Below are 111,921 nucleotides of genomic sequence, written 5' to 3'. Positions count from 1 at the left end.
GCGTGCCCGGCCCGACCAGTTCACTCACACGTTCCACGCCGAAGCAGTACTAGTGAAGCCAACCAATCGTGCCGAATAATCAACGTTCCACCCATGAGCAACCAGCATCAGACGTTCGCTGATGAACTGGCCTCTGACCTCGTCCCGAAGGACTCGGTAAGAAGTGCTCCTTAGAAAGGAGGTGATCCAGCCGCACCTTCCGGTACGGCTACCTTGTTACGACTTCGTCCCAATCGCCAGTCCCACCTTCGACAGCTCCCTCCCACAAGGGGTTGGGCCACCGGCTTCGGGTGTTACCGACTTTCGTGACGTGACGGGCGGTGTGTACAAGGCCCGGGAACGTATTCACCGCAGCAATGCTGATCTGCGATTACTAGCAACTCCAACTTCATGGGGTCGAGTTGCAGACCCCAATCCGAACTGAGACCGACTTTTTGAGATTCGCTCCACCTTGCGGTATCGCAGCTCATTGTATCGGCCATTGTAGCACGTGTGCAGCCCAAGACATAAGGGGCATGATGACTTGACGTCGTCCCCACCTTCCTCCGAGTTGACCCCGGCGGTCTCCTGTGAGTCCCCATCACCCCGAAGGGCATGCTGGCAACACAGAACAAGGGTTGCGCTCGTTGCGGGACTTAACCCAACATCTCACGACACGAGCTGACGACAGCCATGCACCACCTGTACACCGACCACAAGGGGGCGCCCATCTCTGGACGTTTCCGGTGTATGTCAAGCCTTGGTAAGGTTCTTCGCGTTGCGTCGAATTAAGCCACATGCTCCGCTGCTTGTGCGGGCCCCCGTCAATTCCTTTGAGTTTTAGCCTTGCGGCCGTACTCCCCAGGCGGGGCACTTAATGCGTTAGCTGCGGCGCGGACAACGTGGAATGTTGCCCACACCTAGTGCCCACCGTTTACGGCGTGGACTACCAGGGTATCTAATCCTGTTCGCTCCCCACGCTTTCGCTCCTCAGCGTCAGTAATGGCCCAGAGATCCGCCTTCGCCACCGGTGTTCCTCCTGATATCTGCGCATTTCACCGCTACACCAGGAATTCCGATCTCCCCTACCACACTCTAGCTAGCCCGTATCGACTGCAGACTCGGGGTTAAGCCCCGAGCTTTCACAATCGACGTGACAAGCCGCCTACGAGCTCTTTACGCCCAATAATTCCGGACAACGCTTGCGCCCTACGTATTACCGCGGCTGCTGGCACGTAGTTAGCCGGCGCTTCTTCTGCAGGTACCGTCACTTTCGCTTCTTCCCTGCTGAAAGAGGTTTACAACCCGAAGGCCGTCATCCCTCACGCGGCGTCGCTGCATCAGGCTTTCGCCCATTGTGCAATATTCCCCACTGCTGCCTCCCGTAGGAGTCTGGGCCGTGTCTCAGTCCCAGTGTGGCCGGTCGCCCTCTCAGGCCGGCTACCCGTCGTCGCCTTGGTGAGCCATTACCTCACCAACAAGCTGATAGGCCGCGGGCTCATCCTTCACCGCCGGAGCTTTTAACCCCCATCCAGGAGGACAGGAGTGTTATCCGGTATTAGACCTCGTTTCCAAGGCTTGTCCCAGAGTGAAGGGCAGATTGCCCACGTGTTACTCACCCGTTCGCCACTAATCCACCCCGAAGGGCTTCATCGTTCGACTTGCATGTGTTAAGCACGCCGCCAGCGTTCGTCCTGAGCCAGGATCAAACTCTCCGTGAATGTTTCCCCGTGATCGGGGCGACACACACGAGAGCGGAACAGTCGGAGGAATAATCCGACCGTTCACAGCGTCCTCGCTGTGTTTTTTTACAAAGGAACCTCATCCCCAGCAGACGCTGGAGACGGGGTATCAACATATCTGGCGTTGATTTTTGGCACGCTGTTGAGTTCTCAAGGAACGGACGCTTCCTTTGTACTCACCCTCTCGGGCTTTCCTCCGGGCGCTTCCCTTCGGTCTTGCTATTGTTTCTTGCTGTTTCGCGTTTCCGACTCTATCAGACCGTTTCACCGGCCGATTTGCCTCGGTCCCGCTTCGCTTTCCGGCCTTTCGGCTTTCCGGCGAGTCCGACTCTATCAGATCCTTTCGGGCCTGATTCCCAGTCAGTGGGGCTTGTCCTCGCGGCTGTTGGGCCGTTCCGACGAGTGAGACTTTAGCGGATTCCCGGCCCCCGAGCTAATCGGGGTCGCGTCCTTTCGAACGTGGATTCCTCATTTCGCAAAGGCACACGTAAATGCAGACGACGACCGAGCAGAAGTCAGTCGTCGTGCGTTTAAGAGGTCTTGCGGAATGGTTGTCCGGGGACCGACCGGAGTCGGCGCTCACGGCGGACAACTCGGAGAACACTACGGATGGGCCCAGGGCGTGTCAACTTCACGCCCCGGGCCCGTACGCAGGTCAGTTGTTGTTGCCGGAGGCCAGTTCGCGGCTGCGGTCGCGGGCGGCTTCGAGGGCGGCGATGAGGGCGGCTCGTACGCCGTGGCTCTCGAGTTCGCGGATCGCGTTGATGGTCGTGCCGGCGGGGGAGGTGACGTTCTCGCGGAGCTTGACCGGGTGCTCGCCGCTGTCGCGGAGCATCGTGGCGGCGCCGATGGCGGACTGGACGATGAGGTCGTGGGCCTTGTCGCGCGGGAGGCCGAGGAGGATGCCCGCGTCGGTCATGGCCTCCACCAAGTAGAAGAAGTAGGCGGGGCCCGAGCCGGAGAGGGCCGTGCAGGCGTCCTGCTGGGACTCGGGGACGCGGAGGGTCTTGCCGACGGAGCCGAAGAGTTCCTCGGCGTGCGTCAGGTGGGCGCCCGTCGCGTGGGTACCGGCGGAGATGACGGACATCGCCTCGTCGACCAGGGCCGGGGTGTTCGTCATGACGCGGACCACCGGGGTGCCCTCCGGGAGGCGCTCCTCGAAGTAGGTGGTCGGGATGCCCGCCGCGCCGCTGATCACGAGGCGGTCGGACGGGACGTGCTGGGCCAGTTCGTCGAGGAGCGTGCCCATGTCCTGCGGCTTGACCGTGAGGATCAGGGTGTCGGCCTGCTTGGCCGCTTCCTGGTTGGTGACCGGGGTGACGCCGTAGCGCGAGCGGAGTTCCTCGGCGCGCTCGGGGCGGCGGGCCGTGACCATGAGGTCGCCCGGTGCCCAGCCGCCGCGGATCATTCCGCTGAGCAGGGCTTCACCGATCTTGCCCGTGCCGAGTACGGCGACCTTGTGGCGGGGGTGCTGGCTCATGAGCGGGGCCTTCCGTGTGCGTCGTCCGTCCGCAGGCATCCTCGCATCGGCCGTGCCCGGCGCTACATGGGTGTCCGGTGGGCGGAACGGGCGGCAGGGCTCAGGCCGTACGGCGGCGCAGGGTCGCCGCGCCGAGGCCCAGGACCAGGACCGCGCAGCCGGCGACGATCACGACGTCGCGGATGTAGGTGGCCGTGAGGTCGGTGTGCTTGAGGACCTCGTTCATGCCGTCGACCGCGTACGACATGGGGAGCACGTCGGAGATTCCCTCCAGGACCGGCTGCATCTGGTCGCGGGCCGTGAACAGGCCGCAGAGCAGGAGCTGCGGGAAGATCACCGCCGGCATGAACTGGACCGCCTGGAACTCCGATGCCGCGAACGCCGAGACGAAGAGGCCGAGGGCCGTGCCGAGCAGGGCGTCGAGGAGGGCGACCAGGAGGAGCAGCCAGGCCGAGCCGGTGACGTTCAGGTCGAGGACCCAGAGGGCGAGGCCCGTGGCGAGGAACGACTGGATGATCGCGACGGTGCCGAAGGCCAGCGCATAGCCGCCGATCAGGTCCGCCTTGCCGAGCGGCATGGACAGGAGGCGTTCCAGGGTGCCGCTGGTGCGTTCGCGGAGGGTGGCGATGGAGGTCACCAGGAACATCGTGATCAGCGGGAAGATGCCGAGGAGCGAGGCGCCGATGGAGTTGAAGGTGGCCTGGCTGCCGTCGAAGACGTAGCGGAGAAGGAAGAGCATCACGCACGGGACGAGCAGCATCAGGGCGATCGAGCGCGGGTCGTGGCGGAGCTGGCGCAGGACGCGGAGCGCGGTGGCGGTGGTGCGGTAGGTGTTCATGGCGGGTTCCCCGGGGCTTCGGTCGGTGGGTGCGTCAGTGGGCGGGGGTGTTCGCGTTCGCCTCGTCCACGAGGTGGAGGAACGCCTCTTCGACGGTTGGCGTGGCGGTGCGCTCGCGCAGGGCGTCGGGGCTGTCGTCGGCGAGGAGTTCGCCCTCGCGCATGAGGAGGAGGCGGTGGCAGCGCTCGGCCTCGTCCATGACGTGCGAGGAGACGAGGATCGTGGCGCCGCGGGCGGCGAGTTCGTGGAAGAGGTTCCACAGGTCGCGGCGGAGGACCGGGTCGAGGCCGACGGTCGGCTCGTCGAGGACCAGAAGGTCCGGTGTGCCGAGCAGGGCGACGGCAAGGGAGACGCGGCTGAGCTGGCCGCCGGAGAGGTTCCCGGCGAGGGAGTCGGCGTGGGAGGCGAGGTCCACGTCGGTGAGGACGCGGTCGACCTCGGTGCGGCGGTGGGCGGCGGCGGACCTGCCGGGGAGCAGGACGGACGCGAAGTAGGCGAGGTTCTGGCGGATCGTGAGGTCGAGGTATACGGACGGGGCCTGGGTCACGTAGCCGACGCGGGAGCGCAGGTCGGGGTGGCCGGCGGGGTGGTCGAGGACCGTGAGGGCGCCGGTGACCTTGGCCTGCGTGCCGACGACGGCGCGCATGAGGGTCGACTTGCCGCAGCCGCTGGGGCCGAGCAGGCCGGTGATCTGGCCGCGCGGGACGGTGAAGTCGAGGCCGCGCAGGACGGTGCGGGGGCCTCGGGCGACCGTGAGTCCGGCGGCTTCCACGGCGGGTGTCAGCGGTTTATTCATCACACGATGAATAATCCTCCGGGCGGGTGTGGGCGTCAAGGCGTACGGGGGGTTGTCGTGGGTTGTCGCGCGGCGCCGGGAGGCGCGGGATGCCGGGGGGCGCGGGATGCCGGGGGCGGCGCCGTCGTCATGGGTGCGCGGCACCGGGGTGCCGCCTTGCCCACCCTGCCGCCCAAGGCGGCAGATTGCCCAAGGCGGCGGCGGTCGACCGCGGCGGGTTGCCCAAGGCGGGCGGGCCGGGGCGGGCGGGCCGGGAGAGGCAGCCGGGGCGGATGAGCCGGGCGGGTGGGCCGGGGCGGATCAGCCCGCGCGGGTCGGCCCGGGAGGGGTCGGCCAGGGCGGAGTCAGCCGGAAGGAGTCAGCCGGAAGGAGTCAGCCCGCGCGGAGACAGCCCGGGAGGGGTCAACCCGGGAAGAGGCAACCGGGAAGGGGCAGCCCGCGCGGAGCCGGCCCGGGAGAAGTCAGCCGGGAAAGGGCAGCCGGGAAGAGGCAGCCGGGAAGAGGCAGCCCGCGCGGAGTCGGCCCGGGAAGGGGCAGCCCGCGCGGAGACAGCCCGGGAAGGGCAGCCCGCGCGGAGACAGCCCGGGAAGGGGCAGCCCGGGAGGGGTCAGTTCTTGGGTTTCTTTTTGGATGGGTTGCGGGTGCGGCGGGCTGTGCGGCGTTCGTACTGCTCGCGGGCCGTCTCGTACTCCTGGCGGCGGAGCTTCTCGCCGGGGGCCTCGACCAGGCAGCGCAGGGCGTAGGCGATCAGGACGCCCACGAAGCCGATCGCCATGAAGCCGCGCAGCGACGCCTGCTTCTCGGGGTCGTGGCGCTCGGTGAAGCCGGTGCGGGTGCGGGCGAAGGCGAGCGCGCTGCAGATCGCGAACATCACGATGAGCAGCAGGTTCACGAGGGATCCGACGTCGGCGATCGCCAGGCCCTCGTAGGCGAAACGGAGGACGAAGCAGCCGGCGACGGCCAGGACGAGCGCGCCCACGCCGGCCGCGGCGCGGCGCAGCCCGTAGTTGCCGCTGTGGTCGACCCAGGTCGTGCCGAAGAAGCGGATCTCCTCGGGCTGGGGCCCCGGGGCCGGGGAGGTGCTGGGGGTGCCGGTGTCGTCGCTCACGCCCTCGATTATCACCGGACGGGCCCGCGGCCCCCGCAGGCCGGTCCGCTCACGCCGCTCAGGCGCAGCGCGGCGCCACGTAGCCGTCACTGCCCGTCTTCACATAGGTGTCGGAGACGTACTCGCCGACGCCGATGTTGTCCCAGATCTTCGACGTGCCGTACGGGCCCGTGACCGCCTGGCCCGGCTTCTGGCAGAAGATCGGCACCCTCGCGCCCAGCGGCAGCTCACGCACCACGCGGTACTGGGTGCCGGGGCCGCTGCGAACGTTCACGTTGTAGCCCGGGGCCACCGGGTAGTACATCGCCGCTGCCGCCGCTTCCACGGACTGAGCGGGCTGTTCCTCTACGGCCATCTGGCTGCGCCTCCCCGTCGGACGGGGCCTCGTTCAACGTTCATTGAGGGCCCGTTGAAATTTGTGTGCTGGAATGTCGAACACGCAGGCTAGCAAGGCCCGTTCATCAGCCACGGGGGGCGTGGACATGCCGTCGTACAACAGCATCGGGAGCGGTCCGGAAGCGGAACTTCCGGAGTACGCCGGGCACTACCGGCTCGAGGAGCGGCTCGGCGCGGGCGGCATGGGCGTCGTGCATCTGGCGCGGTCGGCGGCGGGGCTGCCGCTCGCGGTGAAGGTGGTGCACGCCGAGTTCGCGGAGGACCCCGAGTTCAGGGGGCGGTTCCGGCAGGAGGTCGCGGCCGCGCGCCGGGTCAGCGGGGCCTTCACCGCGCCGGTCGTCGACGCCGATCCGGAGGCCGAACTGCCGTGGATGGCCACCCTGTTCATCCCGGGCCCGACCCTCGCCGAGCACGTCAAGCGGAACGGGCCGCTGGCGCCCGCGCAGCTGCGGCACCTGACGGCCGGACTGGCGGAGGCGCTGCGCGACATCCATCGCGCCGGGGTCGTGCACCGCGATCTGAAGCCGAGCAATGTGCTGCTCGCCGAGGACAGCCCCAAGGTGATCGACTTCGGGATCTCCCGGCCCAAGGACAGTGAACTGCGCACGGAGACCGGCAAGTTGATCGGCACGCCGCCGTTCATGGCGCCCGAGCAGTTCCGCCGCCCCCGCGAGGTGGGCCCGGCCGCCGATGTGTTCGCGCTCGGTTCGCTGCTCGTGCACGCCGCGACCGGGCGGGGCCCCTTCGACTCCGACAGCCCGTATCTCGTGGCGTACCAGGTGGTGCACGACGAGCCGGATGTGTCCGGTGTGCCCGAGGACCTGGCGCCGCTCGTCCTCGCCTGCCTTGCGAAGGAGCCGGAGGAGCGGCCCACGCCGGACGAGCTGATGGCGGAGCTGCGGCACATCGCGGCGCGGTACGACACGCAGGCGTTCATCCCGGCGCAGCGGCCGCCGGCCGAGCCGTCCACCACGTTCGACTCCAGTGAAGTGGCGCCCGACTCCAGTGAGGTGGCGCCGAGTTCGCCGGCCCCGCCGAAGCGTTCGCTCCCCCGTCCCCGTCCCCGCACCCTCATCACCCTCGCCGGGGCCCTGGCGCTGAGCGGCGCGCTCGCGGCGGCCCTGATCACCGGGAACGACGACGGCACCGGCACCCGGACCGCGCCGGCCGGCTCCCCCGCCACGTTCCACCCCTGGCAGCAGAGGCTCGGCTCCGGTGCCGCGCCCGCCTGCTCGTACGGGGACGGGAGCCTGTACTGCGCGGTGCCCGGTGCGCTCGCCGTGTCGCTGGATCCGCGGGACGGCTCGGTGCGGTGGAAGCGGAAGGCGTCCGGCGGGGCGGGGAACGCCGGCGGGGAGGCGCCCGTGGTGTCGGGCGGGCTGGTGCACGCGCTCACCCCGGACGGGTCCCGGCTCGTCGCGATGGCGGCCGATACGGGCAGGTCCCGCTGGTCGATGGATGTGTCGCGGTTCCAGGGGCAGGTGCGCCAGGCGGCGGGGCGGGTGCTCCTCGCGGCGCCCGACGGCACACTCAGCGCGGTCGACAGCACGACCGGGAGACAGGAGTGGCACCGTCGGCTCCCCGGTTCGTCGACGTCCGGGACCGCCCTCTCGTACGTCGGCGGAGACCTGGCCTACGCGACGACGTCGGCGCCCGACGGGGCGAACACGCGGGTGAGCGCGGTGGATCCGAGGACGGGCGACATCCGCTGGCAGCGGAGATCTCCGGGCACGGCGACCCCGATCGGAGTGTCCGGCGGGGTTCTGTGGTGCACGGAGCGGGGCGCCTCGGGCGAGACCGTGGCGCTCGTCGGCCATCGCCTCACGGACGGGGCGGTGGCACGTCGCGTACGGCTCTCGCTGCCGCTGCCCGCGGCGACGGCGGCGCTGCACGGGCACACGGCGTATCTGCTCGCGGCGGGCGGCGCGCTGGTGGCGCAGGACCTGGCGACCGGCAAGCAGGTGTGGCGCTCGGAGACCTCCGTGAGCCGGGGCTCCGCGCCCGCCGTCGACGCCGCCTCCGACCGGGTCTACGTGACGGCCCCCGACGGCCGGCTGCTCGCGGTGGACCGGCGCACGGGCCGTCCGGTCGGCCAGAGCAGCGCCCGGCCCGCGGACCGCGCCGACCGGGTGGTGGCCGACATTCCGGCGCCGGTCGTCAGGGGCGACCGGGTGTACGGGAGCGCGCCGGACGGCACCGTTTCCGGCACCGCCACGGCGGACGATCCGTAGATCCCTGGTTCCCTGGTTAGCCGAGCTGCGACACGTCGCGGACCGCGCCCGTGTCGGCGCTGGTGGCCATCGCGGCGTACGCGCGCAGAGCGGCCGAGACCTTGCGCTCGCGGGACTTGGGGGCGTAGACGCCGCCCAGGGCCTCGCGGCGCGCGGCCAGCTCCTCGTCGCTCACGAGGAGTTCGATGCCGCGGTTCGGGATGTCGATGCGCACGCGGTCGCCGTCCTCGACGAGCGCGATGGTGCCACCGGCGGCGGCCTCGGGCGAGGCGTGGCCGATGGACAGGCCCGACGTACCGCCGGAGAAGCGGCCGTCCGTGACGAGCGCGCAGGCCTTGCCGAGGCCGCGGCCCTTCAGGTACGAGGTCGGGTAGAGCATCTCCTGCATGCCGGGGCCGCCCTTGGGACCCTCGTAGCGGATGACGACGACGTCGCCCTCCTTGACCTGCTTGAGCAGGATCTTCTCGACGGCCTCCTCCTGCGACTCGCAGACGACGGCCGGGCCCTCGAAGGTCCAGATGGACTCGTCGACACCGGCGGTCTTCACGACGGCGCCGTTCTCGGCGAGGTTGCCCTTCAGGACAGCCAGGCCGCCGTCCTTCGAGTACGCGTGCGCGACGTCACGGATGCAGCCGCCTGCGGCGTCGGTGTCGAGGGTGTCCCAGCGCTCGGACTGCGAGAAGGCCTCGGCGGAGCGCTTGCAGCCGGGGGCGGCGTGCCACAGCTCGCTCGCCTCCTCGGTCGCGGCGCCGCCGCGGATGTCCCAGTCGTCGAGCCATTCCTTGATGGACGCGGAGTGGACGGTGTGCACGTCCTCGTGGAGCAGACCGCCGCGGTACAGCTCGCCGAGGATCGCGGGGATGCCGCCGGCGCGGTGCACGTCCTCCATGTAGTACGTGCCGCCGGGCGCCACGTTCGGGGCGACCTTGGACAGGCACGGGACGCGGCGCGAGACGGCGTCCATGTCCGCGAGCGTGTAGTCAAGTTCGGCCTCCTGCGCGGCGGCCAGCAGGTGCAGGATCGTGTTGGTGGAGCCGCCCATGGAGATGTCGAGCGCCATCGCGTTGTCGAAGGCGGCGCGGGTGGCGATGTTGCGCGGCAGCACCGATTCGTCGTCGCCGTCGTAGTACCGCTTGGCGATCTCGACGACCGTGGCGCCCGCCTTCTCGTACAGCGCCTTGCGGGCGGTGTGGGTGGCGAGCACCGAGCCGTTGCCCGGCAGGGAGAGGCCGATGGCCTCGGTCAGGCAGTTCATCGAGTTGGCGGTGAACATGCCGGAACACGAGCCGCACGTCGGGCAGGCGTTCTCCTCGATGCGGAGGATGTCCTCGTCCGAGACGCTCTCGTCGACCGCGTCGCTGATCGCGTTGACCAGGTCGAGCTTGCGGACGGTGCCGTCGACCAGCGTGGCCTTGCCGGCCTCCATGGGGCCGCCGGAGACGAAGACCGTCGGGATGTTGAGCCGCAGCGCGGCGTTCAGCATGCCGGGGGTGATCTTGTCGCAGTTGGAGATGCAGATCAGCGCGTCCGCGCAGTGCGCCTCGACCATGTACTCGACCGAATCCGCGATCAGGTCGCGGGAGGGGAGGGAGTACAGCATGCCGCCGTGGCCCATCGCGATGCCGTCGTCGACGGCGATCGTGTTGAACTCGCGGGCGATGCCGCCCGCGGCCGTGATGGCCTCGCTGACGATGCGGCCCACGGGCGACAGGTGCGTGTGACCGGGCACGAACTCGGTGAACGAGTTGGCGACCGCGACGATCGGCTTCCGGCCGATGTCCGCACCGGGTACACCGGAGGCACGCATAAGGGCGCGGGCGCCCGCCATGTTGCGGCCGTGGGTGACTGTGCGGGACCTCAGCTCGGGCATCGTCGCTCGCTCCTTCAGAGGGATAAAAGACTGTCTCCCGAGCCTACGCCGCCGATCCAAGCCCTGGACAGGGTGTCCGAATGCCGGGACGGCCGTCTCAGGTCACGGGCCGGTCAGATGCAGCTGCACCACGGGAGCGATCCGCGCGATGATCCGCTCGGGGTCCGCGGACGCGATGGGCTCCACCCGCATCACGTAACGGACCATGGCGGCGCCCATGAGCTGCGCGGCGGCCAGCGAGACGCGCAGCTCGGCCTCGTCCTTCGGCAGGTCGAGCCGCTCGGCGATGCTCGCGAGCAGCCGGGAGGCGATCAGGCGGCGCAGGACGCCCGCGGCCACGTCGTTGTTCACGGCGGATCGCAGGATCGCGAGCAGCGGGACCCGCGTCTCGGGCGACTCCCAGACGCCGAAGAAGAACCGGGTCATGCGCTCGCCGACCTCGTCCAGGGGCCCGTCGGACAGGGCGGCGGGCGCCTTGAGGGCCGGGGCGAGCGCCACCTCGATCGACGCGGCGAACACCTGCTCCTTGGTGCCGAAGTAGTGGTGCACCAGGGCCGAGTCCACCCCGGCGGCCTTGGCGATGCCGCGCACCGACGCCTTGTCGTAGCCGCGCTCGGCGAACTCCTCGCGGGCGACGTCGAGGATCCGCTCCCGCATGCCGGGTCCCGCGTCCTGCCGCGCGCGCGGGGGGCGGCCCCGGCGGCGCGCCGGCTCGGTCATGAACGCGGCACCCGCGCGGCCGACGCCAGGTGCAGGCGGGCGAAGGCGAGGGCCTCCGCCAGGTCGGCCTCGCGTTCGGCGCTGGACATGGCGCGGCGGGTGTTGACCTCGATGACGACGTGTCCGTCGAACCCGCTCACGGCGAGGCCCTCCAGGAGTTCGGCGCAGGGCTGCGTGCCGCGCCCGGGGACCAGGTGCTCGTCCTTGCCCGAACCGCTGCCGTCGGCGAGATGCACATGCCCGAGCCGGTCTCCCATCCGGTCGATCATCTGCATCGCGTCGGTGCGTGCCGTCGCGGTGTGGCTGAGGTCGACCGTGAAGTGCCGGTAGTCGTCCTTGGTGACGTCCCAGTCGGGGGCGTACGCGAGCATCTCGCGGTCCCGGTAGCGCCACGGGTACATGTTCTCGACGGCGAACCGCACATCGGTCTCGTCCGCCATCCGCCAGACGCCCTGCACGAAGTCGCGCGCGTACTGGCGCTGCCAGCGGAACGGGGGGTGCACGACGACGGTCGACGCCCCCAGCTTCTCCGCGGCGGCCCGCGCGCGCTGCAGCTTCACCCACGGGTCCGTCGACCACACGCGCTGCGTGATCAGCAGACATGGGGCGTGCACGGCGAGGATCGGGATGCGGTGGTAGTCGGAGAGGCGGCGCAGGGCCTCTATGTCCTGGCTGACGGGGTCGGTCCAGACCATGACCTCTACGCCGTCGTAGCCCAGGCGCGCGGCGATCTCGAAGGCCGTCGCCGTCGACTCCGGGTACACGGAGGCCGTGGACAGCGCGACCTTCGCATCCGGGATGCGCACCACTGGTTCTGCCACGGGGACAGGGTACGGCCCCGTCGTTCCGGTGGGGGCGCCCACCCGGGGGTGACGCCTCGGGGCTCCGCCCCGGACCCCGCGCCTCAATCGCCGGCGGGGCTTGAATTACCGGCACCGGGGATCAGGTCGTCGGCATGTGATCCAGGCGGCGGAGGATGACGCCCTCGCGGAGGGCCCAGGGGCAGATTTCCAGGGTTTCCACGCCGAAGAGGTCCATCGCACCCTCCGCCACAAGCGCCCCCGCCAGGAGCTGGCCGGCCCGGCCCTCGGAGACGCCCGGAAGTTCGGCGCGCTCCTCCACGGTCATCGCGGCGAGCTGCGGCACCCAGTCCTCCAGGGACTTCCGCTTCAACTCCCGCTGTACGTAGAGGCCTTCCGCCGACCGGGCCGCCCCGGCGAGACGTGCCAGCTGCTTGAACGTCTTCGACGTGGCCACCACGTGGTCCGGCGCCCCGAACCGGCTGAACTCCCCGACCGTGCGCGCGATCTGCGCCCGCACATGCCGCCGCAGCGCCTTCACGTCGTCCGGATCCGCCGTGTCCCCGGGCAGCCAGCCGGCCGTCAGCCGACCCGCCCCGAGCGGCAGCGACACCGCGGCGTCCGGCTCCTCGTCGATGCCGTACGCGATCTCCAGGGAGCCGCCGCCGATGTCGAGGACCAGCAGCCTGCCCGCGGACCATCCGAACCAGCGCCGCGCCGCGAGGAACGTGAGCCGCGCCTCTTCCTCGCCGCTGAGCACCCGCAGTTCGACGCCCGTGGCGTCCTTGACGCGCGCGAGGACGTCGTCGGCGTTGCTGGCCTCGCGCACCGCCGATGTCGCGAACGGCAGCAGGTCCTCCACGCCCTTGTCCTCCGCGGCCTCCATGGCCTCTCTGACCGTCCTGATCAGCAGGTCCACGCCGTCGGACCCGATCGCCCCGCGGTCGTCGAGGAGTTGGGCGAGCCGCAGTTCGGCCTTGTGCGAGTGCGCGGGCAGCGGGCGGGCGCCGGGGTGTGCGTCCACCACCAGCAGATGGACCGTATTCGAACCCACGTCGAGGACACCGAGTCTCATGTAGGGAACGCTACTGCTCTGAACGGCTTGCCTGTCCAGGAAGGTCCGGTGGAAGGCGCCGACGCCTTTACTCTGGAACGGTGCCAAAGACGAAAAAGGCCAAGGCCGACAAGAGCGACAAGAAGACGAAGTCGGCAAAGCAGGAGCTGAAGCAGAAGGACCAGCAGAAGCAACCGAAGCAGCGGGCCAAGGCGGACGAGAAGCCCATCGACTTCCCGCGCGCGTGGGTCGATTTCCCGGATCCGGCGGACGACGAGCAGATCTTCCGCTGCGATCTGACATGGCTGACCTCTCGTTGGAGCTGCATCTTCGGCAGCGGCTGCCAGGGCATCCAGGCGGGCCGCGCCGACGACGGCTGCTGCACGCTGGGCGCGCACTTCTCGGACGAGGACGACGAGAAGCGGGTGGCCGAGAACGTGGCGCGGCTGACGCCCGACATCTGGCAGCACCACGACATCGGAACCGAGACCGGCTGGGTCTCCGTGGACGAGGACGGGGAGCGCCAGACCCGCCCGTACGAGGGCTCGTGCATCTTCCAGAACCGGCCGGGCTTCAAGGGCGGCGCGGGCTGCTCGCTGCACATCCTGGCGCTCAAGGAGGGCCGCGAGCCCCTGGAGACGAAGCCGGACGTCTGCTGGCAGCTTCCGGTCCGGCGTACGTACGAGTGGATCGAGCGGCCCGACGACACCAAGGTGCTCCAGGTCTCGATCGGCGAGTACGACCGCCGTGGCTGGGGCCCGGGCGGTCACGACCTGCACTGGTGGTGCACGTCGGCGACCTCGGCGCACGGCGCGGGCGACCCGGTCTACGTCAGTTACGGTCCCGAGCTCACGGAGCTGATGGGCAAGGCCGGTTACGACAAGCTGGTCGAGCTGTGCGAGGAGCGCCTCGCGGCCGCGCCCAAGGGCCTCCCGCTCGTCGCCCCGCACCCGGCCGACCCGGCGTAACGCGCACATCCGGAGGTCCGGGACCGGACGTCAGGGGGTCCCCGGCGGCGAGCCCGTCCCGGACCCCCCGGTCCCGGAGGGCGACGCGGGGTCGGACGGGGGCGCCGAGTCGGAGGGCTCGGGGTCGCTCGGGCTCGGCGTCGAGCTCCCGGTCGGATCCGGCGTCGGGTCGGGCGAGGAGTGCGTCGGCGTGGGCGTGGGCCTCGGGTGGGACGGGGACGACGGGACGGAGTGGGACGGCGAAGGCCGCGAGGTGCCGCCGCCTCCGGACCCGGAACCCCCGTACCCCTCAAGGGAGATGACGGCCCCGGACGGGTCGATCCCGACGTGCGCCGTCCAGTGCCCGCGCGGCTCCCGGTACTCGTTCACGTAGACGTGGATGGTGTGCGACTCGCCCGGGCGCAGCGTTCCCCCGGCCTGGCTCAGGTACAGCCAGGAGGCGTCCGTGGACGCGGTCCAGTCGACGGGCGTGCGGCCCGACGCGGTGAGCGTGATCGCCGTCGAGTTCCCGCTGGGCTGTGCCTCCACGGTGATGCGGCCGGGGCCGCGCCCCGCGCGCGTGGGCGGCGAGGTGACCTCCACGGAGACGTCGGGTGAGCGGCTGCCCGCGGTGAAGCTCGGGTCGGGGCTCGTCCGCGCGTTCCCCGCGTTCTCGTACGCGCCGCCTGTCCGCTCGCCGTCGAGGCTGTCGGCCGTGCCGTCCTCGCTGGCCGTCACGGAGCGTCCGTCCGCGGCCTCGCCGGTCAGCGGAGCGCCCCTATAGGCGGCCCACAGGGCGAGCACGGGGGCGGCGACCACGGTGGCGACCACGGTCGTCGTCACGGCGCGCGAGCGCAGCCGGTCGCGGCGGGCCGCCCGGTCCTTGGGGTCCATCGGGTAGCCGCGCCGGTCGAAGCGCGGGGCGCCGGTGTGCCTGCCGTGCATCGCGAAGTGCAGGGCGGGGCGCGGGGCCTCCACGAGGGGCAGCGCGGCGGGCGTCACCGACGTGCCGGGCCAGGCGCGGGGCGCCGCGCGCTCGGCGGTGCGGCGGCAGCGCGGGCAGTCGTCGACGTGCCGGACCAGCTCGCGGCGCAGGGCGGCCGAGAGGAGCACCTGGTTGTCGCCGGTGAGACGGGCGACGCTGGGGCAGGTGCCGGTCTCGACGACGGCGAGCGCGGCGCGGGTCCGCTCGACCTCGCAGGCCGCGGCCGAGAGCAGCTCGCGGGTGGCGGTGGGGTCGGTGCCGAGGACGGCGGCGACCTCGCGCGGCGACAGCTGGTGGCGCACGGCCAGCTCAAGGGCTTCGCGCTGCTCCGGGGTGGTGCCGGCGGCTTCCGGCCAGGCGAGCTGGGCGAGCTGCCGCCTGCGCTCCTCCTGGAGGAGACCGTCCTGGGGCCGGCCGCCTTCCCGCGCGCCCTCCCGCGCGCTCCCCTGCGCGCTCCCCTGTGCGCTCTGACGCCGCCGATTGGCCTCGGCCAGACGGCGCAGGCAGGACCAGCGGGCCAGCGCATAGAGCCACGCCCTGCGCTCGGCGGGAGAGTCGCCTGCGGGGGCGCGGGAGCCGCGCCGCTCGGCGAGAGCGAGGGCGTCACCGAGGGCCTCGGTCGCCTCGTCGTGATCGCAGAGCACCGAGAGGCAGTAGGTGAACAGGCCGTCCAGACAGGGCTCGTAGCGGGCAGGCGGGCGCTGCGGGGCGCTGCGCGGCTCCTGCCGCCTCGCCCCGGCGCGGTGCGCCCGGTGTGCGCCGGTGGTCTGTGTGGGAGTTTCCGGCCTGCTGCTCATCACCGTGCGACCGTAGGCGCCTCACGCAGGGGCTTCCTCCCCCTTGAGCACATTTAATCCTTACGGGTGAAACGATCCCTCAAAAGAGGACAGGAACCCGCCATTCCGTGGCCAGCACGGCTACGCGGGGCGACGTGCGGGGCGATGGCCCGGGCCGCGTCCGCCCGTTGTCAGTCCTGCCCGCTACGGTTCCGTTCATGGCTGCCCGTACGAAATCCGCATCCGGCAAGGCACGTCCGTCCTACCGCTGCACCGAATGCGGCTGGCAGACGGCCAAGTGGCTGGGCCGCTGCCCCGAGTGCCAGGCCTGGGGGACGATCGACGAGTACGGCGCGCCCGCCGTGCGCACCACCGCACCGGGCCGCGTCACCACGTCGGCGCTGCCCATCGGCCAGGTCGACGGCAGGCAGGCGACGGCCCGGACCACCGGCGTGCCCGAGCTGGACCGGGTGCTCGGCGGCGGCCTGGTGCCCGGAGCGGTGGTGCTGGTCGCGGGCGAGCCCGGCGTCGGCAAGTCCACGCTCCTGCTTGACGTGGCGGCCAAGTCGGCCGGCGAGGAGCACAAGACCCTCTACGTGACGGGCGAGGAGTCGGCCTCGCAGGTGCGCCTGCGCGCGGACCGCATCCACGCGATCGACGACCATCTGTACCTGACGGCCGAGACCGATCTGGCCGCCGTCCTCGGCCACTTGGACGAGGTGAAGCCGTCGCTGCTCATCCTGGACTCCGTACAGACGGTCGCGTCCGGGGAGATCGACGGGGCGCCCGGCGGCGTGTCCCAGGTCCGCGAGGTGGCGGGCGCCCTCATCCGCGCCTCCAAGGAGCGCGGCATGTCCACGCTGCTTGTCGGTCACGTCACCAAGGAGGGCACCATCGCGGGCCCGCGCCTCCTGGAGCACCTGGTCGACGTCGTCCTGAGCTTCGAGGGCGACCGGCACGCGCGCCTGCGTCTCGTACGCGGCGTCAAGAACCGCTACGGGACGACGGACGAGGTCGGCTGCTTCGAGCTGCACGACGAGGGCATCACGGGCCTCGCCGACCCGAGCGGCCTGTTCCTGACGCGGCGCGCCGAGCCGGTGCCCGGCACCTGTCTGACCGTCGCCCTGGAGGGCCGCCGCCCGCTGGTCGCCGAGGTCCAGGCGCTCACGGTCGACTCCCAGATCCCCTCGCCGCGCCGCACCACGTCCGGCCTGGAGACCTCCCGCGTCTCGATGATGCTGGCCGTGCTCGAACAGCGCGGGCGGATCAGCGCGTTGGGCAAGCGGGACATCTACTCGGCGACGGTCGGCGGTGTGAAGCTCTCCGAGCCCGCAGCCGACCTGGCCATCGCGCTGGCCCTGGCGAGCGCGGCGAGCGACACCCCGCTCCCCAAGAACCTCGTGGCGATCGGAGAAGTAGGCCTCGCGGGCGAGGTCAGGCGGGTCACGGGCGTGCAGCGCCGGCTCGCGGAGGCGCACCGGCTCGGGTTCACACACGCCCTGGTCCCGGCCGATCCCGGAAAGGTTCCGGCCGGTATGAAGGTCCTGGAAGTCGCCGATATAGGGGATGCTCTGCGGGTGCTGCCGAAGGGCCGTCGCCAAGACGCCCCACGGGAGCCGGAGCAGCGCCGGTAGACTTTGCCCTGGTCTCGCCCGTGCGTACGAACGCGCGGGACGGGGGCCACGAGCCCCAGGGCACCCCAAAGTCTGCGATCCGGAGGAGTGCAGTGGCAGCCAACGACCGGGCGGCAGCTCCCGGCAAGTCCGGCGGAAGCTCCGGTGCGGACAGTCTGATGCGCGCCGCGCTGAGCGCCGTCGCGCCCGGAACCGCTCTGCGCGACGGCCTGGAGCGCATCCTCCGCGGAAACACCGGAGGCCTGATCGTCCTCGGCTCCGACAAGACGGTCGAGTCGATGTGCACGGGCGGCTTCATCCTCGACGTGGAGTTCACGGCCACGCGCCTGCGCGAGCTGTGCAAGCTCGACGGCGGCATCGTCGTCTCCTCGAACCTCGACAAGATCCTGCGGGCCGGCGTCCAGTTGGTGCCGGACCCGACGATCCCGACGGAGGAGACCGGCACCCGGCACCGCACGGCGGACCGCGTCTCCAAGCAGGTCGGCTACACCGTCGTCTCGGTCTCCCAGTCGATGCGCCTGATCGCGCTGTACGTGGACGGGCAGCGCCGCGTCCTGGAGGACTCGGCGGCGATCCTGTCCCGCGCCAACCAGGCCCTCGCGACCCTGGAGCGCTACAAGCTGCGACTCGACGAGGTGGCGGGCACGCTCTCCGCCCTGGAGATCGAGGACCTGGTCACGGTCAGGGACGTCTCGGCGGTCGCGCAGCGCCTGGAGATGGTGCGCCGCATCGCCACGGAGATCGCCGAGTACGTCGTGGAGTTGGGCACCGACGGCCGGCTTCTGGCCTTGCAGCTCGACGAGTTGATCGCGGGCGTCGAGCCGGAGCGCGAGCTGGTCGCGCGGGACTACGTGCCCGAGCCCACCGCCAAGCGCTCCCGCACGGTCGCGGAGGCGCTCGTCGAGCTGGACTCGCTCAGCCACGCGGAGCTGCTCGAACTGCCGATAGTGGCACGGGCTTTGGGCTACACCGGCTCCCCCGAGGCGCTCGACTCGGCGGTGTCGCCGCGCGGGTTCCGGCTCCTGGCCAAGGTGCCGCGCCTTCCCGGCGCCATCATCGACCGCCTCGTGGAGCACTTCGGCGGCCTGCAGAAGCTGCTCGCCGCGAGCGTGGACGACCTTCAGACGGTCGACGGGGTGGGCGAGGCGCGGGCGCGCAGCGTGCGTGAGGGCCTGTCGCGGCTGGCGGAGTCGTCGATCCTCGAACGCTACGTGTAGCCAACTGAAGCCCGCCTTTCGTACGAGAGCCAGCGGGGTCCGGGGCAGAGCCCCGAGACGCCGCGCCGGAGGGCGCCGAACCTAGTCCTTCTTCAGGACGAACGACGTCTGCGCCGCAGGCAGTTGCGCCGCCTTGACCTCGACGAGGTAGGTACCCGGCCCCGCGGCTCCCGCCGAGGGCGTCGCGCACTGCGGCGCGCTCGGGCGCAGGTCCCACGTGTAGTCACGCTGCACCGTGCCGCCCGCGGGCGCCCGCAGGACCATGTTCCCCGCCCCGGCCGGGCAGTCGTCGGAGGACCAGAACGGCTTGTCGCCCTCCGCCTTGGTGATCGTGACCACCGCGGTCTTCGGCCCGAGGTCGACCTTGCAGGACTTGTCCGCCGTGTTCTTGGCGACGAGTTCGAGCTTCGGCTTGTCCCCGGGCGCGTACGAGTTGTGGACGCTGCGCACCTTCAGGGTCACGGCGCCCGCCGTGCAGTCCGGGAGGCTGGAGCCGGCCGGGACCTGATCCCCGGCGGACGTACCGCCGCTGCCTCCGCTGCCTCCGCCGTCACCGGTGTCGCCGCCCGCCGCATCGTCCGAACCGCCGGACCCCGCACCGGAACCGCCGGACCCGGAACCCGAGCCGGAGCCCGAACCCGAACCGCCGGAACCGCCCGACTCGTCGCGTCCGCCGGGGTGTTCGCTGATCGCGGGCCCCGAGCCGGAGGGGCCTGGCGTGATGGACTCCGTCGGACTCTTGCCGCCGGGACCGCCGGCGCCGTTCTTTCCGCCGCCACCGCCCAAGTTGACGATCCATACGATCAGCAGCGCGAGCAGCGCCACCACGGACAGCAGAACAACCCTCCGTCGCCAATAGATGGAGGAGGGAAGCGGCCCGATCGGATTGCGCAGAGATCCCACGGCTCAAACCTTACGAGAGATCGGGCCGTTGTCCGGCGCTACCCGCCGCCTCGCACACCAAGTTTTCCGGATCATCATCACGCGCGGGCCCTCAACGCCGTCCCACAGCTGCCCTACCATCGCCTGAAGTGACGGTAACGGGGTCATGCATACTGTCCGTCACCATGGGAACCATCGACTCCGACCTGTATCGCGGCATCCTCGACTTCGCCCACGACACCCCTTCGTGGTTTCAGCACCTCATGGAGGTGTGGACGGAAGTCGGGCTGCTGCTGTTCGCCGTGCTCTTCGTCGTCGCCTGGTGGCGGGCACGGGGCAACGACCCGAAGGCCTTCGCCGTCGCGGTGCTCGCGCCACTGGCCACCGCCGTGGCGTACGTGATCAGCGAGGTGGTCAAGTCGGGGATCGACGAGGACCGCCCGTGCCGGGCCGTCTCCGGAGCGCTCGCCCCACTGATCGACTGCCCGGCCTACGGCGACTGGTCGTTCCCCAGCAACCACGCCACGATCGCCGCCGCCGCGGCCGTGGGCCTCGCGCTCGCCTGGCCGAGGATCGGCTGGCTGACGGTGCCGATGGCGCTCCTCATGGCGTTCTCCCGCGTCTTCGTCGGCGTGCACTACCCGCATGACGTCGCGGTGGGGCTGCTGCTCGGCACCCTGGTCGCGTTCCTCGTCGTACGCCTGTTGACGCGGCCGGGAGCGCGGGTGACCGAGGCGATGCGGGGGTCCGGGAACGGGGTCGTGCGGTGGTTCGCCGGTCCTGGGCCCGCCGGGGCCGGGTACGGCTCGGCGGGCGACGGCCGTTCGCGGCGCGGCGCGCACCGGCGTTGAGCCTCCACGGGTGACCCAAGGGTGGCAAGTCCGGTGGCGCCCCTCCGGAGCCCGGGCGCTCACGTGGCAGGATCGGACGTGCCATGACTGCGCTCACAAAGAACCCCGAGAACGCCGATCTCCACGCACCGGTCATCGACTGGTTCACCGAGCACGCCCGCGACCTGCCCTGGCGCCGCCGCGACGCGGGCCCGTGGGGCGTGATGGTCAGCGAGTTCATGCTCCAGCAGACCCCCGTCAACCGGGTGCTCCCGGTGTACGAGCAGTGGCTCGCGCGCTGGCCGCGGCCCGCCGACCTCGCCGCGGAGGCGCCCGGTGAGGCCGTCCGCGCCTGGGGACGGCTCGGCTATCCGCGTCGCGCCCTGCGCCTGCACGGCGCGGCCGTCGCCATAACGGAACGGCACGGCGGCGACGTACCCACCGGTCACGCGCAACTCCTCGCGCTGCCCGGCATCGGCGAGTACACGGCGGCCGCCGTCGCCTCGTTCGCGTACGGGCAGCGGCACGCGGTGCTCGACACGAACGTGCGGCGGGTGTTCGCCCGCGCGGTGGCCGGCGTGCAGTACCCGCCGAACGCGACGACCGCCGCCGAGCGGAAGCTGGCCCGGGCGCTGCTGCCCGAGGAGGACGAAACGGCCGCCAAGTGGGCCGCCGCCTCCATGGAGCTGGGCGCCCTGGTGTGCACCGCCAAGAACGAGGAGTGCCACCGCTGCCCGATCGCCGCGATGTGCGCGTGGCGGCTCTCCGGGAAGCCCGCGCACGAGGGCCCGGCGCGGCGCGGCCAGACGTACGCGGGCACGGACCGCCAGGTGCGCGGCAAGCTGCTCGCCGTGCTGCGCGAGGCCGTCGACCCGGTGCCGCAGGCGGCGCTCGACCGGGTGTGGGACGAGCCCGTGCAGCGGGCCAGGGCGCTGGACGGCCTGGTCGACGACGGTCTGGTGGAGCCGCTCGCGGGCGGCCTCTACCGGCTTCCGCTGGGCTGAGCCGGGCGCCGGTTTACGGCGCTCTTATGTTCGTTACACAACCGACGGACAGTCGTGCGTTGGCCGCTGGCCGGAACGGACAACGCCGTGACAACTCCTCCGTAACTTCTTCCTCGTAACCGCACACGATCTGTGCGGACCACGGGGATTGCGGGAAGCGGGAGGCAGTTGATCATGGCGCATGCCGGTGAGGTGCTCGGGTTCGAAGAGTACGTGCGGACGCGGCAGGACGCTCTGCTGCGCAGCGCCCGCCGTCTGGTGCCCGACCCGGTCGACGCCCAGGACCTGCTGCAGACCGCGCTCGTGCGGACGTACGGGCGGTGGGACGGCATAGCGGACAAGCGGCTGGCCGACGCGTACCTGCGCCGCGTCATGATCAACACGCGGACCGAGTGGTGGCGGGCGCGCAAGCTGGAGGAAGTGCCCACCGAGCAGCTGCCGGAGTCCTCGATCGACGACTCGACGGAGCAGCACGCGGACCGCGCCCTGCTGATGGACGTCATGAAGGTGCTCGCTCCGAAGCAGCGCAGCGTCGTGGTGCTGCGACACTGGGAGCAGATGTCCACAGAGGAGACGGCCGCCGCTCTCGGAATGTCGGCCGGAACCGTGAAGAGCACGCTGCACCGGGCCCTTGCCCGGCTCCGTGAGGAGCTGGAGAAGCGGGAGCGCGAGGAACTGGCCGGCCGCGCGCTCGACGTGAAGGAGCGGGAGCGTTGCGCGGCCTAGGCATACGGGCCTCTGGGATTCGTACGTCCCTGACGAGGGGGCGTTCGTTCGTGAAGCGGGGGCGTTCCGTCGTGATGCGGGGCATGAAGGCGGGGAGCGCGGCGATCGCCGGGCTCGCCGCCATCGGGCTGTTCGCCGGGGTTCTCGCGGCCTGCTCGACCGGTGGCACCGGCGCCCGCGACGAGGGCCCGGCCCGCACGGACCCGGTGGGGTCGACTGCGGCCGCGGGCAGCGCGAGCCCCTCGCCCTCCGCGTCGCCGAGCGCCCCCAGCTCCGCCGAAGCGGTGCGGATCGTGAAGCGGGACCCGAAGGTCGGCGCGGACATCAAGCGCGACCTGAAGCCGTGCGTGGCCGACGAGTACCCGGTCGACGTGAGCTACGGAACGCTGACCGGCAGCTCCCGGAGCGACGTCGTGGTGAACGTGATGACCTGCGGGGACGCGGTCGGCATCGGCACATACGTGTATCGCGACGAGGGCGGCACGTACAAGAATGTGTTCAAGGACGAAGAGCCCCCGGTGTACGCGGAGATCGACCGGGGTGATCTGGTGGTCACCAAGCAGGTGTACGAGAAGGGTGACTCGGTCGCGTCACCGTCGGGCGAGGAGATCCTCACGTACCGGTGGAGCGGGCACGGTTTCTCCCAGGAGAGCCGCACGCACAACGATTACAGCAACGCGGTGGACGGGGAGAGCCCGGCACCTTCGGACGACACCGGCTGACCCGCACGGTGAGGGCCCACGTGGTGGAGGAGAGAACTGATGGCCGGCATGGGCGGTGAGCGCAAGGGCGAGCCGACGCACGTCCTGTTCGTCGAGGACGACGACGTCATCCGCGAGGCCACCCAGCTCGCCCTGGAGCGCGACGGTTTCGTGGTGACCGCGATGCCGGACGGGCTGAAGGGCCTGGAGGCGTTCCGGTCGGACCGGCCGGACATCGCGCTGCTCGACGTGATGGTGCCGGGGCTCGACGGGGTCTCCCTGTGCCGCCGCATCCGCGACGAGTCGACGGTTCCGGTGATCATGCTCTCCGCGCGCGCGGACTCCATCGACGTCGTGCTCGGCCTGGAGGCGGGGGCCGACGACTACGTGACGAAGCCGTTCGACGGGGCGGTGCTCGTGGCCCGGATCCGCGCCGTGCTGCGCCGCTTCGGGCACGCGGGCATCGCGGCGGCGGCCCGCTCCGGCGCGGCCGAGGAGAGCCACGCGCCCGACCACGGGGCGCTGCGCTTCGGCGACCTGGAGATCGACACGGACGGCATGGAGGTCCGCAAGGGCGGCGAGACGGTGGCCCTGACGCCCACCGAGATGCGCCTGCTGCTGGAGTTCTCCTCCGCGCCCGGCTCGGTGCTGTCCCGCGACAAGCTTCTGGAGCGCGTGTGGGACTACGGCTGGGGCGGTGACACCCGCGTCGTCGACGTCCATGTGCAGCGGCTGCGCACGAAGATCGGCCAGGACCGGATCGAGACGGTCCGCGGCTTCGGCTACAAGCTCAAGGCCTGACCGGGCTGATGGGACAGCGCATATGAGGAGGGGCAGCACCACGGGGACCGCGTCGGCGAGATCGGCCGTTCCGGCGCCTCGCGCCACGGGCGCCGCGGGCGCCGCGGGCGCCGCGGCGAAGTCGGCCGCCGCCGGGTCGTCGCCCGCCGCGCGGAAATCCGTCCGCTCCTGGATCCCGCACGGCCTGCGGACCGGCGTGCGCTGGAAGATCAGCGTCGCCATCGCCTTCGTGGGCGCGCTCGTCGCCGTGGCGCTAAGCCTCGTCGTGCACAACGCGGCCCGCGTCTCGATGCTGGACAACGCGCGGGACGTGCAGGACGAGCGGATCCAGTTCGTGCAGCGGCAGTACGAGGCGCGCGGCGGCAATCTGCCCGTCGGCTTCCGGGTGGACGACCCTGCGCTCCCGCCCGACCTGCGCGCGAAGGCCCGCGAGGGCCGCCGCGTCACCTACGTGTCGGAGTCGGCCAGTGGCGTGCCCGACATCTGGGCCGCGGTCCCGCTCAGCAACGGCGGGATCCTCTCGGTGCACACCCGGTTCGCCGACCGCAGCGCCACCGTGATGAAGGACCTCGACAAGGCGCTGCTCATCGGCTCGATCTCCGTCGTGCTCGGCGGCAGCGCGCTCGGCGTCCTCATCGGCGGCCAGCTCTCCCGCCGCCTGCGCAAGGCGGCGAGCGCGGCACGCGATGTCGCCGCGGGCCAGAGCGACGTCCGCGTCCGGCGCGCCATCGGCGGTGTCGTACGCGACGAGACGGACGATCTGGCGCAGGCCGTCGACGCGATGGCCGACGCCCTGAAGCAGCGCCTGGAGGCCGAGCGCCGGGTCACCGCCGACATCGCGCACGAGCTGCGCACGCCGGTCACCGGGCTGCTCACGGCAGCCGAGCTGCTGCCTCCCGGGCGGCCCAGCGAGCTCGTCAAGGACCGCGCGCAGGCGATGCGTACGCTCGTCGAGGACGTCCTGGAGGTGGCCCGGCTCGACAGTGCAGCGGAGCGGGCCGAGTTGCAGGACATCATGCTCGGCGAGTTCGTGGAGCGCCGGATCGCGTCCCGCGCGGGCGACGGCGTGACCGTCCGGGTGATACACGAGTCCGAGGTGACGACGGACCCGCGGCGCCTGGAGCGCATCCTTCTCAACCTGCTGGCCAACGCCTCGAAGCACGCCCGCCCGCCCATCGAGGTCAGCGTCGAGGGCCGGGTCCTTCGGGTGCGCGACCACGGCCCCGGCTTCCCTGAGGAGCTCCTGGAGGAGGGGCCGAGCCGCTTCCGCACCGGCGCCGCCGACCGCGCGGGGCACGGCCACGGCCTGGGTCTGACGATCGCGGCCGGGCAGGCCCGGGTGCTCGGCGCCCGCCTCACGTTCCGCAACATCCGCCCCCAGGGAGCGGATCACGATGCCCCCGCCGAGGGCGCCGTGGCAGTGCTGTGGCTGCCGGAACACGCCCCGACGAACACGGGGAGCTTCCCGATCCTGCACCTGCCCGACACCGGCAAGCAGTAGGCCCGCCCCGTCAACTCCCCTGCTGTACGAGGGAGTCGGCGAGGCGAACCGCTTCCGCCTCACCCAAGGGGGCGTGCCCGAGCAGGAAGCGGTACCAGAAGACGCCATACACCTGATCCACCATCAGATCGAGGTCGCAGTCCGCCGCCAGCTCGCCGCGCTCCTGCCCCCGGGCCAGCACTTCGCGCAGCGCCGACCGTCGCGAACCGGTGAACTGCCGCATCAGCTCGGCGAGATGGGGGTCGCGGGCAGATTCCCGCACCAGCGTGCGCAGGGCCGGGCCGACCGGCGTCGTCTGCGCGCCCGCGAACGTGGCGGCGACCACCGCCCGCAGGTCCTCGCGCAGCGAACCGGAGTCGCGGGCCGGCACGGCCTGCTCGGCGCGGCCGGTCAGCGCGTCGAGCAGCACCGCACCCTTCGAGGGCCACCACCGGTACAGCGTCTGCTTGCCGACCCCGGCCTCCCGCGCGATCGCGTCGACGCCGACGGGTGCGCCGTCCGCGTCGGCGAGCAGCCGCAGCGCCGCGTCGAGGACGGCACGGCGCGCCTCCTCGTTGCGCCGGCGGCCCGTGTGGGGCCGCGCCTCCCCTTGCACCTGTTCGCTCATCTCCGGCCACTCCTCCCAGGTTTCCGCCCGAACCATCTTGACGAGACCGGCGGTCTCGGTAAAACTTACTTTATCGAGACCGCTGGTCTCGTCAACCAGCGGGCTCCACTACGACTCCACTGCGACTCCACTGGGGCCCCGCTGCCGGCTCCACAACTGAACCCACGGGACACGAGGACAGGGTCACCATGACTTCTGCAACACCCTCCACCACTCCCACCACCCACGCGGTCGTCATGGGCGGCAGCTCCGGTATTGGCGAGGCCACCGCCGCGCTCTTCGCCCGGGGCGGCGCCGAGGTCACGATCACCGGCCGCGACGAGCAGCGCCTCGCCGACGCGGCCGCCCGCATCGGCGGCAAGACCACCACGTACCGGATGGACGCCGTGGCGCAGGACGACATCGACGCCTTCTTCGCCACCACCGCACCCATCGACCATCTGGTCGTCGCGGTGAGCGGCGCGGCCGGCGCCGGGGCGTTCGCCGACCTCGACCTGGCCGACCTCGCCCATGGCTTCGACGCCAAGTTCTGGCCCCAACTGCGCATCCTCCAGGCGGCGTTGCCGCATCTGACCGGGCACGCCTCGGTCACCCTCATCACCGCGGCCTCGGCCCGCGCCGCCTTCCCCGGCACCTCGGGCCTGGCCGCGATCAACGGCGCGCTGGAAGCGATGATCCCGCCGCTCGCCGTCGAGCTCGCCCCGCGCCGGATCAACGCGGTCTCCCCTGGCGTCATCGACACCCCCTGGTGGGACCGGGTGCCGCCGGAGCAGCGCGCGGAGCTGTTCGCGGGGCTCGCGGCGACGACCCCGGTGGGCCGCGTCGGCGCCCCCGAGGAGGTGGCCGCGGCCATCAACTCCCTTGCCACGAACGGCTTCATCACCGGCGTGGTCCTGGACTGCACCGGCGGGGCAAACCTGCCGACGGGCCGCTGAGCCGGGCGTCCACGGGTTAGCCTCGCGCCCATGACCGTATCCCCCGGTGTCGAGGAGACGGCCCAACAGCCGCCTGCTGTACGAGAGTTGCCGCGTCGCGCGACCTGGTTCGAGCTCTTCGGCGACCTGGTCTTCGTGGCGGCGGTCGGACAGACCACGCACCGTCTGGGCGGTCATCCGGACGCCGCCTCGACGGCCGCGGCCGCGGCGCTGTTCGTCCCGCTGTGGTGGACCTGGGTGCTGTACACGGTCCGCGCCAACCGCGCGGACCACGACCGGACGGTCCAGCGCCTGCTCACCACGGTGGGGCTCGCCGCGGTGGCCGGCATGGCCGTCTACATCGGCGGGGTCGGGCACGGCCGGGGCGCCGACGCCGGTTTCGTCGTCGCCTACCTCGGCGCGCGGGCCGGCGTCGCCGCGCTCTACGTCTGGGACCTGCGCCAGGAGCCGCGTCTGCGGCGCATCGTGGTGGCGTACGTGACGGGCTCCGCGATCACGGCGGCGGTCTGGCTGACGGCGACGTTCACGCTCGACGGGCCTGCCAGGTACGTCACTTGGGGCGTCGCCATGGCCGGCGAGCTGGCCCTGCCGCTGCTCGCCGGGCGGCGCCTGGCCGACGCCCCCGGCGACGCGGAGCATCTGCGTGAACGGTTCGGCCTGTTCACCATCATCGTGCTCGGCGAGAGCGTGCTGGGGTTCACCAACGGGCTGGTCAAGGTGCACACGGCGCCGGCCGCGGCGCTCACCGGCGCCGCGGCGTTCGCGCTCACGGCGGGCCTATGGTGGTCGTACTTCAGCGCGTCCGGCACCCGCCCCGGCGCCCACGAGGAGCTGGCCGCGGGCGGCCGCCACCTGCACATCTACGTCTTCGGGCACCTGCCGGTCCAACTGTCCCTGGCCATCACCGCGGGCGCGGTCGGCGCGGCGGTGACCACGACGTCGCACCGCCTCAACACCCCGCTGGCGGCCTGCGTCCTGGGCGGCACCGCCGTGTTCCTCACGGCGACGGCACTCATCAGGGCCGGCTTCACCGGCGTACGGGAACACGTGGTCCTGATCCGACTGGCCACGGCGGCGGCCATCCTGTGCACGCTCCCCCTCACGACCCGCGTCCCGGTGGCAGCGGCCCTGACCATCCCGGCCCTCCTGCTCACGACATCACTCGCAGCCGAATCCCCCACCCACCGACACCACACGGCAGGCAGCCTCCCGTAGGCGGCCCACACCACGCACGAGGACCGGCCCCCGGCGCCAGCAGGCACCACACAAGACAAACGGCACCCCCACCATCAGGCACCGCACACACCGAACGCCCCCCGCCAGCAGTCACCACGCACGACAACCGATCCCCGGCACCATCACGCACCAACCACGCCGAACGAACCCGGACGCCATCACGCACCGCCACGACGAACGAACCCCGGCGCCACCAGACACCACACACGCCGAAACTCCCCCTCGCCATCAGGCGCCGCACCACGACGAACGAACGCCGACGCCAGCACACACCGCCACGCCGAGCGATCCCCGGCACCGGCAGGCACCACACACAACGAACAGGCCCCGCGCCCTCAGGCACCACATACGCCGAGCGATCCCCGGCACCAGCAGGCACCACACACAACGAACGACCCCCAGGCGCCATCAGCACCGCACACGGCGAACAGCCTCGCGCCACCACGCACCACACCACGCCGAACCGCCACCCGGCCGCCACCACGCACCACACACAACGAACGGCCCCCCGCGCCACCAAGGCGCCGGGGACCGTTCAAGCCGAGGGCAGCGGCTCCGCTCAGACGGACTCTGCGACCGTCCCGCCGCTGCGTGCGGCGTCCTCGACCGGCTTCTTGGGCTCGGGGGCCGCGCCGCGCAGCATGACCTCCTTGACGAAGACCGCCGCGATCAGCGCACCGACGGCCACCACGGCACCCAGCAGGAACGCGGAATGCGTGCCGGACGAGACCGCGAACTGGTAGGCGTCCCGCGCCTGCTCCGGCAGCTTCGCCAGGCTCGCCGCGTCCAGCTGCGCCGACTGCTCGGTGACCTTCCCGCCGAGCGCCCCGGCCCGCTCCGCCATGACGTCCTGCACCCGGTTGTTGAACAGCGCGCCCATGATGGCGACGCCGAACGACGAACCCAGCGTGCGGAACAGGGTGGTGGACGAGGACGCGACGCCTATGTCCTTCATCTCCACGCTGTTCTGCGCGACCAGCATCGTGATCTGCATCAGGCAGCCCATCCCGGCGCCGAGCACGGCCATGTACAGACCGGACGTGAACCGCGAGGTCCCCGTGTCCATCTGCGCGAGCAGGAACAGCCCGGCGACCATCAGGACGCTGCCCGCCACCGGGAACACCTTGTACTTGCCGGTGTTGGTGGTGACCCGCCCCGCGATCAGCGAGACGACCATCATCGCGAGCAGCATCGGAAGCAGCAGCAGACCGGAGTTGGTCGCGGACGCGCCCTGCACGGACTGCTGGTACAGCGGCAGGAACAGCACCGCGCCGAACATCACGAAGCCGGTGATGAAGCCGATCACGGACATCAGCGTGAAGTTGCGGTTGCGGAAGATGTGCAGCGGCACGATCGGCTCGGCGGCCCTGGTCTGCGAGAACACGAACCCGACGAGCGCGGCGACGCCGATCCCGATCAGCTCCATGATCACGGCGGAGTCCCAGGCGTACTCGCTCCCGCCCCACGTGGTCACGAGCACGATCGACGTGATGCCGACGGTGAGCAGCGCGGCGCCCAGATAGTCGATGGATCCCCCGGCCCGCTTCTTCGGCAGATGCAGCACCGCGGTGATCGCCACGAGGGCGACGATGCCGAGCGGGATGTTGATGTAGAAGGCCCAGCGCCAGCCGAGGTGGTCGGTGAGGGTGCCGCCGACGAGCGGCCCGCCGATCATGGCGAGCGCCATCACGCCGGCCATCATGCCCTGGTACTTGCCCCGCTCACGCGGCGGAATCAGATCGCCGATGATCGCCATGACGCCGACCATCAGGCCACCGGCACCGAGCCCCTGGATGGCCCGGAAGCCGATCAACTGCCCCATGTCCTGGGCCATTCCGCTGAGCACGGAGCCGACCAGGAAGATCACGATGGAGGTCAGGAAGGCGCCCTTCCTGCCGTACATGTCGCCGATCTTCCCCCAGAGCGGCGTGGAGGCCGCCGTCGCGAGCGTGTACGCGGTGACGACCCACGACAAGTGCTCGAGCCCGCCCAGCTCGCCGACAATGGTCGGCATCGCGGTGCCCACGATCATGTTGTCGAGCATGGCGAGCAACATGGCGAGCATCAGCGCGAGCAGCACGACCCGCACGCTGCGCGGCTGTTTCACCGGCTCCTGATCCGCTGTCGCGGGCTGCACGGCCGCCTGTGTCATGGTCCCCACTCCCCCTGCGTCACCCGGGACTTACTTGTCGCCCGGCTAGTTACCTACAATGGGAAAAGTAGAGCGCCAACTAGCCGGGCGTCAAGTAAGTTTTTCTCCAAGGGCACGAAGGGCAGCAGCCGATGGTCACGGGCAGCAACAAGCCGCAGCAGCGACGCGGGGACACCCGCCAGCGCATTCAGGACGTGACCTTGGAGCTCATCGCCGAGCAGGGCTACGAGAAGACTTCACTGCGTGAGATCTCCGAGCGCCTCGGTGTGACGAAGGCCGCTCTCTACTACCACTTCAAGACCAAGGAAGACATCGTCGTCAGCCTCTTCACGGACCTGATGAAGCCGATCGACGACGTGATCGCGTGGGCCGCCGAGCAGCCGCCGACACTGGAGGCCAAGCTCGAGATCCTGGGCCACTACTCGAAGGCGCTCTCCGACGCGGCCCCGCTCTTCCGCTTCATGCAGGAGAACCAGGCGACGATGCGCGAGCTGAGCATCGGCGAGAACTTCAAGGAGCGGATGACGTCCCTGTTGGACCATCTGCTCCCCGAGGACGTCACGCTGACCAACCGGGTCCGCTGCTTCAGCGCGCTGTTCTCGATGCACGCCGGGATGTTCGTCCTGAGAGACGTCGAAGGCGACCCCGAGCAGAAGCGCAAGGCCATCCTCGAGGTCGCCTCCGACCTGGTCACGCAGGCCCATCACAGCTGACGGGCCGGTACGGCGGGCGTCGTCAGACGCTCACGCCCTCCTTCTTCAGGAAGGAGACGGGGTTGACCGCCGAGCCGTAGTCCGGCGTCGTACGGATCTCGAAGTGCAGGTGCGGACCGCTGGAGTTGCCGGTGTCGCCGGACAGCGCGATGTGGTCGCCCGTGGTGAGCTTGTCGCCGACCTTCACGTCGATCCGCGACAGGTGCGCGTACTGCGAGTACGTGCCGTCGCTGTGCTTGATGACGATGGCGTTGCCGTACGCGGCGCCGTCACCGGCGCCGTTGCCGCCGGCCTTGACGACGGTGCCGCCGTGCACGGCGGAGACGTCGGTGCCGACCGGCACCGCGAAGTCCTGGCCGGAGTGGTGGCCGCTCGCCCACATCGCGCCACCCTGCGAGTAGCCGGCGGAGAGCTCGTAGTCCTTGACCGGGTCGATCCAGGACTTGGCCTTCTTCTCCTCGGCCTCCTTCTTCTTCGCCTCGGCCTTCTTCTTGGCCTTCGCGGCGTTCTCGGCGGCCTTGGCCTGCGCGGTGGCCTGCGCCTCCACGGACGTCGAGGCGATGCCGGGGAGGGACGTGGCGTCTGCGGAGTCGGCGACCGCGGCCCCGGTCCCGAGCAGCGCCGACACTCCGAATCCGGCGGCCACGACGGCAGCCCGCTTACGGAGCATCGACGTACCGGGGCGGTGGGACTGGGTGCGCTTCGACATATGGGCAGACCTCTCGAACGGGGACATGAGGGGACCCGGCGCACTGCCTCGTGCTGCCGGGCCGACCATCCCTTGGTAACCCCACCCCCCATCACCACCCAAAACGCCTATCTACGACATCGCCTCGTAGGCGCGCCCCGACGACACCCCGGGACGTTCGTCAGTTCGACCGGGACCAAAGCTGCCCGATTTATACACTCATTCTTGGTTTAACCGCACTTCATCGCCGTACGGCCGGACTGCGCACGCTCGCCGGACCACCCTCCACACCGAAACGGACAATTCACCAGAACCCATCGACGGCGTAACAGCACGCCCAAACCACTCCCGCACCACTATTTCCGTTAGTACGTGACGCACGTCCTGTGCGGCATGTCACCGACCGGCAAGATCCAACCCCGCACGGATGTGACCGGGGCTACGCTCCCGAACCATGGATCCCGCTGCCCTCGGCACACGATTGGCCTCGAGCGTGATCGCCCCGGCGCTCAAGAAACTTCTCGTCCAGGAGGGCCCGGGAGCGGGCCTGACGGACAAGCCGGTACGCCTGTCAGGGCCGATCTCCTTCCGGGGCGAGAAGCGCGCCCTGGACGGCGCCGACGCCGAGCGGATCGCCCGCGCCCTCGTCACCGCCGCCGCACGCACCCCGGGCGAAGCGCCGTTCCCCGCCGACGAGGCCGAACCGCTCACCCTCGCCCTGGCCGCCACGCTGTCCGCCCTCGGCGGCCTCACCATGGACGACGTACAGGCGGCCCGCCTCGACCAGCACGCACTGGCCCGCTCGCTGCGCCACGCGGCCCCCGCCTCGCACGGGCTGTCGGCCGACGCCGGGCTCTTCCTCGACGCGGCCGTCGACGAGGCCTGCCGACAGGTGCTGCAGTTCTTCACCCAGCGGTCCACCTTTGTCCCCCGCACCCTGGTCGAGCAGCGCCGGGAGCAGGCCGAACTCCTCGCCAAGACGGACGAGTTGATCGCCCGCACGCCGCCCGCCGACGCGGCCGACACCGCTTTCGAGGAGCGCTACGCCCGGCACATCGCCGACCGCCACCGGCACCTGACCATCTACGGCATCGACCTGCGCGAGGCCCCCGAGCGCTGGCCCCTCGACGTCGCGTATCTGAGCCTGGAGGCGACGGCCGCGCCGCCTGCCGGCGCCTTCAACGCGGAGACCGAGGCGCCCGCCACGCCCGTCCGCATCCGCGCCGAGGACGCGTTCGGCGACGGCACCGGCCAGGGCAGCGAGCGGGTGCTGCTGCGTGGCGACGCGGGTTCTGGCAAGACGACGCTGATCCAGTGGCTGGCGACCCGGGCGGCGGCAGAGGGGGACCGCGTCCCGTTCGTGCTGCCGCTGCGCACGCTGGCGGCCGGTCCGCTGCCCGCCCCCGAGGCGTTCCTGACGGCGGTGTCCTGCCCGCTGAGCGCGCCCGCCGGGTGGGCCGGGCGGGTCCTCGGGGCCGCCCGCGCCCTCGTCCTCGTCGACGGCCTCGACGAGATCCCCACGGCCGACCGCCACCGGGTGCGCGACTGGCTGCTCGCGCTCGTCGACGCCCACCCCGGCAACCGCTGGCTGCTGACCTCGCGCCCCACCGCGGTACGGCCCGAATGGCTCGCCGACAGCGGTTTTCGCGAGGTGCTGCTGCCGCCGATGCGCTCCGCCGACGTCGCCACGTTCGTGCACCGCTGGCACACGGCGGCCGACGCCCTGCCCTACGAGGCCGCGCTCCTGGACTCGCTGCGCACCAAACGCGACCTCGCCCGCCTCGCCACCAACCCCCTGATGTGCGGCCTGATCTGCGCCCTGCACCGCGAACGCCGCGGCTATCTGCCCACCGGCCGCAAGGAGTTGTACGACGCGGCCCTGACGATGCTGCTGGCCCGGCGCGACCGGGAGCGCGGCATGGCCGTGCCCGAACTCGCCGAGGAGGCCCAGATCGACCTCCTCCAGCACCTCGCCTACGCGCTCGTCCTCAGCGGCCGCACCGAGATGAGCCGCGAGCACGCCATCGGCGCACTGGAGCGCCGACTGCCCGCCGTGGCCTCCGCGGCGGCGCACGGAGACGCGGCGACCGTCCTGCGCACCCTGCTCCTACGGAGCGGCCTGCTGCGCGAACCCACCGCCGACACGGTCGACTTCGGCCACCGCACCTTCCAGGACTACCTGGCCGCCCGTTACGCCGTGGAGGAGGGCCACGCCCTCCCCTTCGTGCAGCGCCTCGCCGACGACCCGCAGGGCGAGGACGCGATCCGCATGGCCGTCGCCCACGCCCGCCCCGGCGAACGGGCGCAGTTGTTGCGGGAGTTGCTGTCACCGGCAACGCCGCGCCTCACGCTCCTCGCGCTGGCGTGCCTGGAGCATGCGACGGCGCTGGATCCGGGGGTGAGGGGAGAAGTTGAGCGGGCGGCGGGGGCGCTGACCCCGCCCCGCGACCGCGACGCCGCCCACGAGCTGACCGAGGCGGGGCCTCTCGTGCTGGAGTTGCTGCCGGGGCCCGATGGGCTGACCGACGAGGAGGCGCACGGGGTGGCGATCACCGCCTCACTCCTTGGCAGCGCCGAACCGGCGGGCGCGCTAGGGGTGCTGCGGCGGTTCCGCGCGCATCCGTCGTTGGAGGTGCGGCGTCAGCTGGCGGGTACATGGCGCCGATTCGACACCCGCGAGTACGCGTCGGAGGTCCTCGACCACTTGGGACGTGACGACCTGTACGTCACGTGCGAGACGGACGAGCAACGCCTGGAGCTGCCCGCGATGCGCCCCTGGAAGTGGCTCGATTTCCGCGGTCCGCACGCGCTGACCGACGTGGTCGCCGCGATCCCTGCCCCGGAGGCTGTGTCGGTTGTCAACGTCCAGGACAATCCGCTGGCCGGGGACCTCGGCACCTTGGCCGCGTTCTCCGCCCTGGACAGCCTCATGGTGACTGGCTGCCCGAATGCACATGGACTCGGCGCCCTCGCCGACCTACCGCTGGCCTACCTCCAGTACGGGGCCCATGACTTCACGGGCCTGTCCGCCCTGAACTCGCTTCGCCGCCTGACGCTCGAAGGGGAGCTCGCGGCTGACTCCCTCGCCGACGCTCTGCCGACCGGGGCCGCGCTGGAATTTCTCTACCTGGGCGGCGAAGCCACCCGCACCACCGGTCTGCGCGGGCTCAGCTGCTGGCCCACCCTGACCGCCCTGAGCCTCGGCTCCCTCACTGCCCCACCAACCGCCCAGGACTGGCGCTACGTAGCCGAACTCCCTGCCCTGGCTGGCCTCTTCCTGCACGCGGCCTTCTTCAGCGACCACCGCGACTCGATCGCGGCGCTGCCCGAACTCCCCGGAGTCGAGGCGCTGACCCTCTTCGCCCTGCACGGCGCTGAGGACCTGTCCGCGCTACCGTCTCGCTTCCCCGGCGTACGCGAGGTGGCCCTGCAGACCAGCCCCGGCAAGACCTTCCCGGCCGAGCGCTACGCCCCGCTATTCCCCGATGCCGAGGTCGCCGTGTTTCCACGCGCAAAACGCTAAAAACGGATGGGCCCGAACCGTTCCGTCAGGAACAGCTCGGGCCCACCCGTATCAGGCTCGCCCCGGAGGGGTTACGCCTCCTTGCTCAGGTTCGGGCCGCCACCGGCAGCCGCGTCCTCGATCGGCGGGGCGTCGGGCAGCGCCGACTTCTCCTCGCCGCGGAAGGTGAAGGTCTTGTTCTCGCCCTCGCCCTCCGTGTCCACGACCACGATGTGGCCCGGCCGCAGCTCGCCGAAGAGGATCTTCTCCGACAGGCTGTCCTCGACCTCGCGCTGGATCGTGCGACGCAGCGGACGCGCGCCGAGCACGGGGTCGTAGCCCTTCTTCGAGAGCAGCTCCTTGGCGGACTGCGAGAGCTCGATGCCCATGTCGCGGTCCTTCAGGCGCTCGTCCACCTTCGTGATCATCAGGTCGACGATCTCGAGGATGTCGCTCTGGCTGAGCTGCGGGAAGACGACGACGTCGTCGACACGGTTGAGGAACTCGGGGCGGAAGTGCTGCTTGAGCTCGTCCGACACCTTGTTCTTCATGCGCTCGTAGTTGGACTTCGAGTCGCCCTGGGCCGCGAAGCCGAGGTTGAAGCCCTTCGAGATGTCACGGGTTCCAAGGTTGGTCGTCATGATGATGACCGTGTTCTTGAAGTCCACGACGCGGCCCTGGGAGTCGGTCAGGCGACCGTCCTCCAGGATCTGCAGCAGCGAGTTGAAGATGTCCGGGTGGGCCTTCTCGACCTCGTCGAAAAGAACCACCGAGAACGGCTTGCGCCGCACCTTCTCGGTCAGCTGACCGCCCTCTTCGTAGCCCACGTAACCGGGGGGCGAACCGAAGAGACGCGACACCGTGTGCTTCTCGCTGAACTCCGACATGTCGAGGGAGATCAGCGCCTCCTCGTCACCGAAGAGGAACTCGGCGAGGGCCTTGGAGAGCTCGGTCTTACCGACACCCGACGGGCCCGCGAAGATGAACGAACCACCCGGACGCTTCGGGTCCTTCAGACCGGCCCGCGTACGGCGGATCGCCCGGGAGAGCGCCTTGACGGCGTCCTTCTGGCCGATGACCCGCTTGTGGAGCTCGTCCTCCATGCGCAGCAGACGCGAGGACTCCTCCTCGGTCAGCTTGAAGACCGGAATGCCGGTGGCGGTCGCGAGGACCTCGGCGATCAGCTCGCCGTCGACCTCGGCGACGACGTCCATGTCGCCGGCCTTCCATTCCTTCTCGCGCTTGGCCTTCGCGGCGAGCAGCTGCTTCTCCTTGTCGCGGAGAGAGGCCGCCTTCTCGAAGTCCTGGGAGTCGATGGCCGACTCCTTGTCGCGACGCACGCCCGCGATCTTCTCGTCGAACTCGCGGAGGTCCGGCGGCGCGGTCATCCGGCGGATGCGCATCCGGGAACCGGCCTCGTCGATCAGGTCGATCGCCTTGTCCGGCAGGAAGCGGTCCGAGATGTACCGGTCGGCCAGGGTCGCGGCCTGGACGAGGGCCTCGTCGGTGATGGACACACGGTGGTGCGCCTCGTACCGGTCGCGCAGGCCCTTGAGGATCTCGATCGTGTGCGGCAGCGACGGCTCCGCGACCTGGATCGGCTGGAAGCGGCGCTCGAGGGCCGCGTCCTTCTCCAGGTGCTTGCGGTACTCGTCGAGCGTCGTCGCACCGATGGTCTGGAGCTCACCGCGGGCCAGCATCGGCTTCAGGATCGAAGCGGCGTCGATGGCACCTTCCGCGGCACCCGCACCGACCAGCGTGTGCAGCTCGTCGATGAACAGGATGATGTCGCCGCGGGTGCGGATCTCCTTGAGCACCTTCTTGAGGCGCTCCTCGAAGTCACCGCGGTAGCGGGAGCCGGCGACCAGGGCGCCGAGGTCAAGCGTGTAGAGGTGCTTGTCCTTCAGCGTCTCGGGCACCTCGCCCTTGACGATCGCCTGGGCCAGTCCCTCGACGACCGCCGTCTTGCCGACGCCGGGCTCACCGATCAGGACCGGGTTGTTCTTGGTCCGGCGCGACAGGACCTGCATGACGCGCTCGATCTCCTTCTCGCGCCCGATGACCGGGTCGAGCTTGGACTCACGAGCGGCCTGCGTCAGGTTGCGGCCGAACTGGTCGAGCACCAGGGACGTGGAGGGCGTGCCCTCGGCAGGACCGCCGGCGGTGGCGGTCTCCTTGCCCTGGTAACCGGAGAGCAGCTGGATGACCTGCTGCCGCACCCGGTTGAGGTCTGCGCCCAGCTTGACCAGGACCTGGGCGGCGACGCCCTCGCCCTCGCGGATCAGGCCGAGCAGGATGTGCTCCGTGCCGATGTAGTTGTGGCCCAGCTGAAGGGCCTCGCGGAGCGACAGCTCCAGGACCTTCTTGGCACGGGGGGTGAAGGGGATGTGGCCGGACGGGGCCTGCTGGCCCTGGCCGATGATCTCCTCCACCTGCTGGCGGACCGCCTCGAGCGAAATCCCGAGGCTCTCCAGGGCCTTAGCGGCGACACCCTCGCCCTCGTGGATCAAGCCCAGGAGGATGTGCTCGGTGCCGATGTAATTGTGGTTGAGCATCCGGGCTTCTTCCTGAGCCAGGACGACAACCCGCCGCGCGCGGTCGGTGAACCTCTCGAACATCGTTAATCGCTCCTCAGAGCGGTCAGGCAGTTAGGGGTCGGTCCCCTCCCTGTCCTTCCGCAGCTTAGTCCCGCAAGCGGGGACCGCTCATTCCATCTGCCGACACCCGTTCATGGTCTCCTGCCCCGAACGCCGACAACTGCTCCAACCCGATGGTGCGAGACGATGTTCCCGCAGGCCAGGCAGATACCCCCACCATCAGTACGCCGATGGCGAACGCAGACTGCCCGTTCCGCACGTGTCGCCCCTCCCACTAGGGATGTCTTACCCGTAAGGACTGACACTCCATGCGGCGCACCCCGGTTCCCTCCGCTACGGGCGAACAACTTTGCGCCGCCCAGCGCTCCCGTACGCCCCTTTTCCGGACACACTACGCATGCGGTCGGCGACGGTGCGTAACCCCGGGGCGTCGGTGGGTGTTGCTCCTGGCATGGTCACCACTTCCGGCACGACCGTTCCCGCTCCCCGGCCCCCGCTGACCGACACCGGACGCGATCCGGTGCGGCGGTGGTACGAGGATCAGCTCGGCTGGGCGACCGCGGCGGGGCCCGACGGCGCACTGCTGCACACCGGGCTGCGCTTCGACGTCCTGGAGGTGCCGGCCGACGCCGGCTTCGCGATGCTGCGCAGACTCGATCCCCGGTCACCGGTGGCCGTGTGCGGGGAAACGATGCGGCTGCTCGTCGCGGCGGGCAGCGCGGACGAACTGCCGGGGCTGCTCGACTGGCTGGAATGGGGGGCGCTGCCCCTGGATCTCGTCGCCGTCGGGGCGGGCGGTCTCATCGACGCGCCGACGCCTCCGGGGTGGTCCGGCTCGCAGGAGGCCGCTGTGTGGGTGCGGCCCCCCGAGCCCGGCTGCGAGGTGGAACCGGTGCTACCGGCCCTGACGACCCTGACGGCCGTCTCGACCTGGTCGGTCGTGGGGGGCGGTGGGGGCGCCCCCGATCTCGTACGCCTCGTGGACACGGCGGCGACACACTGCCACCGGGCCCGCCTGCGTCGCGGCGCGGCTGCGCCGGCGACCACGTCAACAAAGCGACCAATGCGGCCGTCCCGTCAGCCGTTGGCCTTCTCGTAGGCCTCGCGGATCGACTGGGGAACCCGGCCGCGGTCGTTGACCTCGTAGCCGTTCTCCTTCGCCCACGCGCGGATCTGCGCGGTGTCCTGGTTGCCGCCGCCGGACGTGGCGCGCGCCTTGCCCCGGCCGCTCGAGCGGCCACCGGTGCGACGACCGCCCTTGAGGTACGGCTCGAGGAGGCCACGGAGCTTGTCCGCGTTGGCGGTGGTGAGGTCGATCTCGTACGACTTCCCGTCGAGCGCGAACGTCACGGTCTCGTCCGCCTCGCCACCGTCGAGGTCATCGACAAGAAGGACCTGAACCTTCTGTGCCACCGGATTTCCTTTCATCGAAATCTGAAGGGCGGCCCCGCGACCACGGCCGCTGATTCGCCGTCCCCTTGTTATATGCAGTACTGCAGTACGTCGGAAAGCAAACCGCTTTTGCCCGAAAAACACAAACCCCTGGCTGAGATCGGGGGAGAGATCTCGGAGTTGAACACTGCCCGACCGACCCAAAAACATGCGCGATTCGGACATAGGGAACCGTTGCGAGCACGCATGCCGGAATAGCGTCCGGCAGCGATCACAGATGCAGAAGCATCCGGCTGTTGCCCAAGGTGTTCGGTTTCACTCGTTCGAGACCGAGGAACTCCGCTACGCCCTCGTCATAGGAACGCAGCAGCTCACTGTAGACATCGGTGTCGACCGTATCGACGGGTGTCTCGCCGATCTCCACGAAGGCGTGCTTGGCGAAGAACTCGACTTCGAAGGTGAGGCAGAAAACCCGCCGAACACCGATCCAGCGCGCGGTCTGAAGAAGCTTCTCGAGCAGCAGATGTCCGACACCGGACCCCTTGACCTGCGGATCGACCGCGAGCGTGCGGACTTCCGCGAGGTCTTCCCACATGACGTGCAGTGCGCCGCAGCCGACCACAGCGGCGTTGTCGTCGCGTTCCGCGACCCAGAACTCCTGGATGTCCTCGTAAAGCGTCACGGTGGCTTTGTCGAGCAGGATCCCCTGTCGGCTGTACGCGTCGAGCAGGCGGCGCACCTCGGGCACATCGGCCGTCCTCGCCCTGCGTACGGTCACTGCTTTACGGGTCGATTCGACGGTTGACCCGACTTCGGGGAGCTCTGCTGGCATGCCCGGACGCTATCGCCCGGCTCCGTCGCCCGCTTCCTCGGGGGCCGAGGGGACTTCGGCCGGCAGTTCGGGCGAGACGATCCGCATGGCGTCCCTGAGTGCTTCGCGCTGTCCCGGCGACATCATCCCGAAGAACGCGACGAGCGCGGCGGCCGGGTTGTCGCTCTGCGCCCAGGCCTCGTTCATCAGCGCGGCGGAGTACGCGGCCCGTGTGGAGACCGCCTCATATCGATAGGCCCGGCCTTCCGCTTCGCGGCGCACCCAGCCCTTCTGATGGAGATTGTCCAATACGGTCATGACGGTCGTGTAGGCGATGGACCGTTCCTGTTGGAGGTCCTCCAGGACTTCCCTCACGGTGACCGGGCGGTTCCACTTCCACACCCGTGTCATCACTGCGTCTTCGAGTTCTCCCAAGGGGCGCGGCACGAGAAGCACAATAGTGGGAGAAGTCGGTAATTCAACGTGGGACGTGGCGATGATCGCCGACCAATGACAAAAGGGGCGCCCGGTGGGCGCCCCTCACTGCGGTTTCCGTACGGCCGCGTCCGCGCTCAGGCGGTCGCGTCCTGCTGCGCGCCGCCGCCCTGCCGGGCGGCTTCGGCGCGCGCGATGGCGGCGTCGACGGCCGCGTCCTCCTTGGCCTTCTTGTCGCCGCCCTGCGACTTCACGATGGTCACGATCAGACCGATGAAGAACGCGGCCATCACGACCGGGGGCACGAGCGCGGAGACGTAGTCCATACCCCCAGAGTAGCTACCCGACGGCCAGCCGTTGCGGCGGGGCCGGGGGTTGGGTGGGGCGGCGTTTCGGGGGGAAGACCTCGGCCGGGGTGGGGACCGGGCGCTGGGGGGTCTCGGGGGCCGGGCGCGCGGGCTTGTCGGCGTCCGCGGCCGACAGGCCGCCGGGCAGGGCGAGCAGGTGGGTGCGGGAGGCCGGGACGCGGGTCCGGTACAGCGCGTCGAACTTGTCGCGTACGCCCTGTTCCGCCAGGTCGCGGCAGCGGGCGAGGAGGGCCGCCGCGCCCGGGTTCCCGGGCAGTGCGCGCAGCGCCGCGAGGTCGTCGGCGCCAGGCCTGTGACCGGCCGCCAGAGCCTCCTTGAGGAGGCTCAGATAGCCGGGGGCGGAGCCGGGCAGCGCGGCCCGGTAGCGGTCGAGGTCGGAGCGGAGGAAGGCCCGCAGGCGGATGCCTTCCCGGGTCGTCTCGTCGACCGACTCCGCGAGCCGGAGACAGGCCCGGACGTCCTCGTCCGAGACGGGGCTGGGATGGAGGGCGAGGGCGAGGGCGCGTCGGAGCACACGCAGCTCTTCCGCACCGAACGCCATGCCGCCGCGATTTCCGTAGGGCGTGGGCATGAAATGACGGTACGGCCTATTACGGACAAATCGGCTTAACCGGCAATTTCCGGGCGTGCCTCAGAGTCGCGAGACGTTCCGCTCGTACACCAGCCGCAGCCCGATCAGCGTCAGCCACGGCTCGTGCTCGTCGATCACCGTGGCCTCGCCGAGGACCATCGGCGCGAGCCCGCCCGTCGCGATGACGGTCACGTCGTCCGGGTCCTCCGCGAGCTCCTTCGCCATCCGGTTCACGACCCCGTCGACCTGGCCCGCGAACCCGTACACGATGCCCGCCTGCATCGCCTCGACCGTGTTCTTGCCGATGACGCTGCGCGGCCTGGCCAGCTCGATCTTGCGCAGCTGGGCGCCGCGCATGCCGAGCGCCTCGACCGAGATCTCGATGCCAGGCGCGATCACGCCGCCCGCGTACTCGCCGCGCGCGGACACCGCGTCGAAGGTCGTGGCCGTGCCGAAGTCCACGACGATCGCGGGGCCGCCGTACATCTCGACGGCCGCGACCGCGTTGATGATGCGGTCGGCGCCGACCTCCTTGGGGTTGTCCATGAGGATCGGGACGCCGGTCTTGATGCCGGGTTCGACCAGGACGGCGGGTACGTCGCCGTAGTAGCGGCGCGTCACCTCGCGCAGCTCGTGCAGGACCGAGGGGACGGTCGAGCAGATGGCGATCCCGTCGATGCCGTCGCCCAGTTCGTCGCCGAGCAGCGGGTGCATGCCCATCAGGCCCTTGAGCAGGACGGCGAGTTCGTCGGCGGTTCTGCGCGCGTCCGTGGAGATGCGCCAGTGCTCGATGATCTCCTCGCCGTCGAACAGGCCGAGAACGGTGTGGGTGTTGCCCACGTCGATGGTGAGCAGCATCAGGCGTCCGCCTCGCGCAGGTCGAGGCCGATGTCGAGGATCGGCGAGGAGTGGGTCAGGGCGCCCACGGCGAGGTAGTCGACGCCCGTCTTCGCGTACGTGGCGGCGTTCTCCAGCGTGAGGCGGCCGGAGGACTCCAGGAGCGCGCGGCCGTCGGTGATCGCCACGGCCTCCTCCGTCTCGCCGGGCGTGAAGTTGTCCAGGAGGATCAGGTCGGCGCCCGCGTCGAGAACCTCGCGCAGCTGGTGCAGCGTGTCGACCTCGACCTCGATCGGCAGACCGGGGAAGCGCTCGCGCACGGCCTGGAAGGCCTGGGCCACGCCACCGGCCGCGACCACGTGGTTGTCCTTGACCAGGGCCGCGTCCGACAGAGACATGCGGTGGTTGACGCCGCCGCCCATGCGGACCGCGTACTTCTCCAGGGAGCGCAGGCCGGGCGTCGTCTTGCGGGTGTCCCTGACCTTCGCCTTCGTACCGTCCAGAACGTCCGCCCACGCGCGCGTGGCCGTCGCGATGCCCGAGAGGCGGCACATGATGTTGAGCGCGGTGCGCTCGGCGGTGAGCAGGTCGCGGGTGCGGGTGGTGACGGAGAGCAGCTTCTGGCCCGCCTCGACCCGCTCGCCGTCCTCCGCGTGCCGCTCGACCTCGAACTCGTCCGCGGCGACGACGGAGATGACCGCTTCGGCGACGCGCAGGCCCGCCACGACGCCCGCCTCACGGGCCGTGAAGTCGGCGGTGGCGACGGCCTCTTCGGGGATCGTGGCGACGGTCGTGACGTCCACGCCGCCGTCCAGGTCCTCGGTGATCGCCATGTGGGCGATGTCCTCGATCTCGACCGGGTGCAGGCCCGCGTCGAGCAGCAGTTGGGCGAGCGACGGGTCGAGGCCGCACTCCATGACGTCGGCGGCGTGCTCGCCGTTCTCGTCGGCGCGCTGCGCACATCCGCAGTTGTCGCCGCAGCCGCCGGTGTCGGCGAGGGGGAGGTCGGGGTTGGCGCTCACGTCGGTCACTGCTCCTGAGGGTTCTCTGCCGTTGCCGGGAAGTCTGCTGTGGGGGTGGTGTACGTGGCCAGGGTCCGGTCCGGATTCAGGCGTACGACGATGTGGCGGCGCCACGTGGCATCGTCGCGGTCCGGGTGGTCCTCGCGCCAGTGGCAGCCGCGGGTCTCCTCGCGGCGGCGCGCGGCGGCGACCAGGACGCGGGACACGCACAGGAGGTTGGTGGCCTCCCAGGTGTCGACGCCGGGTTCGGCCGTCTTCCCGTTCTCCGTCAGGGAGTTGACCGCTTCGGCGTGGATGCGGCCGAGCCGGGCGGCGGCCTCGGCGAGGGAGTCCGCGGAGCGCAGGACGCCCGCGCCCGCCGTCATCACGCGCTGGATGGCGAAGCGCGCCTCCGGGGGGAGCAGCGGGTGCGTCGGGGTCCGCGGGTGCTCGACGGGCGCGGGCACGCGCGCGTGGAGGCTGTTCTCCGCGTGCCGGCGCTCGATGTCCTCCGCGATGCGCTCCGCGTAGACGAGGCCTTCCAGAAGGGAGTTGGAGGCCAGCCGGTTCGCCCCGTGGACGCCCGTGCAGGCGACTTCCCCGCACGCGTACAGGCCCGGCACCGTGGTGCGGCCGAAGAGGTCGGTGCGGACGCCGCCGGAGGCGTAGTGCGCGGCGGGGGCGACCGGGATGGGCTCGGTGACCGGGTCGATGCCGTGGGCGCGGCAGGCCGCGAGGATCGTGGGGAACCGGGTCTCCCACATGTCGGCGCCGAAGTGCCGCGCGTCCAGGTACATGTGCTCGGCGCCGAGCTCCTGCATGCGGCGCGTGATGCCCTTGGCGACGATGTCGCGGGGCGCCAGTTCGGCGAGTTCGTGCTGCCCCACCATGAAGCGCACGCCGTCCGCGTCCACCAGGTGCGCGCCTTCGCCGCGGACGGCTTCGGAGACGAGCGGCTGCTGTCCCTCGGCGTCCGCGCCCAGGAACAGCACGGTCGGGTGAAACTGGACGAACTCCAGGTCGCTGACCTCGGCGCCCGCGCGCAGGGCGAGGGCCACGCCGTCACCCGTGGACACGTGCGGGTTCGTGGTCGCGGAGAAGACCTGGCCCATGCCGCCGGTCGCGAGGACGACGGCGGGCGCGAGGACCGCGCCGACGCCGTCGTGCTGGCCCTCGCCCATGACGTGCAGGGAGACACCGGCCGTGCGGCCTTCGGTGTCCGTCAGCAGGTCGAGGACCAGGGCGTTCTCGACGGTTTCCAGTCCACGCGCGCGTACGGCCTCGACGAGTGCGCGGGAGATCTCCGCCCCGGTCGCGTCGCCGCCCGCGTGCGCGATGCGGCGGCGGTGGTGGCCGCCCTCGCGGGTCAGCTGGAGGTCGCCCTCGGCCGACTCGTCGAAGTGCGCGCCGGTCCCGATCAGCCGGCGGACGGCGTCGGGCCCCTCCGTGACGAGGGTGCGCACGGCCTCCTCGTCGCACACTCCCGCGCCCGCGACCAGGGTGTCGTCCAGATGCTGCTCGGGGGTGTCGCCCTCGCCGAGCGCCGCCGCGACGCCGCCCTGCGCCCAGCGCGTGGAGCCGTCGTCGAGGCGGGCCTTGGTGACGACGACGGTGCGCAGGCCCGCGGCCTCGCAGCGCAGCGCCGCGGTCAGGCCCGCGACTCCGGAGCCGACGACCACGACGTCCGCTTCGACGTTCCAGCCGGGGGTGGGGGCGTGGAGCCTTATGCCGGTGCTGCTCACGAGTGGCCTCCGAAGGTCAGCGGCAGGTTGTCGATGAGGCGGGTGGCGCCCACCCGCGCGGCGACCGCGAGGACGGCCTCTCCCTCGAAGCCGTCGGTCACGTCGGTGAAGTCGCGCGGGTCGACCAGGGCTACGTAGTCGAGCTCGATCGGCGGCGACATGCGCCCCGCCTCGTCGAGGATCATGCGGGCCGCCGCCAGGACGGCCGAGGGGCGGCCCGGGGAGGCCGTGGCGACGGCGTGTGCGTCGGCGGCGGCCCTCGCCTCGCCGATCTTGCCGAGCGCCTTCGCCCGCGCGTGCGGGGTCGGGCTCTCGGCGGCACGCGCGCGCAGCGCCTCCTGGGCCGCATGCCGGTCGCGGCCCGTGAACAGGGCGTCGGAGAGGGCGAGCGCGCTGCGGCGCTCGGCCGGGGACAGGTAGCGGTTGCGGGAGGAGAGCGCGAGCCCGTCGTCCTCGCGGACCGTGGGCACGGCGACGATCTCCACGTCGAAGTTCAGATCGCGCACCATGCGGCGCACCAGGGCGAGTTGCTGCGCGTCCTTCTGGCCGAAGAGGGCCACGTCCGCGCGCGTGAGGTGCAGCAGCTTGGCGACCACGGTGAGCATGCCGTCGAAGTGGCCGGGGCGTGAGGCGCCTTCGAGCCGCTCCCCCATGGGGCCCGCCGTGATGCGGACCTCGGGCTGACCGCCCGGGTAGACCTCGTCGACGGACGGGGCGAACACGGCGTCCGCGCCCGCCTGTTCGGCGATCTTCACGTCGGCTTCCAGGGTGCGCGGATAGCGGTCGAGGTCCTCGCCCGCGCCGAACTGGAGCGGGTTGACGAAGACGGTGACGACCACTTCGCCGTCCGCCCCCGCGCGGGCCCTGGCCGCACGGATCAGGGTCGCGTGGCCCTCGTGCAGTGCGCCCATCGTCATGACGACGACACGCCGGCCGGTACGCGTGCGTGCCCGCATGTCCGCGCCCTTGTGAACGAGCCGCACATGCGACGTCCCCGTGGGGATCGCCTTTATGGAGTCCGTGGGGCTCATCGGGTCTCCTCCGTACCGCTCGCGAGGACGCCCAGCAGGTCCTCGGCGAGCTCCGGCTTCAGCAGGCCGTGCGCGAGCGCGCGGTCGGCGGTCGCACGGGCCATCGCGAGATAGCCGGCGACGGTCCCCGGGGCGTGCTTGCGCAGCTCCGTGATGTGGGCGGCGACGGTGCCCGCGTCGCCGCGCGCCACCGGGCCCGTGAGGGCCGCGTCGCCGGACCTGAGCGCGTTGTCGAGCGCCGCGCCGAGCAGCGGGCCCAGCATCCGGTCGGGAGCGCCCACGCCCGCCTCGCGGAGCAGCTCCATGGACTCCGCGATCAGGGTGACCAGGTGGTTCGCGCCGAGCGCGAGGGCCGCGTGGTAGAGCGCGCGGTTCTCCTCGGCGATCCACTCGGGTTCGCCGCCCATCTCGATGACCAGGGCCTCCGCGGCGAGCCGCAGCTCCTCGGGCGCGGTGACACCGAACGAGCAGCCCGCAAGCCGCTGGACGTCGACGGCGGTGCCGGTGAACGTCATCGCGGGGTGCAGCGCGAGCGGCAGTCCGCCCGCGCGCAGCGCCGGTTCGAGGACCTTGGCGCCGTACCGTCCCGAGGTGTGCACGAGCAGCTGTCCCGGCCGTACGGCGCCGGTCTCGGCGAATCCCTCGACGAGGCCCGGCAGGACGTCGTCAGGGACGGTGAGGAGCACCAGGTCGGCCTGCGCGAGGACCTCGGCGGGCGGCACCAGGGGCACGTCGGGCAGCAGCGTCGCGGCCCGCCGCACGGAGGCGTCGGAGACTCCGGAGACGGCGACGGGGCGGTGCCCGGCCAGTTGCAGGGACGCGGCGAGCGCGGGACCGACACGGCCCGCGCCGACGACGCCCACGGTGAGACGGGCGGGGCGGTCCTTGGGATCCATGGGCTCGGATCGTGGGTTCGGAGAGGGTGTAGTCACGAGGCGATGGCCTTCCGTTCCAGTCCGCTCGGGGTACCGGACGATTTCTCGTCATGTTAACGCTATCTGTGGGCGAGGGGCCCGGCCGTCCACAGGCTGTGGGCAAGCGCACGCCGGTGCGCCATGATCGACAGATGGACGGAACCGCCGAGAACACTGCCACCTCCGAGAAGACGCGGGCCGAACGGCTGATCGCGGCGTTGCGGGGCGCCGAGCGCACCCTGGGCCGCAGGCCGAACGAGGCCACCTTGGGCGAGCGCTGGGAGAGCCTGTCCGCCGCCGCGGCGACGGTGGCCGACCTGTCGGACGACGTCGACGTCTACGGGGGCGGCGTCGTGGCCGACCTGGAGGCGGAGGTCGCCGCGCTGCTCGGCAAGGAGGCGGCCGCGTTCTTCCCCACCGGCACCATGGCGCAGCAGGTCGCGCTGCGCTGCTGGGCGGGCCGGACCGGCAACTCCACGGTGGCCCTGCACCCGCTGGCGCACCCCGAGGTCCACGAGCGGGAGGCGCTGACCACGGTGGCGGGGCTGCGCACCGTGCACCCCACGAAGGCGGCGCGGCAGATCGACGCCGACGACGTGCACGACCTGGACGAGCCGTTCGGGACGCTGATGCTCGAACTGCCGCTCAGGGACGCCGGGTTCGTGCTGCCCACCTGGGAGGCGCTGGAGGAGGTCTGCGAGGCGGCACGCGCGCGTGACGCCGTGATCCACTTCGACGGGGCCCGCCTGTGGGAGACCACGGCGCACTTCGGGCGCCCGCTGGACGAGATCGCGGAACTCGCGGACAGCGTCTACGTCTCGTTCTACAAGTCGCTCGGCGGCCTCAGCGGCGCGGTGCTCGCGGGCCCGCGGTCGTTCGTCGGCGAGGCCAGGACGTGGCGGCACCGCTACGGCGGCCAGGTCTTCCAGCAGTTCCCGCAGGCGATCGCGGCGCTGGTGGGTCTTGAGCGGGAGTTGCCACGGCTTCCCGAGTACGTGGCGCACGCGCGCGTGCTCGCGCAGGCGCTGCGGGAGGGCTTCGCCAAGGCGGGTGTCGCCGGGGCGCGGGTGTTCCCCGAGGTGCCGCACACGCACCAGTTCCGGGTCTGGCTGCCCTACGACGCCGAGGCGCTCACGGAGGCCGCGATCGCGCAGGCGGAGGAGACGCGGACGGCGCTGTTCGGGTCCTGGCGGGCCGAGGGCGCGGTGCCGGGGTTCGCGACGACGGAGGTCACGGTCGCCGCGGCGGGTCTTGAGTGGGACCCGGACGACGTCCGCGCGGCCGTCGCGGACTTCGTGGAGCGGATCGCTTCGTAGGAGCGCACCCCCTCGTAACTCGTAAGAGCGCACCCCCTCGTAAGGGCTCAGCAACCGGCGGGGTGGCCGCGGCGGCCCGAGAAGCGGCGCCCCGACAGCCGGCGGGTCAGCGCCGCCCGGATCCGGCCGCGGGCCGGGCGGCCGGCCACGACCGCCTTGAACCGGCGGTAGTCGCGCAGTTCCCGCAGGGCGGCCACGTCGTGCAGGCCGGGCGCCGGCGGGGCCGCTTCGCCGCGCTGGGCGGCGCGGTAGAGGTCGATGGCGTACTGCTGCGTGACGCTCATGTCGGATACCTCACTCTTCATCTCGATTGTCGCGCTACACCCAGAAAACATCCTGTTTGCTGCGCTTCGGGGCTGATGAGTAAGAGACTGCGCCCGGCGCCGCCGCGTGGTCACGTCGATTGACGGGAGCCGTCAATCGACGACCCGACTGTCAGTGGCGGCGTGCACCATGGGGTCATGAGCGTGAGCATCGACATCGCGGGCCTGACGCCCGAGCGGATCAGCGTGGTGCCCTCGCCCCTGGCCGAGTTGGGTACGGCGCTGCACGCGCTGGCGGAGCCCGCGCACCACCCGGGCCTCCAGGGGTGGGCGACGAGTGTGTCCGCGCGCTTGGACGCGTGCCTCGCGGACCGGTTGTGCGAGGCGGACTTCCTGTGGCGGACGACGTTCTCCGACGTCTTCATGCCGTTCGCCGGGATCCCGGGGCAGCGCATGCTGCCGGGGGCCACGCTCGCCGAGGACCTCGACCTGCTGGACAAGCTGTCCGACGAGCAATTCGTCGATGCCGCACTGGAGTTCACCTGCCAGCTGTCGTACGGGAATCCGGGCCCGGGCCGCCTGTCGGACCCGCGCACGCGTGAGCGCGCCCTCGAGCTGGCGGCGGCGCGCGGGGCGCATCAGGTGCGGTTCACCCAGCGCCTCCTGGACGATCCGCCGGCCATGCGCGCCTGGTTCCGCGAGCTGATGGAGGACTGCGACGAGGCGTTCTTCGCGGACACCTGGCCGCGCTTGCAGCACCAGTTGGCCGCGGACGCCCGGCACAAGAAGGAGTTGTTGCGGCGCAAGGGGATGCGGGAGGCGCTCACGTCCGTGTCCGCGGCCGTCTCGATGGACGAGTCGGGGCGCACCGTATCGGTCGACAAGGTCGTGTCGGGCCGCACGGTGACGGCACAGGGCGGCCTCGTCCTGGTGCCGACGAGCCTCGGCTGGCCGCACCTGATGGTGCTGCACCGGCACGCCTGGCAGCCGGTGATCCACTACCCCGTGGCCGCACCGGGTCTCGCCTCGCCGCCGTCCGTGGAGCAGCTGACCCGGAGGATGTCGGCGCTCGCCCACCCCGTGCGCATGCGCCTGTGCCGGCATCTGGCCCGCGGCCCGTACACGACCGGTGAACTGGCCGACGCGCACGGGATGACGGCGCCGGAGATATCCCGGCACTTGACGGTGCTGAAGAAGGCCGGGCTGATCACGACGCGGCGGCAGGGCCGTTATGTGCAGCACCAGTTGGACCTGAGCGTGGTCTCGCGCCTCGGCGGGGACTTCATCGAGGGAGTGCTGCGCTGACTCGTGCTGCGCCGACCGCCCGGCCGGGGCCTGGTGCCCCGGGACCTCAGGCCCCGGCGCCGCCCGCCCGGACGAGCCCCGTCTCGTAGGCGAGGACGACGACCTGGACGCGGTCGCGCAGGTCGAGCTTGGTCAGGATGCGGCCCACATGGGTCTTCACCGTGGCCTCGGACAGCACCAGGCGCGCGGCGATCTCTCCGTTCGAGTGCCCCTGGGCGACCAGGACCATGACCTCGCGCTCGCGCTCGGTGAGCCGCTCAAGGCGCTTGTGCTGCGGCTGGTCGGGGCTGCTGGGCAGCATCGGGGCGAACCGGTCGAGCAGCCGCCGGGTCGTGGACGGGGCGACCACCGCGTCCCCGCTGTGCACGGCGCGGATCGCGGCGAGCAGCTCGCCCGGCGGCACGTCCTTGAGCATGAAGCCGGAGGCCCCCGCCCGCAGCCCCGAGAACGCGTACTCGTCGAGGTCGAAGGTGGTCAGGATGAGGACCTTGGGCGGGTCGTCGTCGGCGCAGATCCGCCGCGTCGTCTCGACCCCGTCGAGCTTCGGCATGCGGACGTCCATGAGGACCACGTCCACCGAGGCCGAGCGCAGCACCTCCAGCGCCTCGACGCCGTCGCCCGCTTCGGCGACGACCTCCATGTCCGGCTGTGCGGCCAGCACCATCCGGAAGCCGGTGCGCAGCAGCACCTGGTCGTCGACGAGCATGACCTTGATCGGCATCGGGCGGTCCTCACTTGTACGTGTCGTTGGACTTGATCGATGGGCTTGTACGTGTCGGACGGACTTGTACGTGTCAATGGGCGGGCTTGAGAGGCAGCAGCACGCTGATGCGGAAGCCACCGCCGGCCCGCGGTCCCGCGTCCAGCGTGCCGCCGACCATACCGACGCGCTCGCGCATCCCGATGAGGCCGTGGCCACGGCCGTCCGCGCCGCCGTCCTCGTACAGCTCGTGCGGGGCGCCCTTGCCGTCGTCCTCGACGAGCAGGCCGAGGCCGTCGTCGAAGTAGACGAGGCGGACGCTGGCGGACGCGTTGGGACCACCGTGCTTGCGGGTGTTGGTGAGCGCTTCCTGGACGATGCGGTACGCGGTCAGCTCGACGCCGCTGGGCAGCGGGCGCGGGGTGCCCTCCACTCTGAAGTCGACCGGGAGGCCCGCCGTGCGCACCTCGTCGACGAGCTCCTCTATCTGCTCGACGTCGGGCTGCGGAACGTACTCGCCGGCCTCCTCGTGCTCGCCGGTGCGCAGCACGCCGAGCAGCCTGCGCATCTCCGCGAGCGCCTGCCTGCCGGTGCCCGAGATGGTCTCCAGGGCCTTCTTCGCCTGGTCGGGCGCCTGGTCGAGGACGTACGCGGCGCCGTCGGCCTGCACCACCATCACCGACACGTTGTGCGCGACGACGTCGTGCAACTCGCGTGCGATGCGCGCCCGTTCGGCCGCCACCGCGACCTTCGACTGCGCCTCGCGCTCCTTCTCCAGCCGGTCGGCGCGCTCCTCCAGCTGTGCCAGGTACGCGCGTCTGGTGCGCAGCGAGTCGCCGAGCACCCAGGCGAGGGCGAACGGCACCATCTGGAAGACCGTGATGAGGATCAGGCCCGTGGTGCTGATCTGGCCGGCGGTGGGCCAGCGGAGCTGGGAGAGCGGCGCCGCGAACAGCCCGCCGATCAGGCCGAAGCGCGACGCCCAGCGCGGGCCGCTCACCGCGCAGGTGTAGATGATGACCAGCATCGCGAAATCCGAGGGATTGACCCGCGCGTCGAACACCAGCTGGCCGAGGCCCGTGGCCACCGCGAGCACCAGCATCTTGTCCGGCATCAGGCGGCGCAGCGCGACCACCACGGACATCAGGACGGCGCAGACGATCAGCGCCGCCTCGTTCCCGTGCCTCGTACCGCCCGACGCCGCCACGGACACGCCGAGGAGAATCACGGCCCAGAAGCCGTCGACCCACGTCGGGTGTCTGCGGATGAAGTCATAGACGCGCTGCACGTAACCCAGAGTAGGGAAGCGTGCAGCGTGCAGGGGTCAACCGGAGGGCCGATCCGGACCCGGCGCGTGTACTCCTGAAGGTGGAGGCACCCCACGGCGCACGCGCCCGGCGCACATAGCCTTCAGACGTGGAGAACGGACAACAGGCGGCGCCGCGCGGGTGGCGCGCGGCCACCGAAGAGGCGCTGTACGGGCCGGCCGGCTTCTACCGGAGACCCGAGGGGCCTGCCGGGCATTTCCGCACGTCGGTGCATGCGTCGCCGCTGTTCGCCGGGGCCGTCGCCGAGCTGTTGTGCCGGGTGGACGCGGCCCTCGGCGAGCCCGCGGAGTTGGCGTTCGTCGACATGGCGGCGGGTCGCGGAGAGCTGGTTTCGCGCGTCCTGGAGGTGCTGCCGGAAAAAGTGGCGCTACGCGTGCGTGCCTACGCGGTGGAGAAGGCGGAACCTCCCGCCGGACTCGACCACCGGATCGCATGGCGGGCCGAGCCACCGACCGGTGTCACCGGACTCCTCGTCGCGAACGAGTGGCTCGACAACGTGCCGCTGGAGGTCGTCGAGGCGGACGCGGACGGCACGGCACGGCTGGTCCTCGTGGCCGAGGACGGCACGGAGACCCTCGACACTGCGCCCCTCGACGAGGCGTCGGCGAGCTGGCTGCGCCGGTGGTGGCCGCTGCCGCCCGAGCCGGGCGTGCGCGCCGAGGTCGGCCGCCCCCGCGACGCGGCCTGGGCGGCGGCCGTACGCACCCTGGAGCGCGGCCTCGCGGTGGCGGTGGACTACGCGCACACGCGTGCCTCCCGGCCCCCCTTCGGCACGCTCACCGGCTTTCGCGAGGGCCGGGAGACGACCCCCGTGCCCGACGGCTCCTGCGACATCACGGCGCACGTGGCGCTGGACGCGTGCGCGTCCACTCCGAACGCCCGGCTGCTGACACAGCGAGCCGCTCTGGGCGCCCTGAGGGTGAGCGCCGACCGCCCGCCACTGGCCCTCGCCTCGCGGGACCCGGCCGCGTACGTCCGGGCGCTCGCGGGTGCGGGAGAGGCCGCCGAGCTGACCGCGCGGGGCGGGCTCGGCGACTTCGGCTGGCTGGTCGAGCCCGTCGCCATGGACGTGGACGGCCTACTTGTCGATGTCCCCGACCACGAAGAACAGTGACCCGAGGATCGCCACCATGTCGGCGACGAGCGTCCCCGGAAGCAGCTCGGTCAGCGCCTGGATGTTGTTGTACGAGGCGGAGCGCAGCTTCAGCCGGTACGGCGTCTTCTCGCCCTTGGAGACGAGGTAGTAGCCGTTGATGCCGAGCGGGTTCTCCGTCCACGCGTACGTGTGGCCCTCGGGCGCCTTGAGGACCTTCGGGAGGCGCTGGTTGACCGGGCCCTGCGGGAGGTCCGCGATCCGGTCGAGGCAGGCGTCCGCGAGGTCGAGCGCGTTGTGCGCCTGCTCCAGGAGGCATTCGAACCGGGCCAGGCAGTCGCCCTCTTGGCGCGTGACGACCTTCAGGGTGTCCGACAGCTCTGCGTAGGCGAGGTACGGCTCGTCGCGCCTGAGGTCGAAGTCGACTCCGGAGGCGCGGGCGATCGGGCCGCTGACTCCGTAGGCGTGCGCGGCCTCGGCGGACAGCGTGCCCACCCCGCGCGTACGCCCCCGGAAGATCTCGTTGCCGAGGACGAGGTTGTCGTATACGTCCATGCGGGAGCGCACGCTCGCGACGGCCGCACGCGCGCGGGTGGTCCAGCCGAGCGGCAGGTCCTCCTTGAGGCCGCCGACGCGGTTGAACATGTAGTGCATGCGCCCGCCGGAGACCTCCTCCATGACGTTCTGGAGTTCCTCGCGCTCCCGGAAAGCGTGGAAGACGGGTGTGATTCCGCCCAGTTCGAGCGGGTACGAACCCAGGAACATCAGATGGTTGAGCACCCGGTTCAGCTCGGCGAGCAGCGTCCGCAGCCACACGGCGCGCTCCGGTACCTCCATGCCCAGCATTCGCTCGACGGCGAGCACGACGCCCAGCTCGTTCGAGAACGCGGACAGCCAGTCGTGGCGGTTGGCGAGCATCACGATCTGCCGGTAGTCGCGCGCCTCGAAGAGCTTCTCCGCACCGCGGTGCATGTAGCCGATGACCGGCTCCGCGTGCTGGATCCGCTCGCCGTCGAGCACGAGACGCAGGCGCAGCACACCATGGGTGGAAGGGTGCTGCGGACCGATGTTGAGCACCATGTCGGTGCTCTCCGCGGCACCACCGATGCCGACCGTGGCCTGAGTCGTGGGCGTCATGGACACAGTCTCTCGTACGTAGGGTGACCCCATGAAGACAGGGGCGACAGGGCCGGCGGAGCCGACAGGCCCGACGGAGTCGACAGGGCCGGACTGGACCGGGTTGCCCGCCGGACTGCTGAAGGTGCGCCGCCTGCTGCTGCTCGTGTGGCTGGTGCCGCTGACGGTGGTGCTCGCGGTGCTGCTCGGCATGTTCGCGGGCCCCGGGTGGACGGCCTTCGCCGTGCTGCCGCTCGTGGCCCTGGCCTGGGGCTGGGTGATGCTCGGCCGCAACTGGCGCTCGTGGCGGTACGCGGAGCGGGCCGACGACCTGCTGATCAGCCGTGGGGTCCTGTGGCACGAGGAGACGATCGTGCCGTACGGGCGGATGCAGCTCGTCGAGGTGACGTCCGGGCCGCTGGAGCGGAAGTTCGGCCTGGCCAGCCTGCAACTGCACACCGCCGCCGCGGCCACCGACGCGACGATCCCCGGCCTCGCGCCCCTGGAGGCCGAGCGGCTGCGCGACCGTCTCACCGAACTCGGCGAGGCCCGATCGGCGGGCCTGTGACGGCCTCCCGCGTCCCCGACGACGCCCCGGCCCAGGAACCCGCCGAGGACGTACGAGAGCGGCGCCTGCACCCCGTCACGCCGCTGCGCCGCGCGTGGGCGCCCATCGCGATCCTGCTCGGCTGGGCCGTCCACGACATGGACCAGGCGCAGCGCCAGCTCGCCCACCTCACCACCGCCATGCTGCTGATCGGCATCGGAGTGCTGGTCCCTGCGGCCGCCCTGTACGGGTTCCTCACCTGGTGGTTCACGCACTTCGCGGTGACCGACACCGAACTGCGCATCCGTACGGGCCTGTTGTTCCGCCGCACCGCCCACATCCGGCTCGACCGTCTCCAGGCGGTGGACGTCACGCAGCCGCTCCTCGCCCGCTTCGTGGGCGTGGCCAAGCTCAAACTCGACGTGGTGGGAGCCGACAAGAAGGACGAGCTCGCCTTCCTGGGAGAGCGCGAGGCCGGGAACCTGCGTGCCGAACTCCTCGCCCGGGCCGCCGGGTTCGCGCCCGAGTCGGCGCGCGACGTGGGCGAGGCGCCGGCGCGGCCGATCCTGCACACGCCCCCGCGCATGCTCGCGGTGGCGCTGCTCCTGACGGGCGCGCCCTGGGCGATGCTGCTCGCCGCGGTCGCCGTCCCGACGCTCCTGTGGTTCGCCACCCACAACCTGTGGACAGTGTTCGCGGTCACCGTGCCGCTGGTCGGCGGGGCCTTCACCAACAGCGCGGGCCGGTTCATCAAGGAGTACGACTGGACGGTCGGCGAGTCCCAGGACGGGCTGCGCATCGACCACGGGCTGCTCGACCGGGTGCACGAGACGGTGCCGCCGGGACGGGTGCAGACCGTGCGGATCATCGAGCCGCTGCTGTGGAGGCGCCGCGGCTGGGTCCGCGTCGAGCTGCACGTCGCCGGGTCGTCGAACACCGTGCTCGTCCCCGTGGCACCGCGCGAAGACGCCGAGGACGTCGTCGCGCGGATCCTGCCGGGAGTCTCGGTGCCGAAGCCGGCCGACTTCGCGGGGGCGCCGCGACGCGGGCGCTGGTGCGTGCCGGTGTGGTGGCGGAGCTACGGAGTGGCGGTCACGGAAACGGTGTTCGCCGCGCGCACCGGACTGCTGCAGCGCCGCCTCTCGCTCGTCCCGCACGCCAAGGTGCAGAGCGTGCGCTTCACCCAGGGGCCCTGGGAGCGCCACTGGCGCGTCGCCGGCCTGCACCTCGACACGGGCGCCAACAAGACGGTGACGGCCCGCCTGAGGGACGTGGAAGAGGCGTCCCAACTCCTGCGGGCCCAGGCGGACCGGTCCCGCACGGGGCGGCGCGACGCGCGTCCCGACCGGTGGATGGCGGGGACGTGACGCGTGAGGGGCGGGTCGGCCACGCGCCGACCCGCCCCTCACCCACGCGACCTCATGCCTGAAGTGCGGACCTCAGCTCGCCCATGTCGATCTGCTCCGTCTCGTCGTGCGCGGTCAGGTCGATGACCTGCTGGTCGATGACCTGCTGCTCGCGCTCGGCGTCTTCGGAGGCTTCGGGGGCCTCGACCTCGTCGACGTTGTCACCGTTGTCGACGTCTTCGGCCTCCGGCTCGTTCACCTCGGCCGCGACCTCCGCCGCCAGTTCCTCACCCACGACGTCCGCCAGGTCTTCCTCGCTCTGCGGGGAGCTCCCCGCGCCGAAGAAGTCGAACCCGCCCTGGGGAACCTTGCGCGCGGGTGCCGCGGGGACGACCATCGCGGCGGCAGGCACGGTGAAGTGGCCGGCCGCCGCCTCGGACTTCCCCTGGGAATCGGCCTCCTCCGCCGCATGCCCCGCCGGTTCGGGCCGGGCGAGACGCTTGAGCGCGACATTGGCCCGCCGGTACATCTCCGGAGTCGGGCGACCCGGCACGGCCGGAGGCACGGGCGGCAGCGCCTTCGCCGGGGAGGCGGCCTCTATCGCGAGCCGACGCCGGCCTTCGAGCGCGCTGGCCCGCTCCGTCTCCGCGTTCGCATACCGCCGCAGCAGCGCCGCGTGCTCGCCCCGCAGCGCGGCGAGCTCGGCACGCTTCGCCCGCAGCTTGCCCTCCAGGCGGCTGCGCAGCTCCCGCGACTCGTCGAGGTCGCCCTCCAGCTCCGCCACGGCCTCCTCGTGCCGCCACCGCTCGCTCGCGGCGCCGCGCGTCAGCTCGGCGACCCGCTTGCCCGCGAGCCGGTCCCAGCGGCGCATCACCACGGCGCCGACCACCGCGGCGGCGGCGGCCGCGGCAGCGACGCCTCGCAGGACGAGCGGATCCTCGGACAGCCAGGCGGCCCCCGCGCAGACGAGAGGCACACCGGCGATCACCGTCGGAGGCAGGAGGCGGTGCAGGGGCGGAGAATGGCGGTGGCGTCCACGTGGCATGGCCAGAAACTTACCGCGCGTAGGCAAATCGCGAAGCCCCGCCCGGCAATATTCGGACACACCTGTCACAGAAACCACCTAACCCCCGTACGGGCAAGGCCACTTACCGCGGCCAATGCCTCTCACCTCTCGCTCCGTCGACACGCGCCGATCAAGATCATTTAGCGATGAGGCCCTTGGACTCCAGATACTCCTTCGCGACATCGCCTTCCTTCTGCCGCTCGGCATCGACCTTCCGGTTCAGCTCGACGAGATCATCGGTCGTGAGCGTCTTCGTCAGCTTCCCGAGGACATCGGCGATCTTCTTGTCGCCCGCATCCTTGGCGTTCACAACCGGAACAATGTTGTCCGCGTTCTGGAGCTTCTTGTCGTCCTTCAGGAGAACGAGCCCGAAGTTCTCCAACGTCGCGTCGGTCGTGGTCGTCAGGACCAGCTGGTCCGTGCCGTTCTTCACCGCCTGCTTCGACTGCGTGGTGCCGACGCCCTTGGGATCGATTCCCGTGACATCGATCCCGTACGACTTCTTGAGTCCCGGCGCGCAGAACGGCCGAGTCTCGCATTCGTCGCCGGCCGCGATCTTCACCTTCTGGCCCGACTTGCCAAGATCCGAAAGAGTCTTCAACTTGTGCTTCTCGGCAAAGTCCTTGCTCACCGCGAACGCGTTCTGATCGACGGCCTCTCCCGCGTCCAGAACCTTCAGCCCTTGCGGATCGGCGAGCTTGCGCAGCGCGGTCACCGTGGCGTCGACATCGCTCGACGCGACCGGCTTCGCCTTGGCCCCGTTCTCCTTCAGGTTGAGGAATTCGGCGAGCGTCGCCGCGTATTCGGGCACCACGTCGATGGCGCCCTTGGCGAGCTGCGGTTCGTAGATCTCGCGGTTCTCCACCGTCTTGACCGACGCGTCGTACCCGGCGTCGTCCAATATCTGCCGGTACAGCTCACCGAGCACCTTGGCCTCGGTGAAACGCGCGGCTCCGATGACGACCTTGCCCTTCCCTCCGCCGTCCGACCCGCCCTTGTCGTTCTTGCCCTCAAGGCTGTCGCCACCGCACGCGGTGAGCCCCGCGGTCAGCGCACCCACCGTCACGGCCGCCAGGGCCACTCGACGCGTTCTGCTGTTCATCGCTCTCCTCGTCGCACTGCCGAACTGACAACAAACACAAGCCCGCACCCCGGCTCCCGGCCCCGGACCCGTGTCCGGACCCGACCCCTGGGTCACGCCCGCCTCCGCATGGGGTCGAAGGCCCGTCCCGCCGCGACGAACAGGCCCTCCGCGGCCAGCGCGAGCACGGCCACGAGCACCGCCCCCGCGACCACCTGCGACGTGTCCTGGAGGCTGAACCCGGCCGTGATGATCCGCCCGAGCCCGCCCTCCCCGGCCATCGCCGCCAGCGTCGCCGTCGCGATCACCTGCACCGTCGCGGACCGCAGCCCCGTCATCACCAGCGGATACGCCAGCGGCAGCTCGACGCGGGCGAAGACCTGGCGGCCGCTCATGCCCATACCGCGCGCGGCCTCCACCACCGACCGGTCGACCTCACGCATCCCCACGTACGCGTTGGTCAGCAGCGGCGGCACCGCGAACAGCACCAGCGCGATCAGCGTCGGCACATCGCCGTGCCGGCCGAGCGGGGTGAGCGTGAGGAGCACGAGCACGGCCAGCGTCGGTACCGCCCGCCCCACGTTCGAGATGTTGATCGCGAGCGCGCCGCCCTTGCCCTTGTGCCCGAGCCACAGGGCCAGCGGCAGGGCGATCAGGCAGGAGACGGCGAGCGCGACACCGCAGAAGTACAGGTGCTCGCCGAGGCGGTGCCACACCCCCTTCTCCCCTTGCCAGTTGGCACCCGTGGCCAGCCAGTCGTAGGCCCCCGATATCGCGTTCATGCCACCTTCTCCGGCTCGACGCGCGCCACGTCGTCGCGGCCGCGGAGCCCCCGTATTCGGAACCCGCCCCGCGCGGGCGCCCCCACCCTCGTCCACGGCGTCAGCCACCGCTGCACGACGAGCAGCAGCAGGTCCGCCAGGACCGCGAGCAGCACGCACAGCACGGACGCGGTGAGCACCTGCGCCTTGAAGTCGCTCTGGAGGCCACTGACGATCAGCGTGCCGAGCCCGCCGTAGTCCACGATCGAGCCGACCGTCGTCAGCGCCACCGTGGAGACCGTGGCGATCCGCACTCCGGCCAGCATCGCCGGGAGCGCCAGCGGGAGTTCGACCTCCCACAGCAGCCGCAGCGGCCCGTACCCCATCCCGCGCGCGGCCTCTCGCGCCTCCTCCGGGACGGCCTGCAACCCCGCCAGTATGTTCCGCACGAGGATCGTCAGGGAGTACAGGACGAGCCCCGTGACCACCAGTGACACCGAGAGCCCGAACAGGGGCAGCAGCAGCGAGAACATCGCGAGCGACGGAATCGAGTAGAGCACCGTGGTCACGCCGAGCACCGGCCCCGCGAAGGCGCGTGCGCGCCGGGCGAGCAGCGCGAGCGGGAAGGAGATGAGAACGCCGATCACCACCGACACCGCCGTGATGCCGAGGTGTTGGACGGTCGCGTCGATCAACTCCTGGCCGCGGGTGCGCACATACTCCCCGCACACCCAGTCATTGGCCACCATGCAGTTCTGCTCGCTCACGCCGGCCCCCTCCCCCGATTCCCCGAACGTATGTCAGCCGCCCGCGCACGCGCACGCGCCTTTTCCCCACCCGCACACACAACTCTCGACTGCCGACGACCCTAGCCCGCGCCACTGACAATGGCCGAGGCCCGGGCGTCGGACGCAACACGGCCTTCACATGACTGCCTCGCCCGGGCATCCCCAACCGGGCCGCGTCCCGGCAGAATGGGGTCCCATGATCCGGTTCGAGCACGTCAGCAAGCGGTACGCGGACGGCACCACCGCCGTCGACGATCTGTCCTTCGAGGTGAACGAGGGCGAACTGGTCACGCTCGTCGGCCCGTCGGGCTGCGGCAAGACCACGACGATGAAGATGGTGAACCGGCTCATCGAACCCACCGCGGGCCGGATATTCCTCGACGGCGACGACATATCCGGGGTCGACCCCGTCCAACTGCGCCGCCGCATCGGCTATGTGATCCAGCAGGTCGGCCTGTTCCCGCACAAGTCGGTCCTCGACAACACCGCGACCGTGCCGCACCTGCTGGGCGTCAAGCGCGCCAAGGCCCGTGAGCGGGCAGCCGAGTTGCTCGACCTGGTGGGCCTCGACCCGAAGGTGTTCGGCGAGCGCTACCCCGAGCAGCTCTCCGGCGGCCAGCGCCAACGGGTGGGCGTGGCAAGGGCCCTGGCCGCCGACCCGCCCGTGTTGCTGATGGACGAGCCGTTCGGCGCGGTCGACCCCGTGGTGCGCGAGCACCTGCAGAACAAGTTCCTGCGCCTGCAGCAGACGCTCGGAAAGACCGTCCTGTTCGTCACGCACGACATGGAGGAGGCCGTCCGCCTCGGCGACCGTATCGCCGTCTACGGCGACGGTCGCATCGAGCAGTACGACACCCCGTCGGCGGTCCTGGGCACGCCCGCCACCGACTACGTGGCCGACTTCGTGGGCGCCGACCGCGGCCTCAAGCGCCTCTCGGTGACCCCGATCGAGGAGGGCGACCTGGAGCAGCCGCCCGTCGTGCACCTCGACGACCCGCTGCCCAAGGAGCTCGACGCCCGCTGGGCCGTCGTCCTGGACCGCGACAACAACCTGCATGGCTGGATCTCCGCCGAGCACGCGCGCGTGGCCGCGAACAAGGGCGACACCGTGCGCGACCACGCGCGCCGCATGGAGGCCTGGCTGCCCGTGGGCGCCCCGCTCAAGCAGGCGTTCGCGACGATGCTCCAGCACGACGCGGGCTGGATCGCGGTCATCGACGAACACAGCGAGGGCCGCTTCCTCGGTGTCCTCACCCCCGCCCGGCTGCACGAGGCGCTGCGCCGCTCCACGGCCGCGGACGCGCGGGACATCACGCGCGCGGAGGTCGACCTGGAGACGGTGGAACCGCTCCTCCAGTAGACCCTCCTCCAGTAACCGCTCCACCAGTAGCCGGGCCCGCCGTTCACACTCCCGAGGGGTTCACCGTTCACGAGTGAACCCGGGCCGCTCCGCTTCCGTCCTACAGGTCGTACGTCACGGATGCGGCATTCGCACCGTGTTCACATGTCTCGCGGGGCGAGCGGCTGGAGGAGGCGCGCGGATGCGGCGGATCGCGGGCGCCTGCCTCCTGGCCGGGGGCGCGGACATCGCGGCCGGTGTCCTGCCCCGGCTCGCCCGGAGCCGCACGGGCGGCGTCACGGAGGCGCTGCCGGGCACGCTCGGCCCGTACGCCGCGGCCCTCGCGCTCGGCAGCGGCGTCCTGCTCGTCCTGCTCGCGCGCATGCTGCGGCGCCGCAAGCGACGGGCCTGGTGGACGGCGACGGCACTGCTGCCGCTCGGCGCCGCCGCGCAATTCGCGTACCGGGAATCGCTCCTGGGGGTCATCGGCGTCGCCCTGTCCCTGGTGCCGCTGTGGCTCCTGATCCGCGACCGGAAGCAGTTCGACGCGCCACCCGACCCCCGCGGCCGCTGGCGCGCGCTGGCCAACTTCGTGCTCCTGAGCGCCGGTTCGCTGCTGACCGGCCTCGCGGTCGTCAGCGCGCACCCGGAGCGACTCGTCGGCGCCCCGAGTCTCGTGGACCGCCTGGAGCACGTCCTGTGCGGCCTGCTCGGCATGGAAGGTCCGCTCGTCTACGCGGGCGGCATCGCGCACACCGTCGCCCTCTCGCTCGGCGCCCTCGGCCTGGTCACCGCGCTGACCACGCTCTACCTCGCGTTCCGCCCCGAGGGCCCGGCCGTCCGCGGCAAGGGGGTCGTGTTCTCGCCCAGCGGCAAGGCGGCGGTCCGCTACCGCGTCGTTTCCGGCGTGATGCTGGCCAAGGGCGACCCCATGGGCGACGTAGAGGCGTGGCCGGGAGCCATGGAGCGCTTCATGGACGAGGCACGGACCCACGCCTGGACGCCCGCCGTCATGGACTGCTCCGAGACGGGACGCGCGGTCTGGACCCGCGAGACCGGCCTCACCGCGCGGCTCCGCCACGAGAGCGGCGGCACCTTCGCAGGCTGCCGAAGCCGCGAGATCCCGACCGCCGTGAAGGGCCTAGGCTTGAGGCCATGAGCACGTCGCAGGTCCGCCGGGGCCACGTAGCCAACCTCCCCGTTTGGGACCGCTGCGCGGTCATGGGCGTCGTCAACGTGACGCCGGACTCGTTCTCGGACGGCGGCCGCTGGTTCGACACGACCGCCGCGATCAAGCACGGCCTCGACCTGGTCGCCGAGGGCGCCGACCTCGTGGACGTCGGCGGCGAGTCCACCCGCCCGGGCGCCAGCCGCGTCGACGAGGACGAGGAGCTCAGGCGCGTGATCCCCGTCGTACGAGGCCTCGCCTCCGAAGGCGTGACGATCTCGGTCGACACCATGCGGGCCTCCGTCGCCGAGCAGTCCCTCGCCGCGGGCGCCTCCCTGGTCAACGATGTGAGCGGCGGGCTCTCCGACCCGGAGATGGTCCCGGTCGTCGCCGCCGCCGGAGCGCCCTTCGTCGTCATGCACTGGCGCGGCCTCCTGGAGGGCACCAATGTGCCCGGCACCTACGAGGACGTCGTCTCCGAGGTCGTGAGCGAGCTGCACGCGCGCGTGGAGGCCGCCATCGAGGGCGGTATCGCCCCCGACCGGATCGTCGTCGACCCGGGCCTCGGCTTCTCCAAGAACGCCGAGCACGACCTCTCCCTGCTCGCCCACCTCGACCGGCTGCACGCGCTCGGCCACCCGGTCCTCGTCGCGGCCTCCCGCAAGCGGTTCCTCGGCCACGTGCTGGCCGGCGAGCAGGGCGCCCCGCCGCCCGCCCGCGAGCGCGACGCCGCCACCGCCGCCGTCTCCGCGCTCGCCGCACAGGCCGGCGCCTGGGCCGTGCGCGTCCACGAGGTGCGGGCCACCGCCGACGCCGTCCGCGTGGCACGCGCGGTCGAAGGAGCCCAGTGACCGAGGCCGACGTCCAAGCCGTCGACACCGCCAACCGCACCTACTACGAGGCCGTCGAGCGCGGCGCCTTCGAGGAACTCACCGCCCTGTGGCTCGCCCCCGAGGACGTCGACTACGCCGAGGACGCCGACCCGGACGAGGCCGAGGACACCTCCGTCAGCTGCGTGCACCCCGGCTGGCCGGTGCTCACGGGCCGGGGCGAGGTGCTCCGCAGTTACGCGCTGATCATGGCGAACACCGAGTACATCCAGTTCTTCCTGACCGATGTGCACATCAGCGTCGTCGCCGACACCGCCCTGGTGACCTGCACGGAGAACATCCTCAGCGGCGGCCCCGCCCCCAAGGAGGGCGACGAACTGGGCCCGCTCGTCGGCCAGCGCGTCGTCGCCACGAACGTGTTCCGGCGCACCCGCGACGGCTGGAAGATCTGGTCGCACCACGCCTCCCCCGTGCTCGCCGAGTCGGACGAAGAATCCGACGAGATGGGCAGCGAGGACGACGGCGGATCACCCGCCTGAGTGGGTAGGCGCCCCCCGAAGAGCACGAAAGCCGGATGCGAGGTTGCGCTCTCGACCGCCTGGGTATGGGCGGCTACCAGCAGAGAGTGCGCCGTGAGTCGCGTGTGCCGGGTGGGATCAGTCATAGCCCCCGCGGACCGGTGCTGTCAGTGCTCAAAGGTAGATTCGAACGAGGCCGGGACATCGACCGCACATCGATGGCCCCGGCCTTCAACGACGACTGCAGGAGTGATTCGCGTGGATCGTGTCGCGCTGCGCGGCCTCAAGGCCCGTGGGCACCATGGCGTCTTCCCCAAGGAACGCGAGGAAGGCCAGACCTTCATCGTGGACCTGGTGCTCGGCCTGGACACGCGAGCGGCCGCGGCCGACGACGACCTGGCGAAGACCGTGCACTACGGCATCGTGGCGGAGGAGGTCGTGGCCGTCGTCGCGGGCGACCCCGTGGATCTCATCGAGACACTCGCCGAGCGCATCGCCCAGGCATGCCTGAAGCACGAAGGAGTCCAGGAGGTCGAGGTCTGCGTCCACAAGCCGGACGCACCGATCACCGTTCCCTTCGACGACGTGACCGTCACCATCACCCGGAGCCGAGTATGAACAAAACTCCGTTCGACCCGACCGTCCAGCCGGTGCCGACCTCCGTGGTGGAGCAGGTCGACGCCGCCGACACCACGCTCTCCAACCCCAAGCGCGCCGTGATCTCCCTCGGCGCGAACCTGGGGAACCGCCTGGAGACCCTCCAGGGCGCGGTGGACGCCCTGGAGGACACGCCCGGAGTCCGCGTCAAGGCCGTCTCGCCCGTCTACGAGACGGAGCCCTGGGGCGTCGACCCGGACAGCCAGCCCTCGTACTTCAACGCCGTCGTCGTCCTGAAGACGACGCTGCCGCCCTCCTCGCTCCTGGAGCGCGCGCACGCGGTCGAGGAGGCCTTCCACCGGGTCCGGGACGAGCGCTGGGGCGCCCGCACCATCGACGTCGACATCGTCGCGTACGCCGACGTGGTCTCGGACGACCCGTACCTCACGCTCCCCCACCCGCGGGCACACGAGCGGGCCTTCGTGCTCGTCCCCTGGCACGACGTGGAGCCGGAGGCTCAGCTTCCGGGGCACGGCGCGGTCGCCCAGCTGCTCGACGCCGTGACCCGCGAAGGCGTCGCGGCACGTGCCGACCTGGAACTCCGCCTCCCCGAGTAATCGTTAGGGTCTACCGGACACGGTTAACGGCCAGGCAAGCGGGCCATGACGGACAAGGGGCGACCAACCGGGATGAAGCAACTGCGCATCAGGACACTGGTCGGCCTGTTCGTCGTCGCCGGAGTGCTGTGCTGGGCGGGCGCCCGCCTGTGGGACTCGCTCGGCACGCTGCCGAAGGTCCCGCTGGCCGCACCCATCGTGCTCGCCGTGATCGCCGTCGTGCTGCTCGCGACGGCCCTGTCCATCCGCTCCCGGCTGCGCGCGCAGCGGGAGCGCCGCCCCGAGGCCAAGGGCGTCGACCCCATGATGGCGGCGCGCGCCCTGGTCTTCGGCCAGGCCAGCGCCCTGGTCGCGGCGCTCGTCGCCGGCATGTACGGCGGCACCGGCGCCTTCCTCCTGGAGTCCCTGGACGTCCCGGCCCGCCGCGACCAGGCGATCTACGCCGGGCTCTCGGTGCTCGCCGGAGCCGGCGTCGTCGCGGCCGCCATCTTCCTGGAGCGCGTCTGCAAGCTCCCGGAGGACGAGGACCCCGAGCAGGCGGCACCGGCCGCCTAGGGCCCTTCGCCGTAGGGCCCTACGCCCGCCCCGGAATCAATCGCGCATCAGTGCCCGATGATCAGGCTCATCGCCTCGCTGCGGGTCGCGGGGTCCCGGAGCTGGCCGCGCACGGCCGACGTGATCGTCTTCGCGCCGGGCTTGCGCACCCCCCGCATCGACATGCACATGTGCTCGCACTCCACGACGACGATCACGCCGCGCGGCTCCAGGATCTCCATCAGGGAGTCGGCGATCTGCGTCGTCAGCCGCTCCTGGACCTGCGGCCGGCGGGCGAAGACGTCCGCGAGGCGCGCGAGCTTGGAGAGGCCCGTGATCTTGCCGTCGCTCGACGGGATGTAGCCCACGTGGGCAACACCGACGAACGGCACCAGGTGATGCTCACAGCACGAGGTGATCTCGATATCCTTCACCAGGACCATCTCGTCGTGCCCCAGGTCGAACGTCGTCGTCAGGACGTCCTCGGGCTTCTGCCACAGGCCCGCGAATATCTCCTTGTACGCGCGGGCGACCCGCCCCGGCGTCTCCCTCAGCCCCTCTCGGTCCGGGTCCTCGCCGACCGCGATGAGCAGCTCACGCACGGCGTTCTCGGCCCGCTTCTCGTCGAACTCGCCGATCGAGCCCTCGCCGTCCAGCGTCACCGGGTCGGTCATCAGGTGCCTCTTTCTCTACGTCCATGCCCGCGCGGCAGCGCAAAGGCCGCGTCCCCCACACGGTAAAGCGTGGGGGACGCGGCCTGCATTCCGGGTCTGGCCTGCCCGATGAGGGCCGGGTCAGCTCTCGGGGCGCTCTTCCTTCACCGTGTCCACCGGGGTGGTGGTCTCGATGGCGGGCGCCGTTCCGTTCGCACCGTTCGTCAGTGAGAGCTCCTTGGGGGAGAGCACCGGCGGGCGGGTCGAGGGGGTACGGCGGTTGGAGCCGGTCCACGCGGGGCGGGCCGGGCGCTTCACGATCGGAGCGAAGATCTCGGCGATCTGCTCCTTGTTCAGCGTCTCCTTCTCGAGCAGCGCGAGGACCAGGTTGTCGAGAACGTCGCGGTTCTCGACCAGGATCTCCCAGGCCTCGTTGTGCGCGGTCTCGATGAGCTTCTTGACCTCTTCGTCGACGAGCGCGGCGACCTCTTCCGAGTAGTCGCGCTGGTGACCCATCTCGCGGCCCAGGAAGGGCTCCGAGTTGTCGCCGCCGAACTTGATCGCACCGAGCCGCTCGGTCATGCCGTACTGCGTGACCATCGCGCGGGCCGTGCCAGTGGCCTTCTCGATGTCGTTCGCGGCGCCGGTCGTCGGGTCGTGGAAGACGAGCTCCTCGGCCGCGCGCCCGCCCAGCATGTAGGCGAGCTGGTCGAGCATCTCGTTGCGCGTGGTCGAGTACTTGTCCTCGTCCGGGAGCACCATCGTGTACCCGAGCGCACGGCCGCGGGACAGGATCGTGATCTTGTGGACCGGGTCGGAGTTCGGCGAGGCCGCCGCGACCAGGGCGTGACCGCCCTCGTGGTACGCGGTGATCTTCTTTTCCTTGTCCGACATGATCCGGGTCCGCTTCTGCGGGCCCGCGACCACACGGTCGATCGCCTCGTCGAGCATCTGGTTGTCGACCAGCTTCCGGTCCGAGCGGGCCGTCAGCAGAGCGGCCTCGTTCAGCACGTTGGCGAGATCGGCACCGGTGAAGCCCGGCGTACGGCGGGCGACGGCCGACAGGTCGACGTCCGGAGCGACCGGCTTGCCCTTCTGGTGAACCTTGAGGATCTCCAGACGGCCCTGCATGTCCGGACGGTCGACCGCGATCTGGCGGTCGAAACGGCCGGGACGCAGCAGCGCCGGGTCGAGGATGTCGGGCCGGTTCGTGGCGGCGATCAGGATGACGCCGCCCTTCACGTCGAAGCCGTCCATCTCGACGAGCAGCTGGTTGAGCGTCTGCTCGCGCTCGTCGTGCCCACCGCCGAGTCCGGCACCACGGTGCCGGCCGACCGCGTCGATCTCGTCGACGAAGACGATCGCCGGAGCGTTCGCCTTGGCCTGCTCGAAGAGGTCACGGACACGGGAGGCACCGACACCGACGAACATCTCGACGAAGTCGGAACCGGAGATCGAGTAGAACGGGACGCCGGCCTCACCCGCGACAGCGCGCGCGAGCAGCGTCTTGCCCGTTCCGGGCGGGCCGTACAGGAGTACGCCCTTGGGAATCTTGGCGCCGACAGCCTGGAACTTGGCCGGTTCCTGGAGGAACTCCTTGATCTCGTGGAGCTCCTCGACGGCCTCGTCGCTGCCGGCGACGTCGGAGAACGTCGTCTTGGGGGTGTCCTTGGTGATGAGCTTGGCCTTGGACTTCCCGAACTGCATGACTCGGGAGCCGCCGCCCTGCATCTGGTTCATCAGGAACAGGAACACGACGACGATGAGAACGAAGGGCAGCAGCGAAAGCAGGATGCCCACGAAGGGGTTCTGCTTCGACGGCGAGACGGTGTACCCGTCCGGAATCTGCTTGTCCTCGAACTTGGCCTGGAGAGTCTTGGCCACGTCGACGCCCTGGTCGCCGATGTAGCTCGCCTGGATCTTGTTCGAGCCGTCGACCTTTTGGCCGTCCTTCAGCTCGACCTTGATCGTGCTCTCATCGCCGGTGGTCAGCTTGGCCGAGTCCACCTTGTTGTCGTTGATGGCCTGAATTACCTGGCCGGTGTCCACCGTCTTGTAGCCGCCGGACGAACCGACGACCTGCATCAACACGACCACGGCAAGGACGGCCAGCACGATCCACATGACCGGCCCACGGAAGTATCGCTTCACGTCCATCCATACGGAGCGGTGCCGCCCCGTCCCTCCTGCCATAGTGAGTTTGATAAGGCTGTTTGGTGCTGTTGTAGCTGTTTGAAGAACTGTTCTTCGGACGGTACCCCAGCATTGTCACCCGAAGCCGCAGGGGACGGCCGGGAATCTGCCCTTCGCATGCTCCAACGGCGGGAGACCCGCGAGGGTTCCCGTCCCCGCGATCAGGCCTGACGACTCCTCAGCCGCCGTAGACGTGCGGCGCGAGGGTGCCGACGAACGGCAGGTTCCGGTACTTCTCCGCGTAGTCCAGGCCGTAACCGACCACGAACTCGTTCGGGATGTCGAAGCCGACCCACTTCACGTCGATGTCGACCTTGGCAGCCTCCGGCTTGCGCAGCAACGTGCACACCTCGAGGGAGGCGGGCTCGCGCGAGCCGAGGTTGGTGAGCAGCCAGGACAGCGTCAGACCGGAGTCGATGATGTCCTCGACGATCAGGACGTGCTTGTCCTTGATGTCGGTGTCGAGGTCCTTGAGGATCCGCACGACGCCGGAGGACTGGGTGCCCGAGCCGTACGAGGACACCGCCATCCAGTCCATGGTGAGCGGGGTGGACAGGGCGCGAGCCAGGTCCGCCATGACCATCACGGCGCCCTTGAGCACCCCGACGATCAGCAGGTCCTTGCCCGCGTACTCCGCGTCGACCTTCGCGGCCAGCTCGGCCAGCTTCGCGTCGATCTCTTCCTTGGTGATGAGCACCGACTGAAGGTCGGTGCCCATGTCTTTCGCGTCCACCCGCATCACTTTCGGTCGTCCCACCGGCCGCCGCGACGTGAGAGTCGAGTCAGCCTTGCCGGATCACCAGTCTGCCACCCTGCCGCTGAGCGAGAACTTTGCCCGGCAGATTGATCTCTCCCTGGCCACGCCACCCCGTGATCAGGCGGTCGACCTCCTCGATGTGCCGGGCGAACAGCGCACCGGCCGGGGCGCCCGCCTCGATGGCCGCCTTGCGCAGGATTCTGCGGCGCACCGCGGGCGGCAGGGCGTACAGCTTGGCGCATTCGAGGAGCCCGGCCGCGTCCCGTACGGACTCGGCGGCGTCGCGGGCCCAGGTGTCGAGCGCGTCGGCGTCGTCGCGCGACAGCTGGGCCGTCCGGGCGAGAGCCTCGACGACGCCCTTGCCGAGCGCCTTCTCCAGTGCGGGCAGGCCCTCGTGCCGGAGCCTGGACCGGGTGTACGCCGGGTCGGTGTTGTGCGGGTCGTCCCAGACGGGCAGGTGCTGGACGAGGCAGGCCTTGCGGGCGGTCTGCCGGTCGAGCGTGAGGAAGGGGCGTCGGTAGCGGCCGCCGGCCCCCGACATCGCGGCCATCCCGGACAGGGAGCGGATGCCGGAGCCGCGGGCGAGACCGAGCAGGACCGTCTCGGCCTGGTCGTCGCGCGTGTGGCCGAGCAGGACGGCGGCGGCGCCGTGGCGCTCGGCGGCGGCGTCGAGGGCGGCGTAGCGGGCGTCGCGGGCGGCGGCCTCGGGGCCTCCGTCACGGCCGACGTCGACGGCGACGGACTCGACGGGCTTCAGGCCGAGGGCGGTCAGGCGCAGGGCGACGTCCTCTGCGCGGGCGGCGGAGCCGGGCTGCAGTCCGTGGTCGACGGTGACGCCGCCGGCTCGGATGCCGAGCTTGGGGGCCTCGAAGGCGAGGGCGGAGGCGAGGGCCATGGAGTCGGCCCCGCCGGAGCAGGCGACGAGCACCACGGGCTCGGAGTCCGCCCGTGAATCGGTGAGGATGTCGTGGAGGACGCGGCGGACCGCCAGGCGTATCGCCGCGACCGCAGGATGGGGACCCATGTCCGGTTCCCTTCATTCCGTTGTCTGGGGGGAGTGGGCGCTGCTGGACAACTCGAACCGGACCAGCGCCGGCTGACCCGGCTCATTCGCTCAACGGTGACCGGGTGAGTTCGGTCACGCAGAGTGTGTCGATGGTGACAGAGCCGAGCGGTTCCCCGAGCATTGCACGCCAGCCCACGGCCTACGGTCCCTCGGATGGGTGATCCTGAGCAATTACGGGCGTGCCTTACGGGGCTTCGTGAGCGCCGTCCGACTTGTTGTGCACCCGCGCGACCCAGTCCGCCGGTTTGGCGATCTCCGCCTTCGTCGGCAGCGTGTTGGGAGACGTCCACACACGGTTGAAGCCGTCCATGCCGACCTCGTCGACGACGGCCCGTACGAACTTCTCGCCGTCGCGGTACTGGCGCAGCTTGGCGTCGAGGCCGAGCAGCTTGCGCAGGGCCAGGTCGAGCCGCGAGGCGCCCTTCTGCCTGCGCTGTTGGAACTTCTCGCGGATCTCCTCGACGGACGGCACGACGGCCGGGCCCACGCCGTCCATCACGTAGTCCGCGTGCCCCTCGAGGAGCGACATGACGGCGGTGAGGCGGGCGAGGATCTCGCGCTGCGCCGGGGACTGCACCAGCTCGACGAGCGAGCGGCCGCCGTCGGCCCCGTCCTCGACATCGCCCTCCGGGCGCCCGCCGGCGAGGGACTGGGCCGCTTCCCGTACGCGCTCCAGGAACGTCGTCGGGTCGACCTCTGTCTCCTCCAGGAATGACTGGATCTCGCCCTCCAGGTGGTCGCGCAGCCAGGGCACGGCCGTGAACTGGGTGCGGTGCGTCTCCTCGTGGAGGCAGACCCAGAGCCTGAAGTCGTGTGGTTCCACGTCGAGTTCGCGCTCCACGTGCACGATGTTCGGCGCGACCAGGAGGAGCCTGCCGCCGCCGTTCGGCGCGGCGGGCAGGTCACGCGTGGCGGGGGCGAAGGTCTCGTACTGGCCGAGGACGCGGGAGGACAGGAACGAGAGCAGCATGCCGAGTTCGACGCCCGTGACCTTGCCGCCGACCGCGCCGAGCATCGCGGGGCCCGGCCCCGAGCCGCGCCGCTCGTTCATCTTGTCGAGCAGTGGCCGCAGCACCTCGCGAAAGCCCGCGACGTTGGCCTTCACCCAGCCCGGCCGGTCCACCACGAGCACCGGAGTGTCGTGGTCGGAATCGGTGGCCATGCGCGTGTACGCGCGTACGTGCTCCTCGGAGGCCTTGGCGTGCCGACGCAGCTCTGCGACGACGGCCCGTGCCTCGTCCCGACTGACCTCGGGGCCTGGTCGCACGAGGCGCGTCGCGGTCGCCACCGCGAGGTTCCAGTCGACCATCCCCGAAGATGCGGCACCACCGATGCTCGTCATGCGTCAACGGTACGTGACCCCTCGCGTACCGGAAGAGGGATCGGCCCCGGAGTGCCGCCCCACTTCCGCCCCTGGAAACCCTTAAGGGTTCACCTGCAGCCGCAGTTGGCGACCGAGGAGGCGAGGCGGTCGAGGCCCGACTGCGCGGCCTTGGGGTCCAGGGCGCCCTCCGTCATGAACGCGAAGACGAGGAGGCGTCCGTCGGCGTCGACGACCGTCCCGGCGAGCGTGTTGACCCCGGTGAGGGTGCCGGTCTTGGCGCGGACCAGGCCCGTTCCCGAGGCGTCGGCCGCGTCCTCGTAGCGGCTCGCGAGGGTTCCGGTGAAGCCGGCGACCGGCAGGCCCGTGAGGACGGAGCGCAGCTCGGGGCGGGACGGGTCGGCGGCCTTGGCGAGCAGTCCTGTGAGCAGGTCGGCGGAGACCTTGTCGGCGCGGTCGAGGCCGCTGCCGTCGGCGAAGTGGGTGTCCTTGAGCGGCAGCCTGAGCTTTCCGAGCTGCTTCTCTACGGCCTTGCCCGCGCCGTCGAAGTCGTGGCTCCCGCCCGCGGCGATCGCGGTCTGCCGGGCGAGCGCCTCGGCGATGTCGTTGTCGCTGTGCGTCAGCATCCGCTCGACCAGCGCGGAGAGCGGCGGCGACGACACCTTCGCGAGCTTCTGGGCCCGGCTGGACGCCTTGCCGGATGCCGGGTCGCCCTTGATCTTGATGCCGTGGTCGCCGAGCAGGTCCGCGAACTTCCTCGCCGCGGCCGCCGCCGGGTCGCCCTCGCGCGCGGCCGGTCCGCTGTCGGAGTCGTCGGTGCGGGCCTCGTCGGTCATCAGCGGGGTGACCCGGGCGAGGTTCTCGTTGGGTCCGATGGGGTGCGTGTCGGGCCCCGAGTACAGCGAGGTGTCGTACGTGAAGGTGACTTCGCCGATGTCGCGCTTCTTGAGGTCCTTGGCGGTTTTGTCGGCGAGAGTGCCCAGGTCGGCGGCACCGTAAGGATTCTTCTCCCGGGCCGTCAGGGTCGGATCGCCGCCGCCCACCAGAATCAGCTTCTTGGAGCCCTTCTCCAGGGCCGTACGGGTGGCGATGCGGTGGTCGGGGCCCGCGGCCGAGAGGGCCGCCACCGCCGTGGCCAGCTTCGTCGTGGACGCGGGGGTGAGGGTGTCGCCCGGCGACCTTCCGTAGAGCCTCTTTCCGGTGATGGCGTCGACGACCGCGGCCGTGCGGTGGCCGCCGAGCGCGGAGTCCTTCAGGAGCGGGTCGAGCACATCGGCCAGGGCGCCCCTCGTGGGGCCCGGCACGGACGCGCCGGGGGCCGCGAGCACCACGGGGGCGCTCGGCGCCGCCTCGGCCGCGCCGCCGTGATCTGCGCCACCTCCGGTCTCCGAGGAGGCGGCCCGGTCGGCCTCGGCCTTACGCTGACCGGAAGCGTCCCAGGGACCGGCCGCGACCGCCACAACGGCCGCGAGGGCGAGACCCACCGCCGTCGCGCCCACCGTGACGTGCTTGGTCTTGGATCCGGCAACAGTCTTCGCCGCACTCTTCACGAGCTGCGAAGCCTTCGGCTCCGGCACCGCGGACCAGCCCCTTTCGCGATCACACATCTGCGTAGGGGACACTTAACCACCAGACGTTTGTGTTGATCATTGAGGAGCCACCGGTGGAGTTCGACGTCCTGATCGAGATCCCGAAGGGATCGCGGAACAAGTACGAGGTCGACCACGAGACCGGTCGTATCCGCCTCGACCGTCGTCTGTTCACGTCGACCGCCTACCCGACGGACTACGGCTACGTCGAGGACACCCTCGGCGAGGACGGCGACCCGCTGGACGCGCTGGTCATCCTGGACGAGCCGACGTTCCCGGGCTGCCTCATCAAGTGCCGCGCGATCGGCATGTTCCGGATGACGGACGAGGCCGGCGGCGACGACAAGCTGCTGTGCGTCCCGGCGACGGACCCGCGGATGGAGCACCTGCGCGACATCCAGCACGTCTCGGAGTTCGACCGCCTGGAGATCCAGCACTTCTTCGAGGTCTACAAGGACCTCGAGCCCGGCAAGTCCGTCGAGGGCGCCGACTGGGTCGGCCGTACCGAGGCCGAGGCCGAGATCGAGCGTTCCTACAAGCGCGCTCAGGACAACGGCGGCCACTGAGTCCCCCGCGTTCACATCCGGGCCGCCCCCCCTGGGGCGGCCCGTTCGCGTATCTGTGCGCATACTGAGGCGTACGTGCGGTACAGGGATTACGCAGCGATGTGAAGGGCGAGGAACGACACAGGTGACGGAGCGGGAGTCCGAGGCCCCCGAGGACCGCAAGCCGCAGTCCGACGAGGCGCGCAGCGCGTTCACGCAGCCGATCGGGATCATCACGCCGCCCCCGGTGGCCGACGAGGAATCGTCGACCACGTCGGAGTTCGCGGTGCCCAATGGGCTGAACGTGCAGGCACCCGAGCCGGTGGACACGGAGGGCTCGGCGTTCACGCGGCCGCGGACGTACAGCGCCCGCGAGTCGCCGCCCGCGTTCACCCCGCCGCAGGGCATCCCCATGGTCAGGCTGACCAAGGAGGCGCCCTGGCAGGACCGCATGCGCACCATGCTGCGGATGCCGGTCGCCGAGCGGCCCGCCCCCGAGCTTGTGCAGAAGCACGACGAGGACTCGGGTCCCGCCGTTCCGCGCGTGCTCGACCTGACGCTGCGTATCGGGGAGCTGCTGCTGGCCGGTGGTGAGGGCGCCGAGGACGTGGAGGCGGCGATGTTCGCCGTGTGCCGGTCCTACGGGCTCGACCGCTGCGAGCCGACAGTAACGTTTACTCTCCTGTCGATCAGCTTCCAGCCGTCCCTGGTGGACGACCCGGTGACGGCCTCGCGCACCGTGCGGCGCCGCGGCACCGACTACACGCGCCTCGCGGCCGTGTACCGGCTCGTCGACGACATCAGCGACGAGGAGGTCGACGTCTCCCTCGAGGAGGCCTATCGGCGCCTCGCCGAGATCCGCAGGAACCGGCACCCCTACCCGGGCTGGGCGCTCACCGGGGCGAGCGGGCTGCTCGCCGGGTCCGCCTCGATCCTGGTCGGCGGTGACCTGCTGGTGTTCCTCGTCGCCGCGATCGGCGCGATGCTCGGCGACCGGCTCGCGTGGCTCTGCGCGGGGCGCGGGTTCCCGGAGTTCTACCAGTTCACGGTGGCCGCGATGCCGCCCGCGGCGATGGGCATCGCGCTGACGCTCGCGCACGACTACGTGGACGTGCGGGCCTCCGCGGTGATCACCGGTGGACTGTTCGCGCTGCTGCCCGGGCGGGCGCTCGTGGCCGGTGTGCAGGACGGTCTGACCGGCTTCTACATCACGGCCGCCGCCCGCCTCCTGGAAGTCATGTACTTCTTCGTCGGCATCGTCATCGGCGTCCTGATCATGCTCTACGTGGGCGTGCAGCTGCACGCGCAGCTCGACCCGGAGGAGGCGTTGCAGACCGTCGACCGGCCGGTCTGGCAGATCCTCGCGTCGATGTCGCTGTCGCTCGCGTTCGCCGTGCTGCTTCAGCAGGAGCGGGCGACCGTGATCGCCGTGACGCTCAACGGCGGGGTCGCGGGCGCGATCTTCGGGGCGCTGCACTACCAGGGCGGGATCTCGCCGGTGGCCGCGACGGCCGCGGCGGCGGGGCTCGTGGGCCTGTTCGGTCAGCTCTTCTCGCGCTATCAGTTCGCGTCGGCGCTGCCGTACGTCACGGCCGCGATCGGCCCGCTGCTGCCCGGTTCGGCGACGTACTTCGGTCTGCTGGCGATCGCGCACAGCGACGTGAACTCGGGGCTCACGTCGCTGTCCAAGGCGGCGGCGCTCGCCCTCGCCATCGCGATCGGCGTGAACCTCGGTGGCGAGGTCTCCCGCCTGTTCCTTCAGGGCCCGGGCGCCGCGGGACGCCGCGCGGCCAAGCGCACGAGGGGTTTCTAGCGCTTCGCGTGCCGGCGGCGGGGCGGGGTCTCTCCGGTGCCGCCCGCGTCCCCGGACTGTGCCGCCGCCTTCTTCGACTTGCCGCGGGCCCGCAGGAACTCGATCGCGATCGGGACCACCGAGATCAGGACGATCAGGATCAGGATCGCCTCGATGTTCTTGTGCACGAACTCGATGTTGCCGAGCCAGGAGCCGAGCAGCGTCACGCCCGCGCCCCACAGCACGCCGCCGATCACGTTGAACGTGAGGAACGAGCGGTACTTCATGCCCGAGACGCCCGCGATGATCGGCGTGAACGTACGGACGATGGGCACGAAGCGGGCCAGGACCAGGGACTTGGGGCCGTGCTTCTCGAAGAACTCGTGCGCCTTGGTGACGTTCTCCTGCTTGAAGAGCCGGGAGTCCTCCCGCTTGAAGAGGGACGGGCCGACCTTCTTGCCGAACATGTAGCCCGCCTGGTCGCCCAGGATCGCGGCGAGGCAGATCAGCCCGATCGCCCCCCACAGCGGGAAGTCCAGCTGCTTCGAGGTGATCAGCAGGCCCGTGGTGAAGAGCAGCGAGTCACCCGGCAGGAAGAAGCCGATCAGCAGGCCCGACTCGGCGAACACGATGAGCAGCAGGCCCCAGATGCCGAACGTGTTCAGCAGATAGTCCGGGTCCAGCCAGCTTGGTCCTAGAGCAAGCGTCATCACGGGTCCGGACTCCTGGGGGCTTGGGTGACAAAGGCAGGGCAAGGCAATGGCGGTGCAAAGTTATCAACGCCAGTTGTACCTGCCAGGTTCCAGTGGCCCCCTCAGGATGCACTGTGCGGAAACTGTGGCAAACCTGTGGTTCAGCCGTTCCTGACCGAGTTCGCGTGGATCGCGGCGCTCAGATGGTCGGCGACGCCCTCGCCCAGGGCGTCGTAGTACGCCTTGAAGCGTTCGTCGGCCACGTACATGGCGCCGAGGCAGGCGTGCATCTCGTGCGGGCAGTCGTAGAACCACCGGGAGATCTGGTCGCGGTGCTCCTCGGCCAGGTCCATGGCGCGCTCGCCGTCCGCCGGTTCGCCGGCCGTGACGAGGGCCACGTAGCGCGCGAGCCAGTCGTCGTTCTCGGCCTTCATGCGCAGCCAGTCCTCCTTGGAGTACGTCGCGGCCCGCCGCTGCGACTCGGCGTACGCCGCCGTGCCGCCCCAGCGCTGCTCCGTCTCCTCGGAATACTCCACGGGGTCCGTGTCCCCGAAGACCTCGAAGCGCTCTTCCGGTGTGAGCTGGATGCCCATCTTCTGTGCCTCCATGGCGTGTTCGACGGCCTCGGCCATCTTCTGCAGCTTCTCGATGCGGACGGTCAGCAGTTCGTGCTGGCGCCTCAGGTGCTCGCGCGGGTCGGATTCCGGGTCGTCGAGCAGGGCCTGGATCTCGTCGAGCGGGAAGCCGAGCTCCCGGTAGAAGAGGATCCGCTGGAGCCGGTCGAGGTCGGCCTCGCCGTACCGGCGGTGCCCCGCCGTGCTGCGCTCGCTCGGGGCCAGCAGGCCGATCTCGTCGTAGTGGTGCAGGGTGCGCACCGTGATCGCGGCGAAGCGGGCGACCTGACCCACGGAGTAGCTCATCCGCCGCACCTCCTTTCTCGTACGTGATTCACCCTGGGGCCTCACGTGACGTGAGGTGCAAGTCCATTCCTTCGGCGAGTTTTCGGGGTGTTACGCCATTTATGTCCGCTTAGGGTGGCGCCGTGAGCACCCATACCGAGATCGAGTCACCGCCACCGCCCGCCGTCTCCGCTCGCGCCCTGCTCCCGTTCGTCCTGCCCGCGCTGGTGGTGGGTGTCGGATGCAGCGTCCTGTTCCTCGCGCTCGACTGGATCGCGGAGAAGCTGGCCGATCTGGTGTGGGAGGACCTGCCCGACGCCCTCGGCATCGGCGGCTACTCCTCGCTGTGGATCATCGTGATGCTCACCGTCACGGGCGTCCTCGTCGGGCTCGTGGTCTGGAAGGCGCCGGGGCACGCGGGCCCCGACCCGGCGACGATGGGGCTCGGCGGCGAGGCACCGCTGCCGCCGTACGTGCTGCCGGGGCTCGCGCTCGCCGCGGCGCTCATGCTGGCGGGCGGGCCGAGCCTGGGTCCGGAGAACCCGATCATCGCCATCAACGTGGGGCTCGCGTTCTGGCTCGGCAAGAAGCTGGTGCCGAAGTCGCCCGCGACGATGTGGGTGAGCCTGGCGACGGCGGCGACCATCGGCGCCCTGTTCGGCACGCCGATCGCCGCCGCGCTGCTCGTCTCCGAGACGCTGGCCGGCAAGGCGCTGCCGATGAAGGGCTCGCTGTGGGACAACATGTTCGGGCCACTTCTCGCGGCGGCGGCGGGCTCCATGACGACGTCCCTGATCGCCTCGCCCTCCTTCGATCTCGGCCTGCCGCCGCTGAGCGATCCCGACTGGGTCGACCTCCTGTCGTCGATCGTGATCGCGTGCGCGGCCGCGGTGTTCGCGATGGCCGCCGTGTACGCCTTCCCCTACGTGCACCGCGCCTTCGGCCGCCTCGGCCACCCGATGCTGACGCTGCCGCTGGGCGGGCTCGTCCTCGGCCTGCTCGGGGCGCTCGGCGGCGAACTGACCCTGTTCAAGGGGCTCGCGGAGGTCAAGGAGATCGCCGGGTCGCCGGACGGCTGGTCGGCCGGGGAGTTCGCCCTGATGACCGTGGTGAAGCTGGCGGCGCTGCTCATCGCCGCCACGTGCGGGTTCCGGGGCGGGCGGATCTTCCCCGCCGTCTTCGTGGGCGCGGCCTTCGGGCTGTTCGCGCACGCGCTCGTGCCCGGCGTGAACCCGTCGGTCGGCATCGCGGCCGGGGTGCTCGGGGTGCTGCTCGCGGTCACCCGGCAGGGCTGGGTGAGCCTCTTCACGGCGGCCGTCCTGGTCGCGTCCCCCGCGATCATCGCCCTGATGTGCATCGCGTCGCTGCCCGCCTGGCTCCTGGTGACGGGCAGGCCGCAGATGCAACTGTCGGAGGACGGATCGGCGATCCGCTGAGAACGTCGAGAAGTACACAACTTCCCTTTCAAGCAAAGGAGTTGCTCCTCATGCCACCACTGCACCAGAGCCCCGCCGACCGCTACGGCAAGCCCGACGAGCGCCCCGTCTCCGTCAACCCCTTCTACGGGGAGGCGAATCCGACGGCCGGGATGACGGACGCCCCGCCCAAGCACCGGCTGCCGGACGGCCCGCTCGCGCCCACGACCGCGTATCAACTCGTCCGTGACGAACTGATGCTGGACGGGAACGCCCGTCTCAACCTCGCCACCTTCGTGACGACGTGGATGGAGCCGCAGGCCGGCGTCCTCATGGGCGAGTGCCGGGACAAGAACATGATCGACAAGGACGAGTACCCGCGGACGGCGGAGCTGGAGCGGCGCTGCGTCGCCATGCTCGCCGACCTGTGGAACGCGCCCGATCCGTCCACCGCCGTCGGCTGCTCGACCACCGGGTCGAGCGAGGCGTGCATGCTCGCCGGGATGGCACTCAAGCGCCGCTGGGCGCTGCGGAACGCCGACCGCTACCCCTCGCGCGAGGCCCGCCCCAATCTCGTCATGGGCGTGAACGTGCAGGTCTGCTGGGAGAAGTTCTGCAACTTCTGGGAGGTGGAGGCCCGGCAGGTGCCGATGGAGGGCGAGCGGTTCCACCTCGACCCGGCGGCGGCCGCGGAGCTGTGCGACGAGAACACGATCGGCGTCGTCGGCATCCTCGGCTCGACCTTCGACGGTTCGTACGAGCCGATCGCGGAGCTGTGCGCGGCGCTCGACGCGTTGCAGGAGCGGACGGGGCTCGACATCCCCGTGCACGTGGACGGGGCGTCGGGCGCGATGGTGGCGCCGTTCCTCGACCCGGAGCTGGTGTGGGACTTCCGGCTGCCGCGGGTGGCGTCGATCAACACGTCGGGGCACAAGTACGGGCTCGTCTACCCGGGCGTCGGGTGGGCGCTGTGGCGCGACGCGGAGGCCCTGCCGGATGAACTCGTCTTCCGGGTCAACTACTTGGGCGGCGACATGCCGACTTTCGCGCTCAACTTCTCGCGGCCGGGGGCCCAAGTGGTCGCCCAGTACTACACGTTCCTGCGCCTCGGGAGGGAGGGCTACCGGGCCGTCCAGCACGCGACCCGGCAGGTGGCGCGCGGGCTCGCGGAGCGGATCGAGGCGCTAGGCGACTTCCAACTCCTCACGCGGGGCGACGAGTTGCCGGTGTTCGCGTTCACCACGGCACCCGATGTCAAAGCGTTCGACGTGTTCGACGTGTCGCGGCGGCTGCGGGAGCGGGGGTGGCTGGTGCCGGCGTACACGTTCCCGGCGCACCGGGAGGACTTGGCGGTGCTGCGGGTGGTGTGCCGCAACGGCTTCTCGTCCGACCTGGCGGAACTGCTGGTGGAGGACCTGGGGCGGCTGCTGCCGGAGCTGCGACGGCAGCCGCACCCCTTCACGCGGGACAGGTCCGAGGCCACCGGTTTCCACCACTGAGCGGCGCGGCGCTCAGGCCCCCGTCGCGTACGGGTTCTTCTGCCCCTGCGCGAGCACGCCGACGAAGGGTTCGCCCTCGCCCGCGAAGGTGTAGGCGCCGCCCTCGATGCGGGCGATCAGGCCCTTGGTCCACTTGGCGCCGGTGTCGGCCGAGTAGACCCAGTGGTTCATGATCTCGCCGATGTGGCCCAGCTGTTCGGGGCCCTCCTCGGGCGTGTAGTACTCCGTGACGGAGCGCCGCCACTCCGCCATGCGCCGCACCCGCTCCTCGAGCAGGCTCACGACCTCCGCGCGCGGCAGGTCCACCATGCAGCCGAGCGCCGCCGCGAGGTTGTCGGGCCGCTGGTCGTAGGAGGTCAGCGACGCGCGGACCAGGGCGAGGTACTCCTCCTGCCCCTGGTCCGTGAGTTCGTACTCGGTGCGCGGCGGGCCGCCGGCCGTGGAGGGCGCGACCTCGTGGGCGCGCAGCAGCCCTTGCTTCGCCATCTGCTTGAGCGCGTGGTAGATCGAGCCGGGCTTGGCGTTCGACCACTCGTGGGCGCCCCAGTACTCCAGGTCGTTGCGTACTTGATAGCCGTGCGCGCGGCCGTGCTGGCGTACGGCCCCGAGAACCAGCAGGCGGATCGCTGACATGCGGCCCAGCGTAGACGCCGGGGCACAGGGGCCTGCCGCCGGTCAAGCCGGCGCCATGAAACGCGTAGGACGTTCCCTACGTTTGACGCGTAGGTAAAACCCTACGTATCGTCTGGCGCATGAACATCACCCACGCCTCCTTCCTCACCCTCCCCGTCACCGACCAGGACCGCGCCCTGCGCTTCTACGTCGACCGGCTCGGCTTCGAGGTCGTCGTCGACCGCGAGATGCCGCCGGGCCGCTGGTTGCAGGTCGCGCCCGCCGGGGCACAGACCGTCTTCACGCTGGCCGGACCCGGCATGGGCGATTTCACGCCCGGATCGGCGCGGGGGATCATGTTCGTCACGACCGATGTCGACGCCGACTGCGAGCGGCTCAGGGCGGCCGGCGTCGAGGTCAGCGGGCCCGACGACATGCCGTGGGGCCGGATGGCAGGCTTGACCGACCCGGACGGCAACAGCCTGATGCTGATCACCGAGAACGAGACAGGAAGTTTCTGACCGCCATGCCCCCCGCGAGCGCGCGCACCGCCACCGGCCGGAACCAGGACCAGGACCCGACCCCTGACCGGATCTTCGCCGCGCTCGCCAGCGGCACCCGGCGCGAGATCCTGCGTCTGCTGCGGGAGCACGGCCCGCAGCCGGCCGGCGCCGTGGCGAACCGCTTCGACATGGCCCGGCCCAGCCTCTCCGAGCATCTGAGGGTGCTGCGCGAAGCGGGCCTCGTCTCCGAGGAGCGCTCGGGCCGGCAGCGGATCTACCGCCTGGAGGCGGCGCCGCTCGCCGACGTTCAGGACTGGCTGCATCCCTACGAGCGATTCTGGCGGAAGAAGCTGAGTGACCTCAGCGACGTACTGGACGCCATGCCCGACGATGACGCCTCATGAGCATCAGTGAGCCCGACCCGACGCCCGACCCGACCACCATCACCGTCGACCAGTTCTTCCCGCACCCGCCCGACAAGGTGTGGCGCGCACTGACCGAACCCGAGCTGATCCGGCGCTGGATGATGCCGGGAAGCGAACAGTTCCGGCTCGCGGTCGGGCACCGCTACACGATGACTGCGGTGCCGCGCCCCAACACCCAATTCTCCGGCAAGGTCGAGGCAGAGGTTCTCGCCTACGAGGACGGGCGGATGCTGCGGATGCGGTGGGCGGATCGAGATCCGGCCAATTCCGCGGACTGGACGATCACTTGGACGCTGCACGCCGAAGGCCGTGGGACGCGTCTTTTCTTGCTTCATGAAGGATTCGATCCGGACGACCCCGCCCAGGCGATGGCTCGAAAGATCATGGACGGTGGCTGGCGTTCGCATGTAATGCAGGCACTGGGGCAGGCGCTTTCCGAGCTGTAACTGCGAGAACACCCGGCGTGCACGTGCATCTGCCCATGCAAGGGCATATGAACGCAGCTATGATCCTGGACAGTTGGGGCAGTTGATCACTGCTGTCCCGGCTTTCACATTGACCACAGAATCATTCACTGTTACAGCACTGACAGCACCACCGGGGAGCGAACCGTGCACCACGTGTACAACGGCATGGCGGCCACGGAGTTGCACGGAGTGGTCTGGCAGAAGAGCAGGCACAGCAACTCGCAGGGTTCCTGCGTGGAGTTCGCGAAGTTGCCCGGCGGAAGGATCGCCGTGCGCAACTCGAACTTTCCGGAAGGGCCCGCGCTCGTCTATACGCCGGCGGAGATAGAGGCGATGCTCCTCGGCGTCAAGGACGGGGAATTCGACCATCTGACGGCCGGGGCCTGACGTGACATCAAGGGCACTTCTCAGAGTCTGAACAGCGCCCAGACGACTTTCCCGCTCAGAGCCCCGGCCAAGGGGTGCCAGCCCCAGCTGTCGGCGAACGACTCGACGAGGAACAGTCCGCGCCCCGACTCCGCCGAGAAGTCGGCGTCTATGTCCACTTCTTGGGCGACCGGACTGTCGTCACTGGGGTCACGGACCGCGCACACTACGCGCGAAGACCAATGCATCAAGTGCAGGCGTACGGGAGGGTCCTGGGCGCGTGGGGTGTCCGCCGGGAGGCCGTGCCGCATGGCGTTGGTGACCAGTTCGGAGACGACGAGACAGATGTCGTCGAAGCGCTCCAACGCCTCCCAGTCGGCGAGCGTCCTGCGGCTGAACTCCCGTGCGCAGCCCACCGCTTCATAGCGGGCGGGCAGAGCGCAGGACGCGGTGCTGGAGACGGCGGAGGGGTCGACCGGAGGCAGGCTCTGCCTCCACGCGTCTAAAGACTCAAGCATGGTCGATCCGTCCGTCCCCATGCGAGGTACTCCCCAGTTTCGCGGTACGCAGCGAGCGGTGGTGGCGCCATCGTTCCGAATGCGTACAGCGGATGCAAGGGCAGATGCACGTGCACGCGCCCGACTTGAGGGCCCCCGTACCGCTTCTCGCTCATTTCTTCCTACGACTTCTTGCGCATGTAGTTCGTGATCTTTCCGTTTCTGTAACCGAACGAGTACAGGCTGGAGCGTTTTGATGGCAGACTTCGGCCGTGGACCGATGGGGAGGATGAAGAGACGTGACCGCTGGGGAGGCATGGGGGTCGCCCCAGGCGCTGAACTCTGGTGGAGGCTCAGTGGTGCGACGCATCCTGCTGGGCTCACAGCTGAGGCGCCTGCGGGAGTCGCACGGGATCACCCGCGAGGCCGCCGGCTACTCGATTCGCGCCTCCGAATCGAAGATCAGCCGCATGGAGTTGGGACGGGTGAGCTTCAAGACGCGCGATGTCGCCGACCTGCTGACGCTGTACGGAGTGGATGACGAGGCAGAGCGCTCCGCGCTGCTCTCGCTCGCGAAGGAGGCCAACGTCGCGGGCTGGTGGCACAGTTACAGCGACGTGCTGCCCGGCTGGTTCCCGACGTACCTCGGGCTCGAGGGCGCCGCGACTCAAATCCGAGGGTACGAGGCCCAGTTCGTGCACGGCCTGCTGCAGACCGAGGGGTACGCCCACGCGGTCGTCGAGCAGGGCATGAAGGGGGCCGCGCGCGAGGACATCGAGCGACGGGTCGCGCTGCGCATCGAACGGCAGAAGCTGCTGGTCGACGAGCGGGCGCCCGAGGTGCACATCGTGCTCGACGAGGCCACGGTGCGGCGTGTGCAGGGCGGGCGCGAGGTGATGCGCGGACAGCTGGAGCACCTCGTCGAGCTGGCCTCGCTCCCCCATCTGACCCTTCAGATCATGCCGTTCAGCCACGGCTGGCACCCCGGCGAGTCCGGCACGTTCACCATTCTCACGTTCCCGGAGTCCGACCTTTCGGACGTCGTCTTCCTCGAACAGCTCACCAGCGCCCTGTACTTGGACAAGCGCGAGGACGTCGCCCAGTACGAGAAGGCGATGACGGACCTGTCGACCCAGTGCCCCTCGCCCGAGGACAGTGTGCGACTTCTGCGTGACGCGCTGTCCGAATTGGCGTGAGTGTGCTGTGAGTTGACGGATCTCTTGCTGTAACTGCCGTTACCCGCCCGTACGATGACGTGCATCAGAGGTGCCCGGCGCTGCAGCAAGGGATTACATGTCCTACTTCACGGAACTGGACCGGCAATACATCGACGGCTCGTGGCGTCCCGGACGCGGGGCGTGGGACATCATCGACTTCAATCCCTATAACGGGGACAAGCTCGCCTCCATCACCGTCGCCTCCGTGGAGGAGATCGACGAGGCGTACCGCGCGGCCGAGCGGGTCCAGAAGGACTGGGCGAGGACCAACGCGTACGCGCGCCGCGCCGTGTTCGAGCGCGCGCTGCGCCTCCTGGAGGAGCGCGAGGAGGAGATCACCGAGGCGATCATCGACGAGCTCGGTGGTACGCGGGTCAAGGCCGGCTTCGAGCTGCACCTCGCCAAGGAGTTCCTGCGCGAGTCGGTCCAGCTGGCGCTGCGCCCGCGGTGCAGCGTGATCCCCTCGCCCGTGGACGGCAAGGAGAACCGGCTCTACCGGGTGCCGGTCGGGGTGGTGGGCGTGATCTCGCCGTTCAACTTCCCGTTCCTGCTGTCGCTCAAGTCCGTCGCGCCCGCGCTCGCGCTCGGCAACGGTGTGGTCCTCAAGCCGCATCAGAACACCCCGATCACCGGCGGTTCACTGATCGCGAAGCTCTTCGAGGACGCGGGCCTGCCGGCCGGACTGCTCAACGTCGTCATCACCGACATCGCCGAGATAGGCGACGCGTTCCTGACCCACCCCGTACCGAAGGTCATCTCCTTCACCGGCTCCGACCAGGTCGGCAGACATGTCGGGACGGTCTGCGCCGCGCAGTTCAAGCAGTCGATCCTCGAACTCGGCGGCAACAGCGCGCTGACCGTGCTCGACGACGCCGACATCGACTACGCGGTGGACGCCGCGGTCTTCAGCCGGTACGTCCATCAGGGCCAGGTCTGCATGGCGGCGAACCGGATCCTCGTGGACCGCAAGGTGGAGAAGGAGTTCACGGAGAAGTTCGTGGCGAAGGTCTCCTCCCTCAAGACGGGCGACCCGCGCGACCCGGACACCGTCATCGGCCCCGTCATCAACTCCACGCAGGCGGACGCGATCTCGGGCGTCGTCGCCACCGCGGTCGCGGAGGGCGCCACCGCTCTCGTACGCGGGGGTGTGGACGGGAACATGGTGGAACCGGTCGTGCTCACCGGGCTTCCCGCCGACTCCCCCGTCCTGCGGCAGGAGATCTTCGGCCCGGTCGCCCTGCTCATCCCGTTCGACGGGGACGAGGAGGCGGTGCGGATCGCGAACGACACCCCGTACGGGCTGAGCGGAGCCGTGCACACGGGCGACGTGGAGCGCGGCGTGGACTTCGCCCAGCGGATCGACACCGGCATGTTCCATGTGAACGACGGGACCGTGCACGACGAGCCGCTCGTCGCCTTCGGCGGGCAGAAGCAGTCGGGGATCGGGCGGCTCAACGGCGAGGCGACGCTGGAGGCGTTCACCACGCAGAAGTGGATATCGGTGCAGCGGGGGCGCTCGCAGTTCCCGTTCTGAGGCCGTACGGAGTCGTAGTCGTAGTCGTACGTACGCGTAGGAGGAAGGAAGAAGTCGTGCGCAACAGGAACGTACGGGTCGTCGCGGGTGTCGCGGCCGTCGTGGCGGCGCTCGCCGTCGGCGGATGCGGCACGAAGTCCGGGCAGAGCGCGGGGAGTTCATCGGCCTCGCCCGCCGCCGACCGGACCTCCGACGTCGGCGGCTCCGGTGCCGTGCGGGACGCCGAAGGCGTCTGGAGCGCGCACACGGGCGGCACTCCCGTCGTCCTCGCCGTCGGCCGCGAGCAGGCGTCCCTGAGCACCGGCGAGGGACACCTGTGCACCGGGGTCGTGGACGGCGGCGGCAAGCCGGAGTTCAGCCTGCGGTGCGCGGACGGCGACACCGAGCGCACCGCGGGCGTGGTCGAGTCCAACGACGGCCGCACGATGCGGGTGACCTGGGACGCGGGCAAGAAGGACACGTTCAGGAAGACGAAGGACGACGAGCTGCCGAAGGACCTGTCCAGCGGCACCCCGACGAACTGAGTCACCTCTGGTCGCTCGGCTCCCGGGTCATCTCCCGCGTCATCGGCGGTACGTCGGTGTCCAGGGCGTCGGAGAGTTCCTCCAGGGATTCGAGGAACAGCGCCGCCCCGCGGCGCACCACCCGGTCCGGGACGCCCTCGCCGTCCCACGCGTCGAGGGCCTCGCGGACCGGCTTCCAGCGCGGGATCCGGCGCTCGCGGATGGCCTGGGCGCCGTCGCGGGTCGCGGCGCGCAGCGCGTCGGCGAGCGCGTCCGCGGCGGGCACGGGGGTCGTGCCGCGCTCCGGCAGGTGCGCCTCCATCAGCATCACGACGCGGCCGATGTGGTGCAGGGCGTGCGCGGCCTCGTCGGCGGCGGCGTTGGAGAGGCCGCGGTGGCGCACGGGTTCGGTCTTGGCGCGGGCCGCGGCCTGCTCCCAGGCGATGTGCGCGTCACGGGCCCTCAGCAAGGCCTCGCGCACGTCCGGGCAGCTCTTGCCCGCGGGGCTCGCGTAGTGGGCGACGACCGCGGCGGCGTACTCGCCGAGCGCGGCCAGCCAGTCGGCGAGCCGGGTGCGCAGGCGCGGGGTCTCCCAGGCGGGGTACAGGGCGTACGACGTCATCGCGAGCACGCCGCCGACCAGCGTCAGCACGACGCGTTCGGGGACCGTCTGGCTCCACTCCTGGCCGCCCATGCCGAGCAGGAACACCACGTACATGGCGACGCAGCCCTGGGCGGCGAGCTGTCCCGTGCGCATCAGCAGGTACATCAGCCCCGCGCACACCACGGCGAGCACCGCGGAGAGATACGTGCCGGGGTGTGCGAGTTGCAGGATCGCGGTGGCCGCGGTGACACCGACGAGCGTGCCGCCGAACCGGGCCACCGCCCGTGAGTACGTCTGCGAGAAGTCGGGGCGCATGACCATCACGGCGGACATCGGCGCCCAGTAGCCGTGTCCGTACGGGAGGACCTCGCCGATCAGGTACCCGGCCACGGCGACCGCGGCGACGCGATTCGCATGCCGCAAAACCGGCGACCCGGGCCGCGCCTCCCGCCGGATGGCCCGCACAGCAACAGGCAACAAATGAAAAATACTGGGCCGCCGGAGCGGCTGAGCACTATCGAGCCCGTGCGGGGGGTGGACATCATGCCGTGCCTGCGGGGGCTGGGCAATATCAAGCCCCGCCTGCGATTGAGGCGCGGGGTCCGGGGCAGAGCCCCGAGGCGTAGGCGCGACGCCCGCGTCATCCGCACGCGGCACCGTGGTCCGCCCCTGCGGCGACTGGGCAATATCAAGCCCCGCCGGCGATTGAGGCGCGGGGTCCGGGGCGGAGCCCCGTGGCGTAGGCGCGGCGCCCGCGTCATCGGCGGGCCGGACCCCGCCCGCCGTCTCCAGAACGTCCCGGAGGAGCGAGCCCAGCCGCGTCGCAGCCCGCTGCGGCGGCCCGGAAAGAATCGCCCCGGTATCCGGGGACCGAAACGCCGCGATCGCATCCGGCGGCACCTTCACCGGCGAACCATGCCGGATGGCCCTCGCCGCGGCGTCCAGAATCGCCCCCGCCGCGGCAAGCAACTCCCGCACCCGGTCCCGCTCCGGCCCCTCCTCCGGCACCCCGACCGCCGGATCCGCGAGCGAGGCCAGCACCGGACGGATCCGCTCCGCGAGCCCCCGCGCACCGTGCAGCTGCGCGGGCCGGGTGCGCGCCTGCCGCGGCGTGAGCGCCGCCGCGTTCCGGGCCAACATCAGCGGCTCGGGATCGAACGCGGCGACCGCGTCGTGCCGCAGCCGCCGCGCGTAGTCGGCCTCCGCGGCGAGCGCGTCGGCGAGCGCGTCGCGGTGCGCCCCCCATCTGCGTACGGGAAAGAGGATCACCAGCGTCGCCTGGACCAGGCCGCCGAAGACCATCATCGCCGCGTGCCCCGCGGCCTCGGCGATCGTCGTCGGCAGCGTGATGGTCACGAGCATCATCGCGACGTTCGACGACGCCATGATGCCGATGGTCGGCCCCGCCGCCCACGCGAGGCCGGCGAGATACGTCCACAGCGCGAGCAGCGGCAGGAAGAAGACGAGGTGGGAGCCGGTGAGGTAGCCGAGGAACGTCGAGACGCCGAGGCTCGCGCCGGAGGCGAGCGCGAGTTCGGGACGCGGCCGCCAGCTGCGCTGGAACGTGGCGATCGCCGCCTGGAACGCCCCGAAGGCGGAACCGGCCGCCACCGCGGGACCGAACAGCGACAAGCTCACCGCGAGGACGATCGCGAGCCCCGCGGCGCCGCGCAGGGCGATCAGCGGTTCGAGGCGCTTGCGCTCCACGGTCAGGCCCGAGCGCGTGGTCACCTTCAACGCCCGGAACCAGCTCATTTCGCCAGAATACGGGCATCGACCGATCCGGACGGCGAGGCTCTACTCCCCTTCGCGGAGCACCAGGTCCAGGAGGCCGGGGAAACGGGCGTCGAACTCGGCGCGGCGCAGCCGATTGAGCCGCCTGGGCCCGGCGTCCCGCTGTTCGAGCAGGCCCGCCTCCCGGAGCACGGAGAAGTGCCGGCTCAGCGTCGCCTTGGTGACCGGCACGTCGAAGGTGCCGCAGGTGCGCTCCCAGTCGGCGGCCCCGGCCAGCTCACGGACGAGCGTGCGGCGCACCGGGTCGGCGAGCGCGACGAGCGCCGCCTCCAGGGGGACGTCCGCCGGATCGGCGTGCACGGGCGCCGCCCGGTGACCGCCCGCCGTACCTTCTGTCGCCGCCCGCGCCACCGCCATGCCGTCCTCCCTGTTCCCCAATGAGCTCTCGGATGATCGCTTCCGGATGGTCACTTCCGGAGGATCCACGCCCTGAACACCCTTGCCGAGTGTTCGACGCCATGCATACACTCCGAATGTTCGTAGATCATCGAACATTCTAGTGCCTCGCCGCCTCTTGGAGGAGTCCGCCATGCCCCAGTCCCAGCAGCCGCCCGTCCGCGTGGGCATCGTCGGCCTCTCCGCCAGGCGTGGCTGGGCCTCCCGTGCCCACCTGCCCGCGCTGCGGCAGCTCAAGGGTTTCGAAGTGCGCGCGCTCTCCGCGAGCAGCGCCGAGTCCGCGCGGGCGGCCGCCGAGAAGTACGGCATCGCCCACTCCTTCGGCACGGCCGCCGAGCTGGCCGCCTCCGACGAGGTCGACCTCGTCGTGGTCACGGTCAAGGTGCCGGACCACCGGGAGATCATCGAGTCCGCCCTCGCCGCCGGGAAGGCGGTGTTCTCCGAGTGGCCGCTGGGCGTCGGGCTCGCCGAGGCCGAAGGTCTCGCCGCGCTCGCCGACGGCCGCGGCCTTCGCACGTTCACCGGGCTTCAGGCCCGGTCCGCCCCGCTCGTGCGGCATCTGCGCGACCTGATCGCGGACGGCTACGTCGGCGAGGTGCTGTCCACCAGCATGGTGGGGTCCGGGCGCGGCTGGGGAGCGGAGGTGCCGGAGGGCTCCGCGTATCTCCTGGACCGGGCCAACGGGGCGCACATGCTGACCATCCCGTTCGGGCACACGCTCGACGGACTGGTCTCGGTGCTGGGCGACTTCGACGAGGCGGCCCAGGTCAGCGCCGTCACCGCCACCCGGCGCCGGGAGCTGAAGGACCCGCGCACCGGCGACATCCACCGGCCCGACGTCCCCGACCAGGTGGTGCTCGGCGGGGTGCTCGCCTCCGGCGCGGTGGCCTCCGTGCACTTCCGGGGCGGTCAATCGCGGGGCACGAACTTCCACTGGGAGATCAACGGCACCGAGGGCGACCTGGTCGTGACCGGCGACCACGGCCATCTGCAACTGGGCGACTACACCCTCACCGGGGCCCGCGGCTCCGCCACCGAGCGCACCGAAATCACCGTCCCCGAGCGCTACTTCGAGCCCGAGCTCGCGGAGCTGCGCGGCACCGACGCCTACAACGTCGGCGCCGCCTACGCCCAGCTCCGCCGCGACCTGGCCGACGGCACGTCCGTCGTCCCCGACTTCGCACACGCCGTCCGCCACCACCGCCTGCTCGACCGCATCGAGCGCGCGGCGACGGCCTAGGTTCTGGTTCACCCGTCGAGGCGGGCCCGCTGCGCCGCCTCGACGCCCTGCTCCCAGCCGGCCCCGTCCGTGACGCCCCTCATTCGGGTCGTCACGGTCTCGGGGAACATCTCCTCGGCCCGCCCCGTGACCGCGACGTCCCGCGCCGCGAGCACCGGCAGCGCCTCGCCCGCCTCACCCGTCACCCGCTCGGATACGGCGGCGAGCCGGTCCCCGATCCGGTGCGCGTACGCGGCGAGGAACGACTGCCGGAACGTCTTCGTACGCTTCCTGCCGCCCGCCCGCTGCTCGGCCTCCGCGCGCGTCATCGCCGCCGTGGCCTGCACGAGCAGCGACGTGTACAGCACCTCCACGACCTCCAGGTCCGGCTCGAAGCCGACCACGGTCGAGAATCCGAACGCCGAGTTCCACACCGCGCGGCAGCGATTGGCGCCGGCCACCGCGTCGAGGAGGACCGCCTTCGCCGTCTCGTAGGGCGCGTCGACGCCGATCCGGCAGGCGGCGGGCGCGTCCTTCGCGTGCGTACGGGAGGCGAGCAGCGCCTCGTCGACCGAGTGCCGGGCCATCAGCTCCTGCGCCTTCGCCGACAGCGCCTCCGCCTCCGGCGGGTACCCGGTCCGCTCCGCCTTGGCGAGCAGTGCGCGGATCTTCGCCAGAGCGCGCGGCTCACCCGCCACGGGGACGGTGATCGACTCGCCCGGTATCGGCCCGACCGGCTCGATGGCGGGCAGCCGCGCGAGCAGCCGGTACAGCTCCAGGGTGCTGGTGGCGTACGAGAACCGGTCCACGCGCGCGGGCCCCTCGGCCGGGAGGTCGGCGAGCTGGGCGGCCCAGCGCGGCGGCAGGTTCGCGTACCGCTCGGTCTCGCTGCGGATCAGGCGGGCCGCGAGCCGTTCGTGGCTCCCGTCCAGGCCCTCCCGTACGACCATCCGCAGCACGTCGGCCGGCTGCCAGCCGCGCTCCCACGCCCGCCGCACGAACTCCCGCCCCCGCTGGGCGAGTTCCGCGTCGGCGGACGGGTCGGCGGCGAGCAGCGAGGCGCCGGTGTCGAGGTCGCCGCCGTCGTGCAGGGATGCGGCGAGGGCCCGCTCGACCGTGCTGTCACTGCTCGTACCGCTGCTCATACCGCCATGGTCTCAGCCGGGTCCGACAACTCGGGCCGTGAGGCCATGGCGGCGAGGTCAGGCGGTGCGGTCAGGCCGTGAGGTCAGGTGGTCAGGGACTCCACGATCAGTTCGGCCGCCCGCGCCACGAGCGGGCTGTCACCCTCGGCGTCCTTGTCCGGCTTGGTCGACAGGACGGAGAGGATCACCGGCGCCCCGTCCGGCGTCCAGGCGATGCCGACGTCGTTGGCGGTGCCGTACGAGCCCGTGCCGGTCTTGTCGCCGAGCACCCAGTCGGCGGGCAGGGCCGCACGGAAGCGTTCACCACTGGTGGTGTTGGCGAGCAGCCACCTGGTCAGGCGGTCGCGGTCGGCGGGGGCGAGGGCGCCGCCGATGACCAGGCGCGCGTACGTCGTACCGATCGCGCGGGGCGTCGTGGTGTCGGTGACGCGGCCCGGCTCGGCCGAGTTCAGCTCCGGTTCCCAGCGGTCGAGGCGGGTCGTGCGGTCACCGGTCGAGCGGGCGAAGCGGGTGACCGCGGTGGGGTCACCGAGGTACTTCATAAGGAGGTTGGCCGCGGTGTTGTCGCTGTACGAGATCGCGGCGCCGCACAGCTCGTCGACCGTCATGCCGTGCGCGAGGTTCTCCTCCTTCCCGGTGACGGGGGCGCCGCCCGCGCGGTCGATGTCGGCCTGCGTGTAGTGGACGCGGCGGGCCAGGAACTCGCCGTGCCGGTCGAGGTCGCGCAGCACGGCGGCGACGGCGAGCGTCTTGAACGTCGAGCACATGGGGAAGCGTTCGTCCGCGCGGTGCCGGACACCGCGCCCGCTGCGGAGGTCGTGCGCGAACACGCCGAGGCGCGCTCCGTGCCTGCGCTCAAGAGCGGCGAAGCGGCCGTCGCCGGCACGTACGGTGCCGGTCGCCGCTCGGGCGGTGGCGGTGCCGGCGAGCGCGGTGGCGCCGAGGGCGGTAGCGGTGGTGAGGACGGCGCGGCGGGTGGTGGACACGATGGCGGGTGGTCCTTTCTGCGCAACGATGATCTTTATCTACCGGTACGAGTACGAGGACGATCTTGCCCACCCGAACGGTTGCGCCCCCACCGAGATGCCAGGGGCCGCCGCGACATGCGAGGCTCGGGGCATGAGAGTGGCACTGGCGCAGACCGACTGCGAACTCGGCGATGTGGACGCCAACCTGGACACGGCCCGCGAGCAGATCGCGCAGGCCAAGGCCCAGGGGGCGGACCTGGTCGTCTTTCCCGAACTGAGCCTGCACGGCTATCACCTGGGCGGCCTGAAGTCGGACACGTCGATCGCCACGAACGATCCGCGACTGCTCGGCCTCACGTCGCCGGACGGCCCGGACGTTCTGGTGGGCCTGCACGAACACACGAGCCTGCGCGCGTACAACACCTCCGCCTACTACGCGGGCGGCGCCCTGCTGCACGCCCACCGCAAGCTGTACCTCCCGAACTACCTGGCCTGGGAGGAGCGCAAGCACGTCAGCCCCGGCCAGCACTCCCGCGCGTACGACCTGCCGGGCGACCACGGCAGGGCCGCGACGCTGGTCTGCAACGACGCGTGGCAGCCGGTGCTTCCGTGGCTGGCGGTGCAGGACGGCGCGGAGGTCCTGTTCGTGCCCGCGAACAGCGCGGCGACGCTCGACCCTGAGGCCATGGACACGACCCTGTACTGGGACACGCTCCTGTCGTACACGGCGAAGATGCTCCAGTGCTGGGTCGTCTTCGTGAACCGCGTCGGCAACGAGAACGGGGCGTCCTTCTGGGGCGGCTCCCGCGTCGTCGACCCGCGCGGCACGGTCGTGGCGCAGGCGCCGCAGTGGGAGCCGGGGCTCGTGACGGTCGACATCGACGTGCACGAGGCGCGGCGCCAGCGCAGGGCGGTCCCCTTGGTGGCGGAGGCGCGGCTCGGGTTGGTCGACCGGGAGGTCCGCCGGCTCATCGACGAGGGCGGGGACAGCTAGGAACTCGGGTGGGCCGTTCGAGCCCCGCCGACGATTGAGGCGCGGGGTCCGGGGCAGCGCCCCGAGGCCGCGTCAACGTCGCGGCGGAAAGATTGTCAGTGCCGGGTGTGACACTCGGCAGCGTGACCGAACGATGGGCTCTCGCCCCCACCGAGCGCGGCGGCGCCGACCTGGTGCCGCTGGGCCCGGACGGCCTGCCCGCCGCGGCGGTCGTCCGGGAGCCGGACCTCGCCGAAGCCGTCCGATCCCGGCCGGAGGTCACCCGCTGGGTCTGGCGGGACACCCACGCCGTATACCCCCAGCTGCTCGCCGCGGGCGTCCGCGTGGAGCGGTGCTACGACATCGAGGCCGCCGAGAACCTCCTCATCGCGCACGAGGGGCGGCACGGCGACCCCCGCTCCGCCGCCGCGGCCCTGGCCAGGCTCAAGGGCGCCCCGGTCCCGCCCGATCCCCCGCCCCGCGTCGCCGCCCCCGGCTCCCAGTCCTCCCTCTTCGAGCCGCGCCCACCCGTCGACGTATCCCTGACCGACCTCGTCGACGTGTACGCGGAGCAGCAGCGCCGGCACGGGGCCACCGGGCAGCCGGGCCGGATGCGGCTGCTCACCGCGTCCGAGTCGGCGGGCATGCTGGTGGCCGCGGAGATGCACGCCGCGGGCCTGCCGTGGCGGGCGGACGTGCACCGCGCGGTCCTCGGCGAGCTGCTGGGCGAGCGGTACGGGGGCGGGGGCGAGCCGCGCCGCCTGGCCGAGCTGGCGGACGAGGTGTCGGCGGCGTTCGGGAGACCGGTCCGGCCCGACCTGCCCGCCGACGTGATCAAGGCGTTCGCCCACGCCGGCATCAAGCTCACCTCCACCCGCCGCTGGGAGATCGAGGGCATCGACCACCCCGCCGTAGCGCCCCTGATCGAGTACAAGAAGCTGTACCGGATCTACACGGCGCACGGCTGGTCCTGGCTCCAGGACTGGGTCAGGGAGGGCCGGTTCAGACCGGAGTACCTGCCGGGTGGCACGGTGTCCGGGCGGTGGACGACGAACGGCGGGGGCGCGCTCCAGATCCCCAAGGTCATCCGCCGCGCGGTCGTGGCCGACCCGGGGTGGCGGCTCGTCGTGGCCGACGCCGACCAGATGGAGCCGCGGGTGCTCGCCGCGATCTCCCGCGATCCGGCGTTCATGGAGGTCTCGGGCCAGGCCGCGGACCTGTACCAGGCAGTGTCCGACCGTGCGTTCGCCGGTGACCGGGGTCAGGCCAAGCTGGCCGTGCTCGGCGCCATATACGGGCAGACCTCGGGCGACGGCCTGAAGAACCTGGCGCTGCTGCGGCGCCGCTTCCCGAAGGCGGTCGCGTACGTGGACGAGGCGGCGCGCGCGGGCGAGGAAGGCCGCCTGGTCCGCACGTGGCTGGGCCGCACCTGCCCACCGGCGGCGGGCGCCACGGACCCCGAGGAGGCCGGCATCCCACAGGACGAGCCCGAACAGACCGCGGAAGCGGGCGGGCTCACGTACGGCTACGCCTCGTCGAACTCGCGCGCCCGCGGCCGCTTCACCCGGAACTTCGTCGTGCAGGGCAGCGCCGCCGACTGGACCCTGCTCGTCCTCGCCGCGCTGCGCCGCGAACTCGCGGACATGGCAGCCGAGTTGGTGTTCTTCCAGCACGACGAGGTGATCGTGCACTGCCCCGAGGAGGAGACGGAGAAGGTGAGCACGGCGATCCGGGAGTCGGCGGACCTCGCCGCCCGCATCACCTTCGGCGAGACACCGGTGCGCTTCCCGTTCACGACGGCGGTGGTGGAGTGCTACGCGGACGCCAAGTGACCTCCCCCACCGTTCCCGCACGAGGGCTCGGCCCGGAACGACAAAACCCCGGGTCGGAGTGGGATCCGACCCGGGGTTTCCATCTGAGCCGCCTTCGGGATTCGAACCCGAGACCTACGCATTACGAGTTGTCGGATCTCGGTCCGAGGACGTCCACAACCGTTCGAAACCCCAGGTCAGCCGCCATTCTGGACAAGGGCAGAGGTGTTGTGGACGTCTGTGGACAACCCTTCAACCGAGACCACAACTGAGCCCCTGCCCTCTCGCGCCGTTACCGCTTTCGGGGAGCCATCTGCTCGGGCGTCGCGACGCAGCGGAAGCCGGTGTCGTCGTCGTGCATCGAGTCGTTGGCGTCGTTGGAAACGGCAGGGACGCCGCGGAAGAGCGGGCTCGTGAAGGCGCTCCCCCGAAGTTCGTAGCGTCCTGGCGTGGTCTGCGTGGAGAGCCATTCCCACACGTTGCCTACCATGTCGTACACCCCGTATGGGGATACGCCGCTGTGGTACCGCGAGACGGACGTCGTGCGTTCCACGCCGGTCTCTCGGACGTTGCACTTTGCGGCAGTCTTCTGGTCACCCCACGGGAAGATGCGGCCGGCCGTTCCGCGGGCCGCCTTCTCCCACTCCTCGGCTGCCGGGAGCGACTTCCCCGCCCACTCCGCGTACGCGTGCGCGTCCCGCCACGTCACATGAACGACGGGGTGGTCGTACAGAGCACGGGGGCACCGGCCGTTCGCCCAGTGCTCGGGCACGGGGTGCTGAGTGGCCGCACAGAAGCGCGCGTAATCCGCGTTGGTCGTCGGGAAGGTGTCGATGTGGAAGTCGTCCACCCACACCGGGTCGTCGTCCTCCCCTGACAGGAAGATCCCTTCCGGGATGTGCGCCATGAGCTTCCCGTCGCCGGGATGCTTCACGTACTCGCCGCTGAGTGTCTGTTCGTCGTCGGGCTCGATGACGGCCTGAGTGGGAATGTCGTCGGCCGACAGGATGCCCACGAAGCGCCCTTGGGCGTCTTGGTCGGCTTTCGCGAGCAGTGTGTCGAGTGCCGCTTGGTTCACCATGCGAAGGACGGCCTGCTCACCATCGCCCTCCCACCGGGAGACGATGCGGTCGGAAACCCCGAGCGTCTCGGAGAACTCCATCAGGCTCATGCGTGCAGCTTGACGCAGTGCCTTAACTTCACGGCCGGTCCATTTCGTAACGAGTGGCATCGGTTACCTCTGTCGTGAATCGCCGCCCCGGTGGCGGGGCGGCGGTACGCGGCTACAGGCGGTCGCCGGGAATGCCGGCGTAACCATCCCGCAGCGCGTCGAGCACGGGGTGGTTCTGCGGGAACTGCACGTCGTCGAGCGCGCTCACAGCGCGGACGCCGATCGTCGTGTTCGTGGCGAATGCGGCAGCCATCTTCGGAACGTCGGCAAGCCGCACCGGGGCAGTGACCTGCTTGGGGGCATCGAGGGTCTGAAGCAGGAGCATCGTCGTGCCGGGGAGTACAGGTGCGTCGGGCCAGATGACGGTCCCGTCCTGGTCGACGAAGCCAAGGTTCCAGGTACCGCCCTCTGCGATACGGCCGTCCTGCTCGACGAACACCGCGTCGTCGAACCCGGCGAGTTGTGCGTCTCGACGGACACGGAGCTGCGAGTGAAGGCCGATGTGCTTCACGGCCGCACTGTCGCGGCTGAAGGTGAAGGTCTTCGCCTTGAGCGGGGGCGGCGGCATGGCACCCGCGGGGCGCAGGTTCACGAGAACGTGCGGGTCCTTCGCCTCACTGGGGTGTCCCATGTCGATGGCGGGGTCGAAGATCGTGACCCGGAGGCCGGCGGCCCCCGTGATGCCCTCCGCGGCCTTCCGGATGTAGTCCCGCGTCCGCTCACGGTCCAACTCGACGCCGAAGACGATTCGGCAGTCCCGCACCAACCGGTCAAGATGGAGCGACAGGCCCCGTACGGTGCCGTCCTCCATGCGCATGGACGTGAAATGCCCGTAGTTGGTGAGAGCAAGGCTCTGGAGTTCGTCGAGGGTGACGGGTTTTCCGTTCAGTTCAGCCATGCCGCCAGTCTTGCAGCATGTGACGGGCCGACAACACCCAGTTGAGAGACCTAAGTTCGCTTTAGTTCGGTACAGGGGCGGCGGGAGTACGTACTCACGGAGCACTCACCAGGACACGCTAAGAGCATGATGGTGAACGCACCGCGAGAGGCCCTAAGCGCCGGACTTCCCCGCAAGGGAGTCCACGGCCCCTTCAAGCTGCTTGACGCGCTCGACAAGGCCGGCAAGTTCGGTTCCCATGCGCGCCACTTCCGCCTGAAGGTCGATGACGCTTTGGGCTGCCTCACGGGGCCCCTGCTCACCGTCGGCAGGGTCGCAGACGTACGTACCGCTCCCCGAGACGCCTTCCGCCAGCCCCTCAGCTTTGAGCAGCGCGTACGCGTGCTGAACGGTCGCGAGGGCAACACCGACCTTCTTGGCGTGCCCCTTGGCGCCGGGGAGTTGAGCCCCAGGACCGTATGTACCTGCGGCGATCTCGGCTCGGAAGTGGGCAGCGATCTCGCGGGCGTTGGGCTTCCTCTCCGGCTCTGACTCCATCCCAAAAGCGTACCTGACCTAGGTCGTTTGAAGACCGAGGTGCAGTGCGCTTGACGACCGAAAGCGACCTAGGTAGCTTTCAATCAACGGCAAGCGACCTAGGTTGCTTGTTGGAGGTCATTCGACCTGTACGAGTAGCGCCCGGATGCACGGCCCGGAGCACGCGCTACGGCGAACTCAACAGAGTGCCGACCCAGCCGCATGAACACGTGCGGTCGATGGGTGCGGGGCACCATCCCGACCGCCCATGTCGGGCCGGGTGTCCTGCCCGGAGTCGTCCTTCGTGACGGCCCGGCATCGCGTGATCTGACTTCCGCAGAACCTTCGCGGCACCTGCCGCGCTTTGAACCTCACCCGTTTCCGCAGCTCATTGGCTGCGGCCGGTTGCCTCCGCCGCTCGTCTCGTACGAGCGGCGCCGAGGGGAGCCGGACCCTCCGACTTCAACGGCGCGCGCCCCCGGAGCGGCTACTCCGAGGGCGCTGTGGGGCCGTTGCAACCTGCTAGGGAGACACGACCCATGAACCACATCGTCACTGTTCAGGACGCTGTTACCGCGTTCGCTCCGGACATGGAGCCTACGAACGCGGAACTGGACGCCATCGAACGCGAGATGCCCGTCATCCTCGCTGACGTCGACCTGCTCGACGCCACGATTGCCACCCTGGACCGCACCCCGAGCGAGCTGGACGAGCGGCGCATCCGCCGCGCCCGCCGCCGGGCGCTCGCTGCTCGCTGCGAGCTGGTCAATCAGGCCGCCGCACTCGGGCAGACGAGCGGTGCCGCATGAGCACGCAGAACCGCAAGGAGCTGAGCAAGACTCAGAAGGTCGTACTCACTGCGGCGTTCGTGCCGATGCTCGCCACCGGCGTCTTCGGTGGGATCGGCACCTACTCCAACATCAGCGGCGCCTACGGCACCGGTACTGCGCTCGGGGCCGTGGCCGCGGGCGAGGGTGCTACCGCCGTTCTGGCGCTGGTGCTGCTCGGGCTGACGATGCTGGGGCAGTCCTCGCCGCTCATCGTCCGGCTCGGCCTGTGGGCGCTGCCGGCCGCCGCGTCCGCGATGGCCGCGATGGCGGCCGACGACGCCGGAACCACGGTCATCTACGCGATCACCCCGATGGGCATGTGCGTCTCCGCCGAGGGCATGGCGTTCCTGGCCCGGCGGATCGCGGTGCACACCGAGGACCGCGACGCCGAGGGCGAGCGGCGCGCGGTGGAGACCGTGCAGCGGCTCGCGTATCACCGGGCCCGCGCCGCCAACCATCCCGACGAGCGCGTCCGTAACCGCTCCGACCGGGCGTCGTGGCGGCTCGCCCGCAAGGTCGGTGTCGGGGACGCGGCGCTCGGATCGAGGCTGCTCGACGTGCAGCGCGAGCGCGTCACGATCGGCGCGGATGCCGCGCTCGGATCGATGTTCCGCCTCGACTCCGACTCCCTCCCGATCGAGGCTGCAAAAACGAAGGAATCGAACAAGACCACCGCAAAACGGTCTACGGCTGACCTGCCGGAATCGACCCCGGCGCCGATCACCGGTAAGCCGACCGTGCTGCCGCGCGCGGTGCCGGTCGACTTCCTGAAGTCGAGCCTTCCGAGCAAGCCCGTGAAGGCGATCGAATCGGCCCCGGTCACCTCGATCGAGCGCCGCACGATCGCCGTCGAGTCGACCCGCCCGCGTCGGGCCACCGGCCGCGTCCCGGACGCCGCGAAGCCGACCCGACCCAAGCGCACCCCGGAGCAGTTGCTCAAGGAGGCGCGCAAGGCGGCGGCCGACTGGCCCGACAAGAAGCTGACCGCCGAGGGCCTGCGCCGCGCCCTGCACACGTCCCCGGCGAACGCCCGGATGCTGCGCGATGCGCTACGGGCCGAGCGCGGATCAGCGGCCTGATGGCAATGCTGCCCACCTACCGATGGCGGCTGGCCCCGGACGGCTACGCCACCTACCGCCAGCTCCGCGCCCTCGGGCTGCGGCCCGGCGGACAGGACGTCGCCGCCCAGCTCGAACGGCCCCGCCGACGGCGAGGCCCACTGGTCGCCTACCTCTACCGCATCAACCTGGCGAAGCCCGTACGGCCTATGACGCTCGCCAAACGGGCGGCACTGGCCAAGGCCAACGCCGCCCGCCGCACCTGCCCCGAATGTGCGCAGGACGCCGGTTACGTCATCCCGCCCTCACTGGGCATGTGCGGCCGATGCGCCGCCCCCGAGGAACAGCGCGCCGCCTGAAAAGCCCTGACTGAACTGGGAGTTCCCCCATGACCAAGCACCCCGTCCGGAGCCGCATGGTCGACGTCATCAGCGTCATCACCGCGCTCGCGCTCGCCGCGTCCATCGGCATGCGCCTCCGCTCCTACGCCGTCCCCCTCGATCTGCTCATCCCGTGCGTATTCGCGGTGGCCTCCTCCGTGCTGTGGCTGCTGACCAAGGTCGCGAAGGCGGCCGCAAGCCGGGTGCACCGCTGCACTGCCAAGGGCTGCACGTTCGAGGTCCGCGTACACGACGGGAGCGCGGCCGACGGTCGCCGCTGGCAGGAGATCGCCGCCGCCCACCCGAACCACTACCGCTTCTGAGCAGCGCGTTCCCACACCAGCGCAAGGCCCAGCCGGAGGCCCTTCCACAAGCCCGGCCGGGCCCTGCTCCTCCTCCAAAGGAGTGCTCTCAGCATGACCGACACCAGCACTGAAGCGGTAGTAGTCCCTGCCGCCGTCGACACCCCGCCCGCCCCCGAGCCTGCACAGCCTGTGGACAAGGCCGAGCAGGCGCCCGACATCGAGCACGCGCCGGGCGGCTGGCCCGTGGTGCCGCTGGCCTTCACCGGGGCGAACACGACCGTGAGCATGGTCGCCGCTGCCGGTCTCGCGGGGGGCCCGATCGCCGCCGCTGTGGCCGCGACCGGCGCCGCCGTGCTCGGCACGGTCGCCTCGTACCGCAACCGCAACCCCCGCCCGAAGCAGGCGGTCCGCCGTCAGGCCGCACGAACTGCGGCCCGGCAGCACGCCGCCCGGACCCACACCGGCGGGCTCACCGGCGGCGGACGCGGCGCCAGTTCGACGAGCCGTCGCGCAGCTGGCAGCGGAAGCCGGGTACCGAGCCAGAAGGGGAGCAAGTTCGGTAGTACCCGCGGCGCCTCGAAGTCCGGCACCGGTCGTGGCTTCGCTGCTGGTCAGGGCCGGGCCAAGACGGGCACCAAGCGTGCCCCGGTGTCCCTGAACAAGTCGACCGGCCTCAACAAGGGCCACAGTCGTGCGGGTTCGGGACTGCTCGGCAAGACCGGGCAGGTCAAAGCCCTGCGTTCCGCGCAGAAGGCGGCCGGTGGATCGCGTGGAGAGAAGCGCGCGAACGCCACCGCGGCCCGTCGCGCGGTCGCCGATGCCCGCCGCGGCGCCACCGCGCCCAAGAGCCTGAACAAGCCGCAGACCCGCAATACCGGCCGCGGCAAGCCGGGCGGGGGCGGCGGGCTCGGCAAGACGCGGGCCCGGTCGGGCGGCCTGGCTGGCCGAATGCTGGGCGGCACCGCCCGCAAGGCCCGTGCGGGCCGGGACGCGGCGATCGCCAAGACCCGTGCGCGCCGGGACGCCAAGACCGGCGCGACGGTGGCCGGGCAGCGCTCGAACGTGCGCAAGGCCCCGGCCCGTAAGACCGCCCGCAAGGCCCTGCGCCGCTCGGCGGCCCGCTTCCACGGCCGCCGAGCAATGGCCGCCCTACTGGCGCTCCCGTTCGGCCTGCTGGGGCTACTGACCACGCCGCTCGGCCGGAAGCTGCGCGCGTCCTGGCTCATGCATCCCGGCCGGCGCCTGTACCGGCGGATGACCGCCACGGCCCGCGACCAGCGCGAAGGCCGGGACGAGGAGATCCGCGCCGAGCAGGAGGTCGCCGAGGCCGCCGCCGACGAGGAGGCAGCCGAGGACGACATCGCGGCCCTGGCCGACCTGGTGCAGCGCCCCACCGAGCAGGTCCCCGAACCCCCCAGCACCGCGTCGACGAGCAGTGAAGGAGAGATCGTGTCCGGTTTCCGGTTCGAAGAGTACGCAGCCGAGATGGAGCAGGCCGCGCAGTCCTACGACCCCGAGAACGCCATGGAGATCCTCGCCATGGTCGAAAGCCTCCCCGAGGCGCTGACCAGCGTCGCGAACGTGATGAAGACGCTCGCCGAGCGCTCCGACGGTGAGTTCCCGCTGGAGAAGGAGGTCGCGGACGGCTTCAACGACATCTTCGGCGCCCTGTCCAGCGCCGTCGCGGTCGCCGAGGACATGGGCCCGCTGTTCCGCCAGGCCCACGAGGCCGACATCGCCCGCCACGAAGACCCGCGTAACGGCCCGGAGGCCGAGAAGGGCTGGAACGTCTGACATGAGTGCCGCCGCTACCGCCAACAACAAGCGCAAGCAGGCGGACAGTGGCCCGGTGCTGGACTGGAGCGCCGGTCACGGACCCGTGACCGGCGCCCTGTCCGCCACTTCTGGGGCCCTGGCCGTCGCCACCACCGGAGCCGCCACCGGTATGCCGCCCGCCTGGGCGCTCGCCGTTGGTACCGCCGGTGCACTCGGTCACACCGTGGCCGGGCTGAAGGTCCGCAACGCGGGCCGCACCCTCGCTTTCAAGGCCGCCTCGTGGCTGGTCGGCGCCGGGTGGACGACCTGGGCCATGACCACCGGTCCCCTGTCGTGGGCCGCGCTCGGGTCACTCGCCACCCTTGGGGTCGGCATGGGCGCCGGGGCCCGCTCCATGGCCCTGTACGAGGAGGCCCGCGAGGAGGAGGCGCTGGCCGCCGAGCGCCGACAGATCGCGCACGAACTGTCCGCGGAGCGGCGGGCGATCGCTGCCGAGTGGGTGGAGCGCATCCAGCGGATCTGCAACATCACCGTCAAGGTGCTCGCGGTTGAGATGTGGGAGTCGGGCAACGGCTACTCCCTCGACCTGGAGCCGCACGGCGGGATCACCTACGACCGCATCGCCCAGTTCGCCCCGCAGCTGTCCGCGGACGCGAAGCTGCCTCACGGCTGCACCGCCGCCGTGGGCCCCGGCATCCACCAGGGCCGCGCCATCGTGGACGTGACCACGAACAACGTGCTCGCCGAGGCCCGCACCTACCCCGACGACTACGGGCCGCTGTCCATCCACACGGGCATCCCGTGGGGGTTTCGCACCAACGGTGACGACGTGCACGCCTACCTGCGCGAACAGTGCGCGCTCGTGGTCGGGCCGACCGGGTCGGGCAAGACGAACCTGTTGCACGGCATCCTGGGCGGCTTCGCCCGCACCACCGACGTGCTGACCTGGGTAATCGACCTCAACGCCGGATCGGCCGGCCTCCCGTGGGTACGGCCCGCCCTGGGCGGCGAACTGACGCAGGAGGACGGCAAGCCGGTGCGGCCCGGCGTCGACTGGCTCGCCGGAACGTATGAGGAGGCCCTGAAGCTGCTCGATGCCGCGATCGCGGTCGGGTTGCAGCGCAAGCGCGCCTACCAGGAGCTGATGGCGCGGGAGGACACCGACCTGTTGCCGGTTTCCGCGAAGATTCCGCAGATCATGCTGGTCATCGACGAGGGCGCGGAAATCCTCGTGTCCACGGACCGGCAGATGAAGGAACTGGCCAAGCGGATCTACGAGTTCATCCGCATGCAGCGCGCCATGGGCGGCCGCACCGTCATCACCGCGCTCGGGGCCACCGGCAGCGTGCTGGGCAACCTGCTCATCCGCCGCGAGGCCAAGGTCCGCGTCGCCCTGACCGGCGGGGAGACCGAGGGCATGGACCTGTCCAAGATGTTCCCCGGCCGCAAGGGACTGCGCGTCGACCAGGCCCCGTTCAAGGGCGCCGGGTTCATGGGCACCCCGGAATCCCCCGGCGCGCTGTTCAAGGCGTGGCGGATCAAGCCCTCGCAGATCCGCGACATCACCGTGGCCACCAGTGACCGGCATCCACGCCTGGACGACGTATCCGCCAAGGCAGCCGGGGAGGCGTACGCGCGGCGCTGGGACGACGAGCGCACCGCGTGGATGCGCGACCTCGGACCCGAGCCCGCAACCGCCGAGCCCAACTCGACGGAGCAGGCGGGCCGCACGGGCAGCCGGTTGAACCTGTCCGCCTTCCGCACCGAACAGGCCGCGACGGGCGCGCAGGACGAGCTGCTGGCCCAGTTCCGCAAGGAGATCGACGCACAGTTCGGCACCGCCCCCGACCCCTCCGCGCCGCGGCCGGCCTCCGGGCTGAACCTGTCCGCGCTGCGCGGCGGGGGCAGCCGGGAGACGGGCCCGGACTGGCTTGCCGATGCACTCGCGGCAATCAAGGAAGCGGGCACGTCGGGCATGAAGCCGTCCGCTGTGGCGGACAAGGTCGGCCGCAGTCGTCAGGCAGTACGCGACGGACTCAAGGCCGCGGCCGAGCGCGGGGAGCTGGTCTACCGCGACAACGGACCGCACTCGGTCTACGTCCACCCCGACCACGCCTGACCCTGTCACTGACTGCTACTGCCTAGTGGCTACTGCCAACTTGCCACTAGCCAGTAGAACGCCCTCCTACTGGCCACCAGGGGCCCTGACAGGGCCTTTCCCGGCTTGTCAGTAGCCACTAGCCAGTAGCCACTACAACCACACACCGTTACTGCCCGGCGGGCGGCGTCCACACGAGGGTGCTGCCCGCCGGCCGTTTCAGGGAGGCCCTTCTCGTGCTCGTGACCCTGTCCGCCGTCGCCCTCTTCGGAGTTCTGACGGCCGTTCTTCTGCGGAGCCGCTATGTCGGCCCGCTCGCCGCCGCCGCGGTCTTCCTCTTCGGCTTCTTCACCGCCGACACCGGCGCCTCCAGCGCGGTGCGCGCCGTCTGCGGCGCCCTGCTCGATGCCGCTCAGTCCATTTCCTGACCCACCCGCCCGGAGGTCTGCCCCCATGACCGACTATGAGCAGCCGGCCGCGTCGGCGTGGTCGCCGCGGATGAGCGACGCCGAGGCGAACGCCGAAGCCCGCCGGATCATCAACGAGCTCTACCGCCCGGTGCCCGCGCCCTGGCAAAAGCCCACCGCCTACCGCGACGAGACCCCCACCCCGCCGTATGGCACCGCGGAGCCCGTCCACCAGGACGACCGGCGCGCGGTGCCCCAGTGGGCCGCCGGGGCTGCGGTCGCCTCGATCGGCGTCGGCGCCGGGACCACCGGGGTCGGCTGCGGGGTCTGGCTCGTCCTGAGGGGGTTCTCTTCCATGAGCGTCACCGGCGTCGTCTGCATGGGCGTGCTCTTCTCCGGGATCGCGTTCGCCGCGCTGTCCATCGGCGCCGCCTTCTCCCGTGCCAAGCGCTCCAGTTCCAAGCACGTCTACACGGGCCCGGTCACCCGGCACACCCACGTGACCACCCACACCCGCGGGGCCTTCTCCCGCTCCTCCAACACCTTCCACGGCTGAACAGGAGGCCACATGAGCACGACCAACCCCGCGCAGCTCGCCGAGCACGCGGCCGAGGCCATCCGCTCCTTCAACCACGCCACACAGTCCGGCAAGGGCGAACTGGCCTACCCCGCCGACGCGTACGAGGCGGTCGGCTCACTCGTGATGCTCGCGCAGCGCCTGCCCCAGGGCCTTGGCCAGCTCGCCAGGTTCCTGGAGCAACAGGGCAGGACCGGTCACGTCACCGCCGACCACGGCGCCCCGGAACTCCACCTCGCCAAGGCCCGCGCCGCACTCGGCACCGCCGCGCTCAGCGCCCAGGCCGTCACCGAGTTCCTGGAGCAGGCCCACAACGCGCTCGCCCCACTCGGCTGGAACGGCCCGATGACCGACGACCGGTAGCTACGCCAAGGGCGGCCCCTCCGTCTCGCCAAAGTCGCGGGGCCGCCCTTGTCCACCTGCCCACTGAAGACCTGTGGAGGTCTCCCAGCATGACTCAAGTGACCGACATCCGGCGAGACAGTGAGCGCCGCCGCATGAGCAACCACCTGCGCACTGCCCTCCAGCTCGCGGCCGAAGGGCTGCCCGTCCTGCCCTTGCGCAAGGGGAAGGTGCCCTTCGCGAACTGTCCGTCCTGCCTGTACACCTCGTGCGGCGGCCGGCCGCACATGAAGACCCCCGGCCCCTGCACCTGCCCCGCCCCCTGCCACGGCTGGGCCGCCGCCACCACCGACACCAGCGTCATCACCTCGCCCGCATGGGCGCCCGCATGGCAGGGCGCCGGGGCAGTCGCCTACCACCCCGGCGGCGCCGGCCTGACGGTCGTGGACCTCGACGACGCCGACGCCATCGCGTGGGCCCGCGAGACCCTGCCCGCTACCCGCACCGTGGCCACCACGCGCGGCGAGCACTGGCTGTACCTCGGCGTCATGGCCTCCGCGAACGGTGTGCGGCCCGGCGTGGACATCAAGTCCACGATGTCTTACGCCCGCTGGCTCGGGTCCGGCACCGGCACTCTCACCGCATTGCCGAACGCGGTGAAGGCGCTGACCGTGAAGACCCCCAGCATCTACCAGGCCCCATGCATCGACGCACTGCCCACACGAGCCGCAGAAGGCACCTGTAGGCACCGCACACCCGCATTCCTGGAGCGCGGCATCACGATGGCGGAGCAGCGCATCACCGAGGCCCGCAACGCCGTACACAGCACGGTCTACGCCACGTTCCTCGCCGTGCTGTCCACCCACGGCCGCTGCGGCTGCCTCGCCGAGGCCCACGTAGCGCGGCTGTTCACGGCCGCGCAGGCCAAGGGCGAATCGGCACGGCACTGCACGGAAGCCTGGGCCAACGCCCGCACCACGTTGGGACTGTGAGCATGTCCGAGGACGACAAGACTCCGGCCCGCGAGGTCATCGCCGACTACGCGCAGGCCCACTTCCGCTACTTCCGTACCGCTGACGGCACCGTCTACGCGCAGAAGAACGGCCACCCCGTGGCCCGCCCCATCCGCTCGCAGGGAACCTCGGGCAGCCACCGCCAGGAACTCATGGTCGGGCTGTTCGACGACGGGCGCGGCGTCTTCAACGGCACCGCCCTCAAGGAGGCGTTGGACTTGATCGAAGCACTCGCCATGAAGCAGGACGTGCAACAGGTGCACATCCGCGTCGCGCCCGGATACGACGGCGCGACCTGGCTCGACCTCGGGCGCAACGACGGCAAGTCCGTCCGCATCCACCCCACCGGATGGGACATCCAGACCCCGGACCCGGCGGAAGTGTGCTGGCGTCGCACCCAGCTCACCGGCGAACTCCCGCTGCCCGCGAAGGACACCGACGGCAAGGGCATCGACCTCCTGCTCCGCCTGTGCAACTTCGCCAACGCGGAGACCGAGTCTCTGGCCATCGCGTGGCTGATCGGCTGCCTCGGCCCCTCCGTCCCCGTCCCCGCGCCGTTCCTCACCGGCCCGCAGGGGGCGGGCAAGTCGACCGGCGGGCGGATGCTCGTGCGCATCATCGAGGGCATGAGCAGCGACCTGCGCCGCGCTCCGAAGGACGAGGAGAACCTGACCGCGGCCGTGGCCGCCGGGTGGGTCACCGCGCTCGACAACCTGTCCTACCTGTCCCCGGACCTCTCCGACGCGATGTGCTGCATCGTCACCGGCGCCGAGACCGTCAAGCGCGCCCTGTACACCGACGGCGACGTGGTGCGGGCCCGCTACCGCCGCCCGTTGCTCATGACCGGCATCGACGTGGGCGTGATCCGGCCCGACCTCGCCGAACGGCTGCTGCCGCTGCGTCTGGAGCGGCCCAAGGTGCGGCGCACCGAGGCGGAGCTGTGGGCGGAGTTCGAGGAGATCCTGCCCGTCGTGCTCGGCTCCCTGCTCGACCTCACGGTCAAGGTGCGGGCCGCGCAGGCGGAAATCCCCACGGACCTGCGCATGGCGGACTTCGCGCACCTGTGCGCGCAGCTCGACGACGCCACCGGGTTCGGGGCGCTGGGCGCCTACCGGCGCAGCCTCGACGACCTCAACGACGACGTCATCGAGGGCGACCTGCTCGCGCAGACCGTGCTCCAGCACGCTGCGAGCATCGCGCCGGGCACCGACCAGCGCATGGCATCCGCCGAGTGGCTGCACGCGCTCACGCGGCTGTACAGCGGCGAGGACTGCCGTCCGCTGCCCAAGGGGTGGCCGACCACCGGCAAGGTGCTCTCCGACCGGCTCAAGCGGCTTCAGCCCACCCTCGCCGCGCGCGGCGTGTTCATCGACTGGGGCCGTACGAGCTCGGCCCGCTACATCGAGATGAGCCGCCCGCCGGCGTGGCCGTCGGCCGAGCAGGCGAAGGCGTTCTGACCTGCGGCGACCGGCCGCCTGAAAAAGCAAGAAGAGCACCCGGCGCGGCGCAGGGTGCTCTTCTTGCTGTTCGGCGGCTTGCCGCCGCCCAAAGGTCGTGCCGCGAAGCGGCTCCTTCTACGCCCTTCGCTGTTCGCGCGCGGCAGCGCGCGCCTCAACAGACACCACCCTCTTTTGTCCGAAGGAAAGAGATCCTGCGTCACCCACGTCACGACACCACCGGAAACGGCTTGTGACTTGCCGCAACACCCATGACGCAGACCGCCGAAGCCTGCGTCATCGTGCGTCACCTGCGTCATGGGCTGGCGAAAGGGGCCTGCGTCACCGATGACGCACCCCCGACACTCCTGCGTCACGCCAAAACCGCAGGTCAGGCCCCACACGTGACGCACGTGACGTGATGACGCAGAAATCTCGACCTCGGACACGTGCACCGCCGAGGAGGCACCCGGATGAGCACCGCCCTTGCTGCACCCGTCGACAAGCTCCTCTACAAGCCCGAGGAGGCCGCCGACGTCCTCTCGCTCGGACGCTCCACCGTCTACGAGCTGATGGCCGAAGGCGCCCTGAAGTACATCAAGTTGGGCCGCACGCGCCGAATCCGGCGCGCTGACCTCGAAGCCTTCGTCGAAGGCCTCTCCGTTCTGCCCAACTGAGCCGAGCACGCCTTGAGGCGCCCCGAGCATCCTGCTCGGGGCGCCTCTCGCATGAAGGAGGCACATGAGCCCGCGCAAGCCCAACAACGAGTCGTCCATCTACGAGGGGAGTGACGGTTGGTGGCACGGCCGCGTCACGATGGGCGTGAAAAACGATGGCAGTCCGGATCGCCGCCACCGGCGCGCCCGCGCCGAAGCCGAGATCAAGCGCAAGGTCCGGGACCTGGAACGGGAGCGCGACCAGGGACGCGCCACGAAGGCGGGCCGGAAGCCCACCATCGAGAAGTGGATGGAGACGTACCTGACCACCATCGCGAGCCTGAAGCTCAGGCCGCGCTCGCTCGATGACTACTGGTCGAAGACCCGCAACGACATCATTCCGGGTATCGGGAAGCACCGGATCGACAAGCTTCAACCCGAGCACCTGGAGCGGATGTACCGCGACATGCTCGATGCCGGCCACGCTCCCTCGCACGTCGTGAAGGTGCACCGCATCATTTCGCGCGCCCTGAAGATTGCCCACCGCCGCCGCCTGATCACCGAGAACGTCGCCACGCTCGTGGACCCACCCAGCGTCGACGAGACCGAGGCGAACCCGTTCACTCAGGAGGAGGCCAAGAGGTTCCTTGAGGCCGCCGCCAAGCGGCCCACCTTCATGCGGTGGATCGTCGGCGTCGGCATGGGCTTCCGGCAGGGCGAGACGCTCGGGCTGCGGTGGTCGTACGTCGACCTCAAGGCCGAGCTGTTCCACCCCCAGTGGCAGCTACAGCGCCTCACGTGGAAGCACGGATGCGGCGACCCGCACGCCTGCGGAAAGCGTCTGCACCACTTCCACCCCTGCCCGAAGGACTGCACCCGGCACGAGAAGTACAAGCGCGGTTGCCCGAAGCCCTGCACCAAGACGTGCACGAAGCACGCGAGCGCCTGCCCCGAGCGCAAGGGCGGCGGGCTCGACTTCACGCGGCCGAAGACCAAGAAGAGCCAGAACCCCGTCCCGATCCCACCCCCGTTCATCCCGTTCCTGTCCGACCACAAGGCCCAACAGGAGGTGATGCGGGCCGCGGCCGGGGAGCTGTGGCAGGAGCACGACGTCGTGTTCTCGCGCGAGGACGGGCGCCCGCTCGACCCTCGGCAGGACTATGAGGAGTTCAAGGAGCTGCTGAAGGAAGCTGGGATCGACGACCGCCGCCTCTACGACGGGAGCCGCCACACCGCGGGCACGATCCTGAACGAGTTGGGGGTCGACATGACCACGATCATGGAGATCCTTCGGCACACCCAGATCAGTCAGACCCGCCGCTATGTGAAGGGCCGATCGCACCTGTCGAAGGACGCGATGCGGCGCATGGGCGAGTTCTTCTCACCTGCTCCCCCGACCCCGGATTCGAGCCCGACTGAGACCAGAACTGAGACCCAAGACAGCCGCGCGGCCCGTGCGCGACGTCGCCGCCGCATGCGCTAGAACGACAAAACCCCAGGTCGGAAGGTGTTCCGACCTGGGGTTCCCGTCTGAGCCGCCTTCGGGATTCGAACCCGAGACCTACGCATTACGAGTGCGTTGCTCTGGCCATCTGAGCTAAGGCGGCGCCGCCGCGCGCACCGGAGTGCGTCAGCAACGTCGCCAATCCTACACGCTCCACAGGAGTGCTCCGCACAGCCTTTATGACCAGGGGACACGCACTACGAGCAGCGCTTTCCGTCGGCGGGAGGGGTGCCGGTCAGGAGGTAGTCGTCGATCGCGCCGTCCACGCAGGCGCTGCCGCGGCCGTACGCCGTGTGGCCGTCGCCGTCGTACGTGAGGAGGTGGCCGGAGGAGAGCTGGGCGGCGAGGGACTTCGCCCAGCGGTAGGGGGTGGCCGGGTCGCGGGTGGTGCCGGCCACGACGATGGGGGCGGCGCCTTCGGCGGTGATGCGGTGGGCCTCGCCCGTCGCCTTCACCGGCCAGTAGCCGCAGTTCAGGGAGGACCAGGCGAGGCCCTTGCCGAAGACCGGGGACGCCTTCTCGAAGTCGGGGAGCGCCTTCTCGACCTCCGCGGGCGAGGTGAAGGACGGGGGCTGGTCCAGGCAGTTCACCGCGGCGTTGGCGAACATCATGTTCGAGTACGAGCCGTCGGGCTCGCGCTCGTAGTAGCTGTCGGAGAGGGCGAGCAGGCCCGCGCCGTCCTTGTGCTTCATGGCCGCGGTGAGCGCCTCGCGCAGCTGCGGCCAGGCCCCCTCGTCGTACATCGCGGCGATCACGCCGGTCGTGGCGAGGGCCTCGCCGAGCTTGCGGCCGCCCTCGTCCCCCGTGTCGATCGGCGTGCGGTCGAGGGTGGTGAAGAAGTCCTTGAGGCGCTTGCCCGATTGGTCGGGGTTGCCGGTACCGAGGGGGCAGCCGGAGCGCTTCGCGCAGTCCTTCGCGAAGGACTTGAACGCCGTCTCGAAGCCGGCGGTCTGCTGTTCGTTCATCTCGCGCGCGGACAGGGAGGGGTCCATCGCGCCGTCGAGGACGACCCGGCCGACCCGGTCCGGGTACAGGCCCGCGTACGTCGCCCCCAGGAACGTCCCGTACGAGGCGCCCACGTAGTTCAGCTTCTCGTCGTCGAGCGCCGCGCGTACGAGGTCCATGTCGCGGGCCGCCTCGACCGTGGAGACGTGCGGCAGGACCCGGCCGGACGTGCGGTTCGACGCCTCGCAGCCGGCGCCGAAACTCTTGTAGGCGGCGGTCAGGCGGGCCCGCTCGGCCTTGTCGTCCGGGGTGACGTCGGTCTGCGTGAACGCGTCCATCCGCTTGCCGTCGAGGCAGGTGACGGGCTCGCTGCGGGCGACGCCGCGCGGGTCGACGGCGACCATGTCGTAGCGGGCGCGGATCTTCTCCGGGTAGCCGATGCCCGCGTACGACTGGAGGTAGCCGATCGCCGAGCCGCCGGGGCCGCCCGGGTTGACCAGGAGCGAACCGAGGCGCTTGCCGGGGCCCGTGGCCTTCTTCCGGGAGACGGCGAGGTCGATGTCGCCTGCGGACGGCTTGTCGTAGTCGAGCGGCGCCTTGAGGGTGGCGCACTGGAACCCGGGCACGCCGCAATCCCGCCACTTCGGGGCCTGGTCGTAATAGGGCGCCAGATCGGCCGGTGTCGCGCGGGGCAGCGCGGCGAGCGAGGAGCCCGGGGCGCCCGAACTGCCCGAGGCGCAGGCGGAGATGGCGGCGAGCAGCAGCCCACCGGCGACGGCGAGCGCGGCGGGTCGGCGGCGTGGGGTGAGGGGGTGGCGCCAGGAGTACATCGGGCGAGCGTAACGCTCCGCGTGCTACTGGTCACCTTGCGTACGGGTGGGCTCGATCCGGCCCCTGCGGCGCTTGAGCAGCGGGGGTCGGGGCGGAGCCCCGTGGCGTGAGGAACGGCCGACTCGCACGGAGCCCCGTGGCGGGGCCCACCGCGGAGGAACGGCTACCCGGCACGCAGGGCGACCGTCATCGCCTCCACCGCCAGGAGCGGCGTCACATTGCCGTCCAGCGCGACCCGGCACGCCCCGATCGCCTCGATCCGCCGCAGCGTCGACTCCGGCGACGTACTGCGGGCGACCCGCTCCAACGTGTCCTGGATCTCGACGTTGGCCAGGTCCACGCGCGAGCCGAGCTGCATCGCGAGCACATCCCGGTAGACGACCGTCAGCTCCGTGAGCGCCAGGTCGAGGCTGTCCCGCTGCGAGCGCGTGCGGCGCCGCTTCTGCATGTCCTCGAGGTCCTTCATGACGCCGGCCGTGCCTCGCGGCATCCGCCCGCCGCTCTGGGCGCCCATGGCCGCCTTCAGCTCCTCGGTCTCCTTGGTGTCGACCTCTTCGGCGAGCTGCTTGGAGTCCTCGGCCGCCGCGTCCACCAGCTCCTGCGCCGCCTTGAGGCAGCCGCCGATCTCCTCGACGCGCAGCGGCACCTTCAGGACGGCGGCCCTGCGCTCCCGCGCGCGCGGGTCCGTGGCCAGCCGGCGGGCCCGGTCGATGTGCCCCTGCGTGGCGCGGGAGACGGCCGCGGCGACGTCCGGCTCGATGCCGTCACGCCGGACCAGCATGTCGGCGACCGCCGAGACCGCGGGCGTGCTCAGGGTGAGCAGGCGGCAGCGGGAGCGGATCGTCGGCAGCACGTCCTCC

Annotated in this window: 104 protein-coding genes, 1 tRNA gene, 1 rRNA gene and 2 pseudogenes (1 of these 108 only partly in view); 54 read left to right on the top strand and 54 right to left on the bottom strand. The window is 70.8% G+C overall.

The window, feature by feature from the left end; translation table 11 throughout:
• Positions 1-174: 174 nt before the first annotated feature.
• The 6 genes from ACP4E5_RS25400 to ACP4E5_RS25375 all read right to left on the bottom strand — a co-directional run bounded on the left by ACP4E5_RS25400 (position 175) and on the right by ACP4E5_RS25375 (position 6,298).
• A 16S ribosomal RNA gene (locus ACP4E5_RS25400) occupies positions 175-1,700 on the bottom strand.
• Between the two features lie 676 nt (positions 1,701-2,376).
• Positions 2,377-3,201, bottom strand: a complete 825-nt coding sequence (gene proC, locus ACP4E5_RS25395; protein WP_425832427.1) for a pyrroline-5-carboxylate reductase — start codon at positions 3,199-3,201, stop codon at positions 2,377-2,379.
• A 100-nt stretch (positions 3,202-3,301) separates the two neighbouring features.
• Entirely contained in the window at positions 3,302-4,039 is a 738-nt protein-coding gene (locus tag ACP4E5_RS25390) for an ABC transporter permease (protein WP_425832425.1), read from the bottom strand.
• A 34-nt stretch (positions 4,040-4,073) separates the two neighbouring features.
• Positions 4,074-4,835, bottom strand: a complete 762-nt coding sequence (locus ACP4E5_RS25385) for an ABC transporter ATP-binding protein (RefSeq protein ID WP_425832423.1) — start codon at positions 4,833-4,835, stop codon at positions 4,074-4,076.
• A gap of 607 nt (positions 4,836-5,442) precedes the next feature.
• Positions 5,443-5,943, bottom strand: coding sequence for an EamA/RhaT family transporter (locus tag ACP4E5_RS25380; protein WP_425832421.1), 501 nt, complete (start codon positions 5,941-5,943; stop codon positions 5,443-5,445).
• Between the two features lie 58 nt (positions 5,944-6,001).
• Entirely contained in the window at positions 6,002-6,298 is a 297-nt protein-coding gene (locus tag ACP4E5_RS25375; RefSeq protein ID WP_425832419.1) for an SH3 domain-containing protein, read from the bottom strand.
• Positions 6,299-6,425: 127 nt separating this feature from the next.
• Here ACP4E5_RS25375 and ACP4E5_RS25370 point away from each other — a divergent pair, with 127 nt between their 5' ends.
• On the top strand, positions 6,426-8,570 hold the full coding sequence (locus ACP4E5_RS25370; protein ID WP_425832417.1) for a protein kinase domain-containing protein: 2,145 nt from the start codon (positions 6,426-6,428) through the stop codon (positions 8,568-8,570).
• A gap of 16 nt (positions 8,571-8,586) precedes the next feature.
• Here ACP4E5_RS25370 and ilvD read toward each other — a convergent pair whose 3' ends face one another.
• The 4 genes from ilvD to ACP4E5_RS25350 all read right to left on the bottom strand — a co-directional run bounded on the left by ilvD (position 8,587) and on the right by ACP4E5_RS25350 (position 13,035).
• Positions 8,587-10,440 (bottom strand): dihydroxy-acid dehydratase, encoded by a 1,854-nt coding sequence (gene ilvD / locus ACP4E5_RS25365; protein WP_425832415.1) that lies wholly within the window; start codon positions 10,438-10,440, stop codon positions 8,587-8,589.
• A 102-nt stretch (positions 10,441-10,542) separates the two neighbouring features.
• Positions 10,543-11,160, bottom strand: coding sequence for a TetR/AcrR family transcriptional regulator (locus tag ACP4E5_RS25360; protein WP_425832413.1), 618 nt, complete (start codon positions 11,158-11,160; stop codon positions 10,543-10,545).
• A complete protein-coding gene (locus tag ACP4E5_RS25355; RefSeq protein WP_425832411.1) occupies positions 11,157-11,981 on the bottom strand; it encodes a sugar phosphate isomerase/epimerase family protein in 825 nt (274 codons plus the stop codon). Before ACP4E5_RS25355 ends, ACP4E5_RS25360 begins: the two co-directional genes overlap by 4 nt.
• A 121-nt stretch (positions 11,982-12,102) precedes the next feature.
• Entirely contained in the window at positions 12,103-13,035 is a 933-nt protein-coding gene (locus ACP4E5_RS25350; RefSeq protein ID WP_425832409.1) for a Ppx/GppA family phosphatase, read from the bottom strand.
• A gap of 80 nt (positions 13,036-13,115) precedes the next feature.
• Between ACP4E5_RS25350 and ACP4E5_RS25345 the strand changes: the two genes are divergently transcribed.
• The gene (locus ACP4E5_RS25345; protein ID WP_425832407.1) at positions 13,116-13,982 is read left to right on the top strand and encodes a DUF3109 family protein; all 867 of its coding nucleotides are present in this window, start codon (positions 13,116-13,118) and stop codon (positions 13,980-13,982) included.
• A 30-nt stretch (positions 13,983-14,012) separates the two neighbouring features.
• Here the strand turns inward: ACP4E5_RS25345 and ACP4E5_RS25340 are convergent, their stop codons facing one another.
• Positions 14,013-15,743 carry a BACON domain-containing protein gene (locus tag ACP4E5_RS25340; RefSeq protein WP_425832405.1) on the bottom strand — a complete coding sequence of 577 codons (1,731 nt, stop codon included), beginning with the start codon at positions 15,741-15,743 and terminating at the stop codon, positions 14,013-14,015.
• Positions 15,744-15,940: 197 nt separating this feature from the next.
• Between ACP4E5_RS25340 and radA the strand changes: the two genes are divergently transcribed.
• Together radA and disA are read left to right on the top strand one after the other, a co-directional pair.
• Positions 15,941-17,356, top strand: a complete 1,416-nt coding sequence (gene radA / locus ACP4E5_RS25335; RefSeq protein ID WP_425832403.1) for a DNA repair protein RadA — start codon at positions 15,941-15,943, stop codon at positions 17,354-17,356.
• A 92-nt stretch (positions 17,357-17,448) separates the two neighbouring features.
• Positions 17,449-18,573 carry a DNA integrity scanning diadenylate cyclase DisA gene (disA, locus tag ACP4E5_RS25330; protein WP_425832401.1) on the top strand — a complete coding sequence of 375 codons (1,125 nt, stop codon included), beginning with the start codon at positions 17,449-17,451 and terminating at the stop codon, positions 18,571-18,573.
• Positions 18,574-18,654: 81 nt separating this feature from the next.
• Here disA and ACP4E5_RS25325 read toward each other — a convergent pair whose 3' ends face one another.
• A complete protein-coding gene (locus tag ACP4E5_RS25325) occupies positions 18,655-19,476 on the bottom strand; it encodes a hypothetical protein (RefSeq protein ID WP_425832399.1) in 822 nt (273 codons plus the stop codon).
• A 164-nt stretch (positions 19,477-19,640) separates the two neighbouring features.
• Between ACP4E5_RS25325 and ACP4E5_RS25320 the strand changes: the two genes are divergently transcribed.
• The 6 genes from ACP4E5_RS25320 to cseC all read left to right on the top strand — a co-directional run bounded on the left by ACP4E5_RS25320 (position 19,641) and on the right by cseC (position 25,018).
• Entirely contained in the window at positions 19,641-20,306 is a 666-nt protein-coding gene (locus ACP4E5_RS25320) for a phosphatase PAP2 family protein (protein WP_425832397.1), read from the top strand.
• Between the two features lie 83 nt (positions 20,307-20,389).
• Positions 20,390-21,289 carry an HhH-GPD family protein gene (locus tag ACP4E5_RS25315; protein WP_425832395.1) on the top strand — a complete coding sequence of 300 codons (900 nt, stop codon included), beginning with the start codon at positions 20,390-20,392 and terminating at the stop codon, positions 21,287-21,289.
• A gap of 174 nt (positions 21,290-21,463) precedes the next feature.
• The gene (locus ACP4E5_RS25310) at positions 21,464-22,015 is read left to right on the top strand and encodes a SigE family RNA polymerase sigma factor (RefSeq protein WP_385762887.1); all 552 of its coding nucleotides are present in this window, start codon (positions 21,464-21,466) and stop codon (positions 22,013-22,015) included.
• Positions 22,016-22,098: 83 nt separating this feature from the next.
• The gene (locus ACP4E5_RS25305) at positions 22,099-22,737 is read left to right on the top strand and encodes a hypothetical protein (protein WP_425841642.1); all 639 of its coding nucleotides are present in this window, start codon (positions 22,099-22,101) and stop codon (positions 22,735-22,737) included.
• A gap of 48 nt (positions 22,738-22,785) precedes the next feature.
• Positions 22,786-23,517, top strand: a complete 732-nt coding sequence (cseB, locus tag ACP4E5_RS25300) for a two-component system response regulator CseB (protein WP_425841639.1) — start codon at positions 22,786-22,788, stop codon at positions 23,515-23,517.
• Positions 23,518-23,539: 22 nt separating this feature from the next.
• Positions 23,540-25,018, top strand: coding sequence for a two-component system sensor histidine kinase CseC (gene cseC / locus ACP4E5_RS25295; RefSeq protein WP_425832392.1), 1,479 nt, complete (start codon positions 23,540-23,542; stop codon positions 25,016-25,018).
• A gap of 10 nt (positions 25,019-25,028) precedes the next feature.
• Here cseC and ACP4E5_RS25290 read toward each other — a convergent pair whose 3' ends face one another.
• Positions 25,029-25,625 carry a TetR/AcrR family transcriptional regulator gene (locus ACP4E5_RS25290; protein WP_425832390.1) on the bottom strand — a complete coding sequence of 199 codons (597 nt, stop codon included), beginning with the start codon at positions 25,623-25,625 and terminating at the stop codon, positions 25,029-25,031.
• A gap of 188 nt (positions 25,626-25,813) precedes the next feature.
• Between ACP4E5_RS25290 and ACP4E5_RS25285 the strand changes: the two genes are divergently transcribed.
• Positions 25,814-26,560 (top strand): SDR family oxidoreductase, encoded by a 747-nt coding sequence (locus tag ACP4E5_RS25285; protein WP_425832388.1) that lies wholly within the window; start codon positions 25,814-25,816, stop codon positions 26,558-26,560.
• A gap of 30 nt (positions 26,561-26,590) precedes the next feature.
• Positions 26,591-27,775 carry a low temperature requirement protein A gene (locus tag ACP4E5_RS25280; RefSeq protein WP_425832386.1) on the top strand — a complete coding sequence of 395 codons (1,185 nt, stop codon included), beginning with the start codon at positions 26,591-26,593 and terminating at the stop codon, positions 27,773-27,775.
• A gap of 580 nt (positions 27,776-28,355) precedes the next feature.
• Here the strand turns inward: ACP4E5_RS25280 and ACP4E5_RS25275 are convergent.
• On the bottom strand, positions 28,356-29,948 hold the full coding sequence (locus ACP4E5_RS25275) for an MDR family MFS transporter (protein ID WP_425832384.1): 1,593 nt from the start codon (positions 29,946-29,948) through the stop codon (positions 28,356-28,358).
• 131 nt (positions 29,949-30,079) lie between these two features.
• On the opposite strand from ACP4E5_RS25275, the gene ACP4E5_RS25270 reads away from it, so the two are divergent.
• A complete protein-coding gene (locus ACP4E5_RS25270) occupies positions 30,080-30,661 on the top strand; it encodes a TetR/AcrR family transcriptional regulator (RefSeq protein ID WP_425832382.1) in 582 nt (193 codons plus the stop codon).
• Positions 30,662-30,683: 22 nt separating this feature from the next.
• Here ACP4E5_RS25270 and ACP4E5_RS25265 read toward each other — a convergent pair whose 3' ends face one another.
• Positions 30,684-31,370 carry a M23 family metallopeptidase gene (locus ACP4E5_RS25265; protein ID WP_425832380.1) on the bottom strand — a complete coding sequence of 229 codons (687 nt, stop codon included), beginning with the start codon at positions 31,368-31,370 and terminating at the stop codon, positions 30,684-30,686.
• Between the two features lie 433 nt (positions 31,371-31,803).
• Here ACP4E5_RS25265 and ACP4E5_RS25260 point away from each other — a divergent pair, with 433 nt between their 5' ends.
• Positions 31,804-34,872, top strand: coding sequence for an NACHT domain-containing protein (locus ACP4E5_RS25260; RefSeq protein WP_425832378.1), 3,069 nt, complete (start codon positions 31,804-31,806; stop codon positions 34,870-34,872).
• Positions 34,873-34,943: 71 nt separating this feature from the next.
• Here ACP4E5_RS25260 and ACP4E5_RS25255 read toward each other — a convergent pair whose 3' ends face one another.
• Entirely contained in the window at positions 34,944-37,469 is a 2,526-nt protein-coding gene (locus ACP4E5_RS25255) for an ATP-dependent Clp protease ATP-binding subunit (protein ID WP_425832376.1), read from the bottom strand.
• A 430-nt stretch (positions 37,470-37,899) separates the two neighbouring features.
• Between ACP4E5_RS25255 and ACP4E5_RS25250 the strand changes: the two genes are divergently transcribed.
• Positions 37,900-38,547, top strand: coding sequence for an SCO3374 family protein (locus tag ACP4E5_RS25250; RefSeq protein ID WP_425832374.1), 648 nt, complete (start codon positions 37,900-37,902; stop codon positions 38,545-38,547).
• On the opposite strand, the gene ACP4E5_RS25245 is transcribed toward ACP4E5_RS25250, so the two are convergent.
• From ACP4E5_RS25245 to ACP4E5_RS25200, 10 genes are all read right to left on the bottom strand, one after another.
• Positions 38,526-38,861, bottom strand: coding sequence for a histone-like nucleoid-structuring protein Lsr2 (locus ACP4E5_RS25245; RefSeq protein WP_266711306.1), 336 nt, complete (start codon positions 38,859-38,861; stop codon positions 38,526-38,528). The two genes, ACP4E5_RS25250 and ACP4E5_RS25245, sit on opposite strands and share 22 nt — an antisense overlap.
• 250 nt (positions 38,862-39,111) lie before the next feature.
• Positions 39,112-39,672 carry an amino-acid N-acetyltransferase gene (locus ACP4E5_RS25240; RefSeq protein WP_326020024.1) on the bottom strand — a complete coding sequence of 187 codons (561 nt, stop codon included), beginning with the start codon at positions 39,670-39,672 and terminating at the stop codon, positions 39,112-39,114.
• A gap of 9 nt (positions 39,673-39,681) precedes the next feature.
• A complete protein-coding gene (locus ACP4E5_RS25235) occupies positions 39,682-40,098 on the bottom strand; it encodes a BlaI/MecI/CopY family transcriptional regulator (protein ID WP_326020051.1) in 417 nt (138 codons plus the stop codon).
• Between the two features lie 125 nt (positions 40,099-40,223).
• Complete coding sequence (locus ACP4E5_RS25230) at positions 40,224-40,412, bottom strand: hypothetical protein (RefSeq protein ID WP_425832371.1); 189 nt, start codon at positions 40,410-40,412, stop codon at positions 40,224-40,226.
• Positions 40,413-40,425: 13 nt separating this feature from the next.
• On the bottom strand, positions 40,426-41,025 hold the full coding sequence (locus ACP4E5_RS25225; RefSeq protein WP_425832369.1) for a hypothetical protein: 600 nt from the start codon (positions 41,023-41,025) through the stop codon (positions 40,426-40,428).
• Between the two features lie 60 nt (positions 41,026-41,085).
• Positions 41,086-41,883, bottom strand: coding sequence for a type III pantothenate kinase (locus tag ACP4E5_RS25220; protein ID WP_425832367.1), 798 nt, complete (start codon positions 41,881-41,883; stop codon positions 41,086-41,088).
• Positions 41,883-42,893 (bottom strand): carboxylating nicotinate-nucleotide diphosphorylase, encoded by a 1,011-nt coding sequence (nadC, locus tag ACP4E5_RS25215; RefSeq protein ID WP_425832365.1) that lies wholly within the window; start codon positions 42,891-42,893, stop codon positions 41,883-41,885. Before nadC ends, ACP4E5_RS25220 begins: the two co-directional genes overlap by 1 nt.
• Positions 42,890-44,605 carry an L-aspartate oxidase gene (locus ACP4E5_RS25210; protein WP_425832363.1) on the bottom strand — a complete coding sequence of 572 codons (1,716 nt, stop codon included), beginning with the start codon at positions 44,603-44,605 and terminating at the stop codon, positions 42,890-42,892. The genes nadC and ACP4E5_RS25210 overlap by 4 nt, the downstream gene beginning before the upstream one ends.
• Positions 44,602-45,561, bottom strand: coding sequence for a pantoate--beta-alanine ligase (gene panC / locus ACP4E5_RS25205; RefSeq protein WP_425841636.1), 960 nt, complete (start codon positions 45,559-45,561; stop codon positions 44,602-44,604). Before panC ends, ACP4E5_RS25210 begins: the two co-directional genes overlap by 4 nt.
• Before the next feature lie 71 nt (positions 45,562-45,632).
• Complete coding sequence (locus ACP4E5_RS25200) at positions 45,633-46,532, bottom strand: Rossmann-like and DUF2520 domain-containing protein (RefSeq protein WP_425832361.1); 900 nt, start codon at positions 46,530-46,532, stop codon at positions 45,633-45,635.
• 170 nt (positions 46,533-46,702) lie between these two features.
• On the opposite strand from ACP4E5_RS25200, the gene ACP4E5_RS25195 reads away from it, so the two are divergent.
• Positions 46,703-47,866, top strand: a complete 1,164-nt coding sequence (locus ACP4E5_RS25195) for a threonine aldolase family protein (protein ID WP_425832359.1) — start codon at positions 46,703-46,705, stop codon at positions 47,864-47,866.
• Between the two features lie 47 nt (positions 47,867-47,913).
• On the opposite strand, the gene ACP4E5_RS25190 is transcribed toward ACP4E5_RS25195, so the two are convergent.
• On the bottom strand, positions 47,914-48,150 hold the full coding sequence (locus tag ACP4E5_RS25190) for a hypothetical protein (RefSeq protein WP_425832357.1): 237 nt from the start codon (positions 48,148-48,150) through the stop codon (positions 47,914-47,916).
• A gap of 177 nt (positions 48,151-48,327) precedes the next feature.
• Between ACP4E5_RS25190 and ACP4E5_RS25185 the strand changes: the two genes are divergently transcribed.
• Positions 48,328-49,434, top strand: coding sequence for a DUF5937 family protein (locus ACP4E5_RS25185; RefSeq protein ID WP_425832355.1), 1,107 nt, complete (start codon positions 48,328-48,330; stop codon positions 49,432-49,434).
• Positions 49,435-49,480: 46 nt separating this feature from the next.
• Here the strand turns inward: ACP4E5_RS25185 and ACP4E5_RS25180 are convergent, their stop codons facing one another.
• Together ACP4E5_RS25180 and ACP4E5_RS25175 are read right to left on the bottom strand one after the other, a co-directional pair.
• On the bottom strand, positions 49,481-50,155 hold the full coding sequence (locus ACP4E5_RS25180) for a response regulator (RefSeq protein WP_425832353.1): 675 nt from the start codon (positions 50,153-50,155) through the stop codon (positions 49,481-49,483).
• Between the two features lie 73 nt (positions 50,156-50,228).
• A complete protein-coding gene (locus ACP4E5_RS25175) occupies positions 50,229-51,422 on the bottom strand; it encodes a sensor histidine kinase (RefSeq protein WP_425832351.1) in 1,194 nt (397 codons plus the stop codon).
• Between the two features lie 128 nt (positions 51,423-51,550).
• On the opposite strand from ACP4E5_RS25175, the gene ACP4E5_RS25170 reads away from it, so the two are divergent.
• The gene (locus ACP4E5_RS25170; RefSeq protein WP_425832349.1) at positions 51,551-52,576 is read left to right on the top strand and encodes an SAM-dependent methyltransferase; all 1,026 of its coding nucleotides are present in this window, start codon (positions 51,551-51,553) and stop codon (positions 52,574-52,576) included.
• Here the strand turns inward: ACP4E5_RS25170 and ACP4E5_RS25165 are convergent.
• A complete protein-coding gene (locus tag ACP4E5_RS25165; RefSeq protein ID WP_425832347.1) occupies positions 52,541-53,725 on the bottom strand; it encodes an NADH-quinone oxidoreductase subunit D in 1,185 nt (394 codons plus the stop codon). The two genes, ACP4E5_RS25170 and ACP4E5_RS25165, sit on opposite strands and share 36 nt — an antisense overlap.
• Between ACP4E5_RS25165 and ACP4E5_RS25160 the strand changes: the two genes are divergently transcribed.
• Together ACP4E5_RS25160 and ACP4E5_RS25155 are read left to right on the top strand one after the other, a co-directional pair.
• The gene (locus ACP4E5_RS25160; RefSeq protein ID WP_425832345.1) at positions 53,724-54,239 is read left to right on the top strand and encodes a PH domain-containing protein; all 516 of its coding nucleotides are present in this window, start codon (positions 53,724-53,726) and stop codon (positions 54,237-54,239) included. The genes ACP4E5_RS25165 and ACP4E5_RS25160 overlap by 2 nt on opposite strands.
• Positions 54,236-55,585 carry a PH domain-containing protein gene (locus ACP4E5_RS25155; RefSeq protein WP_425832343.1) on the top strand — a complete coding sequence of 450 codons (1,350 nt, stop codon included), beginning with the start codon at positions 54,236-54,238 and terminating at the stop codon, positions 55,583-55,585. Before ACP4E5_RS25160 ends, ACP4E5_RS25155 begins: the two co-directional genes overlap by 4 nt.
• Positions 55,586-55,637: 52 nt before the next feature.
• Here ACP4E5_RS25155 and ACP4E5_RS25150 read toward each other — a convergent pair whose 3' ends face one another.
• The 4 genes from ACP4E5_RS25150 to ACP4E5_RS25135 all read right to left on the bottom strand — a co-directional run bounded on the left by ACP4E5_RS25150 (position 55,638) and on the right by ACP4E5_RS25135 (position 59,239).
• Positions 55,638-56,609 (bottom strand): hypothetical protein, encoded by a 972-nt coding sequence (locus tag ACP4E5_RS25150; RefSeq protein WP_425832341.1) that lies wholly within the window; start codon positions 56,607-56,609, stop codon positions 55,638-55,640.
• Between the two features lie 157 nt (positions 56,610-56,766).
• Entirely contained in the window at positions 56,767-57,732 is a 966-nt protein-coding gene (locus ACP4E5_RS25145; protein ID WP_425832339.1) for an ABC transporter substrate-binding protein, read from the bottom strand.
• Positions 57,733-57,824: 92 nt separating this feature from the next.
• Positions 57,825-58,493: an ABC transporter permease gene (locus tag ACP4E5_RS25140; RefSeq protein WP_425832337.1), complete on the bottom strand. Its 669-nt coding sequence runs from the start codon at positions 58,491-58,493 to the stop codon at positions 57,825-57,827.
• Positions 58,490-59,239, bottom strand: coding sequence for an ABC transporter permease (locus tag ACP4E5_RS25135; protein ID WP_425832335.1), 750 nt, complete (start codon positions 59,237-59,239; stop codon positions 58,490-58,492). The genes ACP4E5_RS25140 and ACP4E5_RS25135 overlap by 4 nt, the downstream gene beginning before the upstream one ends.
• 217 nt (positions 59,240-59,456) lie before the next feature.
• Here ACP4E5_RS25135 and ACP4E5_RS25130 point away from each other — a divergent pair, with 217 nt between their 5' ends.
• The 7 genes and pseudogenes from ACP4E5_RS25130 (at position 59,457) to ACP4E5_RS25100 (ending at position 64,884) form a co-directional block, all read left to right on the top strand.
• Positions 59,457-60,620, top strand: coding sequence for an ABC transporter ATP-binding protein (locus ACP4E5_RS25130; RefSeq protein ID WP_425832333.1), 1,164 nt, complete (start codon positions 59,457-59,459; stop codon positions 60,618-60,620).
• A gap of 181 nt (positions 60,621-60,801) precedes the next feature.
• A pseudogene (locus ACP4E5_RS25125) lies at positions 60,802-61,668 on the top strand (phosphatidylglycerol lysyltransferase domain-containing protein); the annotation flags it as partial.
• 86 nt (positions 61,669-61,754) lie between these two features.
• Entirely contained in the window at positions 61,755-62,618 is an 864-nt protein-coding gene (gene folP / locus ACP4E5_RS25120) for a dihydropteroate synthase (protein WP_425832331.1), read from the top strand.
• Positions 62,615-63,136: a nuclear transport factor 2 family protein gene (locus ACP4E5_RS25115; protein ID WP_425832329.1), complete on the top strand. Its 522-nt coding sequence runs from the start codon at positions 62,615-62,617 to the stop codon at positions 63,134-63,136. Before folP ends, ACP4E5_RS25115 begins: the two co-directional genes overlap by 4 nt.
• Positions 63,137-63,373: 237 nt before the next feature.
• Complete coding sequence (gene folB, locus ACP4E5_RS25110; protein WP_425832327.1) at positions 63,374-63,733, top strand: dihydroneopterin aldolase; 360 nt, start codon at positions 63,374-63,376, stop codon at positions 63,731-63,733.
• Positions 63,730-64,329 carry a 2-amino-4-hydroxy-6-hydroxymethyldihydropteridine diphosphokinase gene (gene folK, locus ACP4E5_RS25105; protein WP_425832325.1) on the top strand — a complete coding sequence of 200 codons (600 nt, stop codon included), beginning with the start codon at positions 63,730-63,732 and terminating at the stop codon, positions 64,327-64,329. Before folB ends, folK begins: the two co-directional genes overlap by 4 nt.
• A gap of 72 nt (positions 64,330-64,401) precedes the next feature.
• Positions 64,402-64,884 carry a DUF3180 domain-containing protein gene (locus ACP4E5_RS25100; RefSeq protein WP_425832323.1) on the top strand — a complete coding sequence of 161 codons (483 nt, stop codon included), beginning with the start codon at positions 64,402-64,404 and terminating at the stop codon, positions 64,882-64,884.
• 47 nt (positions 64,885-64,931) lie between these two features.
• Here ACP4E5_RS25100 and folE read toward each other — a convergent pair whose 3' ends face one another.
• The 6 genes from folE to dacB form a co-directional block, all read right to left on the bottom strand.
• Entirely contained in the window at positions 64,932-65,537 is a 606-nt protein-coding gene (gene folE / locus ACP4E5_RS25095) for a GTP cyclohydrolase I FolE (RefSeq protein ID WP_425832321.1), read from the bottom strand.
• A gap of 120 nt (positions 65,538-65,657) precedes the next feature.
• On the bottom strand, positions 65,658-67,673 hold the full coding sequence (gene ftsH / locus ACP4E5_RS25090; protein WP_425841633.1) for an ATP-dependent zinc metalloprotease FtsH: 2,016 nt from the start codon (positions 67,671-67,673) through the stop codon (positions 65,658-65,660).
• Between the two features lie 214 nt (positions 67,674-67,887).
• Positions 67,888-68,448 (bottom strand): hypoxanthine phosphoribosyltransferase, encoded by a 561-nt coding sequence (hpt, locus tag ACP4E5_RS25085; protein ID WP_266718689.1) that lies wholly within the window; start codon positions 68,446-68,448, stop codon positions 67,888-67,890.
• A gap of 43 nt (positions 68,449-68,491) precedes the next feature.
• The gene (tilS, locus tag ACP4E5_RS25080) at positions 68,492-69,490 is read right to left on the bottom strand and encodes a tRNA lysidine(34) synthetase TilS (RefSeq protein WP_425832319.1); all 999 of its coding nucleotides are present in this window, start codon (positions 69,488-69,490) and stop codon (positions 68,492-68,494) included.
• A 226-nt stretch (positions 69,491-69,716) separates the two neighbouring features.
• Complete coding sequence (locus ACP4E5_RS25075) at positions 69,717-70,874, bottom strand: zinc-dependent metalloprotease (RefSeq protein ID WP_425832317.1); 1,158 nt, start codon at positions 70,872-70,874, stop codon at positions 69,717-69,719.
• 89 nt (positions 70,875-70,963) lie between these two features.
• Positions 70,964-72,460 (bottom strand): D-alanyl-D-alanine carboxypeptidase/D-alanyl-D-alanine endopeptidase, encoded by a 1,497-nt coding sequence (gene dacB, locus ACP4E5_RS25070; protein ID WP_425832315.1) that lies wholly within the window; start codon positions 72,458-72,460, stop codon positions 70,964-70,966.
• Between the two features lie 56 nt (positions 72,461-72,516).
• On the opposite strand from dacB, the gene ACP4E5_RS25065 reads away from it, so the two are divergent.
• Positions 72,517-73,008, top strand: coding sequence for an inorganic diphosphatase (locus ACP4E5_RS25065; RefSeq protein WP_385762809.1), 492 nt, complete (start codon positions 72,517-72,519; stop codon positions 73,006-73,008).
• 124 nt (positions 73,009-73,132) lie between these two features.
• Positions 73,133-74,800 carry a threonine/serine exporter family protein gene (locus tag ACP4E5_RS25060; RefSeq protein ID WP_425832313.1) on the top strand — a complete coding sequence of 556 codons (1,668 nt, stop codon included), beginning with the start codon at positions 73,133-73,135 and terminating at the stop codon, positions 74,798-74,800.
• Positions 74,801-74,856: 56 nt separating this feature from the next.
• Here the strand turns inward: ACP4E5_RS25060 and ACP4E5_RS25055 are convergent.
• Positions 74,857-75,492, bottom strand: a pseudogene (locus tag ACP4E5_RS25055) (DedA family protein); the annotation flags it as partial.
• A gap of 140 nt (positions 75,493-75,632) precedes the next feature.
• Entirely contained in the window at positions 75,633-76,391 is a 759-nt protein-coding gene (locus tag ACP4E5_RS25050) for a MerR family transcriptional regulator (protein ID WP_425832311.1), read from the bottom strand.
• 122 nt (positions 76,392-76,513) lie between these two features.
• Here ACP4E5_RS25050 and ACP4E5_RS25045 point away from each other — a divergent pair, with 122 nt between their 5' ends.
• Both ACP4E5_RS25045 and gad read left to right on the top strand, forming a co-directional pair.
• Entirely contained in the window at positions 76,514-77,806 is a 1,293-nt protein-coding gene (locus ACP4E5_RS25045) for an ion channel protein (protein WP_425832309.1), read from the top strand.
• Between the two features lie 50 nt (positions 77,807-77,856).
• Positions 77,857-79,284 (top strand): glutamate decarboxylase, encoded by a 1,428-nt coding sequence (gene gad / locus ACP4E5_RS25040; protein ID WP_425832307.1) that lies wholly within the window; start codon positions 77,857-77,859, stop codon positions 79,282-79,284.
• Positions 79,285-79,296: 12 nt separating this feature from the next.
• On the opposite strand, the gene ACP4E5_RS25035 is transcribed toward gad, so the two are convergent.
• A complete protein-coding gene (locus ACP4E5_RS25035) occupies positions 79,297-79,917 on the bottom strand; it encodes a PadR family transcriptional regulator (RefSeq protein WP_425832305.1) in 621 nt (206 codons plus the stop codon).
• 119 nt (positions 79,918-80,036) lie between these two features.
• Between ACP4E5_RS25035 and ACP4E5_RS25030 the strand changes: the two genes are divergently transcribed.
• From ACP4E5_RS25030 to ACP4E5_RS25015, 4 genes are all read left to right on the top strand, one after another.
• On the top strand, positions 80,037-80,417 hold the full coding sequence (locus ACP4E5_RS25030; RefSeq protein ID WP_425832303.1) for a VOC family protein: 381 nt from the start codon (positions 80,037-80,039) through the stop codon (positions 80,415-80,417).
• Between the two features lie 5 nt (positions 80,418-80,422).
• Positions 80,423-80,803: a metalloregulator ArsR/SmtB family transcription factor gene (locus ACP4E5_RS25025; RefSeq protein ID WP_425832301.1), complete on the top strand. Its 381-nt coding sequence runs from the start codon at positions 80,423-80,425 to the stop codon at positions 80,801-80,803.
• On the top strand, positions 80,800-81,270 hold the full coding sequence (locus ACP4E5_RS25020) for an SRPBCC family protein (RefSeq protein WP_425832299.1): 471 nt from the start codon (positions 80,800-80,802) through the stop codon (positions 81,268-81,270). Before ACP4E5_RS25025 ends, ACP4E5_RS25020 begins: the two co-directional genes overlap by 4 nt.
• Positions 81,271-81,435: 165 nt before the next feature.
• Positions 81,436-81,678 (top strand): DUF397 domain-containing protein, encoded by a 243-nt coding sequence (locus ACP4E5_RS25015; protein ID WP_266711349.1) that lies wholly within the window; start codon positions 81,436-81,438, stop codon positions 81,676-81,678.
• A gap of 20 nt (positions 81,679-81,698) precedes the next feature.
• Here ACP4E5_RS25015 and ACP4E5_RS25010 read toward each other — a convergent pair whose 3' ends face one another.
• Positions 81,699-82,196: an ATP-binding protein gene (locus ACP4E5_RS25010; RefSeq protein WP_425832297.1), complete on the bottom strand. Its 498-nt coding sequence runs from the start codon at positions 82,194-82,196 to the stop codon at positions 81,699-81,701.
• A 257-nt stretch (positions 82,197-82,453) separates the two neighbouring features.
• Here ACP4E5_RS25010 and ACP4E5_RS25005 point away from each other — a divergent pair, with 257 nt between their 5' ends.
• The 3 genes from ACP4E5_RS25005 (at position 82,454) to ACP4E5_RS24995 (ending at position 85,429) form a co-directional block, all read left to right on the top strand.
• On the top strand, positions 82,454-83,350 hold the full coding sequence (locus ACP4E5_RS25005; RefSeq protein WP_425832295.1) for a helix-turn-helix domain-containing protein: 897 nt from the start codon (positions 82,454-82,456) through the stop codon (positions 83,348-83,350).
• A gap of 97 nt (positions 83,351-83,447) precedes the next feature.
• Positions 83,448-84,905, top strand: a complete 1,458-nt coding sequence (locus tag ACP4E5_RS25000; protein ID WP_425832293.1) for an aldehyde dehydrogenase family protein — start codon at positions 83,448-83,450, stop codon at positions 84,903-84,905.
• A 56-nt stretch (positions 84,906-84,961) separates the two neighbouring features.
• Positions 84,962-85,429, top strand: coding sequence for a hypothetical protein (locus ACP4E5_RS24995; protein ID WP_425832291.1), 468 nt, complete (start codon positions 84,962-84,964; stop codon positions 85,427-85,429).
• Position 85,430: 1 nt separating this feature from the next.
• On the opposite strand, the gene ACP4E5_RS24990 is transcribed toward ACP4E5_RS24995, so the two are convergent.
• Both ACP4E5_RS24990 and ACP4E5_RS24985 read right to left on the bottom strand, forming a co-directional pair.
• Positions 85,431-87,767 carry an FUSC family protein gene (locus ACP4E5_RS24990; protein ID WP_425832289.1) on the bottom strand — a complete coding sequence of 779 codons (2,337 nt, stop codon included), beginning with the start codon at positions 87,765-87,767 and terminating at the stop codon, positions 85,431-85,433.
• A 42-nt stretch (positions 87,768-87,809) separates the two neighbouring features.
• Complete coding sequence (locus ACP4E5_RS24985) at positions 87,810-88,163, bottom strand: ArsR/SmtB family transcription factor (RefSeq protein WP_425832287.1); 354 nt, start codon at positions 88,161-88,163, stop codon at positions 87,810-87,812.
• A gap of 172 nt (positions 88,164-88,335) precedes the next feature.
• Between ACP4E5_RS24985 and ACP4E5_RS24980 the strand changes: the two genes are divergently transcribed.
• Positions 88,336-89,442: a Gfo/Idh/MocA family protein gene (locus ACP4E5_RS24980; RefSeq protein ID WP_425832285.1), complete on the top strand. Its 1,107-nt coding sequence runs from the start codon at positions 88,336-88,338 to the stop codon at positions 89,440-89,442.
• An 8-nt stretch (positions 89,443-89,450) separates the two neighbouring features.
• Here the strand turns inward: ACP4E5_RS24980 and ACP4E5_RS24975 are convergent, their stop codons facing one another.
• Both ACP4E5_RS24975 and bla read right to left on the bottom strand, forming a co-directional pair.
• Positions 89,451-90,566: a DUF2786 domain-containing protein gene (locus tag ACP4E5_RS24975; RefSeq protein ID WP_425832283.1), complete on the bottom strand. Its 1,116-nt coding sequence runs from the start codon at positions 90,564-90,566 to the stop codon at positions 89,451-89,453.
• An 83-nt stretch (positions 90,567-90,649) separates the two neighbouring features.
• A complete protein-coding gene (bla, locus tag ACP4E5_RS24970) occupies positions 90,650-91,555 on the bottom strand; it encodes a class A beta-lactamase (RefSeq protein WP_425841630.1) in 906 nt (301 codons plus the stop codon).
• A 130-nt stretch (positions 91,556-91,685) separates the two neighbouring features.
• On the opposite strand from bla, the gene ACP4E5_RS24965 reads away from it, so the two are divergent.
• Both ACP4E5_RS24965 and ACP4E5_RS24960 read left to right on the top strand, forming a co-directional pair.
• The gene (locus ACP4E5_RS24965) at positions 91,686-92,528 is read left to right on the top strand and encodes a nitrilase-related carbon-nitrogen hydrolase (RefSeq protein ID WP_425832281.1); all 843 of its coding nucleotides are present in this window, start codon (positions 91,686-91,688) and stop codon (positions 92,526-92,528) included.
• Positions 92,529-92,650: 122 nt separating this feature from the next.
• Positions 92,651-94,339 (top strand): bifunctional 3'-5' exonuclease/DNA polymerase, encoded by a 1,689-nt coding sequence (locus tag ACP4E5_RS24960; protein ID WP_425832279.1) that lies wholly within the window; start codon positions 92,651-92,653, stop codon positions 94,337-94,339.
• A gap of 271 nt (positions 94,340-94,610) precedes the next feature.
• On the opposite strand, the gene ACP4E5_RS24955 is transcribed toward ACP4E5_RS24960, so the two are convergent.
• The 3 genes from ACP4E5_RS24955 to ACP4E5_RS24945 form a co-directional block, all read right to left on the bottom strand.
• A complete protein-coding gene (locus ACP4E5_RS24955; protein ID WP_425832277.1) occupies positions 94,611-95,489 on the bottom strand; it encodes an SUMF1/EgtB/PvdO family nonheme iron enzyme in 879 nt (292 codons plus the stop codon).
• A 112-nt stretch (positions 95,490-95,601) separates the two neighbouring features.
• Entirely contained in the window at positions 95,602-96,387 is a 786-nt protein-coding gene (locus ACP4E5_RS24950) for an aminotransferase class IV family protein (RefSeq protein WP_425832275.1), read from the bottom strand.
• A 153-nt stretch (positions 96,388-96,540) separates the two neighbouring features.
• Positions 96,541-96,924: a GntR family transcriptional regulator gene (locus ACP4E5_RS24945; protein ID WP_425832273.1), complete on the bottom strand. Its 384-nt coding sequence runs from the start codon at positions 96,922-96,924 to the stop codon at positions 96,541-96,543.
• Between the two features lie 518 nt (positions 96,925-97,442).
• Here ACP4E5_RS24945 and ACP4E5_RS24940 point away from each other — a divergent pair.
• The 13 genes from ACP4E5_RS24940 (at position 97,443) to ACP4E5_RS24880 (ending at position 109,264) form a co-directional block, all read left to right on the top strand.
• Positions 97,443-97,712, top strand: coding sequence for a DUF6284 family protein (locus ACP4E5_RS24940; RefSeq protein ID WP_425832271.1), 270 nt, complete (start codon positions 97,443-97,445; stop codon positions 97,710-97,712).
• On the top strand, positions 97,709-98,812 hold the full coding sequence (locus tag ACP4E5_RS24935) for a conjugal transfer protein (RefSeq protein ID WP_425832268.1): 1,104 nt from the start codon (positions 97,709-97,711) through the stop codon (positions 98,810-98,812). Before ACP4E5_RS24940 ends, ACP4E5_RS24935 begins: the two co-directional genes overlap by 4 nt.
• Positions 98,812-99,150, top strand: a complete 339-nt coding sequence (locus ACP4E5_RS24930; RefSeq protein WP_425832266.1) for an RRQRL motif-containing zinc-binding protein — start codon at positions 98,812-98,814, stop codon at positions 99,148-99,150. Before ACP4E5_RS24935 ends, ACP4E5_RS24930 begins: the two co-directional genes overlap by 1 nt.
• A 29-nt stretch (positions 99,151-99,179) precedes the next feature.
• Positions 99,180-99,494: a hypothetical protein gene (locus ACP4E5_RS24925; protein WP_425832264.1), complete on the top strand. Its 315-nt coding sequence runs from the start codon at positions 99,180-99,182 to the stop codon at positions 99,492-99,494.
• Between the two features lie 93 nt (positions 99,495-99,587).
• Positions 99,588-101,270 carry a hypothetical protein gene (locus tag ACP4E5_RS24920; protein WP_425832262.1) on the top strand — a complete coding sequence of 561 codons (1,683 nt, stop codon included), beginning with the start codon at positions 99,588-99,590 and terminating at the stop codon, positions 101,268-101,270.
• A gap of 1 nt (position 101,271) precedes the next feature.
• Positions 101,272-103,371 (top strand): hypothetical protein, encoded by a 2,100-nt coding sequence (locus tag ACP4E5_RS24915; protein ID WP_425832260.1) that lies wholly within the window; start codon positions 101,272-101,274, stop codon positions 103,369-103,371.
• Positions 103,372-103,586: 215 nt separating this feature from the next.
• Positions 103,587-103,778, top strand: a complete 192-nt coding sequence (locus ACP4E5_RS24910) for a hypothetical protein (RefSeq protein ID WP_425832258.1) — start codon at positions 103,587-103,589, stop codon at positions 103,776-103,778.
• Positions 103,779-103,803: 25 nt separating this feature from the next.
• On the top strand, positions 103,804-104,313 hold the full coding sequence (locus ACP4E5_RS24905) for a hypothetical protein (protein ID WP_425832256.1): 510 nt from the start codon (positions 103,804-103,806) through the stop codon (positions 104,311-104,313).
• Between the two features lie 12 nt (positions 104,314-104,325).
• Positions 104,326-104,697: a hypothetical protein gene (locus ACP4E5_RS24900; RefSeq protein ID WP_425832254.1), complete on the top strand. Its 372-nt coding sequence runs from the start codon at positions 104,326-104,328 to the stop codon at positions 104,695-104,697.
• 134 nt (positions 104,698-104,831) lie between these two features.
• Positions 104,832-105,668: a bifunctional DNA primase/polymerase gene (locus tag ACP4E5_RS24895; protein WP_425841627.1), complete on the top strand. Its 837-nt coding sequence runs from the start codon at positions 104,832-104,834 to the stop codon at positions 105,666-105,668.
• 2 nt (positions 105,669-105,670) lie between these two features.
• On the top strand, positions 105,671-107,146 hold the full coding sequence (locus ACP4E5_RS24890; protein ID WP_425832252.1) for an ATP-binding protein: 1,476 nt from the start codon (positions 105,671-105,673) through the stop codon (positions 107,144-107,146).
• Between the two features lie 452 nt (positions 107,147-107,598).
• Positions 107,599-107,802, top strand: a complete 204-nt coding sequence (locus tag ACP4E5_RS24885) for a helix-turn-helix domain-containing protein (RefSeq protein ID WP_425832250.1) — start codon at positions 107,599-107,601, stop codon at positions 107,800-107,802.
• Between the two features lie 64 nt (positions 107,803-107,866).
• Positions 107,867-109,264 carry a tyrosine-type recombinase/integrase gene (locus ACP4E5_RS24880; protein ID WP_425832248.1) on the top strand — a complete coding sequence of 466 codons (1,398 nt, stop codon included), beginning with the start codon at positions 107,867-107,869 and terminating at the stop codon, positions 109,262-109,264.
• Between the two features lie 50 nt (positions 109,265-109,314).
• Here the strand turns inward: ACP4E5_RS24880 and ACP4E5_RS24875 are convergent.
• The 3 genes from ACP4E5_RS24875 to ACP4E5_RS24865 all read right to left on the bottom strand — a co-directional run.
• Positions 109,315-109,388: transfer RNA gene (locus ACP4E5_RS24875), tRNA-Thr, on the bottom strand.
• A 94-nt stretch (positions 109,389-109,482) separates the two neighbouring features.
• On the bottom strand, positions 109,483-111,060 hold the full coding sequence (locus ACP4E5_RS24870; protein WP_425832246.1) for an alpha/beta hydrolase: 1,578 nt from the start codon (positions 111,058-111,060) through the stop codon (positions 109,483-109,485).
• Between the two features lie 164 nt (positions 111,061-111,224).
• Positions 111,225-111,921, bottom strand: partial view of a DNA polymerase III subunit delta' gene (locus tag ACP4E5_RS24865; protein ID WP_425832244.1) — the 3' portion only. The gene runs 509 nt beyond the window's last position; only the last 697 of its 1,206 coding nucleotides appear in the window; its start codon lies off the right edge, out of view; its stop codon occupies positions 111,225-111,227.

Source organism: Streptomyces fractus (assembly GCF_049844455.1).
In the GTDB taxonomy this organism is placed as follows: Bacteria; Actinomycetota; Actinomycetes; order Streptomycetales; family Streptomycetaceae; genus Streptomyces; species Streptomyces fractus.
Note: the sequence above shows the minus strand (reverse complement) of the source record. Positions and strands in the feature narration are given on the sequence as shown.

Coding starts and splice junctions, on each gene's coding strand:
- proC (WP_425832427.1), bottom strand. CDS start 3,201: ATGAGCCAGCACCCCCGCCACAAGGTCGCCGTACTCGGCACGGGCAAG.
- ACP4E5_RS25390 (WP_425832425.1), bottom strand. CDS start 4,039: ATGAACACCTACCGCACCACCGCCACCGCGCTCCGCGTCCTGCGCCAG.
- ACP4E5_RS25385 (WP_425832423.1), bottom strand. CDS start 4,835: ATGAATAAACCGCTGACACCCGCCGTGGAAGCCGCCGGACTCACGGTC.
- ACP4E5_RS25375 (WP_425832419.1), bottom strand. CDS start 6,298: ATGGCCGTAGAGGAACAGCCCGCTCAGTCCGTGGAAGCGGCGGCAGCG.
- ACP4E5_RS25370 (WP_425832417.1), top strand. CDS start 6,426: ATGCCGTCGTACAACAGCATCGGGAGCGGTCCGGAAGCGGAACTTCCG.
- ilvD (WP_425832415.1), bottom strand. CDS start 10,440: ATGCCCGAGCTGAGGTCCCGCACAGTCACCCACGGCCGCAACATGGCG.
- ACP4E5_RS25360 (WP_425832413.1), bottom strand. CDS start 11,160: ATGACCGAGCCGGCGCGCCGCCGGGGCCGCCCCCCGCGCGCGCGGCAG.
- ACP4E5_RS25350 (WP_425832409.1), bottom strand. CDS start 13,035: ATGAGACTCGGTGTCCTCGACGTGGGTTCGAATACGGTCCATCTGCTG.
- ACP4E5_RS25340 (WP_425832405.1), bottom strand. CDS start 15,743: ATGAGCAGCAGGCCGGAAACTCCCACACAGACCACCGGCGCACACCGG.
- radA (WP_425832403.1), top strand. CDS start 15,941: ATGGCTGCCCGTACGAAATCCGCATCCGGCAAGGCACGTCCGTCCTAC.
- ACP4E5_RS25320 (WP_425832397.1), top strand. CDS start 19,641: ATGGGAACCATCGACTCCGACCTGTATCGCGGCATCCTCGACTTCGCC.
- ACP4E5_RS25315 (WP_425832395.1), top strand. CDS start 20,390: ATGACTGCGCTCACAAAGAACCCCGAGAACGCCGATCTCCACGCACCG.
- ACP4E5_RS25310 (WP_385762887.1), top strand. CDS start 21,464: ATGGCGCATGCCGGTGAGGTGCTCGGGTTCGAAGAGTACGTGCGGACG.
- ACP4E5_RS25305 (WP_425841642.1), top strand. CDS start 22,099: ATGAAGGCGGGGAGCGCGGCGATCGCCGGGCTCGCCGCCATCGGGCTG.
- cseB (WP_425841639.1), top strand. CDS start 22,786: ATGGGCGGTGAGCGCAAGGGCGAGCCGACGCACGTCCTGTTCGTCGAG.
- cseC (WP_425832392.1), top strand. CDS start 23,540: ATGAGGAGGGGCAGCACCACGGGGACCGCGTCGGCGAGATCGGCCGTT.
- ACP4E5_RS25290 (WP_425832390.1), bottom strand. CDS start 25,625: ATGAGCGAACAGGTGCAAGGGGAGGCGCGGCCCCACACGGGCCGCCGG.
- ACP4E5_RS25285 (WP_425832388.1), top strand. CDS start 25,814: ATGACTTCTGCAACACCCTCCACCACTCCCACCACCCACGCGGTCGTC.
- ACP4E5_RS25280 (WP_425832386.1), top strand. CDS start 26,591: ATGACCGTATCCCCCGGTGTCGAGGAGACGGCCCAACAGCCGCCTGCT.
- ACP4E5_RS25275 (WP_425832384.1), bottom strand. CDS start 29,948: ATGACACAGGCGGCCGTGCAGCCCGCGACAGCGGATCAGGAGCCGGTG.
- ACP4E5_RS25270 (WP_425832382.1), top strand. CDS start 30,080: ATGGTCACGGGCAGCAACAAGCCGCAGCAGCGACGCGGGGACACCCGC.
- ACP4E5_RS25265 (WP_425832380.1), bottom strand. CDS start 31,370: ATGTCGAAGCGCACCCAGTCCCACCGCCCCGGTACGTCGATGCTCCGT.
- ACP4E5_RS25260 (WP_425832378.1), top strand. CDS start 31,804: ATGGATCCCGCTGCCCTCGGCACACGATTGGCCTCGAGCGTGATCGCC.
- ACP4E5_RS25255 (WP_425832376.1), bottom strand. CDS start 37,469: ATGTTCGAGAGGTTCACCGACCGCGCGCGGCGGGTTGTCGTCCTGGCT.
- ACP4E5_RS25250 (WP_425832374.1), top strand. CDS start 37,900: ATGGTCACCACTTCCGGCACGACCGTTCCCGCTCCCCGGCCCCCGCTG.
- ACP4E5_RS25240 (WP_326020024.1), bottom strand. CDS start 39,672: ATGCCAGCAGAGCTCCCCGAAGTCGGGTCAACCGTCGAATCGACCCGT.
- ACP4E5_RS25230 (WP_425832371.1), bottom strand. CDS start 40,412: ATGGACTACGTCTCCGCGCTCGTGCCCCCGGTCGTGATGGCCGCGTTC.
- ACP4E5_RS25225 (WP_425832369.1), bottom strand. CDS start 41,025: ATGCCCACGCCCTACGGAAATCGCGGCGGCATGGCGTTCGGTGCGGAA.
- ACP4E5_RS25220 (WP_425832367.1), bottom strand. CDS start 41,883: ATGCTGCTCACCATCGACGTGGGCAACACCCACACCGTTCTCGGCCTG.
- panC (WP_425841636.1), bottom strand. CDS start 45,561: ATGCGGGCACGCACGCGTACCGGCCGGCGTGTCGTCGTCATGACGATG.
- ACP4E5_RS25200 (WP_425832361.1), bottom strand. CDS start 46,532: ATGGATCCCAAGGACCGCCCCGCCCGTCTCACCGTGGGCGTCGTCGGC.
- ACP4E5_RS25195 (WP_425832359.1), top strand. CDS start 46,703: ATGGACGGAACCGCCGAGAACACTGCCACCTCCGAGAAGACGCGGGCC.
- ACP4E5_RS25190 (WP_425832357.1), bottom strand. CDS start 48,150: ATGAGCGTCACGCAGCAGTACGCCATCGACCTCTACCGCGCCGCCCAG.
- ACP4E5_RS25185 (WP_425832355.1), top strand. CDS start 48,328: ATGAGCGTGAGCATCGACATCGCGGGCCTGACGCCCGAGCGGATCAGC.
- ACP4E5_RS25180 (WP_425832353.1), bottom strand. CDS start 50,155: ATGCCGATCAAGGTCATGCTCGTCGACGACCAGGTGCTGCTGCGCACC.
- ACP4E5_RS25160 (WP_425832345.1), top strand. CDS start 53,724: ATGAAGACAGGGGCGACAGGGCCGGCGGAGCCGACAGGCCCGACGGAG.
- ACP4E5_RS25165 (WP_425832347.1), bottom strand. CDS start 53,725: ATGGGGTCACCCTACGTACGAGAGACTGTGTCCATGACGCCCACGACT.
- ACP4E5_RS25150 (WP_425832341.1), bottom strand. CDS start 56,609: ATGCCACGTGGACGCCACCGCCATTCTCCGCCCCTGCACCGCCTCCTG.
- ACP4E5_RS25145 (WP_425832339.1), bottom strand. CDS start 57,732: ATGAACAGCAGAACGCGTCGAGTGGCCCTGGCGGCCGTGACGGTGGGT.
- ACP4E5_RS25140 (WP_425832337.1), bottom strand. CDS start 58,493: ATGAACGCGATATCGGGGGCCTACGACTGGCTGGCCACGGGTGCCAAC.
- ACP4E5_RS25130 (WP_425832333.1), top strand. CDS start 59,457: ATGATCCGGTTCGAGCACGTCAGCAAGCGGTACGCGGACGGCACCACC.
- folP (WP_425832331.1), top strand. CDS start 61,755: ATGAGCACGTCGCAGGTCCGCCGGGGCCACGTAGCCAACCTCCCCGTT.
- folK (WP_425832325.1), top strand. CDS start 63,730: ATGAACAAAACTCCGTTCGACCCGACCGTCCAGCCGGTGCCGACCTCC.
- ACP4E5_RS25100 (WP_425832323.1), top strand. CDS start 64,402: ATGAAGCAACTGCGCATCAGGACACTGGTCGGCCTGTTCGTCGTCGCC.
- folE (WP_425832321.1), bottom strand. CDS start 65,537: ATGACCGACCCGGTGACGCTGGACGGCGAGGGCTCGATCGGCGAGTTC.
- ftsH (WP_425841633.1), bottom strand. CDS start 67,673: ATGGACGTGAAGCGATACTTCCGTGGGCCGGTCATGTGGATCGTGCTG.
- hpt (WP_266718689.1), bottom strand. CDS start 68,448: ATGCGGGTGGACGCGAAAGACATGGGCACCGACCTTCAGTCGGTGCTC.
- tilS (WP_425832319.1), bottom strand. CDS start 69,490: ATGGGTCCCCATCCTGCGGTCGCGGCGATACGCCTGGCGGTCCGCCGC.
- ACP4E5_RS25075 (WP_425832317.1), bottom strand. CDS start 70,874: ATGACGAGCATCGGTGGTGCCGCATCTTCGGGGATGGTCGACTGGAAC.
- dacB (WP_425832315.1), bottom strand. CDS start 72,460: ATGTGTGATCGCGAAAGGGGCTGGTCCGCGGTGCCGGAGCCGAAGGCT.
- ACP4E5_RS25050 (WP_425832311.1), bottom strand. CDS start 76,391: ATGAGCTACTCCGTGGGTCAGGTCGCCCGCTTCGCCGCGATCACGGTG.
- gad (WP_425832307.1), top strand. CDS start 77,857: ATGCCACCACTGCACCAGAGCCCCGCCGACCGCTACGGCAAGCCCGAC.
- ACP4E5_RS25035 (WP_425832305.1), bottom strand. CDS start 79,917: ATGTCAGCGATCCGCCTGCTGGTTCTCGGGGCCGTACGCCAGCACGGC.
- ACP4E5_RS25030 (WP_425832303.1), top strand. CDS start 80,037: ATGAACATCACCCACGCCTCCTTCCTCACCCTCCCCGTCACCGACCAG.
- ACP4E5_RS25025 (WP_425832301.1), top strand. CDS start 80,423: ATGCCCCCCGCGAGCGCGCGCACCGCCACCGGCCGGAACCAGGACCAG.
- ACP4E5_RS25020 (WP_425832299.1), top strand. CDS start 80,800: ATGAGCATCAGTGAGCCCGACCCGACGCCCGACCCGACCACCATCACC.
- ACP4E5_RS25010 (WP_425832297.1), bottom strand. CDS start 82,196: ATGGGGACGGACGGATCGACCATGCTTGAGTCTTTAGACGCGTGGAGG.
- ACP4E5_RS25000 (WP_425832293.1), top strand. CDS start 83,448: ATGTCCTACTTCACGGAACTGGACCGGCAATACATCGACGGCTCGTGG.
- ACP4E5_RS24990 (WP_425832289.1), bottom strand. CDS start 87,767: ATGAGCTGGTTCCGGGCGTTGAAGGTGACCACGCGCTCGGGCCTGACC.
- ACP4E5_RS24985 (WP_425832287.1), bottom strand. CDS start 88,163: ATGGCGGTGGCGCGGGCGGCGACAGAAGGTACGGCGGGCGGTCACCGG.
- ACP4E5_RS24980 (WP_425832285.1), top strand. CDS start 88,336: ATGCCCCAGTCCCAGCAGCCGCCCGTCCGCGTGGGCATCGTCGGCCTC.
- ACP4E5_RS24975 (WP_425832283.1), bottom strand. CDS start 90,566: ATGAGCAGCGGTACGAGCAGTGACAGCACGGTCGAGCGGGCCCTCGCC.
- ACP4E5_RS24965 (WP_425832281.1), top strand. CDS start 91,686: ATGAGAGTGGCACTGGCGCAGACCGACTGCGAACTCGGCGATGTGGAC.
- ACP4E5_RS24955 (WP_425832277.1), bottom strand. CDS start 95,489: ATGAGCCTGATGGAGTTCTCCGAGACGCTCGGGGTTTCCGACCGCATC.
- ACP4E5_RS24950 (WP_425832275.1), bottom strand. CDS start 96,387: ATGGCTGAACTGAACGGAAAACCCGTCACCCTCGACGAACTCCAGAGC.
- ACP4E5_RS24945 (WP_425832273.1), bottom strand. CDS start 96,924: ATGGAGTCAGAGCCGGAGAGGAAGCCCAACGCCCGCGAGATCGCTGCC.
- ACP4E5_RS24940 (WP_425832271.1), top strand. CDS start 97,443: ATGAACCACATCGTCACTGTTCAGGACGCTGTTACCGCGTTCGCTCCG.
- ACP4E5_RS24935 (WP_425832268.1), top strand. CDS start 97,709: ATGAGCACGCAGAACCGCAAGGAGCTGAGCAAGACTCAGAAGGTCGTA.
- ACP4E5_RS24930 (WP_425832266.1), top strand. CDS start 98,812: ATGGCAATGCTGCCCACCTACCGATGGCGGCTGGCCCCGGACGGCTAC.
- ACP4E5_RS24925 (WP_425832264.1), top strand. CDS start 99,180: ATGACCAAGCACCCCGTCCGGAGCCGCATGGTCGACGTCATCAGCGTC.
- ACP4E5_RS24920 (WP_425832262.1), top strand. CDS start 99,588: ATGACCGACACCAGCACTGAAGCGGTAGTAGTCCCTGCCGCCGTCGAC.
- ACP4E5_RS24915 (WP_425832260.1), top strand. CDS start 101,272: ATGAGTGCCGCCGCTACCGCCAACAACAAGCGCAAGCAGGCGGACAGT.
- ACP4E5_RS24905 (WP_425832256.1), top strand. CDS start 103,804: ATGACCGACTATGAGCAGCCGGCCGCGTCGGCGTGGTCGCCGCGGATG.
- ACP4E5_RS24900 (WP_425832254.1), top strand. CDS start 104,326: ATGAGCACGACCAACCCCGCGCAGCTCGCCGAGCACGCGGCCGAGGCC.
- ACP4E5_RS24895 (WP_425841627.1), top strand. CDS start 104,832: ATGAGCAACCACCTGCGCACTGCCCTCCAGCTCGCGGCCGAAGGGCTG.
- ACP4E5_RS24890 (WP_425832252.1), top strand. CDS start 105,671: ATGTCCGAGGACGACAAGACTCCGGCCCGCGAGGTCATCGCCGACTAC.
- ACP4E5_RS24885 (WP_425832250.1), top strand. CDS start 107,599: ATGAGCACCGCCCTTGCTGCACCCGTCGACAAGCTCCTCTACAAGCCC.
- ACP4E5_RS24880 (WP_425832248.1), top strand. CDS start 107,867: ATGAGCCCGCGCAAGCCCAACAACGAGTCGTCCATCTACGAGGGGAGT.
- ACP4E5_RS24870 (WP_425832246.1), bottom strand. CDS start 111,060: ATGTACTCCTGGCGCCACCCCCTCACCCCACGCCGCCGACCCGCCGCG.